This is a genomic window from Stenotrophomonas sp. ATCM1_4 (genome assembly GCF_004348115.1).
Lineage (GTDB): Bacteria > Pseudomonadota > Gammaproteobacteria > Xanthomonadales > Xanthomonadaceae > Stenotrophomonas > Stenotrophomonas capsici.
Window position 1 is genome coordinate 25,752 of record NZ_QPFB01000001.1, and the last position, 113,659, is coordinate 139,410.

The window sequence follows — 113,659 nt, forward strand, 5'->3', positions numbered from 1 at the left end:
CACCCGATCCCATCCCGAACTCGGAAGTGAAACGCAGCTGCGCCGATGGTAGTGCGGCTCAAGCCGTGCGAGAGTAGGTCATCGCCAGGTTTTAAACCAAAAGCCCGCTGCCGCCGCAGCGGGCTTTTTCTTTGCCCGAAACATCGCCGGTGGGCGCCCCCGGAACGTGCGCCCGCAGGCGCGAGGCTGGGATTTGGCTCCCCGGCAGCGGGGATGGCTGGAGCGGGTGATGCGCGTGGGTACGATTGGTGCGGAGTGCGGCTCGGGCGCCGGCTTCGCGCCCGAGGGCGTTCCTACCCATAGGCGAAGGACTGTGCGGGGATCCCGGTGGGCGCGTCTATGGGGAGGCGTCGAGGGAGAGCGCGCGGGCTTGGCGGTGGTACCAGCCGGGTTTGTCGGCGATGGCTTCGAAAACGTGGCTGCGATCCATGGCGCGTTGGTAGACGTGGACCGAAACGGCGATGGCGTCGCTGCTGGCGTTGCGCAGGGTGTGGAACTCGTCGGGCGGGATCAGGTTGCCGGCACTGCCGCGGGTGCCCCGCAGACATTGGCGGGGACTGAAGTGGAACCGCTCTTGTTGGTGCTCGATGAGCTGGTACGGGGTGATGTCCAGGTCGCCGCGCCAGACACCTTCGACGCACCACAGGCCGTCGTGATCGTGCAGTGGTGTGCCCTGTCCCGGGCCCCAGGTCATGGCGATGATGCTGTAGCCATGCCTCGGGCTGCGATAGAGCTCGCGGCGGGCGTAGTGATCGTTGATCGGATTGTGGATGACGGGCGGCAGGCTGATGCGTGGATCGTTGATGGCCCGTTCCAGCACGCGCTGCACCTGGATGACGGTTGCAGACGTGTTTCCGGCCTGCAGGGCGGCGTCGATGCCATCGAGCAGATGCTGACGGCCGGGAAAATCGGGGTAGTGCGAAGTATCCAACGTCATGCCCGCAGTCTAGGCGAGGGCGGTAAAGATTCCGTTGTCAGTGGTTGGCGGTGGCCGTGAATTGTTGGGCTGCAGCGGATGCGGTTGGGTGCGCTGTTCGTGGTTGGGCGCTTGATGAAGAGCGAGGCAAGGGCGCCCTCACCCGCCCTTCGGGCACCCTCTCCCGCTTGCGGGAGAGGGATGGGGTTCGCTGACTGTCATGAAGGCTGTTGAATCGCGTCCTCACCTGCCCATCGGGCACCCTCTCCCGCTCGCGGGAGAGGGGATGGGTTCGCTGGTTGTGATGAGGGTTGTTGAATCGCGCCCTCACTCGGGCCCCTCCCGCTTGCGGGAGAGGGGGTGGGGTTCGCTGGTTGTGGCGGGGTTTCGGGGCGTCAGAACGTGCCGCGCTGGATGAACGGGGCTTGCGCGTAGAGTCTGCGCTCGCCGCCGCGCGGGTCGTCGCCGAGGTGGCTGTTGGCGTCGAACTGCAGGGTCTGGCGGCGATCGAGTGCGTAGGGCTCCCAGTGCGGCAGGCCGGGGTGGTTGGGATCACCGTGACGGGCGAAGGCGAGCAGGGCGTCGCTCATCGTGTCGGCGACGTGCTGGGCCTCCAGGCCGTTGCCGGTGCGTGCGCCGGGCTGCTGCAGGTTGTGGAACACGAGCGGGATGTCGAGGGTGTGGAAGGCGCGCAGGTGCGCGGCGTCGCCACCGCGGTCGTACCAGTCCAGTTGATAGGCCCAAGTAGGGGCGCCCTGGCGGGCGCGGGCTTCGAGCTCCTCGATCGCACCGCGCCAGGAGCGGCCGGCGGTGGTGGCGGCGAAGAATATCTCCGACGGCGTGTAGTGCGGATACAGGCGGCGGTACTCGGCGATGACGACCGTCGGCAGCAGGTCGACGTATTGCTGGGCTTCCAACCTGGCCGGGAGCGCTTCCCAGCTCAACGTGTGGTTGGCCGGGTCATTGCCGAGGAAGGCGCGGGTTTCGTCGTGGGTGTTGCCGATGACCATGGGAATGGCGGCCGACTGCGCCGGTGCCTGTGGCCAGAACGGGTGCGCGGGCAGGTTGCGTGCGTCCAGCACCGGGCCGACGTACAGGCCGGTGCTCTCCACGCGCGAGGGATCGCGGAGTTTCACCGCTTCCAGCAGCTGCTGCATCGGCAGCTGGCGCAGTGCGTCGGCATCGCCGAGCTTGAAATGCTCCAGGACCAGCCGCGCACGCTGGGTGGCGGCGCGTGGGCCGGCGGCGGTGACCTGTTGTCCGCTCATCGTCCAGGCACGATGGAACAGCCCGTTGGCCGCCGGCATGGCCATCAGGGTGGCGATCTTGGCGCCGCCACCGGACTGGCCGAATACCGTGATGTTGTCGGCGTCACCGCCGAACTCGGCCGCATGCTGGCGGACCCAGTGCAGGGCCTGGATCAGGTCGAGCTGGCCGACGTTGCCGGAGTCGGCCAGGGCAGGGCCGCCGAGCTGGGCCAGATGCAGATAGCCGAACAGGTTGAGGCGATGGTTGACGGTGACCACCACCACGTCGCCACGCCGGCACAGGTTGCCGCCGTCATACAGCGGGTCGCTGCCGGAGCCGTTGTTGTAGGCGCCGCCGTGGATATAGAACAGCACCGGGCGCTTGCCGCCATCGTGCAGGGCCGGGGTCCAGACATTGAGGTAAAGACAGTCTTCGCTGCCCGGGCCTTCATTGCCGGCCTGCGGGGCGGCCGGGCCGTAGGCCAGCGCATCGCGGACGCCACTCCAGGCCGACTCCTGCAGGGCTGGCTGGAACCGGCGTGGAGCAGTGTCGGCACCGTAGGGAATGCCACGGAAGACATGGATGTCGCCTTCGGTCTGGCCCGCGATGCGGCCGCCGCGGGTGCGGGCGATGGGCGCATTGCCGGTGTGCGCCCAGCCGGCGGTGTGGGCGGTGGCCAAACCGATGCCGGCGGTGAGCAGGCCGGCGTGCTGGAGGAACTGGCGACGGTGGGGATTGCTGGGTGGCTGGGTCATGGTCGGCGGGTGATGGAGGGAGACGACGGCCCCACCCCAACCCCTCTCTCCATCGGAGAGGGATTCAGGGGGCGGTGCGGGGTGGCGGGGGGAGTGAGGTGATCCAGTCCAGCGCAAGGCGTGGCCAGGCCACGCTGGTCAGGCCGGCGGTGCCGCGGACACCGAAGCCGTGGCCGCCGTGCGGGAACAGGTGCAGCTCGGTGGTGACACCGGCCGTGCGCAGCGCCTGGTAGAACAGCAGGCTGTTGCCAACCGGGACCACATCGTCATCGCCGGCGTGCAACAGGAAGGTCGGCGGCGTGTCCATGCGTACCCGGGTCTGCATCGAGTAGCGCTGCAGCAGCTCGGGAGACGGGGTGTCACCGAGCAGGCGCTGGCGCGAACCGGCATGCGTGTCGGGACCGTACATGTCGATGACCGGATAGACCAGCAGCTGGTAGTCCGGGCGCGCGCTCTCGCCATCGATGGCGTCGGTGGGCGGATAGACGGATGCATCGAAGCCGGTGCCCAGCCGTGCGGCGAGGTGACCGCCGGCGGAGAAGCCCATCACGCCGATGCGGTGCGGGCGGATACCCCACTCGCCAGCCCGGTGCCGGATCAGCCGCAGTGCACGCTGCGCGTCGGCCAGCGCCGCTTCGCGGTCCGCACGGCCCTCGCCTGGCAGGCGGTAGCGCAGCACGAACAAGGTGGTGCCGCCCTGTTCGGTAAAGGCCGGCACCAGCGCGGTGCCTTCCTTGTCGAGCACGACACGCTGGTAGCCGCCGCCGGGGATGACCAGCAGCGCGTCGCCATTGGGCCGTGCCGGGCGGTGGACGACCAGATAGGGCGTGCTGACGTGGTCGATGTAGCGGTCCGGCAGGGCAGGGTCGGCGCTGCGTTCGACGATGCGACGCGGCGAGGGCAATGGCTTGTCCCCCGGTGCCAATCCATCCGGCCACAGCGCGATGCGGTCGGCCGAACCCACGGCCGGCTCGCCGTCCGGCGTGCTCTGGGCGAATAGCGGGGCGGTCAGTACGAAAAGATAAAAAGCCAGTAAATACAGAAGATTACGTATTGTGTGTGGGAGCATGTTGGATCCGGCATGGCAGGGGATCGTCGCTTCTGGTGCACTGCACATTGTCAGATGACACCGGTTTACCTTATACAGCCAACCAGGCAACTGTCGATTGGCAGTGCAACAAAGACATCAGGAGAGTCACTTGAGCAACGACCCAGGCAGTCAGCACCCGTCGGATACCGGGCTGGACGACATTGCCCGCAGTTTTGTGGAAGCCCGCCGCCAGGGACGTTCGCTTCCGGATTTTCCCGGCACGATCCCGGATGATCTGGTGACTGCCTACCGCGTGCAGGACCTGGCCATCGGCCGCTGGGACGACGTGGTGGTGGGCTGGAAGGTGGGCTACATCGCGGCCGAGCGCCGTGATGGCTCCGGCGACGAGCGTCTGCTGGGCCCGATTTTCCAGCGCAATCTCTGGAATGCTACCGGTGCCATCGTGGATATCCCGGTGTTTTCGGCCGCCGGCGGCTTTGCCGCGGTGGAGGCCGAGTACGTGCTGCAGCTGGAGGCCGACGCGCCGGCGGACAAGCTCGACTGGACCCCGGAAGAGGCCGAGGCGCTGCCGGCCCGCCTGTTCATCGGTGTGGAAGTGGCCAGCAGCCCGCTGGCGACGATCAATATCCTGGGGCCGCGCGTGGTGGTGTCCGACTTCGGCAACAACAACGGGCTGGTGCTCGGCGCGGAGATTCCGGACTGGACCCGGCGTGACGAACCGGACCTGCGCGCGGAAACCCTGATCGACGGCACGGTGGTCGGCACCGGCGGTGCCACCCACCTGCCCGGTGGCCTGCGTGCGGCCTACGCGTTTGCACTGTCGCGTTCGGCCAAGCGTGGCCGGCCGTTGAAGAAGGGCGACCTGATCGCCACCGGCAATGCCACCGGCATCCATGACATCCGCGTGGGCCAGCAGGCCTTGATCCGTTTCGCCGGTTGCGGCGAGATTTCGTGCAGGGCCGTGCCCGCCGGGTGATCCCGCGGCAACCACAGACAGCGCGGGAGGGCGCAATGGTTACTCGACGAGGTTTTCTCACCAGCAGCCTGGGAGCACTGGCCGTACCGATGCTGGCGGCCTGCTCGGCCGGCGGCAAAGGCACGGTTGCCGGCGGACAGCTGCTGACCGCCAGCGACGTGCACGTGGCCGACTACCCCACGGTCACGGCGGTGAAGTGGATCGGCCAGCAGCTGGAGCAGCAGACCGGCGGCCGGCTGCGCCTGAACCAGTACCACTCCGGCCAGCTCGGCCGCGAGTCCGAGGCGATCGACATGGCCCGCTTCGGTGCCATCGACATCACCCGCGTGTACTCCGGCGCGTTGAACAATGCCTTCCCGCTGACCCGGGCCCTGTGCCTGCCGTACGTGTTCGACTCGGTGCAGCACATGCGGCGTGCGCTGGACGGTGGCATCGGCGATGCGGTGCTGCGCGGCTTCGAGAGCCGCGGGCTGGTCGGCCTGGCGGTCTATGACTCCGGTGCACGCAGCTTCTACAACACCAAGCACCCGATCGTCGAACCCGGCGACCTGCACGGGTTGAAGCTGCGCGTGGCCAGCTCGGACATCTTCCTGCAGCTGATGCGCATGTTCGGGGCGAACCCGACGCCGATGTCGCTGGGCGACACGTTTTCCGGCATGGAGACGCACATGATCGACGGCGCCGAGAACAACATGCGCAGCTTCCACTCCAGCCGCCATTTCGAGGCGGCGCACTACTGGTCCGAGAGCCAGCATTCGTATGCGCCGGACATCCTGCTGATGTCGCGCCGCAGCCTGGACGCGCTGTCCCCGGCCGACCGGCAACTGCTGCTGGAGCTGGCGCGGCAGTCGGTGCAGGTGATGCGCCGGGAGTGGGATGCCTCCGAGGACAAGGCGCGCGAAGCGGTGCTGGCCTACGGCGTGAAAGCCAATGCGGTGGACATGCCGGCCTTCCGCGAAGCGGCGGCACCGCTGCTGCGCGACTACCTGAAGCAGGCGGACATCGCCGCGCTGCACCGTCGCATCCGCGACTTCGCCTGAGGACCGCGCCACGATGTCTGATACCAACGAAACCACGGTGACGACGGGCTTCCAGCGCGTGCTGGAACGGCTGGCCGACGTCGTCATCCATATCGCCGTGCTGGCCCTGCTCGGGCTGGTGGTGGTGCAGGGCTGGCAGGTCTTCGCCCGCTACGTGATCAATGATTCGCCCAGCTGGACCGAGCCGGTGACGCTGCTGTTGCTGAGCACGGCGATGAGCCTGGGCGCAGCGGCCGGCGTGTACACCAACCGCCACTTCGGCTTCTTCCTGCTGGCCGACTACATCAACCCGGCGATCAAGCGCGTGATCGATGCACTGGTGCCGCTGATCATCGCCGTCATCGGCGGCTTCATCGCCTGGTGGGGCTGGGTGCTGTGGCTGGACGGCCTGCACATCAAGACCGCCGGCGCCAACCTGCCGCAGAGCGTGAACTACCTGCCGTTGAGCATCGGTGGCGCGCTGATGGCGGTGTTCGCATTGAACCGGATGGCGCAGGCATTGCAGGCCGGCGCGGGCAGTGCCGGCACCGCTGAAGGAGACCGTTGAACCATGGGTATCGCAATCCTCTTCGCCGTGTTCGGCGTGCTGCTGCTGATCGGCGTGCCGGTCGCCTATGCGCTGGCCGCCGCGGCACTGGCCACCCTGTTGTACCTGGACCTGCCCAGCATCGTGCTGGTGCAGCAGATCTCCGCCGGCACCGGCTCGGCCTCGCTGATCGCCATTCCACTGTTCATCTTCGCCGGTGAAATCATGATGCGCGGTGGCATCTCCGAGCGCCTGATCTCGCTGGCCTCGTCGCTGGTCGGGCGCATGCGCGGCGGCCTGGGCCAGGTGTCGATCCTGTCCTCGCTGTTCTTCGGTGGCGTGTCCGGCTCGGCGATCGCCGACGTCTCGGCGGTGGGTGGCACGATGATCCCGCAGATGGTCAAGCGCGGCTACGACCGCGACTTCGCGGTCAACGTCAGCATCACCGCGGCACTGGTGGCGCTGCTGGTGCCACCGTCGCACAACCTGATCCTGTTCTCGGCCGCGGCCGGCGGTGGCCTGTCCATCGCCGACCTGTTCGCCGCGGGCATCGTGCCGGCCTTGCTGATGACGGTGGTGCTGATGGTGACCGGCTACGTGGTGGCGCGCCGTCGCGGCTACGGCGTGGAAGCCTTCCCGGGCATGCGCGCGGTGCTGCTGCGGCTGGTCGCGGCGCTGCCGGGCCTGGGCCTGGTCGGCCTGATCTTCTTCGGCATCCGCGCCGGCATCTTCACCGCGGTGGAGTCGGCGGCGATCGCGGTGGTGTACGCGCTGCTGGTAACCACCGTGCTGTACCGCCAGCTGCGCTGGAAGGAGTTCATGGCCACCGTGGTGCATGCCGCGCGCAGCACCGGCGTGATCCTGTTCGTGATCGCCACCGCGGCGGTGTTCGGCTGGTTGCTGGCCTACCTGCAGGTGCCGGCGGCGGCGGTGGAGTTCCTGCAGTCCTTCGCGCACAGCAAGTACATGGTGCTGCTGATGATCGTGGTGATGCTGCTATTGCTGGGCACCTTCATGGACCTGGCCCCGATGATCCTGATCTGCACGCCGATCTTCCTGCCGGTGGCCAAGGCCTACGGCATCGACCCGATCCACTTCGGCCTGGTGCTGGTGCTGACCGGTGGGCTGGGCCTGGTGACGCCGCCGGTGGGCTCGGTGCTGTTCATCGGCACGGCGATCGGCAAGATCACCGTCGGTGAGAGCATGAAGACCATCTGGCCGTTCTGGCTGGCCGGCCTGGGCGTGCTGCTGGCGGTGACGTTCTTCCCGGAGATGTCGTTGTGGCTGCCGGCGCTGCTGCGTAGTTGATGCCGCCGGGCAGGTGCCCGCCGGTGGTGGCTGCCGGAGGCATGTCGCCCGCGGGATGGGTACAGCACGGCGGCGCGCCCCGTTCAGATGGCGCGCCGCGACTGCCCTCACAATGTGGCGGGGATCAAACGGGCATCGGTGCAGGCCATGAGCCTGCCGCCGGCAACGCCGGGGTGCCTTCCCGCAACGCCCACACCCGCGCTCTGGAACGAGCGCGGCCCGATAGAATGACTGCATTGAACGGTTTCAAGGACCTCGCCTTGCGCAAGAAGACCGACGTCGACGCCCCGGCCCACAACCTGGGCCGACCCGCCACGATCAACGACATCGCACGCCTGTCCGGTGTCTCCAAGAAGACGGTGTCGCGGATCATCAACAACTCGCCGCTGGTGCGCAAAGACACCCGCGAGAAGGTCGAGGCATTGATGCGTGAGGTGGGCTACGCGCCCGACCCGTTGGCCCGTGGCCTGGCGTTCCGGCGTTCGTTCCTGATCGGCATGGTCTACGACAACCCCACCGCGCAGTACGTGGTGGACATGCAGAACGGCGCGCTGGACGCGCTGCGTGGCTCCAGCTTCGAGCTGGTGGTGCACCCCTGCGACACGCGCAGCCCCGGCTACATCGAGGGGGTGAAGCGCTTCGTGCAGCAGCAGAAGCTGCACGGGGTGATCCTGGTGCCGCGTGCCTCCGAGGACCAGGCGCTGGCCGACATGCTCGACGAGATCGGCTGCCGCTTCACCCGCATCGCCGCGTTGCCGCTGGATGACACCTCGCAGATGGTGATCACCCACGACCGCGACGGCGCCGCCGAGGCCGCCGACTACCTGCTGTCGCTGGGCCACCGTGACATCGCGCTGATCACCGGGCCGACCGCCTACCGCTCCGCGCACGAGCGCACCGCCGGCTTCATCGAGGCGTTGCAGAACCGCGGCATCGAGCTGCCGCCGGCGCGCATCATCGAGGCCGGCTACACCTTCGAGTCGGGCGTGGCCGCGGCCGAGAAGCTGCTGCTGGGCAAGCAGCGGCCGACCGCCATCTTCACCGGCAACGACGAAATGGCCGCCGGTGTGTACAAGGTGGCCATGCGTGCGGGCATCAACATCCCGCGCGAGTTGTCGGTGGTGGGGTATGACGACAGCCCGCTGGCCTCGCGGCTGTGGCCATCGCTGACCTCGGTGCGGCGCAATACCCGCGATACCGGGCGCACCGCTGCGGCGATGCTGATCCAGCCCGAGGGCAAGAGTGCCCTGCCGCTGGCCAGCGTGCGCCCGCACCTGGTCGTGCGCGATTCCTGCCAGCCACCGCAGGACTGACCCCCCAAGTAATTGTTCCAAAAGGAAAACGCTTATTCTTGCGGCGCAAAATGACACCGGTTTCCATAACCGCTAGAATCGTCCCGAACCCGCCCTGGAGCCCTGCTCCCGGGCCGGCCGGACCCCGCCGCGGCAGGCGCCAAACGCAGCCACCGCAACCCCTCCGGCCACGCTGCCGGCAGCAACCCACGAACCACCGCTCAGGGAGAGGAACACCATGACGAATCCATTCAGTCTCGAAGGCAAGGTCGCACTGGTAACCGGTGCCAATACCGGCCTGGGCCAGGGCATCGCGCTGGCGCTGGCCGCCGCCGGTGCCGACATCGCCGGTGCCGGCATCGTCCCGGCCGAGGAGACCGCCGGGAAGGTGCGTGCGCTGGGCCGCCGCTTCCTCAACATCGAGGCCAACCTGATCAGCATCGAACCGGTCGAGCGCGTGGTCGCCGAGACCGTGGCCGGGCTGGGTGGCCTGGACATCCTGGTCAACAACGCCGGGCTGATCCGCCGCGCCGACGCGGTGGAGTTCAGCGAGAAGGACTGGGACGACGTGATGAACGTGAACATCAAGTCGGCGTTCTTCATGAGCCAGGCCGCGGGCAAGCACTTCATCGCCCAGGGCAGCGGCAAGATCATCAACATCGCCTCGATGCTGTCCTTCCAGGGCGGCATCCGGGTGCCGTCCTACACCGCCTCCAAGAGCGGCATCGCCGGCATCACCCGCTTGCTGGCCAATGAGTGGGCCGGCAAGGGCGTGACCATCAATGCGATCGCGCCGGGCTACATGGCCACCGACAACACCGCGCAGTTGCGCGCCGACGAAGACCGCAACAAGGCCATCCTGGACCGCATCCCGGCTGGCCGTTGGGGCAAGCCGGAAGACCTGGGTGGCACCGCGGTGTTCCTGGCGTCCAGTGCGTCGGATTACGTCAACGGCGCGATCATCCCGGTCGATGGTGGCTGGTTGGCGCGCTGAGGGTTGAAGGTGATGAGGTGACGGCTGGAAGGCCAGAGCCAAGGCGTCAAACGCTGAAAAGCTGGAAGCGCCCTCACCCCTACCCCTCTCCCGCATGCGGGAGAGGGGAGAGCAATAGCCGAAGCCGAAGCCGAAGCAACTGCCAAAGCCAAAGCAACTGCAATAGCCGAAGCCGAAGCCGAAGCCAAAGCGACAGCCCAGGCAGCAATCGCGAGCTGCACGGATTTCCCTTCTCCCGCGTGCGGGAGAAGGTGCCCCGAAGGGGCGGATGAGGGAAGCCCCGCTTTGGCTTTCAACTCATCAACAACAACGTTTCCCATACAAGAGAGTCATGCAATGAAGATCGCGTTGATGCAGGAATTCAGCCAGGCCGCCAAGAACCCGGTGGTGCTGGAACAGCTCAACACCGTGGCCGCCGCACAGGGCCATGACGTGTTCAACGTGGGCATGGACGGTGACAACGACCACCGCCTGACCTACATCCATCTGGGCATCTGCGCCGCGTTGCTGCTCAACGCCAAGGCCGTGGACTTCGTGGTCGCCGGCTGCGGTACCGGGCAGGGCGCGATGATGTCGCTCAATGCCTGGCCGGGCGTGTACTGCGGCTACTGCATCGAGCCGACCGATGCGTTCCTGTTCGCCCAGGTCAACAATGGCAACGCGCTGTCGCTGCCGTTCGCCAAGGGCTACGGCTGGGGCGCGGAGATCAACATCCGCTTCATCTTCGAGAAGGCGTTCGCCGGTGAGCGTGGCCAGGGCTATCCGGCCGAGCGCAAGGAATCGCAGATGGCCAATGCCGGCATCCTGGCGCAGGTGAAGCAGGGCGCGTCGAAGGACTTCGTCGAAGGCCTGAAGGCCATCGACCAGGAGCTGGTGAAGCAGGCCGTGGGCGGCGAGCGCTTCCAGAAGGCGTTCTTCGACAACGCCCAGGACGCGGACATCGTGGCCTACGTGAAGGGCGTGCTGGGCAAGTAAGCGCCTGGTGTCGCGGTAATGCCCTTGCGGGCGGACAAGGGCGCCGGGCGGCGCCCTTGTTGTTACCGGTTGCGGGCGTGGAACCGCAGTGAGGTTGCCGGCTCCGGATCAGGGGCCGGCTTCGCGCCCGAGGGCGCTCCTACATGGCCGCCAGGCGGTCGGAGGCGTCGCTTTGATGAAGCTCATTTCTTCCTGCTTGCTCCTGCTGTGCATGGCGGGCAACGCCGTTGCCGCAGATGCGTCGCATGCGGTCTTCATCGCGGGTGATTCCACCGCGGCCAGCTATGGCCCGGAGCGTGCGCCGCAGGCGGGGTGGGGGCAGATGCTGCAGGGCTGGCTGGATCCGGCGCGATGGCAGGTGCACAACCATGCGGTGGGTGGACGCAGCACGCGCAGCTTCATCGCCGAGGGGCGGCTGGACGCGATCGGCCACGCCTTGCGCCCCGGTGATGTACTGCTGATCCAGTTCGGCCACAACGATGCCAAGTTCGAGGACCCCAGCCGCTACACCGCGCCGGACGGCGACTACGTGATGTTCCTCGAGCGCTACGTCGCCGTGGCGCGGGAGAAGGGGGCCACGCCGATCCTGGTCACACCGGCGGCACGGTTGCTGTACGACTTCGGCGCGCTGCTGGACACGCATGGTCGCTATACCCAGGCCATGCAGCGCGTGGCGCGCGAGCGGCAGGTGGCGCTGATCGATCTCAATGCCCGCTCGATGGCGTGGATCCGCGCGCTGGGCGAGCAGGGGGCCAGGCCCTACTTCATGTTCGTGCCGGCGCAGGGCAAGGCGGACGGCACCCACTTCAGCACCGCCGGCGCGACCGCGGTGGCCTGCCTGGTGATGCGTGGCTGGGTCGAGCTGCAGCCGCGGATGCGGGAGGGGCTGCAACGCGACATCGATTGCGGCGCGATCAGTGCACCGCCACCGCCCGCCGCCACGACGGCAGCCGCCGCCGCGCCCGTGGCTCCGGCCAAAGCAGCGGTCGACGCGCACGGCTCACGGGTGATCCGCGAGCAGGACATTGCCCGCACCCAGCCCGGGCCGCATGGCGGTGCCGGCCCGACCACTGCGTATTCCTTCTTCGCCGAGGTCGGGGACCTGCCGTTCGTGCTGCGCAAGCGCGTGCTGCACAAGGGCGCAGGCATCGGCCTGCACCCGCAGCACAAGGACGAGATCTACTACATCGTCAGCGGGCGTGGCCTGTACGTGCTTGACGGCCAGCAGTACGAAGTGGGCCCCGGCCACGCGCTGCTTACCCGCAGTGGCAGCACGCATGCCCTGCAGCAGACCGGCGACGAGGACCTGGTGGTGATGCTGGCGTATCCGACGACCCGGTAGCCCTCGCGGGCATCAGGGCGCCTGGAGGGCCCATGGCTCCTTTTCCAGGCGTTGCGCCAGGTAGTCGATCAGTGCCTGCACGCGTGTGGGCCGGCGCAGGCCCGGCGGGGTGACGATGCTCAGCGCCAACGGTTCGACCTTCCAGTCGTCCAGCGCCGTTTCCAGCCGTCCCGCGCGCAGGTCTTCCCAGACCAGGAATTCCGGCTGCAGCGCCAGCCCAAGACCGGCATGCAATGCGGGGGCGAATACTTCGGCGTTGTTGGCCTGCAGTGGGCGCGGCACGGTCTGCGCGAACTCGCCGTGGCGTGCGTGGCGGAAGCGCCAGGTGTTGCCGCCGCGCGTGTAGCTGTACTGGAAGCCCCGGTGCCGGGCGAGGTCGCGCGGATGCCGGGGCCGGCCATGTGCGGCGAAGTAGGCCGGTGCGCCCACCAGCAGGATGCGGACCTGGCACAGGCGCCGCGCGCGCAGGCTGGAATCGGCCAGGTTGGTGATGCGCAGGGCCATGTCGAAGCGTTCGGCGACCATGTCGACCATGTCGTCGCTGAGCTGCAGGTCCAGCTCCACGTCCGGATGGGCCTGCATGAACGCCGGCAGCAAGGGGGTCAGCCGGGCCACGCCGAAGGACATCGGTGCGGCGACGCGGATCAAGCCGCGCAGCGCGGTGGAGCGCTCGGCGACCTCCGATTCGATGGCTTCGCCCTCATCGAGGATGCGCACGGCGCGCTCCAGGGCGCCCTGGCCGGCGTCGGTCAGCGAGACCCGGCGCGAGGTGCGGTGCAGCAGGGCCGTGCCCACGCGCGCCTCCAGCCGGGTGATGGCCTTGGAGACAGTGGCCTGCGACAGCGACAGCTCCTCGGCGGCACGGGCGAAGGAGCCGGCTTCGGCCACCTTGGCGAAGATGGCCCAGGCTTCGAGATCGGGCAGGCGGCTCATCGGGCATCCGGGGCAGGGCGTTGCGCGCAGTATCGCAGAAATGGAAAGCATGACTTTCCATTGTTTCTATTCTCTGCATTGCGGGGCAGGCCTAGACTGGCGCCCATCGACAAACCACTGTTTCCCAGGAGAACGCCATGATTGAACGTCGCCCGTTTGCCAGCCTTGGTGGAGCCAATCATGGTTGGCTCGATGCCAAGCATCATTTTTCCTTCGCCGAGTACCACGACCCCAAGCGCGTGAACTGGGGTGCGATGCGGGTCTGGAATGACGACACCATCCAGCCCGGCACCGGCTTCCCGCCGCATCCGCACGCCGAGATGGAGATCATCACCTACGTGCGCGAGGGTGCCATCAGCCACCAGGACGACCAGGGCAACAAGGGCCGCACCGAGGCCGGCGACGTGCAGGTGATGAGTGCCGGCAGCGGCATCCGCCACGCCGAGTACAACCTGGAGCCGGGCATCACCCGCATCTTCCAGATCTGGATCTTCCCGGATGAGCGCGGTGGCAAGCCGTCGTGGGGCACCAAGCCGTTCCCGAAGGGCGAGCGCAGCGGCCGCTTCGTGACGCTGGCCAGCGGCATCGAAGGCGACGACGACGCGTTGCCGATCCGTGCCAATGCGCGGGTGTCCGGTGCCACGCTCAAGGCCGGTGAAAGCACCGAGTACCGCTTCAACGACGCCAGCCGCCACGGCTACCTGGTGCCCAACACCGGCAAGGTGGAAGTGAACGGCGTGCCGCTCGATGCACGTGACGGCGCCGCCATCACCGGCGAGGACAGCATCACCATCCGCGCGCTGGAGGATTCGGAGCTGGTGCTGGTCGATACCGCCGCGCTATAAGCCGGTTTCAAGGACCCGCCGTTGCCGCGACCGCAAGGCCGTGGCAGCGGCGTCTGGCCGTCACGCGGGCGGGTGCGGAGCAGGGGAGGCGACGAAACACCGGTTCACGACGAGCCTTTCGGGCGTCCCGCACTGGCAGGGCCAGCGGCCGGTTCGTTGCAGATTGGGCTCTGCAACCAAGAGGGCGTCATCGGGGGGATGACGTGACGGGCGAGCCGTCACGTGCAGCCTTTCATCCCTGATGTGTAGACGGCGTGGTGAAACGCCAACCGGTCCACAGTAATTGGCCCCCTGTGCGCATTCATGCGCACAGGGGAGGCGTGCGTGGTGCCTGCCGGGATGCAATCGCGGCCTATGGCGCCGGCTTCTTCTTCCGCGGGGCGGCCTTGCGCTTGCTGGCGCTGCGGCTGGGCTCGGGCGCGGTGTCGTTGCCGCTGAGCGGCTCCATCCAGGTAAGCACGTCGACGTAGGCGATGAAGTGCTGCAGGTAGTCCGGCGAAATCTCCTGCATCAATGCCATGGCACGGTAGGTGAGCACGCTGGAATGCAGCGGGCCGGCGTCTTCGGGCAGGGCATCCAGGCACTGCCGCAGCAGGCTCTCGATGCGGATGCGGCCCCACAGTTGCTGGAACTCGTCCAGTACCGGCAGCGCGGTGCCGTCGCCGGTGTCCTCGGCCGCCGCCTCGGTGCGGCCGGCCGCATTCAACGGCAGTTGGTACTGCAGCGGCTCGGTGGTCAGCAGCGTGATCAGCTGCCGCAGCGGACTGGGGGCGTCCTCGCCGGCGGCCGTGTCCGGTACGTGCCGCTGCACGATCCCGGCGTAGTCGTCGAGCAGCTGCGACAGGCGCGCTTCCAGCTGCGTGCGGACCGCGCCGTCGTAGGCACCGGCACGGCGGGCAAGTGCGTCGATCAGGCCAAAGCGCAGCGGATCGATGCGGTCGGCGCCCTGGGTGCGCCACGCATCCAGCCGTGCGTGCACCGCCGGATCAGCGGGCATCGGCCTTGCCATCGGTGTGCGGCCGCGGAATCGGTGCGATCTCGACGCGGCGGTTCTTCGCACGCCCGGCCTCGTCGTCGTTGGGGCTGACCGGCTGCTCGGCGCCGAAGGCCGCGGCGAACACCGACGCCGACGGCACGCCATCGGCGATCAGGGTGCGGGTGACGGTGAGCGCGCGCGCGGCCGACAGTTCCAGGTTGTCGGCGAAGCGGGCATTGGCCACGCGCACCGGCTGGTTGTCGGTGAAGCCGCTGACCATCAGGATCTCCTCGCGTGCGTGCAGGTACTCACGCAGCGGGCCGGCGATGCTCTGCAGCAGTTCGCGGCCTTCCGGTTGCAGCTGGTCGGAGTTGAGCGCGAACAGCACGCTGCCGCTGATGCCGATGCGGCCGTCGATGACGGTGATGCGGCCGGCGGCCATCGGCGCGGCCAGCGCCTGCTCCAGCGTCTTGAGCTTGGCGGTCTGCGCCTGGCGCTGCTTCACTTCCTCGTCCAGGCGGTTGTGCAGCAGCAGCTGGATGCCGATGACGCTGGCCAGGATCAGCACGAATGCACCCAGCAGCACCGACATCAGGTCGCCGAACGCGGCCCAGGTGGTGGCGGTGGATTCGGCGTCGAACTCGATCTCGTCGCTCATGCCACTCAGGCCCCGCTGCCGTCGCGGGCTTCGGCCAGCTGTTGCAGCTCACCGATGATCTGCTTCTGCGAGAGCATGCTCAGGTCGATGACCTCGCGCGCCTGGGCGACGTAGTAGGCCAACTGTTCGTCGCTGCGTGCCAGCGACTTGTCCAGCGCGGTCTCGATCAGCTGCAGGCGCTGGCTGAGCGCCTCGCTGGACTGGCCGAACAACTGCACGGCGGTGCCGAACGCATCGCCCAGGCTGGCCATTTCCACCGCGCTGGTGGTGACCTGGGCCGCGGCGCCGTCCAGGCGGGCGGTCTGGTCTTCCAGCTGCGCGCTGAAGCGGTTGCCGACGCGCTCCAGCAGGTCGGCCGAGGTGCTGACCAGGGCATCGACGGCGCTGCGCTGTTCGGTGGAGGCGTGGTTGACCGCGTCGAGCAGGGTTTCCAGCGTGGACAGCAGGCGGCCGCGTTCCTCCAGCATCGCGGTGTCGCGGACCATGCTGTCGGACAGCTTCTGGCGCAGCTCGGCGACCACTTCGGCGGCCGCGCGCGGTGCTTCGGAAGCGGTCTGCACCAGCCGCGAGATCTCGGCCAGGGTGTCACGCGCATGCGCCTGCGACTGCTCGCCCATGGCCTGCGCGGTCTGTGCCAGCGTGTCGCAGATCTGCTGCTGGCGGGCGGCGACCTGCGCGCCGTTGTGCGTCCAGCTCTGGTCCAGCCGTTCGACCATCGCCGACAGGGCCTGCGACCAGTTGCCCAGGCGTTGTTCGTCGCGTGCGGCGAAGGCGGCCTGCAGTTCGTCGTGCGACTGCCGCAGCGCGTCGACCAGCGAACGGGCGTGGCCCTGGAAACTGTCCGAAGCGGCGAGCAGCGCCTGCTCGTTGCGCTGGGCCAGGGCATCGTGGGTGCCGTGCTGCAGGGTGAGTGCGGCGTTCCAGGCATCGGCGGTGCGCCGGGTGTTGTCTTCCATGCGTGCGGCGACGCCGTCGACCAGGGCGCTCGCGCGCTGCTCGAAGCCGGTGCTGAACTGCTGCAGGGCCTGCTGCAGTTCGCCGGTCAGCGCGGCGTTGGCGCGTTGCTGTTCGGCCAGTGCGGTCTTCCAGCTGTCGCTGGCACCGGCGGCGGCCTCGCGGGCCACGGTGTTGAGGCCGTCGAGCTGCTTCTGCACCGCATCGTCGATGGCCGCATGCAGGGCGTTGGAGCGTTCGGCCAGCCCCTGCATGGTGGCATCGACCACCGGTTGCAGGGCCGTACCCACCGCGTTGGCCTGGTGGCGGATGCCGTCCTGCATGGCGGCCTGCAGCGAGGCGGCCAGCTGCGTGTACGCGGCCTCGGTGCGCTCGTGGAACGCCTGCTGGTTGGCCTGCAGGCGTTCGTTGTTGCCGTGCTGCTGCTGTTCCAGGCTGCCCATCATCGCCTGCAGGCGATCGACCAGGGCCGGCATCAGCGCGTTCTGCTCCTGCAGCAGGCGGAAGGTTTCATTGCGCTGGAATGCCGGCGAATGCGCCTGCAGCTGGGCGGCGATGCCGGCATCCAGTTCCTGCACGGCCTGGGCGCGCTCACGGCGCAACAGCGCCGACAACAGGCCCAGCGCGGCCGAGCTGGCGACGCCGGCGATCGAGGTGCCGAAGGCGAAGCCCAGGCCCTTGACCGGAGCGGCCAGCGAGCTGCGGATGGCGTCCAGGTCGGTGGCGCTTTCCAGCGCCAGGCCGGTGCCGCGCAGCGTGGCCATCATGCCGAGCAGGGTGCCGAGCATGCCCAGCAGCACCAGCAGGCCGACCAGGTACGGGGTCAGGGCCGGGGCCGGCAGGCCGACGCGTTCGCCCTGCACGCGCAGGCGCACCGCGTTGCGCAGGCTGGGGGCCAGCCGCGACAGCCAGCCGTCCAGGTTGTCCGCGCCGTCGGCGATGGCCGGCAGTGCCTGCACCAGCGTGGTGGTGGCCTGGCGGTAGCGGAACAGCTCATACGCGCCGGCCAGGTAGCAGGCGGCGATGACCGCGGCGACCACCGCGGCCAGCGGGTGCGTGCCTGCATAGCCGACACCGATCCAGCACACGGCCAGCAGGCCCACGAGGAAGACGACGATTGCGACGAGGTTTCTGGACATAGGGAGCGGGTTACCGGGTGCGGAGCGCTGCAAGCAGGCCTTCGATGGGGTGGAAACGGACCTCCAGTTCCGCCAGCAGCGCGGTGCGCAGGTCCTGGAGAAAGAGGGCCGTGGTGGTGGCCGATGCCTGGGCATCGGCGCTGGCGGCGCTGTCATGCAGCCGCTGGTAGTGCAGGCCGAGCAGGGCCGGCACATGGGAAAGCAGGGTGTGTTCGCGCGGGCTGAGGGTGGCTTCCATCACCGCGTCGACCTCGGCCAGGCGGGCCTTGGCCGGGGACTGCCGGGCCAGCATGTCGCGCAGCCGGCCACGCAGGTTGCCGGTGGCGGTCTGCATGGCGCGTTGCTGGGCCTGGTAATGCTGCCGGTAGGGCGCGTACGGGTCGGGCGCGGCGGCATCGACGACGGGCGCGACCGGTGCGATCTCGGCATGGATGGCCTGGAGCAGGCGGTCCCGCACGCGGGTGCAGTCGGCGTCGTGGTCCTGGTCGAAGGTGGCGCCGTCCGGTGCGGGTGCAGGCGGGTTGTCCAGGGCGCGGGACAGGGTGATGGCGCGGTTCCAGTCAAACCACGTGGCCAGCCGCGCCGACACGTCCGGCGCCGTGGGCGAGGTGGCATCGTCCTTGAAGCGGGCCAGCAGGCGAATGAACGCCGGGCCCAGCACGGGCGCCCGTTGGGAAGCTTTCGCCATGGGTCCTGACTAAAAAATCAGCATTTTACATGGCGGGCGTGACTTCGCCCGGTCAGTGGTATTCAGGCGGTTGGCGGCTGGATTGATCTGGATCATTGTTGAGAATGATTCTTGTTCGTACAATGTCGCTCCATCAGCCGCTGCCGCGCGCAGTCAGCCAATCCTCGCCCCACCGCAGGTTGATGCCGTGTCCCTCCCTCGTTTCCGTGCCGCCCGTCCGGCGCTGCTGTCCATGGCCGTCGCCATGGCCCTTTCCCCCGTCACCGCCCTTGCCGCCGGTCCCGAGCTGGCCGAGGCCGCGGACCCGGCGCGGACGCTCGATGCCGTCCACGTCAACGCCTACCGCACCACCTCGCATGCTTCCAGCGCGACCAAGACCGATACCGCGGTGGCCGAGACCGCGCAGTCGGTCTCGGTGATCGCCCGCGAGGAGCTGGACGCCCGTGGCGTGCAGAACCTCAACGAGGCCATGCGCTACGTGGCCGGCGTGACCCTGGAGAGCAGCGGCATCGACAACCGCGTCGATGACTTCCGCATCCGTGGCTTCGATGCCGGCAGCTGGTCCAACAACGTCACCATTGACGGCATGCGCGCGCCGCAGGGCAGCCAGTGGAACCGCACCATGGTCGACAGCTGGAACCTGGAGCGGGTGGAAGTGCTCAAGGGCCCGTCGGCGGTGATGTACGGGCAGGTGGCTCCGGGGGGCATGGTCAACCAGGTCAGCAAGACGCCGACGCCCGACCCGCAGCAGGTACTGCGCCTGGGCATCGACGGCAACGGCCAGTACAACACCGCTTTCGACGTGGGCGCCGGCAGTGACGACAACCGCCACCTGCTGCGCCTGGTCGGCCTGTACCGCGATGGCCAGACCCAGATCGACCACACCGAGCAGAAGCACGGGTTCCTGGCCCCGAGCTACACCTTCCAGATCGCCGAACGCACACGCCTGACCCTGCTCGGCCTGTACCAGAAGGACGATGGCGGTTCGACCTACCAGTTCCTGCCGATGGACGGCACGCTGGTGGCCACGCCCCACGGCCACATGAAGAACACCACCTTCATCGGCGAGCCCGGCTGGAACACCTATGACCGCACCCTCTGGACCGCCGGCTATCTGTTCGAGCACAGCTTCAACGGCAACTGGACGCTGAGCCAGAGCGCGCGCCATACCGATGTCCAATCGCTGTTCCGCACCGTGGTGACCAATGGCGGCCTGAACGCCGATGGGCGCACCCAGAAGCGGCGCGCCACCTGGGGCGAGGGCGACTCCAAGGGAGAAACCGTCGATACGCGCATCACCGGCAAGTTCAGCACCGGCGTGGCCGAGCACACGTTGCTGATTGGCGTGGACTGGCAGAAGGCCGACTGGACCGGCGCGCGTGGCGCGATGGTCAACCCGCGCGACATCGACATCTTCAACCCGGTCTATTCCAACTACGCGCCGGTCACCACCAGCATCAGCTACTCCGGTGGCATCAACCGCCAGACCGGCGTGTACCTGCAGGACCAGGTTGCGCTGGACAAGTGGCGGCTGACCTTTGGTGGCCGTTATGACTGGACCCGTGACGACACCTGGACCCGCAGCTACGCCGTGGCCACCAACCGTTACGGTGCCCGCATTCCGACCCGCGGCGAGGAAGAAGCCTTCAGCGGCAACCTGGGCGTGCTGTACGTGGCCGACAACGGGCTGACCCCGTACCTCAGCTACGCCGAGTCGTTCCAGCCCTCGGGCAGCAACACCAACATGAGCTACACGCTCTCGGCGTTCGACCCGGTGACCGGCAAACAGTGGGAAGCGGGCATCAAGTACCAGCCTGCGTCCTTCGATGGGCTGTTGACGTTCTCGGCCTACGACCTGCGCCAGCAGAACATCCTCACCAATGACCCGGACCTCACGCACAACACCTGCGGCACCGCCGGCAACAGCCAGTGCCAGGTGCAGGATGGCGAAGGCCGCGTGCGCGGCGTCGAACTGGAGGGCCGCATCACCCCGCTGGAAGGCTTCAGCGTGATCGGTGCCGCCAGCTGGATGGATTCGGAAGTCACCAAGAGCAACAACGGCTACATCGGCAAGCAGCTGGCGATGGTGCCGGACTGGACCGCCGCGCTGTGGGCGGACTACACGTTCCAGGCCGGTGGCCTGGAAGGCCTGAGCCTGGCCGCAGGCGTGCGCTACAACGGCGAAAGCCATGGCGACAGCGCCAACCTGTACCTGATCCCGGGGTACACGCTGTGGGATGCGGCCATCCGTTACGACGTGGGGCAACACGGCGCGATGGGCACGCAGTTCGCACTCAACGTCAGCAACCTGGCCGACAAGCGCTTTGTCTCGACCTGCGGTGGCGTGTCTTCCTGCTACTACGGCACCGGCCGCACCGTCACCGCCACCGCGCGTTTCAGCTGGTGATGCAGCATGCGCCCATCGGGCAGGCCCCGGTGGGCGCCTTCATTGTCCCGCCATGAGCCAGACCGAATGAACGCCTTCCTCGAACCGCGTGGTGCCACCCCATGAACCTGCTGCTGGCACTCCTGGCGACCGTTGCCGGTAGCGCTGCGGCGATGCTGCTGTACGTCGCCTCGCCACAACAGCAACTGCGCGCTGCCGGGCCGTGGCCAACGCGGCATGCGTGGTGGCCGGGCAGCGTGCTCGCGCTCGTCTCGTTGCTGGCGATGTGGCCGTTGATGGCGCCGCTTGAAGCGATATCGGCGTGGTTGGTGCTGCTGACGCTGGTGTGGTCGATCGCACCCTTTCTGGGCGCATGGCGCGCCCGCGTACGCGCGCGGAGGTCCGCATGAGCGAAGCACGTGCGCGGCTGGAGAGCCGTCATTGGTTCGGCAAGACCTGTGCCGGCGTGGTGCTGGGCTTCGGCCTGGCACTGTCGTTGTCTGGCCTGTTCGCCTGGCTGGGACCGGACGGCATTGGCGCCGGCGGCGGCAAGAACCAGTTCACCATGTGGCTGATGGCACCGATCTGGGCGGCGGTGCTGTGCTTCGTCCATCTGTTCCGCGACAGCCTGCGCGCCTGGTTGTGGCTGGGCGCGGCCAATGTGGCCACGTTCGGGATGTTGGCGCTGGCGCGCTGGGTGATGGCGTGAGGATGCAGGCATGAAGATCCGCAGCGACATCATCAAGGTCTACAAGGACGTCCACATCTGGATCGGCATCGTCTGCGGGCTGATGCTGTTCATCGCCTTCTACGCCGGCTCGGTCACGATGTTCGAGAAGCCGCTGGAGCGCTGGGCCACGCCGCCTTCCACATTGGCCGCCGCGCCGTCGCTGGAGCGCGCCGATGCGCTGGTTGAAGCGGTGCTGGCCGAACATCCCCAGGCTGCGGCGCGCTACTTCATTTCGGTCAAGCCCGGTGCCGACCAGCCGGCGCGGGTGTACTGGCAGGAACGTGCCGGGGGGCGTCGCCAGTTCAAGGAGTACGGGGCGAGTTTCGGCGCCGACGGCAGCCTGCAGGTGGAGCAGACACGCAAGGCACCGGTGGTGCAGCTGGTGGATACCCTGCACCAGCTGGTTGGCCTGCCGTTCCCCGATGCGATCGCGCGGCCGGTCATGGGCGCGGTGGCATTGGCCTATGCCGTGGCGCTGGTGTCGGGCCTGATCGTGCTGCTGCCGACGTTGACCAAGGACGTGTTCGCGCTGCGCATCGGCAAGAACATCAAGCGCATGTGGCTGGACGCGCACAACGCGCTGGGTTTGTTCAGCCTGCCGTTCCACTTGGTGATCGCGCTGACCAGCGTGGTGTTCGCCTTCCATGACCCGTTCTACGGCGCGCAGGGCGCGGTGGTGTACCCAGGTGGCATCGAGTGGAACGAGGCACACGACGACGCGCCCACCGGCGCGCGCGTGCTGCCGGCGGCCGAACTGCTGCGTCGGGTGGAAGTGCAGTTGCCCGGCTTCGACGTGCAGGGCTTTGGATTCCAGCGCAAGGACGGGCATGTCGAGGCGACGGTGACCGGGCTGGACGTGCGCCATGGCACGCGCGCACGGCTGTACGCCAGCACGCACCTGGACCCGTACAGCGGGCAGGTGGACCCGCATGACCTGCCCGGCCACATGGATGGCTGGAACGGGGCGGTCAATGCGTTCTTCATGCTGCACTTCGGCAGCTTCGGCGGGAATCCGGTGCGCTGGCTGTACGTGCTGATGGGGCTGGCCGGCGCGGCGCTGTTCTACACCGGCAACCTGCTGTGGGTGGAATCGCGGCGACGCAAGCGCAAGGGGCCGGAAACGCCCGCGCAGAAACTATCGGGCTGGGTGCTGGGTTGCCTGACGGTGGGCGTGTCATTGGGTTGCGTGGCCGGCATCTCCGCCAGCCTCGCCGCAACCAAATGGTTGCCCGCGTTGGTGGCGGATCTGAAGGCGTGGCACACCGGTATCTACTACGCGGTGTTCGTGGCCGCGATCGGTTGGGCGTTCCTGCGCGGCGCATCACGCGGTGCGGTGGAACTGCTGTGGCTCAGCGCGGTGTTCACGCTGGCCATACCGCTGTCGAGCCTGGCCGGCGTGTGGGGCATCGGCGGGGCATGGAGCCACGCCGGCAGCTGGCCGGTGGACGTGACCGCGCTGGTGTCGGTGCCGGTGCTGTTGTACATCGCCCGGCGCACGCGCCTGCGCTTGCAGCAGGGCCATACCGACAGCATCTGGGCGCAGACCAGCCCCAACCCCGTGTAGAGCGCCGCCATGCTGCGCTGTGGTTGGGCCGGGACGGCGCCTGCCGAGCATGGCTCGGCACTACCGCCAGCACCCGGCAGCGCGAAAGGCGTGCGGATTTTCTGTCGGAGCGGCCTTGGCTGCGAAGCTGGAGATGCGTCGGCCAACGCCGACAAAGGGATCAATGCGGTTGCATGCTTCGCAGTAGCCTGAAGCGCGATATGTTTCGCGGCCAAGGCCGCTCCTGCAGCGTGCCTTTGCTCACCTGGCGTGGCGCTTGAGCAGGTCCAGCAGCACGTCGGCTTCGCTGGCGCGCTTGGTCGGGTCCTTCTCGGCGACGACATGGTCGTTCAGGTGACCGGCCATCACTTCCATCATCAGCCCGTGCATCGCGCCCTTGGCGGCGGCGATCTGCACCAGCACGGCGTCGCAGTCGTCGCCGGCTTCCAGCGCCTGTTCCAGCGCGGCCACCTGGCCGGCGATGCGGCGGGCCCGGGCGAGCAGCTTCTTCCTGTCACGTTGGATATGTGCCATGGTCGGAATCGTATACCCTATGGGGGTATATGAGAAGGCCGCCATGATGAACCTTGAAACCCTTGCCCAGTCCCGCCGGCACAGCCACGCCTTCAGCGACGGCAACCCGATGGCGGAGAAGAACACCCGCCGGGCCATGGCCCTGACGGTCGTGATGATGGTGGTGGAGATCGCCGGTGGCTGGTGGTTCAACTCGATGGCGGTACTGGCCGACGGCTGGCACATGAGCTCGCATGCCTTGGCATTGGGGCTGGCCGCGTTCGCATATGCCTGCGCGCGGCGGTACCGGGACGACCCGCGCTTCGCCTTCGGTACCTGGAAGATCGAGATCCTGGCCGGCTACACCAGTGCGATCCTGCTGCTGGGCGTGGCCGGGATCATGGCGTTCGAGTCGATCGCGCGGATGCTCAAGCCCAGCCCCATCCACTACCAGCAGGCCATCGCGATCGCGGTGGTGGGCCTGGCGGTGAACCTGCTGTGCGCGTGGTGGCTGCGCGACCAGCACGCGCACCATCATCATGGGCACGGTCATGACCACGACCACAGTCACCATCACGGACACGACCATCACCACCACCATCATGACCTGAACCAGCGCTCGGCCTACCTGCACGTGCTGGCCGATGCGGCCACCTCGGTGCTGGCGATCATCGCCCTGCTGGGCGGGCTGTACTTCAACGCGTCCTGGCTGGACCCGCTGATGGGCATCGTCGGCGCGGTGCTGGTATCGGCCTGGGCCTGGGGACTGATCCGCCAGACCGGCCGCGTACTGTTGGATGCGGAGATGGATGCACCGGTGGTGGCCGAGATCCGCGAAGCGGTGGAGCAGGGTGACGTACCGGCGCGCATCAGCGACCTGCATGTCTGGCAGGTGGGTCGTGGGCGCTTTTCCTGCGCGATGGAAGTGGTGACCGCGCCGGGTGTCGGTGCGGACGTGTTCCACCGCGCGCTGTCGATCCATGAGGAGATCGTGCACGTGACGGTGGAAATACGCAGCGCCGGCTAGGTGCGGCTGCTGCTGTTGCTTTCTCCCTTTCTTCGCGGAGCAACGGTGCAGGGCTGGAAGAGGGCGCGCGGTTGACGCGGTGATTGGGTCTGTCGTGAAAGGCACCCCTCCCCAGCCCCTGCTACGCAAGGGAGGGGGCGGTCATGCGTGCGCCTCAGATGATCCGCAGCGTGATGGCTTTCAGCACTGCCCGCGTACGGTCGCGGGTATCGAGCTTGTCCAGGATGGTCGATACGTAGTTCTTCACCGTGCCCTCGGCCAGGAACAGGCTGCCGGCGATCTCGCGGTTGCTGTAGCCGCCGGCCATCAACCGCAGTACCGCCACTTCCTTCTGGCTGAACAGCTCCTTCGGCGCGTCATCGGCGTGATAGCGGTAGCGCTGCCGCACCGGGTCGGTGCTGACCGGCTGCAGCAGGGGGGTGCCGGCGATGATGCGGTCGATGGCCTGGCGCAGGTCCTCCGGCGCGGCGTCCTTGAGCAGGAAGCCCTGTGCGCCGGCGTCGGTGGCGCGCAGCAGCAGGTCGCTTTCATCGAAGGTGGTCAGGAACAGGCAGGGCGTGGCGTCGCCGCGCTCGCGCAGTGCCTGCAGTGCCTGGATGCCGTCCATGCCGGGCATGCGGATGTCCGAGACGATCAGCTGCACCGGTTGATGCGGCAGCTGCTCCAGCAGGGCCTGGCCGCTGTCGGCCTCGAACACGATCTCCACGCCCTGCTGCTGCAGCAAGGCGCGCAGGCCGGCGCGGATCAGCGCCTGGTCGTCGACCAGGGCGATGCGGGGGCGGGTGTTCATGCCGGCAGCTCCACGTGGATGTGCAGTGCGCCGGTGGCGGTGCGTTGCAGTTCCAGCGTGCCATGCTGCTCCGCCACGCGCTCGCGCATGCCGGTCAGTCCGTTGCCTTCGCGCAGTTGGCCGCGCAGCCTGCCATCGTCGTGCATGTCCAGCAGCAATCTCCCTTCGTGTTGGTGCAGTGTCACCTGCAGGACCTGTGCTTCGCCATGGCGGGCGCTGTTGGTCAACGCTTCCTGCACGCAGCGCAGCAGGGTTTCGGCCTTGGCGGTGGTGCTTACCTGCACCGCCTCGTCCATCGCCAGGTGCAGGCGGGGCCGCGGCAGCGGTGCGGCCAGCGCACGCAGCGCGGTGGCGATGTCGAGCTGGCCGCCATCGCGCAGGGAATGCACCACCGCCCGGATGTCCCCCAGCAGTTCGGCCGAAAGCTGCTCGCACAGGGCCAGTTCGGCCGGCGCGTCGCTGCGCCCGGCCAGCGCGCGCAGCTGCAGGCGCAACGCGGTGAGCTTGTGGCCGGCCACATCGTGCAGTTCGCGCGAGAGCCGCAGCCGTTCGGCATCGCGCGAACTTTCCGCGAGCAGGGCGCGGGTGGCGAGCAGGTCGGCGTTGACCAGCGCCAGGCGGTCGCGTGCCTGCTCGGCGCTGTGCGCGTAGTGGGTGGTCAGCATGGCGAAGGCCTGGAAGCCGGCGAAGATCAGCACCACCACGCCGGCATGCGCGTGCACGTCGCGCAGGACCAGGTACATGCCCACGTTCACCGCGGCGATGAGCAGCAGCGTGATGCGCAGCGGCCAGGTGGCGGCGATCTGCGCGGCCAGCATCACCAGCAGGGCCGGCGCCACGCCGCTGTAGTGGGCCAGCCGGATCAGCGCCAGCGCGCTCACCGCTTCAACCAGCAGCAACACCTTGCGCTGCCAGGTCCGGTGCGGCAGCGCGGTGGCGACCAGGAAGGCTGCAAGGAACACCGCCGCGCAGCCCCAGCGCCACGGCAGCTGCGCGGCCTCGCCGTAGCGCAGGGTGAAGGCCACCGCCAGCCAGGTGAGCAGGCCGGCGAGGTTGAGGGGGTGGAGGAGTCCGCGCCAGCGCGGCAGAGGGCCGATTTCCATGCCGGCATGCTGGTGGCGCGCAACGCCGGCGGCAAGGGGGTGGATGCAGAAAGTGACTTCCGGCAGGGTCCGCGGGTGACCGCGGTGACTGCCCGCGCGCCGTCGCCTGCGCGAGCCTGTGTACCAGCCGTTGCATCCGGACGGCATTGCCTGGAGAGAACGCCGTCATGCCTGGATATTCGTTGATCGTCATGTTGCACGTGGTGGCCGGTGTGGTCGCGCTGGCCGGGTTCTGGGCCGCGGCGCTGATGAAGAAGGGCTCACCGCGCCACCGCCTGCTCGGCAAGGTGTACCTGGGGGCGATGGCCGCCATCGTGGTCACCGCAGTGCCGATCACCGTGCAGTTCGCCTTCTTCCGCCACCAGCCGTTGACCGCGCTGTTCCTGGCGTACCTGATCGCCATCACCGGCAATGCCAGCTGGCTGGCGTGGCGGGCGGTCACCGACAAGCGCGACTGGAAGCGGATGGTGGCGCGCGTGGGCTGGAAGCTGGCGTTGTGGCCGATGGTGCTGCTGGCAGGGGCGGTGCTGGTGGTGGGCGTGCAGCGCGGCCAGATGCTGTTCCTGGGCTTTTCGGTGATCGGCCTGTGGGCAGGCTGGCGCATGTGGAACTTCAGCCGCCGTGGCCCGGGGCGGCCGGACTGGGCGTTCCGCCAGCACTACCAGTCGATGCTGGGGGCGGGCATTGCCACCCATGTGGCGTTCCTGAGCATCGGCATGCGCCCGGTGTGGCAGTGGCTGCAGTCGCACACGCGCGTGCCGCCGCTGCTGATCGAGCTGTTCCCGTGGGCGGCGCCGGTGCTGGTGGCCGTGCTCATCGGCTACGGCTTGAACCGCAAGTACGGCGGGCGCCGCGGAGCCCGGCCGACGCCGTCGCCGCGGATGCAATCGCCGGCGGAGTGAGTGCCGGCGGCCGCGGTCCCCGGGAGCGTGGAGGCGCTGCGTGGCTCAGACGTCGCCGTCGCTGGCCCAGCCTTCGCCGGTGCCGCGCTGGAACACGCGGTCGCCGTCCTGCACGTCACCGGCCGGGAAGTGCTCCTGCGCGGCCAGCCGCGCGTAGATCGGGGTGAAGTCCGGGTCGGTGGCGGCCATCAGCTGCTCGAAGCCGTCGATCACGAAGTAGCTCTTCTGGAAGGTGTCGATGCGGTAGCGGGTGCGCATGATCCGCTCCAGGTCGAAGCCAATGCGGTTGGGCGCGGCCGACTCCAGCGAGTACAGCGATTCGCCCTTGGACGAGACGATGCCGGCACCGTAGATGCGCAACCCGTCGGCGGTGTTGATCAGGCCGAACTCCACCGTGTACCAGTACAGGCGGGTCAGGTTCTGCAGTGCCTCCGGGCCGATCGCATGCGCCTTGACCCCGCCACGGCCGTAGGCGGCCATGTAGTCGGCGAACACCGGGTTCATCAGCAGCGGCACGTGGCCGAACAGGTCGTGGAACAGGTCCGGCTCGGCGATGTAGTCGATCTGGTCCGGGCGGCGGATCCACCACGTCACCGGGAAGCGGCGGTTGGCCAGGTGGTCGAAGAAATCCAGTTCCGGCAGCAGGCCTTCCACGCCGACCAGGGTCCAGCCGGTGGCGGCCCCCAGCACTTCGTTGAGCTGGTCGAAGCGCGGGATCATGTGCTCGCTCATGCCCATTTCGTCCTGCGCGTCCAGGAACTCCTGGCAGGCACGGCCGACCAGCAGCTCGCGCTGGCGCTGGTACAGCGTGCTCCAGGTGGCATGGTCGTCGGCGCTGTAGCTGTCCCACGGCTGCTCCACCACGGCGGTGGTATAGACCGGCACGTAACCCTTGTCGGTCTGCTGGTGTTCGACGCGGCGCGGGTTGGCTTCCATGGCGGCAGCTCCATAAGGGAATAGATAACCGCATGGTAGGAAGCCTGCCGCGCAACAGGTTTGCGAAATTGCGCCGTCAGCGGCTCCTGGCGCAATATTGTTGCGGCAATTCAATGTTGCGGAGCAACAAACATGGCTTCAATCACATTTGATCGCACGGATCTTCGGCTTCTTGCCGAAATACAGCAGCATGGGCGCGCCACCAATGCCGAGCTCGCAGCACGGGTGAACCTGTCACCGTCCGCCTGCCTGCGGCGGGTGCAACGGCTGGAAGCGGAGGGTGTCATTGCCGGCTATGGCGCTCGCCTGGAGCCGCGCGCGATCGGGCTGGGCCTGCAGGCGTTCGTACGGGTGCAGCTGTCCAAGCACGGCCAGGCGGCCATCAATCATTTCGTGGAGGCGGTGCAGCTGTGGGATGAAGTGGTGGCCTGCCACGCGCTCACCGGCGACATGGACTACCTGCTGCACGTCTACGTGCGCGACCTGGACCACTTCTCGGCCTTCCTGCTGGACAAGCTGCTCGATGCGGCCGGCGTGGCCGACGTCAACTCCAGCTTCGTGCTGCGCACGGTCAAGGAGTTCCGCGCGCTGCCGCTGTCGCAGCTGGGGCGGGTTTGATCCTGCCCCTTCTCCTGACCCGGGAAGGGGCCATGGCCGTTCCCTCTGGCCAGGGGCCAAGGGGATCGGCTTGAAGCATCAACGCGCCGGGGCGCTGCAGTCCTTGACCACGCCGCGCAGCTTCTCGATGCGCGAACGGCTGTCCTGGCAACGCTGATGGGCTTCGGCCTGGGCGGCGGCGGTGCGGGCTTCGGCGGTGCGGATCGCCGTGGCCTGGGCCTGCTGCAGGCGGGCAACGCCGGCGCGGATCTGCGGCATCGCGGCCATCGCGGCCTTCTCGCCTTCCAGGATGGCGCGGCCGCGCTGCTCGAAATCGGCCGCACCGATGTCCAGCACCGCCGGGCGGATCACCACGTCGGCGCGGCCCAGCTCCTGCTCGCCCAGGCGCTGGCCCATGATGGTGATGGACTGGTTGACCGCACCGAGCAGGCTGGTCGGGCGCTGGCCGTTGGCGCGGCTGGAGATGTCCACGGCGATGACGAACTCGGCGCCGAGCTGGCGCGCGGCATCCACCGGCACCGGGCTGACCACGCCGCCGTCGACGTAGGTCTTGCCGCCGATGGTGACCGGTTCGAACACGCCGGGGATGGAGCTGGAAGCACGCACCGCCTGGCCGACGTTGCCGCGCACGAACACCGCGCGGTCACCGGTCTCCAGCTGCGTGGCGACCGCCGCGAACGGCTTGCGCAGCTGTTCGGCGGGCTTGTTGCCGACCTGGGCGTTGACGTAGTCCTGCAGCTTCTGGCCCTGTACCAGGCCGCCGGAGAACAGGCGCACGTCGCGGATGCTGGCCTCGTCCAGGGCCACGGCCTTCTGCTGCATCTGGAAGGCATCCATGCCGCTGGCGTACAGCGCGCCGACCACGCTGCCGGCGCTGGTGCCGGACACCACCACCGGCTCGAAGCCGTTGGCTTCGAGCATCTTGATCACGCCGATGTGGGCGAAGCCCTTGGCCGCGCCGCCGCCCAGCGCCACGCCGATCTTCACCGGCTTGAGCGGGGTGCTCGGTCGCGCCGCCTGCGGCGGCGTCGGCTTGGTGTTTTCACCACCGCATGCGGCCAGCAGGCCGAACAGGGCAAGGGACAGCAGCAGGCGGGCGTTGCGCGGCTTCATGATGAACAGGGGGCGTTGAAAAGGGCGCCAGCATAGCGCTTTGCGCCGGGCAGGGACCGTGCCGGTGGCCGCGCCGTTTAGGCGGGGCTTCGCTGGGCCAGGGGGCCCCGGCTCAGCTGTCGCCCAGGGGAAGCGCCAGGCCCACCAGCACCAGCAACCAGAACAGGCCGCCGAGCACCAGCCACAGCCAGTTCAGCGGCGTGAGCCGGGCATTGGCCGAGCCCGTCGGGTCGCCGCAGGCCAGGTTGGCCGCGCGCTGGGCCTGGACCATCGCCAGCGTGCCGCCGCCGACGGTCAGCATGGCCAATCCGAAACTCGGGCCCGGTGCCAGCATGGCATCCGGGAGGCGGCTGATGATCTGCCCGATGATCGCCGAGACCACGTACACCGTGGCCCACGTGCCCGGCGACCAGTCGTGGCGCTGGCCCGCGCGCCGCAGCCGGTGGTCGATTTCCTCGTTCAGGCCATGCGCGAAGAAGATGGCGAAGATGGCGCGCGGGACCGGCCAGATGTCCAGCTTCCGGTCGAGCTTGTGCAGCTTCCAGTGCCGCCAGAACCAGTACAGCGAATACAGCCCCACGGTGGCGATGGAAAGCAGCACCAGCTTGCGGAGGGACACCACGTAGAACGGCGGCAGTGCCGGGCGCTCGGCGGAGCGGGTTTCCAGTGGCACCTGTGGGGGTGCGTAGATGTAGATATTGTCGTGTGCGTCCATGCGTGGCCGGTTCCCCCCGGAAAACGAACGCGGAGGGTAGACAACCGGCCACGCACAGGCAAGGACGCCAGGCGTCGCCCGGGCAGGCACAGCGCCCCCGGGCCAGGGACCATGACGGCTTCAGAAGCGGTTGTCACCGTCCAGGATGCGGCCCAGCCCGCCCAGCACCGAGCCTTCGCCGCGGCTCTGGCCACCGCCCTGCGGGGCGGCGGCGAACATGCGGCCGGCCAGGCGCGAGAACGGCAGCGACTGCAGCCATACCTTGCCCGGGCCGGTCAGGGTGGCCAGGAACACGCCTTCGCCACCGAAGAACATGCTCTTCAGGCCGGCGACGCGGCGCACGTCCATGTCCACGCCGGCGTGGTAGGCCACCACGCAGCCGGTATCCACGTCGATGCGCTCGCCGGCGGCCAGCTCGCGTTCGACCACGCAGCCACCGGCGTGCACGAACACCCAGCCGTCGCCCTCCAGCTTCTGCATGATGAACCCCTCGCCGCCGAACAGGCCGGTCATCACCTTGCGCTGCAGGTGCACGCCGACCTGCACGCCACGGGCGCCGGCCAGGAAGCTGTCCTTCTGGCAGACCAGCTTGCCGCCGTGCTGGTCCAGCTTCATGGCCAGCACCGTGCCGGGGTAGGGCGCGGCGAAAGCGACCTTGGCCTTGCCCTGGCCGGTATGGGTGTAGACGGTGGCGAACAGGCTTTCACCGGTGATCACGCGCTTGCCGGCCGACAGCAGCTTGTCCATGAAGCCGCCGCCCTGGCCCTCGTGGCGGCCGTCGCCGAACACGGTGTCCATCTGCACGGAGGCGTCCTTGAACATCAGCGCGCCGGCTTCGGCGATGGCACTCTCGCCCGGGTCCAGTTCGATTTCGACGAACTGCATCTCATGGCCGACGATGCGGAAGTCGATATCATCGGCCCGGCTACGGTTGCCCCCGACCGGCGGCGGCATCGGCGGCGGGGCGGCCTGGCCGCCGAACTCGGCGATTTCGCCGACCGGCTGCCAGCCCTGCATGCCGGTCCGCCAGGCCAGTGCCTGGCGGTTGGCCTGGGCGTAGGCGCGGGCCGCTGCCTCATCGAGCGGGCCGACCCGGTCGGACTGGCCGGGAACATGGAAATACCACTGGGTCATGGCGCATCGCCTGGTGTGGGTAAGGAAGCCCAAGTCTATGCAGTGCGGTGGCTTTTTCACCCCTGACAGGCGTCATGCGTCTGAATACCTGAACGATTGCGATACGAATGTTGTACTGCAACAATTCCGTGCTAGGCGCAGTTCCCCATTCCTCCCAACAGGCCCTTCTTCGCCATGTCCCCGACCCGTACCGTCCGCGGCCGCTTCCCGGCTGCGCATCCGCTGTTCGTCGCTGTAGCCGCCCTGCTCCCCCTGGTCGCGATGGCCCAGGACGCCACCCCCGCACAGAAGGAAGCCGCCACGCTGGACGCCGTGAAGGTCACGGCCGCGCGCAAGGTGGAGAACATCCAGGACGTGCCGGTCTCGATCAGCACCGTCAGCGGCGAGAAGCTCGACGCGCTGGCCTCCGGCGGCACCGACGTGCGCTACCTGTCCGGCCGCGTGCCCAGCCTCAACATCGAATCCTCGTTCGGCCGTGCGTTCCCGCGCTTCTACATCCGCGGTTACGGCAACACCGATTTCCGCCTGAACACCTCGCAGCCGGTGTCGCTGGTGTACGACGACGTGGTGCAGGAGAACCCGATCCTGAAGGGCTTCCCGATCTTCGACGTGGAGCAGGTGGAAGTGCTGCGCGGCCCGCAGGGCTCGCTGTTCGGCCGCAACACCCCGGCCGGCGTGGTGAAGTTCGACTCGGTGCGCCCGACCCAGGAGTTCAACGGCTACGGCAAGGTCGGCTACGGCAGTGACAACCTGTGGAACGTCGAGGCCGCTGTCGGCGGCGCGCTGAGCGCGCGCTGGTCGGCCCGCGTGTCGGCGCTGTACCAGCGTCGCGACGATTGGGTGAAGAACACCGGCACCGGCCCGAACGACGGCCTGGAAGGCTATGACGAGTCCGCCGTGCGCGTGCAGTTCCTGTACGAGGGCGACAACTTCGAGGCGCTGCTGGGTGCGCACAAGCGCCACCTCAACGGCACCGCGCGCCTGTTCCGCGGCAACATCTTCAAGCCGGGCACGAACGACTTCGTCGCCGGCTTCGACGAGGACAAGGTGTCCATCGATGGCCTGAACCACTCCGAGCTGGACAGCAGCGGTGCCAACGCGCGCCTGAGCTGGGACTTCGGCAACCTCAAGCTGTCCTCGATCACCGGCTACGAAACCGTGGATACCTACAGCGTGGGTGACATCGACGGCACCTCCGGCCCGTACTTCACCCCTGAGGTGCCGTTTGCCTCCGAAACCGCCGATGGCATCCCGAGCCATTCGCAGTGGACGCAGGAACTGCGCCTGGAATCGCTCAACGACGGGCCGCTGAACTGGCAGGCCGGCCTGTTCTATTTCAAGGAAGACTACGACGTCGACAGCTACAGCTACGACACCACCAACGGCAGCAGGCAGGATGGCTTCCAGCGCATCAACCAGACCAACGATGCCTGGGCGGCGTTCGGTGGGGTGACCTTCCAGGCCACCGACAAGCTGGAGCTGCGCGCCGGCGCGCGTTACACCGTCGACAAGAAGGACCTGGTGGTCAAGGACTACTGGAACACCGGCTTCTCCCCGTGCGTGCTGTCGGCCAAGTGCGACCTGGCCGGCCTGCTCGCCGCCCAGCAGGCGGCCTTCGCCCGCGGTGACGCGGTGGACCCGTACCTGTCGGCCTCGACCAAGGACAAGAAGTTCAACTGGGACTTCTCGGCCACCTACGCCGTCAACGACACCGTCAACGTCTACGGGCGCGTTGCCACCGGCTTCCGCGGCAGCTCGATCCAGTCGGCCGGCGCCTTCAACGACAAGACCGTGGCCGACCCGGAAACCGTGCTGTCCTTCGAGGCCGGCGTGAAGGCGGACTTCTGGGACAACCGTGCACGCCTGAATGCCAGCGTCTACCACTACCGGGTCAAGGACCAGCAGCTGACCGCCGTGGGCGGCGAGCTGGGTAACGCCAACATCCTGCTCAACGCCGACAAGAGCGTGGGCCAGGGCTTCGAGCTGGACCTGCAGGCCTACCTGACCGACAACCTGCTGGTCACGCTGGGCAGCGGGTACAACCACACCGAGATCAAGGACGCCGATCTCAGCGTTGCACCGTGCTTCTCGTGCACCGTGACCAACCCTGTCATCGATGGCAAGGCGCGGATCAACGGCAACGCGCTACCGCAGGCACCGCAGTGGACCCACAACCTGACCGCACGCTGGTCGCTGCCGCTGGCCGACGGTGCGCAGTTCTACGTGTTCACCGACTGGGCGTACCGCAGCGAAGTGAATTTCTTCCTGTATGAGTCCAGGGAATTCACCGGCAAGTCGTTGCTGGAAGGCGGCCTGCGCCTGGGCTACCAGTGGAACGACGGGGACTACGACGTGGCGTTGTACGGCCGCAACATCACCAACCAGATCCGCGCCACCGGCGGCATCGACTTCAACAACCTCACCGGCTTCATCAACGAGCCGCGCCTGTGGGGCGTGGAGTTCAAGACCCGCTTCTAAGCGCCGGTCTGCAGGTTGAACGAAGAAGGCGCGGAGCAATCCGCGCCTTCTTCGTTTCCGTAGTGCCGAGCATGGCCCGGCACTCCCCGGCATTGCTCAGCGTGCTTCGGAGATGTCGGAGGTGAGCGCGGCGGTCTCGGCGGCGCAGTCGCGCGGCAACGACTGCTTCAGCGTGCGGGCGTACGCCAGCTCGCGGCGTGCCTTGGCCAGGTCGGCGACGAACTCGGGGTTGTCGTGCAGGCGGGCGACCGTGGCCGCACCCATGAAGCGTCCCTGCTGCACGTCGCTGAACCAGTGCACGTTGCAGACCAGCCGGCTGTGGCCGTAGTTGCGGCCGCGCTCGATCAGGGCGGTGGCGTGCTCCGGATCGATCTCGGCCAGGATCAACGCCCAGGCCCAGCCGATCGAGGTGTGCCCGGACGGGTAGGAGCCACTCTTGCGCAGGTCCTGCTCGTCCTCCGGCGTGCAGGTCGGCTCGTTGTTGACCATGAACGGACGCGGGCGCTGGTAGTGGTGCTTGGCGGCCTTGGTGGCGGCGCTGGCATCGATGCGGCTGCGTTCGAGCAGGGTGTACAGCGTCGGCGTGTCCTGCGCGGTGACCGCCACGCCCAGCGCGCAGCTGAACTGCTCGGCGCCGGCCGGGAAGGACAGGTCGGCGTCGGCATGGGCCTGCTGGAAGCGCGCGCTGCCGCGCATGCCGATGGCCTCGCGGGCCACGGCCTCGTCCAGCTGCGCCCAGACCGAGCCCGGGGCCGGCGGGGCCGGGCTCAGCGCCAGGCTGTCGGGAATGGCATCGCCCTGCAGGTAGCCGCTGGCGTGCTGGGTGGGGTCCTCGTCCGGCGCACCGGAACGGGTGGGAGTGCTGGAACAGGCGGCCAGGGCGGCGGCCAGCGAAGCGGCTGCGGCGAGGCGCAGCGGGAAGCGGGTACGGGACATTCGGGTACGGCGGAAACGACGGAACGGACCGGCATCATCGCATTGCCGGCACCGCCCCGGTGGATCGGGGCAGCGGCGATGGCCCGTTTACCCGACCCAGGCGGTCAGCCGGCCTTCGTCCTCGCGGACCTGGACCGGCCCGCCGAACAGCTCGGACAGCGGCCCGGAGCACAACAGCTCCGCGCGCGGGCCGTCGGCCAGGATGCGGCCACCCTTCATCAGCACCACGCGGCCGATTTCCGGGATCACTTCCTCGATGTGGTGGGTGACCAGCACCAGGGTGATGCCCTGCCGGGCCAGGTGCTGCATGGTGTCGACCAGGTGCTGGCGCGAGATCAGGTCCAGCCCGGTGGAGGGTTCGTCCAGCAGCAGGGCGCGTGGCTGGTTGACCAGCGCCCGCGCGATCAGCACGCGGCGGGTTTCCCCGGCCGACAGCTCGGCGTAGCTGCGGCCCAGCAGCGGCAGGGCGCGGGCAAGCTCCAGCGCCTGGCGGGCACGCTGGCGCATGGCCTCGGTGACGTCGCGGTGCGCCGGCACCACGTAGCTGGCGAAGAAGCCGGAGATCACCGCTTCCTCCACGCTCAACCCGGGCATGTCGGACAGGTTGCTGGACAGGTCGCCGGTGACGATGCCCAGCTGCGAGCGAAGCCGGTCCACCTGCCAGCGGGTCTGGCCCAGCACCTGCACCGGAATGTGACCGTCCGCACGTGCCAGCGGGTACAGCTCACGGGTGATCAGCTTGATGAACGAGGATTTGCCGCAGCCGTTGGGGCCGAGGATCGCCGTGTGCTGTCCCTGCTCGATGCGCAGGTTCAATTCATGCAGGACGCGGACCTGGCCGCGGATGACGCAGGCATGGTCCAGTTCGATCAGGGGGGCCGGGCTGGCGGCGGGGGCGATGGACATCAGGAGGTGAGCGGCAGCTGAGGATTCGACCAACGGACGACCCGCCGGTGGATGAAGTTTGCGCCGACAGCCCCCATCATGTGTAGCGGTTGTTTCATCTGGCACCGACCTGCCACGGAGTCCCGCCATGCCTGACGCCCTGTTTGATTTCCTCACTGGTGGCATCGCCGGCCTGGGCTGGTGGGGCATGCTGGCGGTGCTGCTGGTGGTCACCCAGCTGACCATCTTCGCGGTGACCCTGTACCTGCACCGCAGCCAGGCCCACCGCGGCGTGGATTTCCATCCGCTCATCGCCCACTTCTTCCGCTTCTGGGTGTGGCTGACCACCTCGATGATCACCCGCGAGTGGGTGGCCATCCACCGCAAGCACCACGCCAAGGTCGAGACCGAGGACGACCCGCACAGCCCGGTGACCAAGGGCATCGACCGCGTGTTCTGGCGCGGCGTGGAGCTGTACCGCGAAGCCCGCGCGCTGCGCGGCGACATCGAGCAGTACGGGCGCGGCGCACCGGAGGACTGGATCGAGCGGCACCTGTACACGCCGCACGCCAACCTCGGGCCGGTGCTGTTGTTCGTGGTCAACGCGGTGCTGTTCGGCCTGCCGGGCATCGCGCTGTGGGCGATCCAGATGGCGTGGATCCCGTTCTGGGCCGCCGGTGTGGTCAACGGCCTGGGCCACTGGTGGGGCTACCGCAACTTCGAGTCGGCCGACACCTCCACCAATCTCACCCCATGGGCGTTCTGGATCGGCGGCGAGGAGCTGCACAACAACCACCACGCCTTCCCGAGCTCGGCGCGCTTCTCGATGCGGCGCTGGGAGTTCGACATCGGCTGGCAGGCGATCCGCCTGCTGCAGGCGCTGCGCCTGGCCAAGGTGCTGCGCGTGGCACCGAGCATGGACATCCGCCCCAACATCGCCGTGCCCGATGCCGACACGCTCAAGGCGCTGCTCTCGCACCGCTTCCAGGCGATGACCGACTACCAGCGCAACGTGTTCGCCCCGGCCCTGAAGGATGAGGCCATCGCCGCCGGTGCCAAGCTGCGCAAGCTGCTGCCGCGGCGCCTGCGCAAGGGCCTGGTCAACGATGGCCGTTGGCTCAAGCCGGCCTGCCGCGAGCAGTTGCAGGACTGGGTGCAGCAGCGCCCGCGCATCCAGCTGCTGGTCGACTACCGTGCGCGCTTGTCGGCCCTGCTGGAGGCCCGCAGCCACGATGCCGCCGAGCGCCTGCGCCAGCTGCAGCAGTGGTGCCAGGACGCCGAGGCCAGTGGCAGTGCGGTGCTGCAGGCCTATGCCGCGCGCCTGAAGGGCTACGCGCTCAGCGCCGCATGAGGACGGTGACGGTGCTGGTGGGCCTGCTGCTGGCCGGCCCGGCGATGGCGCAGGTACAGGACACCCACGAATACCTGCAACGCATGGACGCCGATGGCGACGGCAAGGTCAGCCCGGACGAGTACCTGCAGTGGATGCTGTACGCCTTCGACCGCATGGACCGCAACGGCAATGGCGTGCTGGAGCCGGAAGAACAACCCGGTGGCCGTGGCAAGCCGATCACCCGCGAGGAACAGCGGCAGGTGATCCTGGCGCGGTTCGCGCGGCAGGACGCCAATGGCGACGGGTTCCTCAGCGCCCGCGAGCTGATGGCACCGCCGCGTTGAGCGACGGCGCGGCGCAGGGGCGGCGGTGGCCGCGGAACCGAAACCACGTCCTGCACTGGCAAGGCAATGCACATCGGCGGTTGAAGCGGGTCGTTCAACAACGCCAGCTTCGCGGCCGAGGCCGCTCCTACGAAAAACGATTCTGGAACGCGACATGCCCGAATTACCCGAAGTAGAAACCACCCGCCGTGGGCTGGAGCCACACCTGCAGGGACGGCGCATCCATGGCGTGATCCTGCGCCGGCCGGACCTGCGCTGGCCGATCCCGGCGGAGATCGAGGCCGAGCTGCCGGGCCAGCGCATCGCCGCGATCCGCCGCCGTGCCAAGTACCTGCTGCTGGACACCGAAGCGGGCAGCGCGGTGTTGCACCTGGGCATGTCCGGCAGCCTGCGCGTGCTGCCCGGCGATACGCCGGTGCGTGCGCACGACCACGTCGACATCAGCCTGGAGGACGGCCGCCTGCTGCGCTTCAACGACCCGCGCCGGTTCGGTTGCCTGCTGTGGCAACCGACCGGGGAAACCCATGAACTGCTGCGCGGCCTGGGCCCGGAGCCGCTGGATGATGACTTCGACGGCGACTACCTGTTCCAGCGCAGCCGTGGCCGCAGCGCGGCGGTGAAGACCTTCCTGATGGACCAGGGCATCGTCGTCGGGGTGGGCAACATCTACGCGGCCGAAAGCCTGTTCATGGCGGGCATCAACCCGCTGCGCGAAGCGGGCAAGGTCTCGCGTGCGCGCTACCAGCGGCTGGCCGATGCGGTGAAGGCCATCCTCGGTCACGCCATCGTGCGCGGCGGCACCACGCTGCGTGACTTCATCAGCCCTGACGGTGCACCGGGCTACTTCGAGCAGGAGCTGTTGGTGTACGGGCGCGAGGGGGAGGCCTGCAAGCAGTGCGGGCGCCCGCTGCGCCACGCCACCATCGGCCAGCGGGCGACGGTGTGGTGCGGGCATTGCCAGCGGTGAGTGGCTGGCGGCGGGGCAGGGGCAATTGCAACCGTAACGGCACCCCTCCCCGACCCTCCCCTGCTGCGCAAGGGAGGGGGTGGTTCCTGCAGGTCGGGCAGGTGGCAGCGCAACCCTGCTTTTGCCCCCTCCCTTTGGCATCGCCAAGGGGAGGGCCGGGGAGGGGTGCTGTTGCGGTTGATCTACCCACGGCCCCGCGCAGGCGCTCACTCCAGAGTTAGCCGGCGTATGCCTATCATGCGCAACCTTTTTTGCTCCGGACGACTGCATGCAACGCCGTGATTTCCTGCGCAATGCCGCCGCCGCACTGGCGGCCTTCGGCCTGCCCTCCTTCGCCGCCTGCGCGGCCACGACGGCGCAGTTGGGCCTGCGCCGCATCGGCCAGCCACAGCCCTTCGATTTCGCCGCGCTCAAGGGCCAGGCGCGGGCGCTGGCGGCCGCGCCGTACCAGAGCCACAAGCGCACCTTGCCGGCCGAGCTGGAAGCGCTGGACTGGGACCAGTACCAGTCCATCCGCTACCGCCAGGACCACGCCCTGTGGGCCAACCAGCCGGGCAAGTTCCAGGCCAAGTTCTTCCACCTGGGGCTGTATTTCCATTCGCCGGTGCGCATGTTCGACGTGGCCGATGGCAAGGCGCAGGAGCTGGCCTACGACGGTGATGCGTTCGACTACGGCAACAGCGGCGTGCACGGCAAGCGCCTGCCTGCGGACCTCGGTTTCGCCGGTTTCCGCCTGAACACCCGCGCCGACACCGACCGCGACTTCGCCGCCTTCCTCGGCGCGAGCTATTTCCGCGCGGTCGGCAAGGAAGGCCAATACGGCCAGTCCGCGCGCGGGCTGGCGATCGACACCGGCATGGGCAGGCCGGAGGAATTCCCCGACTTCATCGCCTATTACCTGGAGCAGCCCAGCGGCGACTCCAACACGCTCGTCGTCTACGGCCTGCTCGATTCGCCCAGCGTGGCCGGCGCGTATCGCTTCGCGATCACCAATGGCGACGTTCTGTTGATGGACATCGACAGCGCGCTGTACCCGCGCAAGCAGATCGAGCGGCTGGGCATCGCGCCGTGCACCAGCATGTACCAGGTCGGCGAGAACGACCGCCGCATGGATTGGGATTGGCGTCCGGAGATCCACGACACCGATGGCCTGTCGATGTGGAACGGTGCCGGCGAATGGATCTGGCGCCCGCTGTGCAACCCGCGGCAACTGCGCTTCAACATGTTCGTGGACAACAACCCGCGCGGCTTCGGCCTGCTGCAGCGTGACCGCAACTTCGACCACTACCAGGACGATGGCGTGTTCTACGAGAAGCGCCCCTGCCTGTGGGTGGAGCCGAAGGGGCAGTGGGGCGAGGGTTCGGTACAGCTGGTGGAGATCCCCACCGTCGATGAGACCTTCGACAACATCGTTGCGTTCTGGAACCCGAAGGCCAAGCCGCAGCCGGGCCAGGAACTGCTGGTCGGCTACCGCCTGTACTGGGGCGCGCAGCCGCCGGCACGGCCACCGCTGGCGCATTGCGTGGCCAGCCGCACCGGCCTGGGCGGGGTCATCGGCAAGAAGCGCGAGTATTTCTCGTGGCGCTTCGCGGTGGACTTCGAAGGCGGTGAGCTGGCCGGCCTGATCGACAAGGCCGAGGTCGAGGCGGTGGTGGAAACCAGCCGCGGCAAGGTCGAGATCGTCTCGGCGCGGCCGCTGCGCGAGATCAAGGGCTACCGCGCCATGTTCGATCTGGTGCCGCCGGAAGGCAGTTACGACCAGATCGACGTCCGCCTGTACCTGCGCAGCGGCGGCAAGACCCTGACCGAGACCTGGCTCTACCAGTACAGCCCGCCGCCGGCCGGTGCGCCGGAGCGGACGCTGTATTGATTGGCTCGAGTCCCTGCTTGAGGCACCCCTCCCCAACTCTCCCCAACCCTCCCCTTGGCTGCGCCAAAGGGAGGGGGCAGAAGCGGGGCTTCACCGTGATTCGACCGACCTGCAGAAATCACCCTCTCCCTTTGGCGCAGCCAAGGGGAGGGTTGGGGAGGGGTAATGCCTGTGCCCTCCGCACATCACCTCACAACGGCAGCGGCGCCTGCATCGGGTCGATGCGCCCTTCACCGCGCGTGATCTTCTTGAACTCGGCGCGGCTGACCGACACGTAGCGCTCGTTGCCGCCGATCTCCACCTGCGGGCCGTCCTGCACGGCGAAGCCGTTTTCGTCCACGCGCACGGTCATCGTCGCCTTCTTGCCGCTGTGGCAGATGGTCTTGATCTCCTGCATCTCGTCGGCCCAGGCCAGCAGGTACTGGCTGCCCTCGAACAGCTCGCCGCGGAAGTCGGTGCGCAGGCCGTAGCACAGCACCGGGATGCGCAGCTCATCGACCACCTCGGACAGCTGCCAGACCTGCGCCTTGCTCAGGAACTGGGCCTCGTCCACCAGCACGCAGCCAAGCTTGCCGTGGCGGGCGATGTCCTGCTCGATCAGCTTCTGCAGGTCGGTGTCGTGCTCGAAGGCGGTGGCTTCGGCCTGCAGGCCGATCCGCGAGGCGACCACGCCGGCGCCGGCGCGGTGGTCCAGGCGCGGGGTGAGCAGGGCCACCCGCATGCCGCGCTCACGGTAGTTGTGGGCGGACTGCAGCAGGGTGGTGGTCTTGCCGGCGTTCATCGCCGAGTAGTAGAAATAAAGCTTGGCCATGGGCCATTTTACCGCGCCGGCCGGCGCTCACGGGCGATGGATTACACTGCCGGCCTGCTAGTGATCCGACCCCATGCTGGACTCCCTCAATCCCCCCCAACGCGCGGCGGCGGTGCACGCCGAAGGTCCCCTGCTGGTGCTGGCCGGTGCAGGCAGCGGCAAGACGCGCGTGATCGTCGAGAAAATCGCCCACCTGATCGGCAGCAACCGCTACCCGGCCCGGCGCATCGCGGCGATCACCTTCACCAACAAGTCGGCCAAGGAAATGCGCGAGCGCGTGGCCAAGCGCCTGCGCGCGGAGGATGCCGCCGAGGTGACCATCTGCACGTTCCACGCGCTGGGGCTGAAGTTCCTGCAGATCGAACATGAACAGGTGGGGTTGAAGCGCAACTTCTCGATCTTCGATGCCGATGACGCCAACGGCCAGATCAAGGACCTGCTGGGCGGCAGCAATGCCAAGCCCGACGACATCGAGGACATCAAGAACCTGATCTCGCGGGCCAAGAACGCCGGCCTGTCGCCGGAGCAGGCGATGGCGGCGGCGCGCAGCAGCCGCGAGAAGAACGCGGCCATGGTCTACGAGCTTTACCAGGCGCGTCTGACCTCGTTCAACGCGGTGGACTTCGATGACCTGATCCGCCTGCCGGTGCAGGTGCTGGAAGAGAACCCGGACATCGCCCTGGCCTGGCGCGAGCGCATCGGCTACCTGCTGGTGGACGAATGCCAGGACACCAACGACGCCCAGTACCGGCTGCTCAAGCAACTGGCCGGGCCGCGTGGCAACTTCACCTGCGTGGGGGACGACGACCAGTCGATCTACGCCTGGCGTGGCGCCAACCCGGAAAACCTGCAGCAGATGGGCCGCGACTACCCGGCGCTGAAGATCATCAAGCTGGAGCAGAACTACCGCTGCTCCAACCGCGTGCTGCGCGCGGCCAACGCCTTGATCGCGCACAACCCGCACGAACACCTGAAGACGCTGTGGTCCGACCAGGCCGACGGCGAGCGCATCCGCGTGTGGGAGTGCCGCAACAGCGAGCACGAGGCGGAGAAGGTGGCCTCGGAGATCCATTTCCTGGCCACCAACCGCAAGATCCCGTGGAGTGATTTCTGCATCCTGTTCCGCGGCAACTTCCAGTCGCGGCCGCTGGAAAAGGCGATGCAGCTGGTCGGCGTGCCGTACCACCTCAACGGCGGCACGGTGTTCCTGGAGCGGCAGGAGGTGAAGGACACGCTGTCCTGGCTGCGCCTGCTGGTGAACCCGGACGACGACACCGCATTCATGCGCGCGGTGCAGTCGCCCAAGCGCGACGTCGGCGCCAGCACGCTGGCCAAGCTGGCCGAGCTGGCCTCGGAGAAGGGCATGCCGATGGCGCAGGCCGCCGAGGCGATGGGCGCGCTGGCGCAGCTGCCGCCGCGCGCGGCCAACAGCCTGAGCAAGTTCACCGACATCCTGCGCGCGCTGCGCATGGACATGCGCCAGATGAGCTCGGGTGACCTGGTGCGGCGCGTGGCCAAGGACTCCGGCCTGCTGGCGGAAATGCGCCACCAGGCCAAGGACACCACCAGCTACGAGCGCCGTGCCAACAACGTCGAGGAACTGGCCTCGTGGTTCGAGAGCGGCCCGCGCGGTGCCAGCGCCGCCGACATGGCCGCGCAGCTGGCGCTGATCTCGCGCAACGACAAGGACGACGGCGGCAACCAGGTGCGGATGATGACGCTGCATGCATCCAAGGGACTGGAGTTCCCGTATGTGTTCATCGTTGGCTGCGAGGACGGCGTGCTGCCGCACCAGGTCAGCCTGGACGAGGGCAACCTGCAGGAAGAGCGCCGCCTGCTGTACGTGGGTATCACCCGCGCCAAGGTGCAGCTGTGGATGAGCTTCAGCCGCCTGACCCGCAAGTTCGGCGAGCACATCCGGCTCAAGCCCAGCCGCTTCTTCGATGAGTTGCCGGCCAGTGAGATCCAGCGCGATGGTGCCGACCCGGTGGCCGATGCCGCGCACAAGCAGGAGCGCGCGAAGGCGGGGTTGGCGGCGATCCAGGCGTTGTTTGACTGACCCCTCCCCAGCCCGCCCGGCCCTCAGACGCAGCCTTCGGGCGTTCATCAGACCGCACGCCAGTGGCGTGCAAACGCTCCTCTTCACCCCCTTGCCTTCGGCAAAGGGAGGGGGCGGATCATGACGGTCGGTCAGGTCAACGTGTGCCGCTTTGCTCCCTCCCTTGCGCCGCAGGCGGAGGGGAGGGCCGGGGAGCGGTAAGCTCGGCCTGCACATCCCGCACGGAACCCGGCAATGCCCCAACCCCTGATCCAGACCGAACGCCTCACCCTGCGCCTGCTGCGCGATGACGACACCGACGCGGCCGGCATGCTGGCCCTGCTCAACGAGCCGGGTTTCCACCAGTACATCGGCGACCGCGGCGTGCGCACGCAGGAGCAGGCCCGCGACTACATCCGCAATGGCCCGTTCGCCAGCTACGTGGCCAACGGCTTCGGCATGTACGTGATCGAGCGGCGCGAGGACGGTGCGTGGATGGGCAATGCCGGGTTGGTGCGTCGTGATGGCCTGGCCCACGTCGACGTGGGTTACGCGCTGCTGGGGGAATTCGGCGGGCGCGGCTACGCGCTGGAAGCCGCGCGCGCGGTGGTGGCGTACGCGCGCGATGCGCTGCGCATCGGGACGCTGTGCGCGATCGTGTCCAAGGGCAATGCGCGCTCGGTGGCGCTGCTGGAGAAGCTGGGGTTCGTGGCGGACGGCGTGGTGACGCTGCCGGGCAAGGACGAGGAGTTGTTCCTGTTTTTACTGGCGGAGGGGGCGGACTGAACTTCCAGGCATCGTCGTAGCCGCCCTTCTCCCTGCGGGAGAAGGTGCCCGAAGGGCGGATGAGGGTTCGGGCTAGGCACTGTGTCGCTGAGGTCAGCAGGGTTTTGCTTCTTGCCCTCTCCCCAACCCCTCTCCCGCTGGCGGGAGAGGGGCTAGAGCCAAAGCCAAAGCCTTACGGCATCACCGGTGGCACGTAGGCCAGGGTCGCGCCCAGCGCCCACAGCAGGAGCAGCACCAGCGGGATGTGCACCAGCAGCTGCACGAAGGTGAAGCCGATCAGGTCGCGTGCCTTCAGGCCCAGCACGCCGAGCAGCGGCAGCATGTAGAACGGGTTGATCAGGTTGGGTAGCGCTTCGGCGGCGTTGTAGATCTGCACCGACCAGCCCAGGTGGTATTGCAGGTCGTTGGCCACCTGCATCACGTACGGCGCTTCGATGATCCACTTGCCGCCACCGGAGGGGATGAAGAAGCCCAGCACCGCCGAATAGCTGCCCATCAGCAGCGCGTAGGTGTCGTGGCTGGCGATCCGGGTGAAGAAGGTGGAGATCAGGTGGGCCACGCTGTGGCCGTCGCTGCCGTTGACGGTGGTCATGATCGCGGCGATCGAACCGTACAGCGGGAACTGGATCAGCACGCCGGTGGTGGACGGCACCGCGCGCGCCACCGCGTCCAGGAAATTGCGCGGACGCCAGTGCAGCAGCGCGCCCAGCATCAGGAACAGCAGGTTGTAGGTATTCAGGCCGGAGATCGCCTGGATGGCCGGCTTGGTCGAGAACTCATGCACCAGCCAGCCGGCGGCCAGCAGCACCAGCAGCAGGATCAGCAGCGGGCTGTGCTCCAGCCATTCGCCCGGGCGGGTCGGCGTGGCCTTGGGCGGGGCGACGTCGTGGTGCACGTCCACGCCGCAGTCGGCCGCGTCGCGCGCGGAGTTGGCGTTGGGCGCGGTGACGTAGGAGATCACCAGCGACACCACCACCAGCGCTGCCAGCAGCACGCCGGACTGCCACAGGAAGATGGTTTCGGTGAACGGGATGACGCCGGTGATGGACAGGATCGACGGCGGCAGGCTGGCCGGGTTGGCCTGCAGCTGCGCGGCCGAGGACGACAGGCCCAGTGCCCATACCGCACCCAGGCCGAGATAGCCCGCCGCGCCGGCGGCGCGGTAGTCCATCTTCAGCTCGCTGCGGCGCGCCAGCGCACGCACCAGCAGGCCGGCGAACACCAGGCTCAGGCCCCAGTTCAACAGCGAGGCCAGCATCGACACGGTGGCCACCAGCGCCACCGCGGTGCGGCCGTTGCGCGGTACCCGGGCAAGCCGGTCGATCAGCCGCGAGGCCGGGCCGGAGGAGGCCACCACGTAACCGCCGATGACCACGAAGGCCATCTGCATGGTGAAGGGGATCAGGCTCCAGAAGCCATCGCCGAAGGCCTTGGCGGTTTCGGTGGCCGGGGCGCCGATGGCCAGTGCGGCCAGCGACACGGCGGCCAGGGCAAGGGCGGCGAACACCCAGGAGTCGGGGAACCAGCGCTCGGCGAACTGGGCGCAGCGGATGGCGAATCGCGCCGAGGCGGTGTCTTGGGGAGTCTGCATGGGGGCTATCGGTTGAGGACTACGACGCGACGGTAGCAATCCCGTGCAGGCGGGGGGAACTGGACTTTTGGATGGAGGGGCGGGTTCAGCTTGAAGGGATTTGCCCGCCAATGCCGACTCTCCCCAGCCCTCCCCTTGGCTTACGCCAAAGGGAGGGGGCGATTCGTGCCGTTCGATCAGCCCGCAGAGTGGTGCGTTTAGCTCCCTCCCTTTGGCGTAAGCCAAGGGGAGGTCTGGGGTGGGGTAATGCGGTTGAGCTCCCCATCCACTCCTGCATCACTCCGCCGCGTCGTAGCCGAACTGGATGCCCGCCGTGCCGCCGGTGCTGATGAACAGCTCCATGAACTGCTTGGCGGTGTCGGCACGGTTCCAGTCGCGCTGCAGCTCGCAGAACAGCTGCGGCACGCTGATCAGCTTGGCGCCGGCCTGCTCGACGCGGCGCAGGGCGGCGTCATGGGCGGCCAGCGAGGTGCCGCCCACCGCATCGACCGGCACGTACACCTCGTAGCCCTCGCGCAGCGCGTCCAGCGCCGGGAAGGTGAGGCAGGCCTCGGTCCACAGCGCGGTCATGATCAGCTTCCTGCGGCCGGTGGCCTCCACCGCCTTGCGGAACTCCACGTCTTCCCACGAGTTGATGGTGGTGCGGTCGTAGGTGGGTTCGTCCTTCAGCACCTTGCGCAGCTGCGGGATCGGCGGCTTGTTCAGGCCGGTCTTGACGTTGACCGTGGAGTGCACGATCGGCAGTCCATAGACCTTTGCGGCCTTGGCGACGCCGACGATGTGGTTGACCAGCAACTGGCGGTCCATCGAAGCGATGGAGTTCACCTGCACGGGCTGGTAGTCGATGACGATCAGGGCGGAGTTCTCCGGGGTCAGCAGATCGTCGGTCTTCGGGTCACGCTTGGTTTCGCTGGTCATCACAAAGCTCCTATGCAGGGAGGGATGCACCGCGCGCAGGGCGCACGCGGTGCGGGGGGGAACGGATCAATCGCGCTGCGAATCCAGCGGCTCGTGGTTGGTCACCACTTCCTGCGCCTTGCTGTAGCTCTCGATCAGCAGCTGGTAGTTCGGGAAGATCTGCGTGTAGGCCTGTGCCCATTCGGCGGCATCGGCGCGGTTCCAGGTCTTCTGCAGCTCCGAGGCCACGGCGGCCACGTCGATGACCACCACGCCGGCCTGCATCATCCGCGCCAGGGTGATTTCCTGGGCCTGCTTGGAATAGGTGCCCGAGGCATCGATCACCGCGAACACCTGGTAGCCCTCGGCCACCGCCGCGATCGACGGGAACGCCATGCACACGCTGGTGATGGTGCCGGCGATGATCAGCTGCTTCTTGCCGGTGTCCTTCACCGCCTGCACGAAGTCGGGGTTGTCCCAGGCGTTGATCTCGCCCTTGCGCGCCACGTACTTGGCGTGCGGTGCGTTCTGGTGGATCTCCGGGATCAGCGGACCGTTCGGGCCCTGCGGCACCGAGGCGGTGGTGATGACCGGGATCTTGGCCAGCGACGCGAGCCTGGCCAGCGTGGCGGCCAGGCGGCGCAGGGTGGTGAACGGCATGTCATGCACGGTCTGGAACAGGCCGCTCTGGTGGTCGATCAACAGCATGGCGACGTTGTCCGGGTCGATCACCGGCTTGGCGCCGTTGAAGTTGGCCGCGTACGGGAAGGCATTCATGGCGGGGCTCTCATTGAGTAGCGATGGGACGGTCGCGCTGCATCGGTAATGCAGGCGCGACGGGGAAGTGACCGGGCGGTTACGCCCGGTCATGGGTTCAAGCGGCGATCTGGCCGAAGCGGCCGGAGTTGAAGTCCTCCATCGCCTGGCGGATTTCTTCCTGCGTGTTCATCACGAACGGGCCGTAGCCGGCGATGGGCTCGTCGATCGGCTCACCGGCCAGCACCAGCACGGTGGCATCGGCGTTGGCTTCCAGCGCCACCTCGCCGGCGGTACGGTCGAACAGCACCATCTGGCCTTCGCGGGCCACCTGGCTGCCGTTGAACAGCACCGTGCCGTGCAGCACCACCATCGCCACGGTGTGGCCTTCGGCGAAGGTGAAGCTGGCGTGCCGGTCACGCTGCAGGCGCAGGTCCCAGACATCCATCGGCGTGTGGGTGCGGGCCGGGCCATGCTGGCCACCGAAGGCACCGGCAATCACGCGGACGGAGCCGGCGCCATCGGCCAGGGGCACGACCGGGATGTCGGCGTTGCCGATGTTCTGGTAGCCCGGCGTGGCCATCTTGTCGCTGGCCGGCAGGTTCACCCACAGCTGCACCATCTCCAGCTTGCCGCCGCGTCGGGTGAAGGCCTCGGAGTGGAACTCCTCGTGCAGGATGCCGGAGGCGGCCGTCATCCACTGCACGTCGCCCGGGCCGATCTCGCCGCCGGCACCGGTGGAGTCGCGGTGGGCCACTTCGCCGTCATAGACGATGGTGACCGTCTCGAACCCGCGGTGCGGGTGCTGGCCGACCCCGCGCGGGGTGTCGGTGGGGCTGAACTCGGCCGGGCCGGCGTGGTCCAGCAGCAGGAACGGGCTGAGCTGCCGGCCGTGGGTGTTGTAGGAGAACAACGAACGGACCGGGAAGCCGTCGCCGACCCAGTGCGGACGGGGGGCGCTGTAGAGGCCGCTGATCTTCTTCATGTCTTTGCTCCAGTGGCGGCGCGGGTGCGCCTTCGTTGAAGCGAAGATTAGGATTGGGACGATATCCCTGGTAGACGGCAAAAAATGGTCTCATAGTCCTATCTGGTGAACGATGGGATGCGCCATGCAGGACCTGAACGACCTGTACTACTTCGCCAAGGTGGTCGACTACGGCGGCTTCGCGCCGGCCGGGCGCGCGCTGGGCGAGCCCAAGTCCAAGCTGAGCCGGCGCATCGCCCTGCTGGAGGAACGGCTGGGGGTGCGGCTGATCCAGCGTTCGACCCGGCATTTCTCGGTGACCGAGATCGGGCAGACCTTCCATGCGCATTGCCGGGCGATGCTGGTCGAGGCCGAGGCGGCGGCAGAATCCATCGAGATGACCCGCTCGCAGCCACGCGGCATCGTGCGGGTGAGCTGCCCGACCATGCTGCTGGACTTCCGGGTGGCGAAGATGGTGGCCGACTTCATGGCGCAGTGCCCCGACGTGCAGGTGCACCTGGAGGCCACCAACCGCCGCGTCGACGTGATCGCCGAAGGCTTTGACCTGGCCATCCGCGTGCGCCCGCCGCCGCTGGAGGACAGCGAGCTGGTGCTGAAGGTGCTGGCCGAGCGCACCCAATGCCTGGTGGCGGCGCCGTCGCTGGTTGAGCGGCATGGCATGGCGCACGGCCCGGCCGACCTGCACCTGTTGCCGAGCGTGGCGCTGGGCGTGCCGCAGGCCGAGCATGCCTGGCGGTTGATCGGCCCCGATGGCGCCGAAGCGGTGGTGGCGCATGCGCCGCGGCTGGTCACGCGCGGGATGACGGCCCTGCGCGAGGCGGCCTGGGCCGGTGTCGGCGTGGCCCAACTGCCCTCGATGATCGTGCGCGAGTCGGTGGCGCAGGGCCGCCTGCTGCGCGTGGCACCGGACTGGGCCCCGCCGAAGGAGATCGTGCACGCGGTGTTCCCGTCGCGGCGCGGGCTGTTGCCGTCGGTGCGCGAGTTCATCGATTTCCTCGCCGCGCGCTTCGCCGAGCTGGACGAATCCTGAGCCGGCGGCGGCGCGATCGATCCTGAACCGGGGACAGTCACAGGAAATGCACATGCCGTTGGTGAACTTGGTCGATCACTCGCAAAGGAGCGCCCTGCATGCGCCATGGAATCGCCACGCTGACCTGTCTGTCGTTGTTGCTTGCCGCCTGTGGGCGCACCCCGCCCGCCGCGCCGGCGTCCGGTGACGCCGTGCCCACCGCAGGCGCCCCGGCCCCCGCCGCCGCCCCGGCAGCGGAAGGCTTGACCGCCGGCAGCATCGAGTTCCCGGTGATCCCGCCGATCATGGTGCCCAGCATCATCGGCAGCGGCCCGGCGCAGAAGCAGCTGGAGGCCTCGATGCAGGCGCTGATCAACCCGATCGACGGCATCACCGTGCGTCCGGCCAACTGCGCCACCGACGGCGGGCTGGTCAACGAGAGCGGCTTCACCAACGTCGATGCGCAGGGCAACCTGCAGCGCGTCAGCGGCCAGGGCGTGTTCGAGATCGGCGCCGATGGCAGTGGCCATGCGGTCACCGGCGACGACGTGGTCGAAGTGGCGCCCGACGGCAGCGGCAGCATCATCAACAGCGCCGGCACCTTCGAAGTGCAGGCCGATGGCTCGGGCACCTACGTCGGCGCGTACGGCAACATCGAGCTGGACGGCAAGGGGGGCGGCAACTGGGTCGGCGAGTTCGGCAACATCGAGAACCATGGCGATGGCTCGGGCCGCTGGGTCGGCGCGGAGGGCAGCATCGAGATCAATGCCGATGGCTCGGGCAAGTGGATCGGTGGCCCGGAGGGCATCGTCGAGAACCGTGGCGACGGTACCGGCACCGTGGGCGCGGTCGCCCGCGAGGTGCGCATGGCGCCGCTGCCGCCGCTGCCGCCGGCCGGCCGCTTCCCGTTGCTGGACAAGTTCAAGCCATCCGGTGCGCCGTGTGGCTTCGTCATCACGCTCAACGACCAGGTGTTGTTCGACTTCGACAAGGCCGACATCCGTCCCGATGCCGGCAAGGTGCTGGACACCCTGGCCACCGCGCTGGGCACGGTGCAGGCCAGCTCCCTCGAGGTCCGCGGCCACACCGATGCCAAGGGCAGCGACGATTACAACCAGGACCTGTCCGAGCGCCGCGCGCGTTCGGTGGTGGCCGCGCTGCAGCAGCGGGGTGCGGCGGCCGGGGCAAGCGCCCACGGCTACGGCGAAACGCAGCCGGTCGCGCCCAACGAGATCAACGGCAAGGACAACCCGGGTGGCCGCCAGCTCAACCGCCGCGTGGAGATCTTCGTCCGCACCTAGGAGCGGGGTCGGATGATGCATCGCGGCCAAGGCCGCTCCCGCGGCGTGGGTGTCCGCGACCATGCCTAACGGCCCGTGTCAGGGCCGTGCGCGTCGACGCATCATGGGGCTCTCAGACAAACGAGAGGTTGGTGATGCATGTATTCCGTCCTGCGGCGCTGGGGCTGGCCCTGATGGCCGCCATCGGCTTGGCGAATGCGGCACCGGATGTGCCGGATGTGGATGCGCGTGGTGTGAAGATCAGCGAGGCGGCCTACCCGGGCACCATCGTGCTCGACGTGGACGCCACCGACCTGGGCCAGCGCGTGTTCAAGGTGAAGCAGACCGTGCCGGTGCAGGCCGGCCTGCAGCGCTTCCACTACCCGGCCTGGTTGCCGGGCAACCATTCGCCCACCGGCCAGATCGAGAAGCTGGCCGGCCTGGTCATCACCGGCAACGGCCAGCGCCTGGACTGGGTGCGCGACCCGCTCGACGTCTACACCTTCAACGTGCAGGTGCCCGAAGGCGTCGGCGAGCTGCGCATGGAGTACCAGTTCCTCAGCCCCACCGATTCGGCGCAGGGGCGCACGGTGATGACGCCGAACATGCTCAACCTGCAGTGGAACGCGATGCTGCTGTACCCGGCCGGGCATGCCGCCCATGCCATCACCTACCAGGCCAACGCGCGCTACCCGCAGGGCTGGGAAGCGGCCAGCGCCTTGACCGTGGCGCGCCGTGACGGCGACACCGTGCACTACGCGCCGACCAACCTGGAAATCCTGGTGGACTCGCCGGTGTTCGCCGGCCGCTACCACCGCCGCTTCGACCTGGCCCCGGCCGGCACCCGCCCGGTGCGCCTGAACGTGTTCGCCGACCGCGCCAAGGACCTGGAGGCCAAGCCCGAGCACATCGAGCAGCACCGCGCGCTGGTCACCCAGGCGCGCAAGCTGTTCGGTGCCGAGCACTACGACCATTACGACTTCCTGTTCGCGGTGACCAGCCAGCTGGGCGGCATCGGCCTGGAGCACCAGCGCTCCAGCGAGAACAGCGAGGACCGCGACTACTTCAGCGGCTGGGACGCGAAGGTCGGCAGCAGCGACCTGCTCGGCCACGAGTACACCCATTCCTGGGACGGCAAGTACCGCCGCCCGGCCGACCTGGCCACGTTGAACTACAACGTGCCGATGCAGGGCAGCCTGTTGTGGGTGTACGAGGGCCAGACCCAGTACTGGGGCAACGTGCTCACCGCGCGCGCCGGCATCCGCCCGCTGGAGGCCTCGCGTGACGCGCTGGCGCTGGTGGCCGCCACCTACGCCGACAACCGCCCGGGGCTGGAATGGCGCTCGCTGGGCGACACCACCAACGACCCGGTGATCGCCCGCCGCAAGCCCAAGCCGTACCGTGGCTACCAGATGAGCGAGGACTACTACCAGGGTGGCCAGATGCTGTGGCTGGAAACCGACGTGCGCATCCGCAAGCTCAGTGGCGGCAAGCGCAGCCTGGATGATTTCGCCAAGGCCTTCTTCGGCCAGAACGATGGCCAATGGGAGCGCCCGGATACCTATACCTTCGAGGATGTCGCCGCGACGCTGGAGCAGGTGCAGCCCACCGGTGACTGGACGCAGTTCCTGCGCGAGCGCGTGGATGGCCGCCGCGGCCTGACCGACGGCATCGCCGCCGCCGGCTGGAAGCTGGTCTACCAGGACAAGCCCAGCGCCTACTACAAGGCGATGATGAAGGGCCGGGGCGCCAACTTCATCTACTCGCTGGGCATGTCGCTGGACAGTGCCGGCCGCGTTGGCGAAGTGCGCTGGGACAGCCCGGCCTTCAACGCCGGCCTGGGCACCGGCATGCAGGTGCTGGCGGTCAACGACCTGCAGTACAGCGCCGACGAGCTGGAGGAGGCGGTACGTGCGGCCAAGGCCCATCCGCAGCCGGTGCGCCTGCTGGTCAAGGAGATGGACGTGTACCGCACCCTGAGCATCGACTACCAGGGCGGCCTGCGTTACCCGGTGCTGGAGCGCATCGAAGGCAGTACCGACTACCTGACGCCGATCCTCAGCGCCAGGAAGTGAGTGACCGTGCCGGGCGCTGCCCGGCACGGAGGCACTGCGACACAAACCGGTGGTGCCAGGCCATGCCCGGCGCCACCGGCCGGGTGATGCCCTGCGATGCATGGCTGCCTGCTGCCGCAGGTCAGTTCTTGATCTGCACGTCGTCGATGTAGACGTTGATGTCATACGCGGTGTTGGCGTGGTACAGCCAGATCGCATCGAGCTTGACGCTGGAGGCGGTGATCGCACCGTTGCCGTCGACCCAGGCGTTCCATTGCGCCGCATCGCTCAGCGGCCATGACACGTAGGTCCAGGTATTGGCGGCGATGGCCTTGCTGGTCGATCGCTCGGTGCCATCGCTGTCGTCGATGCCCACGCCCACGCTCACGCCGCTGCCGCCGGTCCACACCCAGAAGCCGACCACGCCGTTGCTGCGCGCCAGCGCGGTGTTGTTGGCCGGCGTGCCGGCTCCGGACAGCAGGCGCACCGCCCACGAAGCGGTGCTGGCGGTGTTGTCCTTCAGCAGCACGCGCAGCGAACAGCTGCCGTTCTTCTGCGTGGTGCAGTCGCGGGTGGCGGTGGAAGCGGTGCTGATGCCGGTGGTGCTGCCGGAATAGCCGGGACTGGTGTCGAAATGCCCCACGCTGCTCTCGAAGCGGTCCAGGTAAGTGACCGCGCCGGTGCCGCCGCCGCTGCCCGGGTTGATCAGCGCGTAGTACTTGGACCAGTTCCAGTTGATGCCCGGGTCGGTGTGGGTCTGCCCGCTGTAGTGCTGGTGGCCCTTGATCTTGACGCTGGTGGCGAGCACGTTGATGCCGCTGCTGGACGGGCCGCTGTAGGCGCTGGCGCAGCTGATCGCGCTGTACTTGGCGCAGAAGTTGCGCACCAGCGCCGCCGAGGCCTCGTACATGGCGTTGGTGTACCAGGAGCTGTTGTCGACGTAGCCCTCGTGCTCGATGCCCAGCGTGTAGCTGTTCTGGCTGCCCACGTGCCAGGCGGTGTGCGCGTCGCGCACCATCTGCGTGACCTGGCCATCGGAGGAACGGATCACGTAGTGCGCGCTGACCTGGGCGCTGGCGTTCTTGAACCACGAGATGGTACCGGCGTAGCTGCCCTGGGTGGTGTGCACGGTGACCGCGCTGATCGCGGCCGCGCGCGAGGCGGCGTAGTTGGAACTGGACGCGGCGCTCCAGATCGCAGGGCCATAGTCGGTGCTCTGGATGGTCGCGTCGATGCCGGCCGTGGCCCGTGCATCGGCGCGCGCGGCGTTGGCCTGCAGGGTCTCGCTGACCGGGTCGATGTGGTAGGCGCCGGTGTCCACGCGGTCGCCGCTGACATCCAGGCGCACCATCGGGGCACGCAGGGTGACCAGCTGCGGCGCGTCGAAGGCATCCTCCCAGGCGATGGGCCGTTCCGGCACCACGATGCCGCGGTCGTTGACGCCGCGGTCCTGCGCCAGCAGCACGTCATAGGCGAAGCTGGTGCGCGCGTAGGTGTCGATGTTGCCGCCGCTGCGCGCGGCCTGTGCGCCGGCCGGGGCGAAGCCGGCATAGCGCATCAGCGCGGGGCGGATGGCTTCGGGCGTGGCGTTGGTCCGCGCATCGGCATCGGGGATGTCCTGGCGGATCTGCGCATCCAGCAGCGCGGCGGCGGCCAGGATGTTGGTGGCCACGTCGGTGCGCACCGCGTCGCTGCTGACGCCGAGCAACCGTGCGCCTTCACCGACCTGGTCTTCGAAGCCCTGGCCGGCGTACAGGCCCATCACGCCCCAGGAGGCGGGCATGCGCAGGTGGTTGGCGTCCTGTGCCTGCCGCGGCTGCAGGTTGGACCAGCGGCTCTGCACGAAGGCCATCGCCTCCAGCGTGCCGGACGGGATGGAGGGATAGCGGCGGTAGGCCTGCTGGAAGTAGCGGCGGAACATCGCGCGCTGCGGTGCCAGCACGGCTTCTTCCATCTTCAACTGCATGTCCAGCGCCTGGCTGGAATCGGCCTGCGCTGCCTTGAGCGAGGTTTGGGCGAGCGCGGGTGCGGCCACGATACTGGTGATGACGGCAGACAGCAGCACGGCGGTATGACGGTGCATCATCGATAGGACCCCTTCAGTTGGAACCCCCTGCCGCTGTGGTTCTACCGGATCGCGGCCGCCCGTGGGTGAAGAGCGTGCCGGTATGTGACGCGCCTCACCCGCGTTGCGGACGCAGCGCAGGAGCGGCCTTGGCCGCGAAACCACGAAGGCTTCCGGTCACCTGATGCCAGCTTCGGGAAAACCAGACGACGTGTCGCGGAAGGATGCGGTATCGGCTTCGCGGCTCAGGCCGCTGCCACGACGGGCTTGCGGCGCTCCAGCCACCACAGCAATGCGGCGACCAGCACGAATGCCAACAGCCATGGCCAGCGTGGGCCGGGAACGCGGATGGCGGCCTGCGCGGTGCCGGCGGTGCCACGCAGCGCCAGCGTTGCATCCCGCTGTTGCGTTGCGTGCAGTGCCCTGGCTTGCTGCGGTTCCAGCAGCAGCATCGTCGCCTGCGCCGAACCGGCGGCAAGGGTGTGCCAACCGGCCTGCGTCGGCCACCAGCCACTGCAGTTGCCTGCTTGTGGATCGGCCAGCAGGGCGCTGCGCGCGCCGTCCGGGGCAATGGCCTGTGCGCCGGCCGGCAGGCCACACAACACGTTGCGCTCGCCGGCCCAGCCCCAGCCGGCAAGTTCGGGCGACGGCGTGGTCGGGAGCGGGCGCGCCAGCGTTGCCAGCACCTGGTTCCACAGCGCGGCGTGCTGTGGCGCGTGGCCGGCCAGCACCAGGCTGTAGCTGTCGCTGACCGGCAACACGCCAACCCGGCCCAGCCCCAGTGCACGCCATTGGCCGACCGCGTTGCCTTCGGCATCGCGCAGCAGCGGCACCGCGTCGTCTCCAACGACATCCAGCGTGAAACGCTCCAGCGCGAACGGCTCCGCGCTGCCATCGCCCGCCGCGCCATCAATGAACTTCAGCGGGCGCAGTTCCTGGCCGCCGCGGGTATCGAGCCCCCATTCGCGCAGGGCACGCCGTGCGCCGGCATCCAGGGGCCCGCCCATGCGCACCAGCACGCCGAGACCGGCCCGCATCGCCGCGTTGACGCCATTGCGTTGCAGCGGGGACAGCGCGGCCAGCCGGCGTTCGTCCAGCACCAGCAGGTCGATCTTGGCCAGGCTGGCCGCATCCAGGGCGGCCGGAGCATCGCCCAACTGCACGCCACCGCCGACCAGGATGCTGGTCTGCTGGGACGCGCCGGTGTCGGCGGCCCAGCGTTGCAGGTACTTCAGCTCGGGCCCCGGAGCTCCGGCCAGCAGCCGCAGCGACGGCGGCGGCACCGCGCGCACCCGTACCGGCACCGGCAGCTGGTCCCGTACCTTGCCGTCGGCATCGAGCAGGCGCAGCGCGAAACTGACATCACCGGGCTCGCGCGCGCTGGCCACCAGGCGCACGCGGCCATCGCTGCCCGGCGTGGTGATGGCGACGCGGTGGCCGGCCGGATCGAGCAGTTCGACCCGGACATCACGCAGGCCATGCACGCGGCTGCTCACCTCGAAGCGGGCACCCGGTGCCAGCAGTGGCGGTGCGCGCAGTTCGACCAGTCCGGCCGGCGCGGGGTTGGCGAGGAACCGCAGCGCCGGCGGCAACGGCGCGTCGCGGTCGCGCGCGATCAATCCATCACCGACGATCACCAGCTCGCGCGTGCCCGGATGCTGGCGCATGGCGATGGCCAGGTCCGGTACCGCGGCCACGCGCGACATCGACGGTGCCTCGGGCAGGCTCAGATGGGTAGCGGCGGGAATGGCGAGCACATCAGCCTCCCGCGCCCCGGCGGTGGCGATGACCAGGGTGTCGGCGCGCACGCTGCGCGGCGGTGGAGACAAGGCCAGGCACAGCAGCACCGCCGCCACGGCCTGCAACAGCAGCAATGCGGACAGGCGTGCCGGCGCCGGGCGTGGCCGCTGGCACAGGCGGATGCTGGCCAGCAGTACCGCCAGTGCGACGATGGCCCATGGCAGCCAGGTGCTCGTCATCGTGCCTCCCGTGGCGCGGCCAATGCATCCAGGTAGCGGCGCCCGCCGGCATCGGCGGCGTCGCGGCGCGCGGGCGGGCCGGGCGGGCGCCGCAGTGCCGGCCACAGCTGCGCGCGCAGGCGCTGGCGGCATGCCTGGCAATCCGGTTGCTGGCGGACATCGTCGATGGCGGCGAGCACGTCGAGCGGGTCCGGCACGGCCTGCGGATGTGCATCCAGCCAACGCGACAGCGCGTCCAGGTCGACCGCGCCATCGGCCTGCGCCAATGACTGCCACGCATCGCTGATGAAACGCTCCGGTGGCGGCCGCGTGGACGGTTGCAGGGCGCGATTGCCCAGGCCCTCGCGCTTGCCGGTCATGCGCCGGGCCAGGTCGATCGGTGGCAACACGCTGCCCACGCGCGCCAGGTAGATGCGCTCGGCCTGCTGCACCTGCTTGATGAAGCCCAGTGCCTTGTACGCGTAGGGCAATGCCAGGTCCGGATGCCCCTGGCGCAGGTGGCCCTCGGACTGCCACATCTGGTCGAGCGCGGCCTTGAGGATGGCGCGCGTCTGCGGATCCAGCAGCGTGGCGGCCTCGGCGTGATCGTGGGTGTGCCCGTACTCGGACAACACGTCGGTGGCGCTGCCGAACACCGGCGTGCCGTCGGTGCCGCTGCTGCCGTGGTCATGGCCGTCCTCGTGGGCATGCGCGTCGGCGTGCTCGGCAGGGTCACCGGCCGCGGCGGCGTCGCCGGTGGGCAGGTCGCCGGTCGGTGGCGGCTTGGCTCCGCCTTCGGCCTCCTCGCCGAGGAACTGGCCATAGCGCAGGCGCAGGATGCGCTGGTCCACGCCGATCGCATCGGAGCGCCTGGTGAAGGTTTCCGCGTCCAGCTGGCCGCGCTGCTTCTGCAGGGCCTCGGCGTCGATGATGATCTGCCGCTGGCTGCGGAAGTACGCCGGCATCACCTTCTTGATCGCACCTTCCAGCGCACTGGCCTGCACGTCCTGTTCGCTGGGAAGGCGCAGGATCAGGCTGGCACTGCGCGCCTGCTGCGGTTGCGGGTCGCGGTTGTCACGCACGGTCAGGCGCGCGACCACTTCGTCACCGGGGCCGACGCCCAGCGCGGCGAGGTCGGCGGTGTAGGCGAAACGGCGCGTGGTCGCCGGACCACTACCGTTCAACGTTACACGCTGGTGTTGGAAGGCGATGTTCTCGCCGCTGCCCTTGGCGGTGGTGAGCTCCAGCGTGGCGCTGGCGGTGACGCCGAAATCGTCGCTGGCCTCGAAGCGCAGCGGCCATTGCCGCTGCCCGGCGGTGGCCTGGTTGAGGGTCTGCGCCGGCGCCAGCACCTTGACCTGCGGCGGGCGGTCCGGCACCACGTCCAGGCGGTAGGCGCGGCTGGCGGTGGCCAGCGCCGGCGCGGTGACGATGCGGTACAGGCCCGCGCGCTGCAGCGTCTGCCCGGCCTGCCAGCGCTCGCCGTCGCGCTGCAACGGCAACCGTCGCCCATCATGGAACTGCAGCCATGCCTGCCGCGGCTGCGATTGGAACTGCAGCTGCCAGTGCAGGCGACTGCCCTGCACGGCACGTGCGTCGAGTTTCTCGCCGCCGGTCGCGGGCTGGCCGGTGTAGGCCGGTGGGGTCACGCGCAGTTGCGCGGCACGCAGCACCGGTGCCTGCGCGGCCGGGGATGCCGCGTCGCCGGTAGTGTCATTGGCGGCGGTTGGCCGCTCGCCACCGCGCGGCCATGCCAGGGCGATGGCCGCGACCAGCAACGCCACCGCGACACAGGCCAGCAGGCGCAATCCCGGCCACGGCTGGCGCAGGTCGGGCGGGTCCGCCTGCAGGCGCTGGCCGATGCGCTGGCGCTGCCGCTGCTGCAGGGGATTCAATGTCGCCGGCGTGGCGAACAGCAGGTCGGCGCTGTCCTCCAGGCGCGGATGCTCGTTGAGCCGGGCAATCAGCCAGCGTGTATCACGCCGGCGCGCGCGCCACATCGCCACGCCGGCGACCGCGAGCAGGGCCAGGGTGAGGACCGCCGTTGCCACATCGATGTCGTACAGGCGCCAGGCCAGCACCGCGAGCGCCGCGGCGAGCGGCAGCCCGCCAAGCAGGGTGATGGCCTGCACCCGGCGTCGCGCGCGTTGCAACAGCGCAGGCCGTTTCATGCCTGCCCCCGGCGACGCCGTGCGCTGGCCAGCCAGCGTTCGAGCAGGAACAGCAGGGCGACCGTGAGCACCAGCCACGGTGCGAGCTCGCGTGCGGACTGCGGATACGCAGGGGCACCGCTGTCCGGGCGCAGGCTGGTGGCATCGGCACGGCCAGGTGCCGGCGGCGGCTGCAGCCGTGCCTGCAGTTGCGAGGGGAAGCGCGCATCCAGCAACGCCGGCATTGATGCCGCGGCCAGGTTGGCATTCCAGCGCAACCAGCGCGGTGGCTGGTTGACCTGCTCGAGCAGCAGGTTGCCGGCGTCGTCATGCCATAGCGGGCTGCGCTGCGCCTGCGGCGGCACCGGGGTGCGCGCGTCGACCAGCAAGGTGCCGCCGTTCTCGGCCCAGGCCAGCAGCCCGGCGGGCACCGGCTTGGAAGACAGCCAGACGCGCACCGCGTCACCCTCGGTGAAGGCCTGGTCGTCGCCGGCGCTGTCCAGCACGGCCTCCGCATGCCAGGCCTGGTTCACGGCGCGCAGGTAGCGCAGCTGCAACGCGCCCTCGGCATCGTGGCGGACCTGCAACCGCGGTGGCTTGTGCGTCGCCGAGGCCGTGCCCGCAGGGGGCACGTCGACCTGCAGCCAACGTACCGTGCGCGACAGGCGCGGGCGCTGTGCGTCCCACCCCTGGCTGACCGACGGCACGATCACGGTCAGGGGCACGTCCGGCGGCAATGATGCATCGAGCTCACGCAGCAGGCTGGCCACGGGTTGCCGCGCATCGGGCATGGGCGCGTCCTGCCCGATGCGCGGAAACCCCGGTGCCAGCCACAGCCATTGCGACGGCGGGGTCCCGGCGACGGCACGCGCCTGTGCCGGAGTCACGCCAGGCAGCACGGCGATGCGTGGCTCGGTGTCGCGCAGGCCGTCCAGTGCCGGGCGCGCCAGCAACAATGCCAGTGCCGCCAGCAACAGCAGGCGCACCAGCAGCAGCGGCCATTCGTCGAAACGGATGCGGCGGCGCGGGCGCGGCTTGGCCGACAGCCAGCGCAGCGCGGCAAAATCGATCAGCTGTTGCTGGTCGCGCCGGGCCAGATGAATCAGCAGCGGCAACAGCAGCGCGGCCAACGCCGCCAGGCCGGCCGGGAACAGCCACAACAGGCTCACGCCGCGCCTCCGCGCCGGCCGAACAGGCGCTGCAGCGGTGCATCGATGGGCGCATCGAGGAAAGCGGTGTCGTGGCGGATGCCGGCGGCCTGCAGGCGCGCATCCAGCGTGCGGCGGGCCTCGGCGAAGCGGGCCAGGTAGTCGGCGCGCACGCGGCTGCCATCGCTGAGCAGTTCCTGCGCGGTTTCGGGGTCGCGGAAGCGGTGTCCGTCGCGGAATGGGAAGTCGCGCTCCTCCACGGTGAGCAGCTGCAGGTGGACGACGTCGCGACCGGCCTTGGCCAGGCGTTCGGCCAGCTCAATCGCCGCCTCGTCGAAGCCGTCGCCGATCATCACCACCAGATCATGCGCGCCGATGCGTTCCCAGACCGGCTTCAGTTGCTCGGCGCCGGGCCATTGCCCGCGTGCATGCAGGCCATGCAGTTGCAGGTGCAGCCGGTCGCGCTGGCGCAGGCCGATACTGGCCGGCAGCAACTGCAGGCCATCGCCGTTGATGGCGATCAACCCGAACGCGTCGCCCTGCTGCAGGGCGAGTTCGACCACGCAGCCAGCCAGGGCCTTGGCGGCGTGCAGGCGCGTCCAGTCGCGCCGGGCCTGGTCGGCCTGTTGCATCGAGGCGGTGGCATCGAGGACCAGCCATACGGTGAGCGGGCTTTCGCGTTCGGACTCGCGCACGAAGAAGCGGTCCGAGCGGGCGTACAGCTTCCAGTCGATCTGGCGCAGTTCATCGCCCGGTTCGTAGGCCCGGTACTGGGCGAACTCCAGCCCGGCGCCGCGGCTGCGGCTGGCATGCATGCCGATGCCACGGCTACCGCTGGCGCGCTGCGGGAACAGCCGCAACGCGCGCAGGCGGCTGCGCACATCGGCGGGAATCAGCGGTGGGGCAGGGGACACCATGGCAGGATCGGCATCAGGCCGGGAACGGCACCGTGCGCAGCAATGCGGTGATCACGTCATCGGCGCTCTTCTGCTCGGCCTCGGCGGCGAAGGACAGCAGCAGGCGGTGGCGCATCACCGGCGCGGCCAGGGCCTGCACGTCCTCGCGGGTGGCGGCAAAGCGGCCATGCAGCAGGGCGCGTGCTTTCGACGCCAGCACCAGCGACTGGCCGGCGCGCGGGCCGGCGCCCCACTTGATCCAGTTGTTGACCTCGGCCGGCGCGCCGTCGTCGGGACGGCTGGCGCGGACCAGGCGGGTGATCCAGGTCAGCAGGTCGGGGCTGACGTGCACGTCGCGCACGGCCGCCTGCAGTGCCTTGACCGCCTCGGCATCCATCACCTTCGGCACCGTGCCGCTGTGGCTGCCGGTGGTCTGGGCAAGGATGTCGCGCTCCTCGCTCTCATCGGGGTAGTCCACGCGCACGTGCAGCAGGAAGCGGTCCAGCTGCGCCTCCGGCAGCGGGTAGGTGCCGGCCTGCTCGATCGGGTTCTGCGTGGCCAGCACGAAGAACGGCGAGGGCAGCGTGTAGGTGGTGCCGGCGTAGCTGACGGTGCGCTCCTGCATGGCTTCGAGCAGGGCGGCCTGGGTCTTGGGCGGGGTGCGGTTGAGCTCGTCGGCCAGCAGCAGGTTGGTGAAGATCGGGCCCTGCTGGAAGCGGAACGCGCGCTTGCCGGTGCCGTGGTCCTCCTCCAGCAGCTCGGTGCCGAGGATGTCGCTGGGCATCAGGTCGGGCGTGAACTGCACGCGCCGGAACTGCAGCTCCAGTGCCTGCCCGAGCGAGCGCACCAGCAGCGTCTTGCCCAGGCCCGGTGCGCCTTCGAGCAGGCAGTGGCCGCCGGCGAGCAGGCCGATCAGCAGTTGCTCGACCACCGCCTGCTGGCCGACCACCGCCTGCGCCAACGCGCCGCGCAGTTCGCCCAGGCGGGGCAGCTGGGAATCGAGGTCGGGGGAAGTGGCAGTCATGCGGTCACCAGTGGGGTCAGTGCGTCAGTGCGTACATCACGATGTTCACGCCGAACTTCGTGTTGTCCTCGGCCAGGAAGCGTTTGTTGCGCCAGTCGTAGTCCCATTCGCAGCCGTAGTCCTTGTTGCTGTAGAGCACGCCCAGCCGGCCATCGATCTCGATGCCCTTGAGGTAGTCGTGCACCAGGTCATCGCCCCAGCCGTTGAGCTCGAAGCCGGTGGCCGGCGGACCTTCGGGAAACTTGAAGAAGCTGTTGTAGATGGCGTGGTTGTTCGGCAGCTTCTTCAATGCGGTGGTGCCGAAGATGCCGCGCATCTGCGCCTCGAACGAGGTGGCGAACAGGCCGTCGATGTCATGGTTGCAGTCATCGACGAAGACGAAGCCGCCGTTGCGCACGTAGCGCTCGAAGTTGCGGCGTTCGTCGGGGTTGAACTCGACCAGCTTGTGCCCGGCCAGGTAGCAGAACGGCGCGCGCAGCATCTTCGGGTCGGACAGCGCCACGACATGTTCGTTGGGGTCCACGCGCAGCGTGGTGTAGTCCACCAGCGAGGTGAGCAGGTTGGACGGCATGCGCGCGTCCACGTCCCAGTCGCCGGAGTCGTACTTCAGGCGGGTGAACCAGAAGTCGTAGCGGCCGGCCTGCGCGTGGGCCCGGCCGGGCAACGCGGCCGCAACCGCACCGCCAAGCAGCAGCTGCAGGAATTGCGCTCGCGTTAGACGGGACTGGAGCAAAGGCCAAGAATCTCAGGAAACCAGGAGCCCCTCTCCCGCAGGCGGGAGAGGGGTTGGGGTGAGGGCCGGGCGAAGCCTCATGGTGCTCGATGCCACCGTGCGTTGCGCCGTACCCTCATCCGCCCTTCGGGCACCTTCTCCCGGGGGGGAGAAGGTGTATCAATCACACCGCATCGGACAACGAGGTGAACGTGAAATCACGCAGCTTCATCGGCGGGATCATCATCACGAAGCTGGACTCGTCGCCGGCCACGCGCACCGGCTTGCCCAGTTCGTCGATGTTGTTGAGCATGATCACCGGCGACTCGTTGAAGCGGAAGTTCTTCACCGGGTGCTTGATCTGGCCGTTCTCGATGTAGAACGTGCCGTCGCGGGTCAGCCCGGTCAGCAGCACGGTCTGCGGGTCGACCATGCGGATGTACCAGGTGCGGGTGACCAGGATGCCCTTCTCGGTGCCGCGCACCAGCTCGGCGATGGACTTGCTGCCGCCGCTCATCAGCAGGTTGCCCGGTTGCGCGTTGGCGGTCTTGCCCTGCTTCTGCGCCCAGTAGCGCGAATAGCTGAGGTTGGCGACCTTGCCGTTCTCGATGATGGCCATGCGCTCGCGCGGCATGCCTTCGCCGTCCCACGGCAGCACCGGTGCATCGGGATGCCACGGGTCGGCGAACAGGTTCACCTGCGGGTCGTAGACCTGCTCGCCCAGCTTGTTGCCGCCGCCCTTCCTGGACAGGAAGCTGCGGCCTTCGTCGGCCGAGCGGGCGCTGAAGAAATTCATCATGAAGCTGATCAGGCCCGCGGCGGCGGCAGGCTCCAGGATCACCGTGTACTTGCCCGGCTCCAGCGCCTTGGCCTCGGCCGATTCGGTGGCCTTGCGCTTGGCGATCTCGATGTCCTGGTCGGCCCTGAAATCCGATGCGTCCTTCAGGTTGCGGCCCACCCAGCCCGAACCGCGGCCGTCCTCGGTGCGCACGGTGCAGGTGTAGTTGAAGTTGGTGCTCTTCTGGTAGCCGAAGTTGCCGTTGCTGTTGGCGATGGCGACGAAGCCGTTGCCGTCCTCCAGGAAGCCGGCGGCGACCAGGCCATGGCCGCGGCACGGGGCGATCGAGTCGGCCGCCACCTTGGCGCGGAACTCCGGGTCGATCGCGGCGGTGGACGCGCTGAAGGTCGGGCTGGCGGTGTACTGCTGCTTGCCGATGGCCGGCACGAACTCGGGGTTTTCCGGAGCCAGCTTCGCAAGGTCCTCGGCGCGGCGGACCACGCGCTCCAGCGAGGCGTCATCGAACTCGTTGATCGAGGCGGTGCCCACGCGCTTGCCGAAGGCCACCTGCACGGCCAGTTCGGCATTGCTGACGATGCCGCTGGTGGAGACGTTGTTCAGCGCGAAACGGATGTTGCCATCGACCGAGCCGGCCAGCGTGGCGGTGCATTCATCGGCCTTGGACAGCGCGATGACCTTGTCCAGGATGGCCTTGGCTTCCTGTTCGGTGAAGATGCTCATGGTTCTCGAAGCTCCTTGACGATCAGCCGAGGCTGCGCGCGGTATTGATGACGTTGATGCCGTCGAAACGGGCGGTGGACGAGCCATGCGACACGGCCGAGACCTGGCCCGGCTGGCCCTTGCCGTCGAAGAACGAGCCGCCCAGGCGGTAGTCGCGCTCATCGGCCACGGCGCTGCAGGCGTTCCAGAATTCCGGCGTGCGGATCTGGTAGGCCACGTCCTCTAGCATGCGGGTGATCTGCCCGTTCTTGATCTCGTAGAACAGCTGCCCGCCGAACTGCGCGTTGTAACGCTGCTGGTCGATGGAGAACGAGCCGTCGCCGATGATGTAGATGCCGTTCTCCACGTCCTTGACCAGGTCGGCCACCGACAGCGGGGTCTTGCCCGGTGCCATCGACACGTTGGCCATGCGCTGGAACTGCACGCTGGACCACGAGTCGGCATAGCAGCAGCCATCGGACTCGGTCTTGCCCAGGATGTGGGCCTGGTCGCGGATGGTCTGGTAGTCGACCAGCTTGCCGTCGGTGATCAGCGGCCAGCGCTTGGTCTTCACGCCCTCGTCGTCGTAGGCCACCGCGCCGAGCGAGCCGGGCTGGGTCTTGTCGGCGAAGATGTTGACCTTGTCGCTGCCGTACTGGAAATGCTGCTCGCGCTTGTCCAGCGTGGCGAAGCTGGTGCCGGCGTAGTTGGCCTCGTAGCCGAGCACGCGGTCCAGCTCCAGCGGATGTCCGACCGATTCGTGGATGGTCAGCCAGGTGTGCGAGGGGTCCAGCACCAGGTCGTACTTGCCCGGCTTCACCGACGGCGCCTTGAGCTTCTCCTGCGCGTGCTTGGCCGCGGCGATGGCGTCCTCGCGCATGTCGTAGGACTGGCCGTACACGGTCACGCCGTTGGGCAGCACGGTCTTGCCGGAGGCATCGCCGTCCAGGTATTCGAAGCCCAGGCCCATCGGCGAGGACAGGCCGTCGCGGGTGCGGAACTTGCCGCTGGCCTTGTCGATGGCGGTGACCGTCATCGGTGCCCAGATGCGGTGCACGTCCTGGTCGATGTAGGAGCCATCGGTGGAGGCGAAGTACTTCTGCTCGTTGACCAGAAACAGCATCGAGTTGACGAAGCTGGCACCGGCGGCGGTCGCGGCGGCATTGACGCCCAGCAGCAGGTCGGCCTTGTCCTTGATCGGCACTTCCATCGCGTTCTTCCTGATCGGCGTGCGCCAGCTGACCTCGCCGTAGCCCGGTGCCTTGGCAAACTGCACCGGCGCGGTCTGCACCTTGGCATTGGCCTTGGCGATGGCGGCGGCCTGCTGCGCGGCCTTGACCACGCCGGCCGGGCTCAGGTCGTTGGTGGCGGCGAAGCCCCAGGCACCATTCACGATCACGCGGATGCCGGTGCCGGTGGACTCGGTGTTCACCACGTTCTGGACCTTGTCCTCGCGGGTGATCACGAACTGGCGCAGGTAGCGGCCGATGCGCACGTCGCAATAGGTGGCGCCGGCGGCGCGGGCGGCGTTCAGTGCGTCATCGGCCAGGCGTTTCTTGACGGCGGGGTCGAGCACCGTGAGCAGCTGCTCGGCGGCGATCGCCTTGCCGAAGAACGATGGCACCATCAGGCCACCGGCGGTGAGCCCGGTCAGGGCGAGGAAGTCACGTCTTTGCAAGGCTGCTCTCCGGAGGCGCGGCCCGCGATGCGGGCAATGGGCAACGAACGACGATGGCTTCGCGATGCTCTGCGAACCCTCCCGATTCTTGCGGGCGCGCGATGGCAGCGGTAGTGACTTTAGGCATGGATGATGTGCGGGCGGTGCGGTTCGGGGCGCACGGCATCCCCCTCCGCAACGCGTCCCTTGCCTGCGGCAAAGGGAGGGAGCGGTTCAGGAGTGAACGGGAGGGCTGGCGTTGATGCGTTACCCGCGGCCCCCGACCACGTCGCCCATCACCCCCTGCAGCCATTCCACGAACACCCGCAGCCGCTGCGAGGGATGCCGCCGATGCGGGAACAGCAGGTGCATCGGCATCGGGTCGGCGCGGTGGTCCGGCATCACCTCCACCAGGCGCCCATCGGCCAGCTCATCGCGCACGTCATAGGCGGGGATCTGGATCAGCCCCATCCCGGCGATGCAGCAGGCGATGTAGGCCTCGGCGCTGTTGACGGTGACGCGCCCGCGCAGCGGCAGGGTGTGCAGCGCCCCGTGTTCGCGCCACTCCCAGGGTTCGACCCGGCCGCTGCCGGGCGAGGCGTACAACACGCCCCAATGCTGCTCCAGCCGGCGTGGATGAACAGGCACGCCGTGCGTGGCCAGGTAGCCGGCACTGGCCACGTTGAGCAGCGGCAGCTGGCCCAGGCTGCGCGCCACCAGGCGCGAGTCCTGCAGCGGGCCGACCCGCAACGCGCAATCCACGCCGTCCTCGACCAGGTCGATGCTGCGGTCGGTGATGCCCAGTTCCACGTCGATCTGCGGATGCGCCTGCAGGAACGCCGGCAGCGCCGGTGCCACGATCAGGCGCCCGATGCGGCCGGGGACATCGACCTTCAGCCGCCCGCTGAGCGCCTGCGGCGCCTGCCGGAACAACTGCTCGGCCTCGTCCGTGTCGGCGATCAGCTGCTGGCAGCGGGCATGGAACAGCAGCCCGTCCTGGGTGGGCGTGACCTGGCGGGTGGTGCGGTGGAGCAGGCGCGTGCCCAGCCGCTGTTCCAGCGTGCGCACCGCCTCGGAGACGGTGGAGCGCGGCAGGTTCAACTGGTCGGCGGCGCGGGTGAAGCCGGCACAGTCGACCACGCGGACGAAGATGCGGTACAGCTCGATGCGGTCCATGGGCGGATTGTCCGGAAAGGCCGACAAGTGAAGTCAGAATGGCGGGCTTTATCCGGAATTCCAAGCCGATAGCCTCTGTGGGCATCCACCCGCTCAGGAGTTGCCCCATGACCGACCATCGCATCCACGGCAAGACCGTCCTCATCGCCGGCGGCGCCAAGAACCTGGGCGGCCTGCTCGCCCGTGACCTGGCCGCCCAGGGCGCGGCCGGCATCGCCCTCCATTACAACGGCGACGCCGCCCGTGCCGAGGCCGAGGCCACCGCCGAAGCGGTGCGCGCCGCCGGCGCCGACGCGCACCTGTTCCAGGCCGACCTGACCCACGCCGCGGCGGTGGAGCAGCTGTTCGCCGATGCCCGGCAGGCATTGGGCCGCATCGACATCGCGGTCAACACGGTGGGCAAGGTGCTGAAGAAGCCGATGACCCAGATCAGCGAGGCCGAGTTCGACCAGATGGACGCGGTCAACAACAAGGCGGCGTTCTTCTTCCTGAAGGAAGCCGGCTGCCACCTGGCCGACAACGGCAAGGTGTGCACGCTGGTGACCTCGCTGCTGGGGGCGTTCACCCCGTTCTACTCCAGCTATGCCGGCACCAAGGCGCCGGTGGAGCACTACACCCGTGCGGCGGCCAAGGAGTTCGGCGAGCGCGGCATCTCGGTGACCGCGATCGGCCCGGGGCCGATGGACACGCCGTTCTTCTACCCGGCCGAAGGTGCCGACGCGGTGGCGTACCACAAGACCGCCGCGGCGCTGTCGCCGTTCTCGCGCACCGGCCTGACCGACATCCAGGACATCGTACCGTGGGTGCGCTTCCTGGTGTCCGAAGGTTGGTGGATGACCGGGCAGACGATCCTGGTCAATGGTGGGTATACGACGCGCTGACAGCGTCGCCCCTCATCCGCCCCGTTGGGGCACCTTCTCCCGCTTGCGGGAGAAGAAAGCGGTTTGCTGCAGTGTGCGGTGCTTCCCTCCCTTCTCCCGCAAGCGGGAGAAGGTGCCCGCAGGGCGGATGAGGGCAGCGTTTCGCGTTTACCCCAACGACCGCGCGGTATTGATGATGCTCACCCCGTCAAAGCGCGTCGTCGCCGAACCGTGCGACACCGCCGACACCTGGCCCGGTTGGCCCTTGCCGTCGAAGAACGAACCGCCCAGGCGGAAGTCGCGTTCGTCGCAGATCGCGCTGCAGGCATTCCAGAACTCGGGCGTGCGGATCTGGTACGCCGCGTCCTCGACCAACCCGGTGATCTCGCCGTTCCTGATCTGGTAGCAGAGCTGGCCGCCGAACTGCGCGTTGTAGCGCTGCTGGTCGATCGAATACGAACCACGGCCGTGGATGTAGATGCCGTTCTCCACGTCCTTGACCATCTGCGCCGGCGTCAACGGTGCCTTGCCCGGGGCCAGCGACACGTTGGCCATGCGCTGGAACTGCACGCTCTTCCACGAATCGGCGTAGCTGCAGCCGTGCGAGGCGTTCTCGCCGAGGATGTGCACCTCGTCGCGGGTGGCCTGGTAGTTGACCAGGATGCCGTCCTTGACCAGGTCCCAGCGCCGGGTCTTCACGCCCTCATCGTCGTACCCCACCGCGCCCAGGCTGTACGGCTCGGTCTTGTCGGCGGTGAAGTTGACGATCTCGCTGCCCCAGCGATAGCCGCTCTCGCGCTTGTCCAGCGTGGCGAAGCTGGTGCCGGCGTAGTTGGCTTCGTAGCCGAGCACGCGGTCCAGCTCCAGCGGGTGGCCAACGTTCTCGTGGATGGTCAGGAACAGGTTGGACGGGTCCAGCACCAGGTCGTACTTGCCCGGCTTCACCGACGGCGCGGTGAGCTTGGCGCGCGCCTGCTTCGCGGCGGCGATGGCGTCCTCGACCGGGTCATAGGAATGCCCGTAGCCCACCACGCCACAGGGCAGTGCGTGCTTGTCGGCGGCGTTGCCGTCGAGGAACTCCCAGCCCATGCCGGCCGGCGCCGACAGCCCGGCGCGGGTGCGGAACTTGCCGCTGGCCTTGTCGATGGCGGTGGCGGTGAACGGCAGCCAGATGCGGTGCACGTCCTGGTCGATCCAGGAGCCATCGCTGGAGGCGAAGTACTTCTGTTCGTTGACCAGGAACAACTGCGAGTTGATGAAGTCGGCGCCGGCGTTGATCGCCGCGGCATTGATCGACAGCAGCAGCTCCACCTTGTCCTTGACCGGCACCGCCATCGCGTTGCTGCGGATCGGCGTCGCCCATTGCACCTCACCGACGCCCGGCGTCGGTGCCAGCTGCACGGCACGGGTCTGGATCTTCGCGTTGGCACGCGCGATCGCCATGGCCTGGGCCACGGCGGCGGCCACGCCCTGCGCATTGGTCTGGTTGCTGGCGGCGAAGCCCCAGGCACCATCGACGATCACGCGGATGCCCACGCCGGCGGATTCGCTGTTGGTGACGTTCTGCACCTTGTCTTCGCGGGTGACGATGGCCTGGTTGAGGTAACGACCGATGCGCACGTCGCAGTAGCTGGCACCGCCGTGTTTGGCCAATGCCAGCACGGTGTCGGCCAATGCCTTCTTCTTCGCCACGTCCGATGGCGTGAGCAGCTCCTCGGCGGCGATCAGGCGGGCATTGGGCAGCATCATCCCGGCCAGGCCGAGACCGGAGAGGGTGAGGAACTGACGGCGTTGCATGGGGGCGGGGCTCCGGAGCAGGCGATGCACGCATCGCGCAAGACCGTTGAATCTCGGCGCCAGCCCACGCCGGGCACAAGTGACCATGGTCATGCGTGGGCCGAAAGTGGCATTGCGGCACAATCAAGACGGTCTTTCCCGGTGGCGCCGCCATGCCCGACAAACCCTATGCCGAATCCTGCGAGCGCAACCGCGCGCCCATCCTGGCCGAGCTGCAGCGACACCTCGGTGGCGCCCGGCGCGTGCTGGAGATCGGCAGCGGCACCGGCCAGCACGCGGTGTATTTCGCCGCGGCGCTGCCCTGGCTGAGCTGGCAGGCCAGTGATCACCGCGACCACCTGCCGGGTATCAGGCAATGGCTGGACGAGGCGGCGCTGCCAAACACGCCGTCGCCCATCGCGCTGCAGGCAGTCACCGAACCCGTCGCCGGCCTGCAGCCGGTGCCCACCGCCGGTGGCCGCTTCGATGCGGTGTTCACCGCCAACACCCTGCACATCATGAGCTGGACGCACGTGCAGGCCTTGTTCGCCGGCCTGCCGGCGGTGCTGTCCACCGATGGCCTGCTGCTGGTGTACGGGCCATTCAACTACGGCGGTGCGTTCACCAGCGACAGCAACCGTGCCTTCGATGGCTGGTTGAAGGCGCGCGATGCCGCCTCCGGCATCCGTGACTTCGAGGCGGTCGACGCGCTGGCGCGCGCGCAGCGGCTGGTGCTGCAGGCCGACGTGGCGATGCCGGCCAACAACCGCTTGCTGGTCTGGCAGCGCCAACCCGGTTGAGGACCGGCTAGGATGCGGGAACTTCTCGGGAGGGCAGGGCGTGGTGAAACACGGTCGTAGGTGGTTGTTGGCGGTGGCCCTGGGCGTGACGCCCTGGTGGGTGCAGGCACAGCAGGGGGATGCACGGCAGGCGGCGCTGCAGGTGCAGGCCCGCTATCCCGGCGTGATCGAGCTGGAGGTGGACGCCAGCGACGTCGACCGCCGCATCCAGCGCGTGCGCGAGCGCATCCCGGTGGCCCCCGGCCCGCTCAGGCTGTGGTATCCGCAGTGGATCCCCGGCAACCACGCGCCGACCGGCCCGATCAACCAGATCGGCGGCCTGGTCATCCGTGGCAACGGCCAGCCGCTGCAGTGGCTGCGCGATCCCGGCGACATGTATGCCTTCACGCTGCAGGTGCCCGAAGGCGTCAACGTGCTCGACATCGAGTTCCAGTACCTCTCGCCCACGGCCTCGGACCAGGGGCGCGTGGCGATGACGCCGAACCTGCTCGACCTGCAATGGCATCGCGTGGTGCTGTACCCGGCCGGCGTCGATGCGCGCGGCATCCAGGTCAAGCCGTCATTGCGCCTGCCCGACGGCTGGCAGAGCGGCACCGCACTGGACGTGGCGCGTCGCGAGGGCGGCACCGAGCACTACCAGCCGGTGCCGTTGATGACGCTGATCGATTCACCGGTGTTCGCCGGCCGCCACTTCAAGCGCTTCGCGCTGGATGAGGCCGCTAGGCAGCCGGTGTGGCTGGACGTGGTCGCCGAGAACCCGCAGGCACTGCAGGCCGATGCCAAGGTGCTGGACGCGCACCGCGCGCTGGTGCGCGAGGCCGACGCGGTGTTCGGCGCGCGGCCCTACACGCGCTACAACTTCCTGCTGGCGGTGTCGGACGTGTTCAGCGGCATCGGCCTGGAGCACGCGCAGTCCAGCGAGAACGGCATGCACGAGGGCTACCTGCGCGGCGAGCGGCCGTTCATGGACAACGACCTGCTGCCGCACGAGTACGCGCATGCGTGGGTGGGCAAGGCCTGGCGCCCGCGCCCGACCTGGGTGCCGCATTACAACGGGCCGATGCACAACGACGAGCTGTGGATGTACGAAGGCCAGACCCAGTACTGGGCGGTGGTACTGGCCGCCCGCTCGGGGCTGTGGAAGCCGGACTACGCGATGGCGATGCTGGCCCAGTTGCAGGCCAACTACGCCACCCAGCCGGGCCGGCAATGGCGCGACCTGCACGACACCGTGCACCAGGGCATCCTCGACTTCAATTCCAAGCCGCAGGCGTGGGCCGACTGGCAGCGTGCCTTCGAGTTCTACAACGAAAGCACGTTGTTGTGGCTGGGCGTGGACGCGCGCCTGCGCAGCCTGTCGAAGGGAAAGGTCACGCTGGATGACTTCGCCAGACGCTTCCATCAGGGCGGTACGCAGGGCGAGATCCGCCTGTACGACCGTGCCGACGTGATGCAGGCACTGGAAGCGGTACAGCCCGGTGACTGGGATGCCTTCATCGGCACGCGCCTGGATGCGCGTGACGGCAGCGCTCCGGATGGCCTGAAGGCCGCCGGTTGGGAGCTGTACTACAGCGATGCGCCAAACCTGGTGGTGGCCGATGGCGAAGCCGACGGCGTGACCGACCTGCAGTACGCGTTGGGCCTGAAGGTGGGCAGCGATGGCGTGCTGCAGTTCGTCGGTTGGGAGAGCCCGGCGTTCAAGGCGGGGTTGGCCAAGGACGTGACGCTGGTGGCGGTCAACGGCCTGGCGTACAGCGGCGGGCGCCTGAAGCAGGCGGTGATCGATGCGAAGGAAGGGACGCCGATCGCGCTGATCGTGCGGCAGGCCGACAGCTTCCGCACCGTGCGCATCGACTACCGCGATGGGCTGCGTTACCCGCACCTGCGCCGTGTCGAGGGCAGCCCGGATCTGTTGACGAAGATCCTGGCACCGCAACGGCAACAGCGTTGAACGAAGCCCGTGAACCCTTCTCCCGTTGGGAGAAGGTGCCCCGAAGGGGCGGATGAGGGGCCGGGCGAAGCCTCGTGCCAATCGGTATCACCAGGCTTCGCCCATACCCTCACCCCAACCCCTCTCCCGCAGGGAGAGGGGCTTGAGCAAAGCGAAGCCCCGCCAGCACACGCCATGCCTGGGAACCTCCCTTCTCCCCTGCATGGGAGAAGGTGCCCCGAAGGGGCGGATGAGGGCGCTTCTGCTTTGCTCGTGGAACGCCCACCCTCACCCCAACCCCTCTCCCGCACGCGGGAGAGGGGCTTGAGCAAAGCGAAGCCCCACCAGCACATGCCATGCCTGGGAACCTCCCTTCTCCCATGCATGGGAGAAGGTGCCCCGAAGGGGCGGATGAGGGCGCTTCTGCCTTGCTAGTGGAAAGCCCACCCTCACCCCAACCCCTCTTCCGCAGGGGGAGGGGCTTCAAGCATTCACCTCAGTACTCCCAGCGGTACCCGATCCCGAACGTCCGCCCCTGCGCGGCCACGCTGGAAATCTGGCCATAGGTCGCCGCCGCCTGCTGCCCGTACACCGTCTTGTAGTCGCGGTCGGCCAGGTTGTAGATGCCGGCACTGAAGCGGCCCACGCCCAGCGGAATCTCCGCCAGCAGGTCGAACACCGCATAGCCGCTGATCTTCGCCGACGGCGTGGCACGAATGGTCGGGCTGACCGCCGCCATCTGCGCGTCGCGCCAGGCATGGTCGGTGCCACCCACCGCCTGCCCCTGCAGGCGCAGCAGGCTGTCGGTGGCGAAGCGCCACTGCCCGTACAGGCCAGCCTTCAGCGGCGACACGCGGAACGCGTTGAGCTCGCGCCACTGGCCGTTGGCATCCTTGTACTGGCCGCGCGTGCTGGCCACGCTCGCGCCGAACTCCCACTGCTCGTTGGGCAGGTAGCGCAGGTTGGCCTCCACGCCCCACACGCGTTCGTCGGTGTCGGCGACCGACACGCTGTAGTCGCGGTTGAACTGCACGGTCTTGTCGGAGTTGTTGTAGAACGCGGTCACGCCACCCTGCAGCACCGCGTCATCGCTGCGACGCCAGCCCAGCTCGTAGTTGTTGACCTTGATCGGGCCGATGTTGCGGCTGTCGATCACGAAACTGGCCGGCACGTCGCGCAGCATGCGCTGCGTATCGGGCAGGCTGAAGCCCTGCGAGAAATTGGCGAACAGCTGCTGGCCGTCGGTGAGCTTGTAGACCACACCCGCTTTGAACAGCGTCTGCGAATGGCGGACGTTGCCACCTTCCAGCAGCTTCGGCGCGTAGGCCGGGTTTGCGGTGGCGGCGATGGCCTCGGTGTAGGGCAGTGAATCGGCGACGCGGTTGCGCAGGATCTGATGACGCACGCCAGCCTGCACGGTCACGCGTTCGGTCAGCGGGTAGTCGCCCTGCAGGAACAGGCCGGTGGTGTCCACGCGCACATCCGGGCCCATCGCATGGCGTTGGGTCGGCACGTAGTTCAAGCCATTGCTGGCGATGAAGGCAGTGATGTCGTAGGTCTGGCCGAGCTGGCTGTCCTTCTCGCGCTCATGATCCACACCGTAGGAAAGCTGCAACGCACGCCCATCCACGTCGAACGCCTTGTGCAGCGCGCTGCGCACGCCCCACACGTCGATGTCGGTGTTGGACTGCATCGCCACATAGGCGAAGCCGCCCGGCAGCGCCGGGTGTACTGCGGCCGACACCGACGGGAACCAGCGGCCCTTCTCGTTGCGGTAATACGCTTCCACGCTCAGCTCATGGCCACCGAGGATGTCGCGGTTGCGGTACTGCGTATTGATGCCCTGGTGCCTGGTGCGCGGCTGGTCATCCAGCTGCAGACCCTTCACCGCCAGGTGGCTGGGCGCAAAGGCCGGGTTGAACAGCACTGCCAGGCGCGGGCCGTAGTCCGGGCCGTAGTCGCTGTCCTGCTGGTCGTCGTACCAGCGCAGGCCCACGCTCAGCTGCTGCTTCTCGTCCGGGTTCCAATCCAGGCGACCGTTGAACTCCTTGGTCTCGGTGTCCTGGCGGTCGGTCTGCGCGATCTCCGGGCCGATGCGTCGGCCATCGGCATCCAGCGAGGCGCCCTGGCGCGCGTAGTTGATGCCGGCCGCGCCACTGAGCGTGCCGCTGCGGAAGGTCAGCGTCTGCGCCAGGTTCCAGGCCAGGTTGTCGCCATCCACGTCCGAGGGACTGCGCAGGCGGACCTGCGTGGCCAGCGCCAGCGGCTGCTCGCCCGGCTGCAGGGTGATGATGTTGATGATGCCGCCGCTGGCACCGGCGCCGTACAGCGCGGTGGCACCGGAGATCACCTCGATGCGCTCGATCATCGTCGGCGAGATGCTGTTGAGCTGGCGCGAGCCGTCGCGGGCACCGGTCAGCGGCACGCCATCGATCATCACCTGCACGCTGCGGCCGCGCATGGTCGTGCCGTAGTTGCTGGTGGTGCCCGAGGCCGGGGCCAGCGACGGCACCAGCTGGCCGAGGATGTCGGCGGTACTGCGCCCGGCGGCGACCTGCTGGGCCACCTGCGCGTGGTCGATGCGATACACGGTGCCGGCGATCTCGGCCACGCTGCGCGCGGCGCGGGTGGCGTTGACGCTGACCGTATCCAGTTGCTGCACGGAAGTAGTGCTCTGCGCATACAGCTGGCTGCTGATGGCCAGGCTCAGCAAGGCGAGCGGAAGGGTTGCCGCATGATGCCGCATGGTGTCCTCGGGGATGTCGTCAGGGAGAAGGGGAGGGCGCTGCAAGGCGCGTCATCACCGGCCTGCACAGCAGCAGGCCGATGGCCGATACGGCCGCCAGCAGCAGGTAATACGGGGCATAGCCCAGGCCTTTGGCCAGGAAGCCGGAGGCCGCGCCGCCGATGAAGAACAGCAGCAGCTCGAAGCACACCAGCAGGGTGAAGTCGGTGCCGGCCTGCTCGCGCGAACTGACCCGCATGAACAGCGCATACAAGCTGGTCATGGCCACGTAGCGCAGGGCCAGCATTGCCACCACCAGCGCGCCCAGCCCCCACCATGAGCCGGCCAGCACGCCGCCGTACAGCAACGCCGCCAGCAGCACGTACAGCACGCTGCGCCAGATGCCGACGTGCATCAGCAGCTGTTCGGCGCTGCGGCGCTTGAGCAGCCACGCCGCGGCCACGGCGGCAAGCATGCCGATGCCGGCACCGGTCACCGAGATCAGCAGGCCGATATCGGTCAGGCTCCACTGCTGGTCGACCAGCAGCGGGTTGATCATCGCCATCGCCGGTGCTTCGACCAGTCGGTACAGCACGATCAGCAGCAGCGCCCAGCGCATCGACGGCCGGCGCAGGGCGCGCAGCACGCTCGGGCGCTGCTGCTCGGCCGGGCGCGGTTGCTCCTGCACCGCCTGCACGGCAAGCAGGGTCAGCGCGCTCATCGCCGCCAGGGTCAGCAGCGCCACGTTCCAGCCACGGGTTTCGTACAGCCACAGAACGCCGGCGCCGCCGACCATGCTGCCCAGCGCCACGCCCACGCTCTGCGCCATGCTGCCCAGCCGGTGCTCGGCCGGTGCCAGCGCTTCGACGGTGTAGCCGTCGATGGCGATGTCCTGGGTGGCGGCGACGGTGGAAATCCACAGCCCCACCGCGAGGAACACGCCCAGACCGTGGTCCAGCCCGGTCGCGGCCAACGCCAGGATGCCCGCCAGCAACAGCAACTGCGTCAGCCACAGCCAGCTGCGGCGGCGTCCGATCCGTGGCAGGTGCCAGCGGTCGACCAGCGGCGCCCACAGGAACTTGAACGCCCACGGCAGGTACAGCAGCGACAACATGCCAATCCAGCGCAGGTCCACGCCCTGGCTGCGCAGGATGGCCGGCACCGCCACGTTGTAGAAGTACAGCGGCAGCGCATGCGCCATGTACAGCGCCACGATCACGGTCAACCCCAGCGGCGCGGCGGCCGAACGCTCAAGGCGCATCGCCGGCCTCCCACTGGGTGGTGATCCACTGCAGGCCGGTGTATTCGTCGGTGGTGACGAAGTAGGGCACGCCCCAGGCCGCGTGCAGGGCCGGGGTGTCCAGCCGCTGCTGGTCCTCGGCCGAGACGGCGATGCGCACCAGCCCGCGGCAATACCGGCGGAACGCGGCCTTGTGCTGCTTGTACCAGACCGCCTGGATCGCCCGGTAGTCCTCGCAGAAGCCGGTACCGGGCAGGGTGGCGGCGATGAAGAAGAACGGCGTTCCAGCAACGATCAGGCGTTCCACGCCGGCCAGCCAGCGGCGGATCTCGTCCGCATCCACCTGGCCATGGAACACGGCGCGTACCAGCACCGTCTCGTTGATCGTCAAACCCATCACTGCTGCCTGTTCAGGAAAGAACGCCCAGCGACAGGTGCCGGGCCTTAAATGAGAATAGTTACCAATTCCATTGCAAGTTTAGGCGGGGCGACGGAAAATTTAGGCACGACCACATTCCCGGGATGCCCTGCATGCAGGTTTTCACCTGCGCCGAACTGATGACCGCCGCCCACGCGCTGGGTGGGCAGGTCGATTTCGATGCCGGCATGGCCGACGCCACGCCGGTGCTGGCCGGCTGGCAGCAGGTGCATGCGGTCGATGACGGGGTGGTGCTGTACCTGAGCCGCAGCCGCGACATGGTCGGCGGCAGCAGCCACAACCGGCTGGCGCCGGGCATCACCGCCGGCTTCCTGGTCGATGGCGAGGCCGACGTGGCCATCGGCAGGCATCGGCTGCGCCTGGAAGGCGCCCAGCGGCGCATGCCGACGATGCTGGTGCACCTGCGCGAGGAAGACAGCTTCCGGCGCCATTGGCAGGCCGGCCGCCAGGAGGGCAAGGTCAGCCTGCACCTGGGCGATGACTGGCTGCGCCGTCAGTTGGATGGCGATGCAACCGGTAGCGCGCGGTTGTCGCGGGTATGCCGCAGCCATGCCGACAACCACGCCTGGCGCCCGGGTGCGCCGTTGCTGCAGCGGGCGACACGGTTGCTGCAGGACGCGCCGCAGGCGTTGCCGCTGGTGCGCCGCCTGCAGCAGGAGAGTTTCGCGCTGGAGCTGGCCGCCGACGTGCTGCAGGCCCTGTCGCAGGAGGACCAAGCGCGTCCATTGAGCGCGCACCTGCAGCGCTGCGTGTCACGCCTGCAGCAGTGGCTGGAAAGCGGCGAGGCCGACGCACTGAGCATCACCCAGATGGCGCGCCAGCTCGGCACCAACGCGGTCGACCTGCAACGCGGCTTCCAGCACTGCCACGGCCAGAGCATCGCCCACCACCAGCGCCAGCTGCGGCTGGAACGCGCCCGCCAGGCGCTGCAGCGTCAGCGCGTACCGGTGGACGTCGCTGCCACCATCGCCGGCTATGCGCACACCAGCAGTTTCAGCGCCGCCTTCAAGCGCCAGTTCGGCGTGTCGCCGTCGCAGCTGAAGTAAGCCCGGCAGGAACCAACCCCAGTAGGAGCGGCTTCAGCCGCGAAGCGAGTGAGCGGGTTCGCCGTGAAGACATTCCGGTAGCTGATGATCGCTCAAGGAGAATCCGCGACACCTGCTCGGGAAATGCAGGTCGTGCCTCCGTGGAATTGCTGACGGAAAAGAGCAGTAGATCAAGAGAATATTGATCGGTGCCTCGGACAAACGGGCGGCTGCTTTCGACCCGAAGCGGTCATCTCAGCCGTGAGCCATTACTCGAAGCAAGAAAGCGATTCTGTTCGGTACGAGCTTGCAGTTCATGATTTCGGCGGGTACGGACCGGAAGCCGCGCAACTATAGACGGAGCAGCTGGAAGTGCTTGGGGGACTACTTGCGCCAACCGGTGTTCAAGATCCAATAATTAGTTGCCCATGCGCTAGGCGTCATGGCGCAGGTCTTTGACCATCGGAGGGACCGACATGCAGAAGCGCGTCATCATGCGCGATGGTATCGACATCGCTCGAAGTGCCGAGACTGTATTCAATTTTGTGAGCGTTGGAACGACTGATCCGCAGTGACGTACCGAAGTGGATCGAATGGAGGTGACGGGCCCCCCTATGCTTGGCACTCGCTGGGAAGAGTTCTCTACATTTTTCAAGTTTTTCCATACGGTAACGCCCGTAATTGTCGTCGAACTTCAGGCGTCAGGCCGCGTTGTGGTGCAAACGCCGCCGGAACACACTTCCTGGTTGCGAAGTATTCGCGAAGTTGAACGACTCGGGCCTGACGAATCACGATTCAAATACGAGTTGGCATTCGAACTCGCCGCCTTCAAGCAGATGACGCCAGTTGTTCCCCCGCCATCCTTCGTCTCGTGGTGGTACGGGGGACGAATTCGTAGATACCTGCGAAATGCGAAGCGAATCCTAGAGTCTCGCCCGAAGGAATGACATCAACGACTCGTCTCGGCCAGTAGCGACTCCGAGCGCCTGCGCGCACTTCGCGGGCCTGTCTATCCCAGGCGTTCGATCAGAAAATCGATGAGCACGCGGATCTTCCGCGCCGGGTGTTGGGCTGAAGGTCGGACAACGTAGATACCGCCTTCCGGCGCCGGATAGCCCGCCATCACCTGGATCAGCGCACCCGATCGGAGATACTCGTCGATGAGGAAGTCTGGCAGCGCAGCGATGCCGAGCCCGGCAAGGGCGGCGGACACGATGGCGATACCGTTGTCCGCCTTGAACCGCCCCTGCGGATGCACGGTGATAGTCTTTTCGCCGTCGATGAAGCGCCAGCTTTCGGTACCCTGCATCAGCGCTTCATGCGCAGTCAGCTGCTGCGGCGTTTCCGGTGCGCCGTGCTGCGCGATGTACGATGGACTCGCCACCAGCCTGCCGTTCAGCGGGGCGATTCGACGCGCGATTAGATTGGAATCGGCCAGGTAACCGACACGGATCGCACAGTCGAAGCCCTCCGCCACGATGTCGACAAAGCGGTCGCTGTAGCGCGTATGCACTTGCAGCTGCGGATGCCGTTGTGCGAACTCCGCGAGGATCGGCGCCAGATGGGTGATGCCGAAGGTCGGCGGCGCGGCGATCCGCAGCAGGCCACGTAACTCGCCGCTGGGGAAGATCGCATCGCGCGCCATGTCCATCTCCACACAGATGCGGGCGGCGTACTCGCGAAAGGTGCTACCGGCCTCGGTGAGCGCGGCGCCGCGGGTGGTCCTTGCCAGGAGTTGGGTGCCGAGTTCCGCCTCCAACCGCAGCAGGCGGCGGCTGACAATAGATTTCGCCACACCAAGCCGTCGCGCGGCAGGCGAAACACCTCCGGCTTCGGCGACTTCCACGAATGTCTGCAGGTCCTCGAAATCCATCATCGTTCCCCATTTAGCGACACAGATACTCACTTCTTACGCCTAGCGTACCAATAATTGCGACGGCAATCTGTCCTCACTGCGGCGCCACTCCGGCGCCAGCCATCCCGAGGAGATTCGCCATGAACCACTCCCACGCTACCGATGTGTGGAAGTCCGAACAGGTCGCCCTGATCCTGATCGACTACCAGGCGGAAATGTTCGCCAACCTCCGTTCCGAAACCAGCCCTGAGCAAGTCGAGTTGAATACCCGGCTGCTGATCAAGATCGCGAAAGCGTTCGACATCCCCGTCGTGCTGAGCACTGTCGGCGTTGAAATGGGCGTGAACGGCCCGACGCGCGCGTCGATTCAGGACGAGCTGCCGGGCATCCAAGTGATCGACCGCAGCTCGATGAATGCCTGGGACGATCCGGCCTTCCGCGCCGCCATCGAGAAGACCGGTCGCAAGCGCTTGGTCTTCGGTGCGCTGTTCACGGAGATCTGCCTGACGTTCCCGATGCTGGACGCCATGCGCGACGGCTATGACGCCATGTTCGTGGTCGATGCCGTCGGCGGCATGTCCCAGCTGGCACACCGCACCGCAGTGGAACGTTTGACCGCCGCAGGCGCCGTGCCGAACACCTCGCTCGCCCTGGTCACCGAACTGTTCCGCGACTGGCAATCGCCGCTGGCCGAGAAGGCACGCGAAGTCATCACGTGGTACGTGCCGGAAGCGCAGAAGCTGTCGGCGGCATTGGCCAACCAGGCGGAGGTCTCAGCATGAACACTCGTTCAACAGTCGCTGTCGCGCCTGGCCGTGGGATCACGTTCGCTTCGTGGACGCTGCGCATCCTGGCCGCAGTCGCCTTCCTCACCGCAGGCAGCGCCAAGCTCGCCGCTGCGCCGATGATGGTGGCTGTCTTCGACCAGATCGGCATCGGCCAATGGTTCCGTGTGGTGACCGGCGTACTGGAAGTCGTCGGCGCCCTCGCCCTGTTGATCCGGCCCACGGCGGGACTCGCCGGCCTGATGCTCTCGGTCACGATGGCGTTCGGCGTGCTGACCCATCTTCTGCTCATTGGCGGCAGCCCGGTGCCCGCGCTTGCGCTGCTGTTGATCACCGCCGCCGTCGCATGGCTGGAACGCCGGCGCATCGCGCATACACTGCGCCCCCTGCGTAGGGTATGGGCATGAGCGCTGTAATGAAGTCGTCCCCGATGCCAGCTCAGCAGCATCCGTCGCCGCGGCTCATCGTCCATCGTACGCGCGGTCATAGTCACGGCCCGATTACGCGATTGATGAGTCCCTCCGATCTCGGCGGCGTGGTCAAGCCGTTCGTTTTCCTCGATCTCTTCGACGCGCAAGGCGCGGCCCTCCGAGGCATGACCGAGATGCCATTGCATCCGCATTCGGGCATCGCCACGGTCACCGTTTTCACCGAGGGACGCGTGCGCTACGCCGATCCGGACGCAGGTACCGGAACGTTGGGGTACGGCGGCGTGGAATGGATGCGCGCTGGCGGCGGAGTCTGGCACGGCAAGGAAATGTCGCCCGACGACGTGCCGCGCATCCAAGGCTTTCAGTTGTGGCTGGCGCTACCCGCCGAACTTGAAAGCAGCGAAGCAGTTAGTCGCTACATCGAAGCACAGGACATGATGCAGGTCGGCCCCGTGCACGTCATCGTCGGCCAGCACGAGGGCGTGCAAAGCCTGGTGCCGGCACCCGACGGCGTCAACTATCTGCTGGTAACGCTGCGCCCCGGTGAACGCTGGACGTATCGTCCGCCGAGCGGCCACGATGTGGGCTGGCTGGCGCTGGCCAAGGGACAGCTGGATGCCGGAACGCGGGTCGAGGCCGGAGAAATGGTGGTTTTCGAGCCGGGCGAAGTTCCGATCGTGCTGCAGGCCTCCGGCACTACGGATGCAGTATTCGTGCTGGGCTCTGCCGCGCCGCATCCGCATCACTTGCATCTTGGCTCCTATTCGGTGCACACGTCCGAGCAGGCGCTTGAAGCCGGCGAACGCCGCATCGCGGAGATTGGTCGCAGGCTGAAGGACGCCGGAGACCGCACCACTTCCGTTGGGACAGTGCCAGTGTTCCGCTGAAAGATGGGTTGTCTGATTGCGTGATCGAATTTCGCAATCTGCACATCGAGGCAAGTTGAAGCGGACATCACGATGTCCGCTTCTGGCCGGAAGCAGATTTGGAAGATCAAATCAAGACCGGGGTCACGCCGCTGGGCACCGGATATGACCAGCGCCGCATTGCAGTCCATACCCAACGCTTCCAGAATCAAGCGGCGGCAAGTGCACGGTCCACCCGCTAACTGGCCGCACACGCACATGCAATGAATACCTCAACTCATCACCAACGGAAAGTCGGGTCACATGCTCAAGATCGTGGTTGCTGCAGCATTCCTGTTGACCGCCAACAGCGCACTGGCGCGTGATCGCCCGATCCAATCGTGCGAGAAGGCGCCGCTTCTGGCAGAAATCCAGAAACGTGTCCCCGACCACGTCATCGGTGAATCGGCCGACGTGAAGCCTGCGCCGGTGGGGAAGCTGCCGGCGTTTCCCCGTGGCATTTGGATGCGTTCGGGGAGCAGCCTGACCTGTGTCGTGGTGGCGCTGGATGCGGCAGGAACACCGCAGGATGCCGTCGTCTCCTATCCGTCCCGGTTCGCGTTGACCGAGCAGGAGAAGCAGATGGTGCTGTCCGTCCAATGGACGCCGGCGCAGGTCGGTGGGCAGGCGCGGCCGTCGCTGGTCTCGATGGATTTCCAGACGCGCTGACGAGCGGCTCGCTTCCCGGTGAACAGCCGGGTCGCTGCGCAAACCGCTTCTGCGCGACCTGCGCAGTCTGTGTGGAAGAAACACATCGACGCGGGCGCTGGCTCGCCCGCCCCGGTGATCGTGCGCCACCTGCATCGCCTCTCCGAGGCAATACAGGCGGCGCATCATCGGCTTACGCCATCTGCACGATATGCAGTGCCTTCGGGTTGCGCCACGTTGCCAGCAGCGCCGCTTCGCGGGCCTTGGCTTCGTGCAGGTGCGCTTCCTTTACGTGGCCGTAGCCGCGGATGTGCTCGGGGATGCTGGCGATGTCCACCGCCAGCGCCAGCCGGCGCGCATCCAGCCCGCCCAGCAGTTCCTGCAGGGTCTTCTCGTAGTCGGCGATCAGCTGGCGTTCGCCACGGCGTTCCTCGGTGTAGCCGAAGACGTCGAAGCGGCCGCCGCGCAGGCCCTTGAGCTTGGCCAGCAGGCCGAAGGCCTTGAACATCCACGGGCCGTACTCCTTCTTCAGCAGCTGGCCCTGCTCGTCGCGCTTGGCGAACAGCGGTGGCGCCAGGTGGAAACGCACCTGGTAGTCGCCCTCGAATTGCTGCTGCACGCGCTTGATGAAGTCGCCGCTGGTGTACAGGCGGGCCACTTCGTATTCGTCCTTGTAGGCCATCAGCTTGAAGAAGTAGCGCGACACCGCCTCGGTCAGCGCGGTGCTGCCCGGCACGGCCTGCTGCTCGGCGCTGCGCACCGCATCGACCAGCGTGCGGTAGCGCTTGGCGTAGGCCGCGTCCTGGTAGTCGGTGAGGAAGGCACTGCGGCGCGCGACCAGCTCGTCGAGCGAGCGCGACAGGCGGCCGTCGTCCAGCGCGGCGAAGGTGGCTTCGCCATTGGCCGGGCCGGCGGCGGGCAGGCCGCGCACCTCCGGTTCGTTGCCGGGGTTGCGCGGTGCCGACGGCGCGCCGGCCTCGCTGCCTTCCCATTCGCCCGGCGGCAGTTCATGCAATGCACCCGGCGTGCGTTCGGCCTGGGTCGGCGCGTTGCGCACCAGCCCGGCGGCCTGCTGCACGGCCTGCGGATCAATCGCCGCCAGCCGGCCCCAGGCGAACGCCTTCTGGTTCATCTCGATGGCCGCGCCATTGAGTTCCACCGCGCGCATCAGCGATTCCAGCGACAGCGGCACCAGGCCCTGTTGCCAGGCAAAGCCGAGGATGAACAGGTTGGCGGCGATCGCGTCGCCGAGCAGCGCGGTGGCCAGCTGGGTGGCGTCGAGCAGGATCGGGTCACGCCCGCCCAGTGCCACCTTCACGCCGGCGATGATGTCGGCCGCCGGGAACTGCATGTCCGGGTGCGTGGTGAACGTGCCGGGCATGGCTTCGTAGGTGTTGAGTACCACCTGCGAGCGCTCGGCGCGCACCTTGGACAGCGCCCAGTAGTCGTTGACCACCACCATGTCGCAGCCCAGCACCAGGTCCGCTTCGCCGGCGGCGATGCGCACGGCGTGGATGTCGGCCGGGGTGTGGGCGATGCGGATGTGGGTGGTGACCGCGCCGCCCTTCTGCGCCAGGCCGGTCTGGTCGAGCACGCTGGCGCCCTTGCCTTCCAGGTGGCCGGCCATGCCCAGCAGCGCGCCGATGGTGACCACGCCGGTGCCGCCGACGCCGGTGATCAGGATGTTCCAGGGCTGGGACAGGTCAGTGCGGAACGCCGGGGTCGGCAGGTTGTCGAGCAGGCTGGCCGCATCGCTCTTCTTGCCCTTGCGCAGCTGGCCACCGTGCACGGTGACGAAGCTCGGGCAGAAACCAGTGGTGCAGGAGAAATCCTTGTTGCAGTTGGACTGGTCGATGTCGCGCTTGCGGCCGAACTCGGTTTCCTTCGGCAGCACCGACACGCAGAAACTCTTTTCGCCGCAATCGCCGCAGCCTTCGCAGACCAGCGAGTTGATCAGCGTGCGCTTGGGCGGGTCGACCAGCTTGCCGCGCTTGCGGCGGCGGCGCTTCTCGGTGGCACAGGTCTGCTCGTAGATCAGGATGCTGGTGCCCTTCACCGTACGCAGCTGCTTCTGCACGGCGTCCAGCTCGGCGCGGTCGTGGAACTCCACGTCGGACGGGAACTCGTGGCGACGCGACTTCCATTTCTCGATGTCGTCGGACAGCAGCACGATGGTGTACACGCCCTCGGCGCGCATCTGGTGGGCGATCTGCGGCACGGTCAGGGTGCCGTCCACCGGCTGCCCGCCGGTCATCGCCACCGCATCGTTGTAGAGGATCTTGTAGGTGATGTTGACGCCGGCGGCGATCGCCTGGCGGATCGCCAGCGAGCCGCTGTGGAAGTAGGTGCCGTCACCGAGGTTCTGGAACACGTGCTTGGTGTCGGTGAAGGCGGCCTGCCCGGCCCAGGTGACGCCTTCGCCGCCCATGTGGGTGAAGGTGTCGGTGTCGCGGTCCATCCACGTCACCATGTAATGGCAGCCAATGCCGGCCATCGCACGCGAGCCTTCCGGCACGTTGGTGGAGGTGTTGTGCGGGCAACCGGAGCAATAATGCGGCACGCGCGGGAACTGCGCGCGCGGCAGCGCCATCTCCGCTTCCTTCTCGTCCATCCAGCGCAGGCGCTGCTCGATCGATTCGGTGTTGAAGAACTGCTGGATGCGGCGGCCGATCACGCCGGCGATGGTGGCCGGGGTGAGTTCGCCGGTGGACGGCAGGATCCATTCGCCCTGCTCGTCGTACTTGCCGACGATGGACGGGCGCGCGCCCCAGCTGGCCGGCCAGTTGTAGAAGTACTCCTTCATCTGCCGCTCGATGAAGGCCTTCTTCTCCTCCACCACGACGATGTCCTGCAAGCCGCGTGCGAACGCGGCGATGCCCTGCGGTTCCAGCGGCCAGGTCATGCCGACCTTGTACACGCGGATGCCGATCTGCGCGCAGGCCTTCTCGTCCAGGCCCAGGTACTCCAGCGCCTGCAGCACGTCCAGGTAGCTCTTGCCGGTGGTGACGATGCCCAGCCGCGCGTTTGGCGCGTCCATCACCACCTTGTCGATGCCGTTGGCGCGGGCGAAGGCCTGCGCGGCCTTCACCGCATAGCGGTGCAGGCGCATCTCCTGTTCCATCGGCGGGTCCGGCCAGCGGATGTTGAGCCCGGCCGGCGGCATCTCGAAGTCTTCCGGCAGCACGATACGGCGTGCGAACGGGTCCACGTCCACCGATGCGGAGGATTCCACCGTCTCGGCGATGGTCTTGAAGCCGATCCAGCGGCCGGTGTAGCGGCTCATCGCCCAGCCGACCAGGCCCATGTCCAGGATGTCCTGCACCCCGGCCGGGTTCAGCACCGGCATCATCGCGCTGACGAACTCCTCCTCGCTGCCATGCGGCAGGGTCGAGCTGCGGCAGGCATGGTCGTCGGCGGCCAGCGCCAATACACCGCCGTGCCTGGAGGTGCCGGCGGCATTGCCGTGCTTGAACACGTCGCCGCAGCGGTCCACGCCCGGGCCCTTGCCGTACCACATGCCGAACACGCCATCGACGTTGGCGCCGGGGAACAGGTTGGTCTGCTGGGTGCCCCAGACCATGGTCGCGCCGAGGTCCTCGTTGAGGCCGGGCACGAACTTCACCTTGGCTGCTTCCAGGTGCTTGCGCGCACGCCACAGCTCCAGGTCGAAGCCGCCCAGCGGCGAGCCACGATAGCCGCTGATGAAGCCGCCGGTGTTCAGCCCCGCCGCCAGGTCACGCTGCTGCTGCATCAGCGGCAGCCGTACCAGTGCCTGTACCCCGCTCAGGTAGATGCGGCCGTCGGTGCGCGTGTACTTGTGGTCCAGCGTGTAGTCGCGGTCGCGGACCCCGATCAGCGGGTCATTGGCGGACGCGGGCGAGGTAAGTTCGGCAGTGCTGGTCATGGCTGGCCCATTGCAAAAAACGGCTGGCGGCTGGCGCCGCTGGCGGCGCGCGTGGCAGCCGGCGATTGTAGCAGTGGCCGTTTCAGCCCCCCCCTGCTGCAATCGCACACGGGCCGCCTTGCGGGTTAGGATCGGGGGCTGGATGTGAAAATCGGGATACGGGGATTGCTGTGATGGGGATGATCAGGCGTCTGGTCGCCGGCACCGTGCTGGCCGGGCTGTTGTTTTCCAATGCATGGGCCGAAGGCCTTCCGAAGATCAACGAGTTCTATTTCGACGAGGACACGGCGGCCAAGCCGATCCAGGCGGTGCCGCCGGAGCAGGCCGACGTGGTGGACCAGCTGATGAAGCTGCGCGAGCGCGGCCGCAAGGGGCTGGAAGCGACCGTGCAGCTGGCCAGCATCGCCTATGCCGAGGGCCGCGATGAACTGGGGGCCAAGCTGTACCAGGAAGCCTATGCGACGGTGAGCGAGTCTTCGGTGCAGATGCGCGGCCTGCGCTGGAACCAGGGCTGGGACCTGTATCGCCGGGGCGAGGTCGATGCCGCCCTGGGCCTGTGGACGCGCGCGGCCGAGAGTGCGCGCGGCAACCCCGGCTGGCTGCCGCCGACCCTGGCGCTGGCACTGTGGAAGCAGGGCAACAAGGCCGATGCGCTGGCCTGGTATGCCGCCGCCGTGCGTACCGAGCCCACCCAATGGGGCAGCAGCGCCGAGTTCGCGCGCCTGTTGCCGGCCTGGACCGATGCCGAGCGCGCGCAGCTGGCCGAGGTGCAGCAGGCCTGGGCGGCCAATCCGCCGGCCTGGCCCTGACCACCGCCCCGCCCGCAGGCCGGGCGGGGCTTGACCACATCCGGACGATTGCCGATTCCAATGGCGCGGCCCGGCAGGGCATGCTTGCGGCATGGCTTTCGATGCATTCGCACTGATCTTGGCCATGCTCGCGCTGGGCATGGTCTTCGCACGACGGCGTACCTTCCCGGACAACGCCGCCGACACGCTCAACCGCGTGGTGCTGTACCTGTGCCTTCCCGCCGCAGTGCTCACCTACGTGCCGCGCCTGCAGCTGGACCTGTCACTGGCCGGCATCATCGCCACTCCCTGGCTGTTGATGCTGTTGAGCGTGGGCCTGGTCAGCCTGGCCACGCGCCTGTTCGGCTTCGAGCGGCAGGTGCATGCGGTGCTGCTGCTGTGCGTGGCGTTGTGCAATTCCAGCTTCATCGGCTATCCGATGGTGCGTGCACTGCTGGGCGACCATGCCTTGCCGTACGCCGTGGTCTACGACCAGTTCGGCACCTTCGTGCTGCTCTCGACCTTCGGCCTGTACGTGCTGGCCCGCTACAGCGGCGATGCGCCGCCCACCGCCGGCGAGATCCTGCTGCGCATCCTCCGCTTCCCGCCGCTGTGGGCGCTGCTGTTCGCGGTGACGCTGATGCCGGCCGAGCCGCCGTCGTGGGTCGCCTCGGCCTTGAAGAGCCTGGCCGACGCGATGTTGCCGCTGGTGATGCTGGCGGTCGGCCTCACCATCCAGTTGCGCCTGTCGCGTGCCGAGCTGGCGCCCCTGGCGGTGGGTCTGCTGCTCAAGCTGCTGGTGTTGCCGGCGGTGGCCCTGCCGCTGTCACTGGCCTTTGGCCTGCGTGGTGAGATGCTGCAGGTTAACGTGCTGGAGACGGCCATGCCGACCATGATCACCGCCGCCGCGCTGGCCATCTCGCACCGGCTGGCGCCGCGCCTGGCCGCGGCGATGGTGGGGTATGGCATCGTGCTGTCGCTGGTGACCCTGCCGGCGTGGGTGTGGGTGCTGCATCATCTGGGGTGATGCGCGCACGGCGACGAATTTCAATCCGTTGGGAGGATCAAGGCATGCGTGGACAGGGAATGTGGGCGGCGGTGTTGCTGGTGTTTGCCGGCATGGCCAATGCGCAACCGCCGGCGGAGGAGGAGATCGTACCGGAGCAGTTGCTGGCGCGGATCGAGGCGCAGAATGCCGCACGCCTGCAACTGGCCCGCGGGCTGGCGGCCACCGGCGAGCCGCGCAAACTGTATGCCGCCTCCCTGCTGGTGCCAATGCGCATGGACCTGGCGAGCAAAGGCCTCAAGCGCGAGCCCGAAGCCGATGCCTGGCTCACGCAGGCCATTGCGTCCGGTAGCACGCAGCCGCTGATCGCGATGGAAGCCGTGCGGCGTTGCATCGGGAAGGACGCCTGCGCCATCGATGTCGCGGTGCAGACCTTGCAGGGGGACGGTGCCGCCGATGCCGGTTCGCAACTGCTGCTGAAGCGGCTGGCCGAACACCGCAAGGACGCTGCCCAGGCCGCGCAGGCGTGGCAGCGGGCGACGCAGGCCACGCGTTACGGTGACTCGCTGGCGCAGCTGGTGGGCTTGCTGGATGAAGCCACGCGCGACATGCCATGGCCGGTATCCGATGCCGCGCGCGCGGCCGAATGGGAGCAGCGCAATGGCGGCAGCTATGCCGACCAGGAGCGCGCGATCACGTTGTTCGGCATCGCCGCGACGGTGTGGATGCCGGAGCTGAAAACGGCCTTCGAAGCGTGCCCGAAAGACATCGGTGAGCCCGCGAGGAGGCAGGCGTGCGAACGCGTGTTCTCGGTGATGGCCGACAGCACCTCGAACGCGGTGGCCCAGGCCGGTGCCCGATGGATGTTCGAAGCCAGCGCGGGCACGCCCGCGCAGGCACGGTGGGAGGCGCGCCGGCGCCTGCTGGCGTGGATCAGCATCCGTGTCAGCGGCGTGCTCGGATCGGAAGAGGGCACCGCGCCCAAGGTGAGCCCCGCCGACTACATGCGCTGGATCGGTGATGACGGGGAACTGCCGGCCATGCGCCGCCTGCTGGCCGTGCATGGCATCGCCGCCGAGCCGCCGGCGGACTGGCAACCGCCGTCCACGCCCCAGTGAGGCGAAGCCTGCCTGTGGCATCGGCAAAGCCGGAGACGGTCAGGTTCGCCGGCGGTTGGTGATGGGTGGGCGAACGTTTCCCGGGCGTGCCGTGCTCACCCGGGCCAGGTGATGCATGCCGCGGCTCAATCGGCCGGCACGGTGCGCTCGCGCGCCCAGTCGCGCAGCGACTGCACCTGTTCGGCCATCAGCACCGACAGCGGCCGGGTGTTGCGGATCTCGGCCATCAGCAGCTCGGTGTCCAGCGGGCGCTGCTCGGCGTGCGCGGCATACAGCCCGGCCACCACCGCCTGTTCGATCTCGGCGCCGGAGAAGCCTTCGCTGGCCGCCGCCAGGGCGGGCAGGGCGAAGGCTTCCGGGTCCAGCTGGCGGCGTTGCAGGTGCAGCTGCAGCAGCTCCACGCGCACGTCCGGGGCCGGCAGGTCGACGAAGAAGATCTCGTCGAAGCGGCCCTTGCGCAGCAGTTCGGCCGGCAGCTCGTGCACCTGGTTGGCGGTGGCGACGATGAATACCGGCGCCTTGCGCTCGGCCAGCCAGGTCAGCAGGTAGCCCAGCACCCGGCGCGACACGCCGCCGTCCTCGCCATTGCTGGCCAGGCCTTTCTCGATCTCGTCGATCCACAGCACGCACGGGGCCAGCTGCTCGGCCGAGGTCAGCGCCTCGCGCAGGTTCTTCTCGGTCTCGCCGTGGTACTTGTTGTACAGCGTGCCGAAATCCAGCCGCAGCAACGGCACGCCGAAGCCGGCGGCGGTGGCCTTGGCCAGCATCGACTTGCCGCAGCCCTGCACGCCCAGCAGCAGCATGCCCTTGGGCGGGTCCAGCCCCGGCGGGGCGTTGCCGGAGACGAACACCGCCCGGCGCTGCTCGATCCAGCGCTTGAGCCGGCGCGCGCCGGCCACCTCGTTGAAGCGCGCCGAGTCGTACTCGTAATGCAGGTTGCCGCTGCGGTTGAGCAGCTCGAACTTGAGCTTGGCCAGCTGTGGCAGGTCGTCGGCCTGCAGCGCGCCGTCTTCGTAGATCAGCTGGCGGGCGATGCGGCGGGCGTCGGTCATGCTCAGCCCGCGCAGGTTGCGCAGGATCTGCTGCACCGCGTCCTGGTCGGCCTCGACCCGGCGCCCGCCGTTGTCCCTGGCGTAGCTGGCCGCCTCCTCGCGCAGCATCTTCAGCAGCGCGTTGGCGTCGGGCAGGCGCGGGTTGAAGCGGGTGGCCAGGGCCTCCAGCTCCGGCGGCAGCTCGACCTTGGCCCCGACCAGCACCAGCACGTGTGGCTGGCTGTGGCGGCGCTGGACGATGTCGCGCAGCAGCCGCTGGTGGCTGGCGTAGCCCAGGTAGGGGTGGAAATCGAGCAGCAGGTAGATGCCGCGCTGCTCGGCCTCCTGGATCATCCGCAGCACCGAGCTGGCGTCGGGCGGGCCGAATGCCTCGTCCTCGCGGTCCATGTCGATCCGGCGCAGGCCCTCGGTGATCGACCAGCGGTACAACGCCCGCCAGACGTGCATCAGCGCCTGCCGGAACAGTTCCACGACCCGCGACTCATCCTGGGTCTGGATGACGATCAACGGCGTGTTGGCGCGGATCAGCGCGGTCAGGTCCTGCAGTTCGCTCATGGTGGTTCCATCCCGGGGGCGACACGATAGCAAAGCCGGGCCCCGGGGCCGACCCTCACCCGGTGACTACCTTTGGTCATGCAACGCGGTGTACGCTGCGGGAACGTTCCGCGGAAACGAGGCGTGCATGAAGACGATCCTGGTAGCCGGCTCCAAGGGCGGTGTCGGCAAGACCACCATCGCCACCCACCTGGCCGCGCATTCGGCCCTGGCAGGCCATGCCACGGTGATTGCCGATGCCGATCCGCAAGGCTCCAGCAGCCGCTGGGCCGAGCGCCGGGCCATGCTGGACAGCGCCGTGCTGCCGGTCGACGTGCACCGCAAGAAGAACTGGGAAAAGCTGATCCCCGACGGCACCGAGCAGGTCATCATCGATGCCCCCGCCGGCGCCTACGGCGAGGACCTGGAGCGCTTCACCGACATCGCCGACGCGGTGGTGGTGCCGGTCCTGCCCTCGGCCCTGGACATCGAGGCCATCGTCGGCTTCCTCAACAGCCTGTCCAAGCTCAAGCGCGTGCATTCGCGCGCGCTGCCGGTGGGGCTGGTGCTCAACCGCACCAAACCGTGGACGCAGACATCGCAACAGGCCCGGCAGATGCTGGGCCAATGGCCGTATGAGGTGGTCGCGCAGCTGCGCGACAGCCAAAGCTACGTGGTGATGGTCGGGCTGGGCCGCAGCCTGTTCGACTATCACTCCGCCCAGGTACGCGAGCACCAGCAGGACTGGGAGCCGCTACTCAAATGGTTGAACAAGGTCTGACAGGAGTACTCCCCGGCCATGCGTGAACTGATCCTGCTGCGACATGCCCATGCCGAACCGGCCAACAACGGCCTGGCCGACATCGATCGTCCCCTTTCCCCGCACGGGCTGGCCGAGGCCGAGGCCGCCGGGCGCTGGCTGCTGGAGCAGAAACTCACCCCGGACCGGGTGCTGTGTTCGCCGGCGCGGCGGACCCGCGAGACGCTGGAGGCGGTGCTGGCACTGACCGGCTACGTCGAGCAGCGGCTGGAGGAGCGCATCTACGACGCCGTGCCCGGCACCCTGGCCGCGTTGCTGGATGAACACCGCGAGGTCGAACGCCTGCTGGTGGTGGGCCACAACCCGGGCCTGGAACAGCTGGTGGCGCTGATGCACAGCGGCCAGTCCGGGGATTACCGCGGCATGCCGCCGGCCTCGGTGGCGGTGCTGTCGCTGCCGATGGAGGCATCGATAGAACCGGGCATTGCCCGTCTGGCGGCGTTCTGGTGGCCGTAAGTCCATGGGTTTGTTCCGTGGCGGGCTGCTGCTGGGCTTGCTGATCGGGCCGGTTTCGTCCTTCGCGGCGGAACCGCCCCAGTTCGACCCGGCTCATTCACAGTTCGGCTTCGAGATCCGCACCCGCTTCGGCCAGAAGATCGAAGGGGTGTTCCGCCGTTTCGATGCACAGGCCACCGCGCTGCCCAACGGGCAGCACCAGGTGGTGCTGCGCATGTACACCCAATACGTCGAGATCCCCGACAAGCCGCGCTACACCGGCTGGATGCGCGGCGAGGATTTCTTCGACGTGGCGCGTTACCCGGTGATCGAGTTCCGCTCCGATCCGTACTCGCCGGAGCTGATCCACCAGGGCGGCGACGTCAATGGCTGGTTGACCATCCGTGGCATCAGCCGCCGGGAGACGCTGCACCTGGCAAAGCCTGAATGCGCACGTCCCGGCTATGATTGCGACCTCGTCAGCCGGGGCACCGTCCAGCGCGGGCGGTATGGCATGGACAGCTGGCAGATGGCCCTGGGTGATCGAGTGACCTTCATATTGCGTACGCGCCTGAGCAGCGCCCCCCCAAAGTGAACCCTTTCGTACGACTTTTCCTGCTGCTGGCGGCGCTGCTGGCCGGCGGTTGCGCCTCGCTGTCGCCGCAGCAGCGCGACCGTGCCCAGGGCATTGCCATCGCCGCGCGCTCGACCGTGGTGGACTGCGACCGGCCGGACCGCTGCGCGCTGGATTCGCCGCTGCGCGCGCTCGGCGGGCAGGCCATCACCGAATCGGCGCCCGGGCTGCCGCGCCACTACGCCACCATCGTGGACGAGGGCGAACTGGCGCTGGTGGCGCGCCTGAACCTGATCCGCAGCGCCACCCGCAGCATCGACCTGCAGACCTACATCTTCGACACCGACGACAGTGCGCGGCTGGTGATCGACGAACTGCTGGCCGCCGCCCGGCGCGGGGTCAAGGTGCGGGTGCTGATCGACCAGCTCTCGGCGATCTCCGACGTGCAGATGCTGGCCGCCCTGTCCGGGGCGCATGCCAACTTCGAGCTGCGCGTCTACAACCCTGCCTTCGGCAAGGCCAAGCTGAACTACCTGGACTACGCCGGCAGCGTGCTGTGCTGCTTCCGCCGTTTCAACCAGCGCATGCACAACAAGCTGCTGGTGATCGACGACGTGCTGGGCGTGGTCGGTGGCCGCAACTACCAGGACGATTACTACGACTGGGACAACGAGTACAACTTCCGCGATCGTGACGTGATCGTCGCCGGTCCGGAGGCGCGGGAAATGGCCGCCAACTTTGAGTCGTTCTGGGTCGCGCAGCGCAGCGTTCCGGCCGAACGGCTCAACGACGTGGGCCGGGCCCTGCTCAAGCAAGGGGTGCCGGCGATGCCGCAGGCCAACTTCCGCCACCCCGAGCGGATCGAGCGGGTGGGCGAGGAGGCAACCGACCCGGCCTTCATCGACGAGGCCTTCGTGCAGACCGCGCTGCCGGTGCGGTCGGTGGCCTACGTGGCCGACCTGCCGCGCAAGCATCGCCGCGAGGACGATGATCCGGACGATGGCCAGCATGTCACCGAGCCGCGGCTGGATGCCCTGATCGCCTCGGCCAGGACCGAAGTGCTGCTGCAGACGCCGTACCTGGTGTTGTCCAAGCCGGCCCAGCAGCTGTTCCGCGACCTGCGCAAGCGCGAGGCCGCGCCGCGGGTGGTGGTCTCGACCAACAGCCTGGCCGCCACCGACAACCCGATCGTCTACGCGCTGTCATACAAGTACAAGCGCCGCAACCTGCGCGAACTGGGCTTCAACATCTACGAATACAAGCCGTTCCCGCTCGATGCGCCGGTCAACTACCCCGGGCTGCTGCCCGAGCCGGTGGACGTCGAATCGGTGCCGTCCGGCCGCAACCGGGTGATCGGCGGCAGCGCGGCCGGCAGCAACGTGCGCGGCAGCGGCTCGGGCCGGCGCAACACGCCCGGAGGCAGCGACGTCGAACGCGAGGTGTTGCGCACCGAGACGCGCCCCTCGTTCCTGAGCCGGCGCGCGGCCAACCGGCCGCTGCCGGTGACCCGCAGCGGCGCGCGCATGGGCCTGCATGCCAAGTCGCTGGTGGTGGACCGCCGCATCGGCGTGATCGGCACCCACAACTTCGACCCGCGCAGCGAGAACTACAACACCGAGGGCGCGGTGATCATCGAGGATGCCGCCTTCGCCGAGCAGTTGGCGCGCAGCATCGAGCGCGACATCGCCCCGGACAACTCCTGGGTGGTGGCGCCGCGCGAGAAGGCACCGGTGTTCTCCGGCCTGAACTACAGCATCGGCAAGGCGTCCGAGGCGCTGCCGGTGCTCGATTTCTGGCCGTGGCGCTACGCCACCATCTATGAGTTCAAGCCCGGCCCGGACTGCCCGCGGCCGCTGCCGCGGCAGGACCCCGGCTTCCGCGCCTGCTACACCGCCATCGGCGATTTCCCGGAAGTGGACGTCGGCCCGAAATGGCTGCTGGTGCGCATGCTCACTGCCTTCGGCGCCGGGCTGGTGCCCATCCTCTGACTGCGTCCCCGCAAAGGTTCAAGCCATGTCCCGAGTATTCCGCGCCCCCGTCGACCTGGAACAGGTCAATGCCCTGAGCCGCAACACCCTGATCGACCACCTCGGCATCGTGTTCACCGCCGCCGGCGAGGATTGGCTGCAGGCCACCATGCCGGTCGACGAACGCACCCGCCAGCCGTATGGCCTGCTGCACGGCGGCGCCTCGGTGGTGCTGGCCGAAACCCTGGGCAGCAGCGCCGGCAACCTGTGCGTGGACCCGGCCGAGCAGGTCTGCGTGGGGCTGGAGATCAACGCCAACCACCTGCGCGCGGCGCGCACCGGCGTGGTCACCGGCACCGCGCGTGCGCTGCACGTGGGCCGCACCACCCAGGTGTGGGAGATCCGCATCGAGAACGAAGACGGCAAGCCGGTGTGCATTTCGCGGCTGACGCTGGCGGTGGTGGCCCGCTGAGCGGGCATTGACGCGCGATACCTGCGGCTTACCCCTCCCCAACCTTCCCCTGCTGTGCAAGGGAGGGGGCCATACGGCTTTACCGTGATCGGTCCGACCCCGCCGAACCACTCCCTCCCTTTGGCGAAGCCCAGGGGAGGGCGGGGGAGGGGCAAAGCCACACCGCCATATTCGTCGCTCAGCCCTCGACCATCGCCGGCAGATGCTCGCGCACCCATTGCGCCAATGCCGGCGCGGGCAGGGCAGGGGTGAAGTGGAAGCCCTGCGCGATGTGATAGCCCTGCTCGCCGAGCAGGCGCAGCTGCTCGCTGCTTTCCACGCCTTCGGCCACCACCTTCAGGTGCAGGCTCTGGCCGATGTGGGCGATGGCCTGGGTCAGCGCGCTGGCCACGCTGTCACGCTCGATCCCGTTGACGAAGCTGCGGTCCAGCTTGAGCTCGCTGATCGGCAGCTGGCGCAGGTAGCTCAGGCTGGAATAGCCGGTGCCGAAGTCGTCCATCGACAGGCGCACGCCCAGCGCATGCACCTTGCGCAGGGTCTGCAGGGTGACCGGGTCGGCGTCGAGCAGCACGTCCTCGGTGATTTCCAGGATCAGGTCCGACGCCGACAGGCCGTGCTCGTGCAGGATCCGGCTGATCATCTCGGCCAGCGCCGGGCTGTGGAAGTTGGTCGGTGACAGGTTGACCGAGACCGAGGGCACCTCCAGCCCATCCTCGCGCCAGTCGGCCAGCTGGTGGCAGGCCTCGTGCAGCGCCCATTGGCCAAGGTCGCCGATCAGGCCGGTTTCCTCGGCCAGCGGGATGAAGCGGACCGGCGGCACGTTGCCCAGCCGCGGGTGGTGCCAGCGGGCCAGGGCCTCGACGCTGTGCAGGCGGCCATCGTGCAGGTCGATCTGCGGCTGGTAGTGCAGTTGCAGCTGGCCCAGCGCGAGGGCTTCGCGCAGGGCATTCTCCAGCGCCAGCCGCTCCTGCGCGCTCTGGTCCATCTCGCAGCTGTAGAAACGGGCCAGGTTGCGGCCGCTGTGCTTGGCCTGGTACATCGCCATGTCGGCGCGATGCAGCAGGGTTTCCATGCTCGTGCCGTCGTGCGGGAACACGCTGATGCCGATGCTGGCCGAGGGCCGGATCTCCATCTCCCCCAGCTGCAGCGGCTCGCCCAACGCGCGCAGCAGGCGTTCGCTGTGTTCGTCGGCGCCCTGCGCGTCGCAGCCGTTGAGCACCACCACGAACTCGTCGCCGGACAGGCGGCCGACGATGTCCATCGGCCCGGTCTGCTCCTGCAGGCGGCGCGCGACCACCCGCAGCAGTTCATCGCCGCCGGGGTGGCCGAAGGAATCGTTGACCTGCTTGAAGCGGTCCAGGTCGATGAACAGCACCGCCAGCGACTGGTGGGTGTGGCCGGCGGCGCTGATCGCCTGGTCGGCACGGGCATGCAGCAGGCTGCGGTTGGGCAGGCCGGTGAGGTCGTCGTAGAAGGCCAGCCGGCGGATGCGGTTGCGCGCTTCCTCGCGTTCCAGCGCCAGCGCGCACAGGTGCACGATCACCTCGACCAGGCGCCGGTGGAAGCTGTCCGGCTCCATCGGCTGCCGGTAATAGAACGCGAAGGTGCCCAGCACGCGGCCGTCGCTGGACTTGATCGGCGTGGACCAGCACGCCGCCAGGCCGTACTGCAGGGCCAGGTGGCTGACGCCCTCCCAGTTGGGGTCGCTGGCGATGTCGCGCGCGACCACGGTTTCACCGCAATGGGCCGCGGTGCCGCAGCTGCCCGAATGCGGGCCGACCGGCGTGCCATCGACCAGCTTGCTGTAGGCCTCCGGCAGGCTGGGCGCGGCCAGCGTGCGCAGCCGGCCGTCCTCCACGCGCAGCACCGAGCAGGTGACCTGCGGGGCGATCTTCTCGACCTCCTCGCACATCATCTGCATGATCTCGGCGGTGGGTACCTCGCGCACCATCGCATCGAGCATGCGGTGCTGCAGGACCTCATGCACCTTGGTGCGGGTGATGTCGGTCAGCACCACGACCATGTTCACCAGCTTGCCGTAGTCGTCGAAGATCGGGTTGATGGTGACCGAGCACCACAGAGGCTGGCCGTCCTTGCGGTACAGGCGCTCGTCGGCCCGGATCGACTGCCCGGACATCAGCCGCGTCATGTAGGCGGCCATCTGTTCGCCGGAATGATCGTCCGGCGCCAGCAGGGTGGGGACGTAGCGGCCGAGCAGCTCGCTGTCCAGGAAGCCGAACAGGCGACGGAAGCCCTTGTTCGGGTAGACCACGTGGGCCTGGGCATCGGTGATCAGCACCGCGCTCTGGGTCTCGTCGAACCCCAGCGACAGCAGCCGCTCGCGCTCCTGCGCCTGGCGCCGCGCGGTGACGTCGCTGATCAGCGCCATGTGGATGTCGCGGCCGCCGCTGGACACGTGCGACAGGGTCACGCTGATCCAGCAGTGGCTGCCGTCCTTGCGCACCAGTTGGATGTCATGCGGCGCCAGGGCCAGTTCCTGCACGCGGTTGCTGGCCCCCGGGTACAGGCGGGTGTCATAGCGCTCGCGCATGGAGGGCGGGGCCAGCTGGCCCAGGTTCCTGCCCAGCATTTCCTCGCGCGGCCAGCCGGAGATGGTCTCCATCGCGCGGTTGAGGTACAGGATGGTGTTCTGTCCGTCGAACAGGATCACGCCGCTGCCAATGCGCTCCAGCGCGGCAGAAAAGAAGTGCAGCATGTCCTCTGTCGATGACAGCAGCTGCCGGTGCATCACCACGCTCCCCTGAACGTTGGAACCGTTTTACACACTTACGGCGCGGGAAGGGTAACGCTGAAGGTCCAGCCGGGCCCCTTGGCCCGCGTGATGTCTGGATACTGTGCCGCAACGCACCTTTCCGTGTCCTGGCAGCAATACCCTGCCGCCGTAACAGTCGCTGGCACAAGCCGGACCGCATCCGGTATCGTGCGCGGATGATCTCCCCCCGTCCCGCCCGCCAGGGCGGTGTGGCTCGCGTGTTCCGTTACCTGTACCGCGTCCCGCTGCTGCTGGTGCACATCGTCCTGTTCCTGCCGCTGATCCTGTTGCTGATGGCCCCGCCATTCGGCCGCATCGGCGGGCCTGCCGATCCCCTGGAGCACCGCGTGGTGCGCTGGTGGTCGGGCGTGCTGATGTGGATCTTCGGCTTCCGGCTCAAGCGCTTCGGCCAGCCGCTGCCGGGGCCGGTGCTGTTCGTGGCCAACCACGTGGGCTGGGTCGACATCTGCATGATCCACAGCCAGAAGATGGTCGGTTTCGTCGCCAAGCGCGAGATCGCCGGCTGGCCGCTGGTCGGCTGGCTGGCCAGCCGTGGGCATACCATCTACCACCAGCGCGGCAACACCGAGTCGCTGGGCGGGGTGATGGAGGAAATGGTCAAGCGCCTGAACGAACAGCGGCCGGTGGCGGTGTTCCCCGAAGGCCGCACCCGCGGTGGCCACGAAGTGGGCCCGTTTCACGCCCGCATCTTCCAGGCGGCGGTGGAGGCCAACGTGCCGGTGCAGCCGGTGGCCTTGCGCTACGGCGTGCGCGGTGACGCGCAGACCATGGTGGCGTTCGGGCCGGGCGAGAGCTTCTTCGGCAACTTCCTGCGCCTGCTCGGCGAGCCGGCGCGTGCGGCGCAGGTGCACTTCCTCGCGCCGATCGGCAGCCAGGACCTGGAAGGTCGCCGCCGCATCGCCGAAACCTCGCGTGCGCGCATCGTGGCGGTGATGGAAGGACCGTGAGGCGATGTCGGTCGTGCGCCTGCCGTCGTCGGAAAGCCGCCAGCCGGACGCGCTGAACGCCGCCGACTACCTGCCGCCGCGCTGGCTGCGCAATCCCCACCTGCAATCGATGCTGGCTTCGAGCCGGCTGCGCCTGCGCCGCGGCCTGCAGCTGCTGGCCGCCACCGGCGCGGTCAACCGCGAACTGATCCTGGACGGCGGTGACGGCGTGCGCCTGCAGGCCTGGCACAGCAGCGTGCCGGGCCGTGCCCCGGTCGGGCTGGCGCTGCTGCTGCATGGCTGGGAAGGCAGCACCGAGTCGAGCTACATGCGCATGACCGCCGCGCGCATGCTGGAGGCCGGCTTCGACGTGGTGCGGCTGAACTTCCGCGACCACGGCAACACCCACCACCTGAACCCGGGCATCTTCCACTCCTGCCGCATCGATGAAGTGGTGCAGGCCGCCGGCGACGTGGCGCGCCGTTTCCCGGACCTGCCGATGGTGGCCGCCGGCTACTCGCTGGGCGGCAACTTCGTGCTGCGCCTGGCCCTGCATGCACCGGCCGCGGGCGTGCCCCTGCGGCACGTGGCCTCGGTCTGCCCGGTGCTGGACCCGGCGGTGACGATGGAGAGCATCGAGCACGGGCCGGCGATGTACGACTGGTACTTCCGCCGCAAGTGGACCGGCTCGCTGCGGCGCAAGCGCGCGCTGTTCCCCGAGCTGGCCGACTGCGACGACGACGTGCTCAAGCTGGACATCCGCGCGCTGACCGGCTGGCTGGTGAACCGGCATACCGACTTCCCCACGCTGCAGGACTACTTCGAGGGCTACTCGATCGCCGGCCACAAGCTGGCCGGGCTGCAGGTGCCGGCCGAGATCCTGATGGCGCAGGACGACCCGGTCATCCCCTTCGCCACCTTCGACCATTGGCAGCTGCCGAACCACGCACGCCTGCAGATCGCGCGCTGGGGCGGGCATTGCGGGTTCATCGAGAACCTGCGCGGCGATGGCTTCTCCGAGCGCTGGGTCACCCGGCAACTGCTGGCGGCGTTGCCAGGCTGAACCGTGGTGTGGCGGGCGCGCCCGCTACAATGGGTTTTTTGCGCTCACGCTGGACCGCCATGCAAGACAAGATCATCGAAGCCCTGCGCCGCAACGCCAACGACGACGCGGTGTCCCTGGCCCGCGAATGGGTGGCGGCCGAACCGCAGCAGGCGCAGGCCCATCGCTGGCTGGCGCTGGCCCTGCAGCAGGACAACCAGCTGGAACAGGCCCAGGCCAGCCTGGACCAGGCACTGGCGCTGGCGCCGGAAGAGGCCGCCCTGCACCTGCAGCACGCCGGCCTGCTGCTGGCCCTGCGCCAGCTCGAGGCCGCCGACCAGGCGCTGGACCGCAGCACCGCGCTCAACCCCAATGAATTCTCCGCCTACCTGATGCAGGCGCACTTGGCGCTGGGCCGCGAGGACATCGACGAAGCCGACCGCCTGATCCGCCTGGCCGAACGCGTGGACCCGGACAGCCCGGAGCTGGGGGCGGTGCAGGGCATGGTCGCGTTGCGCCGCGGCGAGCTGGACCGCGCGCTGGGCGTGCTGTCGGCCGCGGTCGAGCGCCTGCCGCGCGATCCGCGCCTGCTCTACGCACTGGGCTTCGCCTATCTGGGCAAGGACATGCCGGCGTTCGCCGAGCAGGCCTTCCGCCGCGTGCTCGAACTGGTCCCGGACAACCAGGCGCTGCGCGGCCTGCTGGTGCAGCTGGCGCTGCGCCAGGGCCATGTCGACAACGCGGCCGAAGTGATGCGCGAGGTGCTGGCCAGCAAGGGGGGCGACACCCCCGGCCTGCGTCGCCTGGCCGGCGAGCTGGAGCTGGCCTCCGGCCAGCCGCTGCAGGCGCTGGAACACCTGCGCCCGCTGCTGTCGCAGCTGCCCGGTGACCGCGGCACGCTGCAGATGCTGCTGGTGGCCTGGCAGCGACTGGGGCGCGAGGAGGAAGCCAGCGCCGCGCTGGATGCGGCACTGGAAGCCCACCCGCAGCTGCACGACCTGTGGCTGGCCCGCCTGGCGATCCCGGCGGTGGGCAGCCCGGAAGCGGTGGCCGTGGTCGAGCGCTGGCTGGCGGCCATGCCCGACCATGTGCCGGCGCTGGAAGCCCGCATGCGGCTGCATGACATGAACGAGGAAAGCGACGCGGCCGAGGCCATCGCCCGTCGCATCGCCGCGCTGGAGCCGGGCCGCGTCAGCGCCGAGCAGCGCATCGTCGAAGCCCTGCTGCTGCGCGATGCGCCCGCGGCGGCGGCGCATGTCCAGGCACTGGTCGACAGCGCCCCGGAAGCCGCGCGGCCGAACCTGCGCAGCTGGCTGGGCACCGTGCAGGACCGTGGCGGCAACCCGGCCGGCGCGGTGGCCACCTGGCTGCAGCTGCATGCCGAGCAGGCCGCCACGCGCCTGCCGCTGCCACCGCAGGCCAAGGCCCCGGTGGAATGGCCGGCGCTGGGTGAGGTGGCCGACGACAACGCGATGCGCCCGCTGTTCGTCTGGGGCGCGCCGGGCTCGGGCGTGGAGCGCGTGGTGACGGTGATGGCGGCCGGCAGCCGGGTGCTGCGCGCCGACCGTTTCGGTGCCACCCCGCCGACCGATGGTTTCCAGAACTACCTGACCCTGCAGCGGCTGGCCACCGATGCGCTGACGCCCGAGCAGCTGGTGCAGCAGTGGCGCGAGCAGCTGCCGGCGCGCGGCATCGCCGACGGCAACGTCATCGACTGGCTGCTGTGGTGGGACAACGCGCTGTTGTGGGCGCTGCGCCCGCAGTTGCCGGAAGGCCGCCTGGTGGTGGCGGTGCGCGACCCGCGCGACATGTTCATCGAATGGCTGGCGCTGGGTGCACCGGCGCCACTGGCGCTGACCTCGTCGATGGACGCGGCGCAGTGGCTGGCACGCTCCGTGGAGCAGGTGGCCGAGCTGCACGAGGGCGACCTGTACCCGCACCTGATCCTCCGCACCGACGAGGCGGTGAACGACCCGGCGGCGATGGGCGCGCTGCTGGAGCAGGCCTTCGGCGTGCGCTTCCCGCAGGTGCGCAGCCTCGGCCCGGGCACCGTCGAGGCCGGCCACTGGCGCCGCTACGCCCAGGTGCTGGCGGCGGAATTCCTGTATCTCACCCCGGTCGCGGTGCGACTGGGCTACCCCGAAGCCTGACCCGAGGACCCCCGATGAAACTGGACAGCCAGAGTTTCAGCAACGGCCAGCCGATCCCGGCCGAGTTCGCCGCCGGCCAGCCGTCCGGCGTTGCCGGCAACCGCAACCCGCAGCTGTCCTGGCACGACGTGCCCGAAGGCACGCGCTCGTTTGCCCTGCTGTGCGTGGACCCGGACGCGCCGACCGTGGCCGAGCTGGTCGGTCGCGACGATGTCGGCATCCCGCTGGACCAGCCACGCGCTGATTTCGTGCACTGGGTGATGGTGGATATCCCCGCCGACGTGCGGGAGATCGCCGCCGGCAGCTGCAGCGACGGCTTCACCGCGCACGGCAAGCAGCAACCGGCGGGCCCGGCCGGCGCGCGCCAGGGCATCAATGACTACACCGGCTGGTTCGCCGGTGACCTCGACATGGCCGGCACCTATTTCGGCTATGACGGCCCGTACCCGCCGTTCAACGACGAGCGCCCGCACCGCTATTTCTTCCGCGTGTTCGCGCTGGACGTGGCGTCGCTGCCGGTCGAAGGCGCCTTCACCGCCGCCGATGTGTTCAGCGCGATGCAGGGCCATGTGCTGGCCGAAGCCGCGGTGCACGGCACCTACACGTTGAACCCGCACCTCTGACCGGTACCGCCGGGCGCGGTGCCGCCACACGGCGGCAGGGAACCGAAATGACGAGGGCGCCTTGCGGCGCACTCGTCGTCTGCTTCGCAGCGGTGGCTTACTTGCCCACCTGCTCGGAGCTGATCACCATGTCCAGCACGTAGGCCAGCGAAGACGCGTCGGCCGGCGGGTTCTTCACCTGGAAACGCTTCAGGCGCAGCACGTTGCGCACGCCCGGCTGGTGGGTGTAACCCTCGATGTTGCCGTAGAAGTTCTCCCACTCACCGCGCTTGCCCTGCTCCAGGCCCTGCTCGTTGTACTTCACCTCGCGCACCTGCAGGCACTGTGCATCACGCATCACGCCATGGGTGCAGGGCTTGGTCTGTGCATCGACTTCCAGGAACACGCGCTCGCCCTCGCCGCCGTAGCGGGCTTCGGCGGTCGGCTCGGCGCGGAAGGTCAGCACGTCGCCATTGGCGGCGGCCAGCACCAGCTGCGACGCATCCAGCGAACGGATCGTCAGCTTGCCCTGCAGGCGCTCGCTGACCAGGCCGTCCAGCGCCATCACGCCCGGCTCGCCGCAGGCCATGTTGGTGGACATCATGTTGCCGACGCTGAGTGCGTCGCCTTCCAGCGTGTAGCCACCGCCCATGCCGTTGCAGGCATTGCTCACGCTCAGGCGGCCGTCCTTGAAGTCCAGCGTGACCGGCTTGTCGGCGCGCACGAACAGCGCGTCCACGCGCTTGCCGGCCGAATCCACGGCGGTGTCGAGCAGCCAGTGGTTGGCGCCCAGCTGGGTGGCGTCGATCGAGGCCGCCGCGGCCGGGGTGGCGGTGTTGGCGGCGGGGGTGGCTTCACTCTTGGTGGTCGTCTGCGACGGGTTGCTGCAGGCGGCCATCAGGGCCAGCGGCAGGGCCAGCATGAGGATGCGCTTCATGGACAACTCCTTGGGTCATGGAAAGGATTCGGGACGACAAACGGATGAAGCTGCCGGCCGGGGTTGAAGGCGCCGGGGCGCGTTCAGTTTCCAGCAGGCAAGAACAGCAGCAAGCCAATGCCCAGTGCGATGCGGTATAGCGCGAAGCCCGTGAAGGGCCGGCGCTTGATGTAGTCCAGCAGCCACTTCACCACCACGAAGCCGGTGATGACGGCGGCGGTGAAGGCCACCCCGACGTCGGTCCAGTTTTCGCTGCCGAGCTGCCCGTCCTTGGCAAGTTCCAGGAACGCGTAGCCACTGGCGGCGAACATGGTGGGAATACCCACCAGGAAGACGAACTCGGCCGCGGCGGCGCGGCGCGTCAGGCCCAGCAGCATGGCCAGGAAGATGGCCGCCGCCGAGCGCGAGGTGCCGGGGAACACGCCGGCCACCACCTGTGCCAGGCCGACGCCGATGGCCACCGTCCAGGTGACCGTCTCGCGGTCGGGCAGGCGTGCGGCGAAGCGTTCGGCAGCCAGCATCCAGACGCCACCGATGACCAGCGCCCACGCCACCGGGGTCACCGTTTCCGGCAGCTCCCAGCCGGCCAGGCGTACCGGCAGGCCGACCACGGCGGTGACCAGGAAGGCCACGCCCAGCTTCATGACGTAGTCGCGGTTCTCGCGCTGGCCCAGGCCGGTGGCCAGCGTCCACAGCCGCTGCCGCAACGCCAGCGTCACCGCCAGGATGGCACCGGCCTGGATCACGATGTTGAAGAAGTCCGAGCGGCTGCCCAGCCAGTGCTGGGCGATCAGCAGGTGACCGGTGCTGGAGATGGGGAGGAATTCGGTGAGGCCTTCGAGAATGCCCAGCAGGAGGGCGGAGAGCAGGTCGGACATGGAGATCGGTGGGGAAAAAGGCCGGTACAGCATAGTCCAAGTGATGTGTTGCACCTGCATGGTGCCGTGCACGCCGCTTGCACCTCCGTGGTGCAAACAGGTCGATGCAATTGCAACTTTCACCAAACAAAAACAATCACTTGCGATGCTTTCGGGGTTGGCACGCTACTTGCTCCTTCACCCCCACACGTCATTACCCATCCGAGGTTGCACCCGATGTCCCTGGAAAACGTTGAGAAGCTGATCAAGGACAACCAGGTCGAGTTCGTCGACCTGCGTTTCGTCGACATGCGCGGTATCGAGCAGCACGTGACCTTCCCGGTCTCGATCATCGAGCCGTCGCTGTTCGAGGAAGGCAAGATGTTCGATGGCAGCTCGATCGCCGGCTGGAAGGGCATCGCCGAATCGGACATGGTGCTGCTGCCGGACCCGGACAGCGCCTACCTGGACCCGTTCTACGCCGATCCGACCCTGGTGCTGACCTGCGACGTGCTCGACCCGGCCACCATGCAGGGCTATGGCCGCTGCCCGCGCGGCATCGCCAAGCGCGCCGAGGCCTACCTGAAGTCCTCGGGCATCGCCGACCTGGCCTTCTTCGGTCCGGAGCCGGAATTCTTCATCTTCGACTCGGTCCAGTTCGCCAATGACATGGGCCACACCTTCTTCAAGATCAACTCCGAGGAAGGTTCCTGGAACACCGGCAAGAGCTACGAAGGCACCAACAGCGGCTACCGCCCGACCGTGAAGGGCGGCTACTTCCCGGTGCCGCCGACCGACTCGCTGCACGATATCCGCGCCGAGATGTGCAAAGTGCTGGAAAAGGTCGGCATCGAAGTCGAAGTGCACCACCACGAAGTGGCCAACGCCGGCCAGTGCGAGATCGGCGCCAAGTTCAACACCCTGGTCACCAAGGCCGACGAACTGCAGCGCATGAAGCACGTCATCAAGAACGTGGCCCATCGCAACGGCAAGACCGTCACCTTCATGCCCAAGCCGCTGGTCGGCGACAACGGCAGCGGCATGCACGTGCACCAGTCGCTGGCCAAGGAAGGCAAGAACCTGTTCTCCGGTGACGGCTACGGTGGCCTGAGCCAGATGGCGCTGTGGTACATCGGCGGCATCTTCAAGCACGCCCGCGCCATCAATGCCTTCGCCAACTCCGGCACCAACAGCTACAAGCGCCTGGTCCCGGGCTTCGAGGCACCGGTGATGCTGGCCTACTCGGCCCGCAACCGCTCGGCCTCGTGCCGCATCCCGTGGGTGTCCAACCCGAAGGCGCGCCGCATCGAGATGCGTTTCCCGGACCCGATCCAGTCCGGCTACCTGACCTTCACCGCGCTGATGATGGCCGGCCTGGACGGCATCAAGAACCAGATCGACCCGGGCGCACCGAGCGACAAGGACCTGTACGACCTGCCGCCGGAAGAAGAGAAGCTGATCCCGCAGGTCTGCTCCTCGCTGGACCAGGCACTGGAAGCGCTGGACAAGGACCGCGAGTTCCTCAAGGCCGGTGGCGTGATGAGCGACGACTTCATCGATGCCTACATCGCGCTGAAGATGAAGGAAGTGACCGCGTTCCGCGCGGCCACCCACCCGCTGGAGTACCAGCTGTACTACGCAAGCTGATCCTTTCAGGTGGCGATGACGAAGGGCACCCCTCCCACCTTCGTCATCGCCGCCGCCTTCAAGGCTGGGGAGCCTTGCAGGCGGTCTGAAGCAGGACGCACGGAAGCACCAGGGGCAAGAGAATCCGGACGCGCGCCATGGGCCATTCCTCCCTCCCGCGTCACTGCCGTCAGCGGCTGGAAAAGTGCTGCCGTCAGCGAGGCCCATGACACGTTCGGCGCAACAGCCAGCGGCCGCATCGCGGCCGGTGGAAGACACGAAGCCGGCCCGCAGGCGCGGGCCGGTCTCCTCCACTACGGGACATGCGCATGAAATTGATCTCCGCCATCATCCGGCCATTCAAGCTTGACGAGGTACGCGAGGCACTGGGCGCCGTCGGCGTTTCGGGCATCACCGTCACCGAGGTCAAGGGCTTTGGCCGCCAGAAGGGGCACACCGAGCTGTATCGCGGTGCCGAGTACGTCGTCGACTTCCTTCCCAAGATCCGCATCGAGACCGCCGTCACCGACGACCGCGTGGATGCGGTGATCGAAACCCTGCAGGGCGCGGCCGGCACCGGCAAGATCGGTGACGGCAAGATCTTCGTCACCCCGCTCGAGCAGGTGGTGCGTATCCGCACCGGTGAAACAGGCGCTGACGCGCTCTAACCCCCACAGCCGGAGTCGACAATGCGAACGGAATTTTTCACCGGGCTCAAGGCCCGGTTCGGTGGCCTGTGCCTGTCGTTCATGCTCGCCGTCATGGCGGTGGGCATGCTTCCCTCACACGCGTTGGCCCAGCAGGCCACGCCGCCGCAGCCGGAGGCAACGCAAGGCGCGGCACCGGCAGTTGCCGCCGAGGCCCCGGCCGAAGCCGCCGCCGAGGCGGCACCCAGCTTCGATCGCGGGGACGTGGCGTGGATGCTCACCGCCACCTTGCTGGTGCTGATGATGGTGGTGCCGGGCTTGGCGCTGTTCTATGGCGGCCTGGTGCGCGCCAAGAACGTACTCTCTGTGCTGAGCCAGGTGCTGGTGGTGTTCTCGCTGGTGCTGATGCTGTGGGTGGCCTATGGCTACAGCGCGGTGTTCAGTGCGGGCAACCAGTTCTTCGGTTCCTTCACCCAATTCGCCTTCCTCAAGGGCTTCACCCCCGAATCGGTGGGCAACACGCCGATCGCCGGGTTGCCGGACTTCCTGTTCGTGGCCTTCCAGTCCACCTTCGCCGGCATCACCACCGCGCTGATCGTCGGCGCGTTCGCCGAGCGCATCAAGTTCCGCGCGGTGCTGTTGTTCTCGGCGTTGTGGTTCACCCTGAGCTACATCCCGATGGCGCACATCGTCTGGGGCGGCGGCTATCTGGGTGAGATGGGCGCGATCGACTTTGCCGGCGGCACCGTGGTGCACATCAACGCCGGTGTCGCCGGCCTGGTGGCGGCGTGGTTCGTCGGCAAGCGCCTGGGCTATGGCCAGACCGCATTGAAGCCACACAACCTGCCGCTGACCTGGATCGGCGCGATGCTGTTGTGGGTGGGCTGGTTCGGCTTCAACGCCGGCTCGGCCGCGGCCGCCGACACGGTCGCCTCGCTGGCCTTCATCAACACCGTGCTGGCCACCGCTGCCGCGGTGCTGGGCTGGACGCTGGTGGAAGCGGTGACCAAGGGTCATCCCTCGGCGCTGGGCGCGGCTTCCGGCGCGGTCGCCGGCCTGGTGGGCGTGACCCCGGCCTGCGGCACGGTGGGCCCGCTCGGTGCGATCGTGATTGGGTTCGTCACCGGCATGATCTGCGTGTGGGGCGTGACCGGGCTCAAGCGCCTGTTGAAGGCCGATGACACCGCCGACGTGTTCGGCGTGCACGGCGTGGGTGGCATCGTCGGTGCGATCCTCACCGGCGTGTTCAGCGCACAATCGCTCGGCGGCACCAAGGCCGACCTGGATATCGGCCACCAGCTCTGGGTGCAGGTGGTCAGCGTCGGCTTCACGGTGCTGTGGAGCGCGGTGGTCACCGCGGTGATCCTGCTGGTGGTGCGCGCGCTGGTCGGCCTGCGCGTGAGCGAGGAAGCCGAACGCACCGGCCTGGATGTCACTACCCACGGCGAATCCGCCTACGAGGCCTGAGCGCCGCTTCAAAAGCCCCTCTCCCGCACGCGGGAGAGGGGTTGGAGTGAGGGCCGCGCCAGCATCCTGCCGCAGGTCACTTGCTTTCCCACCCGCGGCAACGTGCAATGCCCGGCATGAACCACAAACTCCTGTTGCCGCTGGCGCTGGTCGCCGCACTCGCCGCCTGCACCACCACGCCACAGCGCAATCCCCTGGCGCAATGGGTTCCCTCGGCGAACCACAACGCACGCCAGCCGGTGATCATCGTGCTGCACCATACCGACCAGGATTCGGTGCAGCAGAGCCTGGACACGCTGCGCAGCGCCAACAGCGGCGGCAAGGTGAGCTCGCACTACCTGGTCGGGCGCAAGGGTGACCTGTACCAGCTGGTCGCCGACAGCGAACGTGCCTGGCATGCCGGTGGCGGGCGCTGGGGATCGATCACCGACCTCAACTCCACCTCGATCGGCATCGAGATCGACAACGACGGCGAGAGCCCGTTCAGCGCACCGCAGATCGCCACGCTGCTGCGTCTGCTCGATGACCTGTGCACCCGCTACAACATCCCGCGCAGCCAGATCATCGGCCATGCCGACCTGGCCCCGTCGCGCAAGGCCGACCCCAGCCGATTCTTCCCCTGGCAGCAGCTGGCCGAGGCCGGCTTCGGTATCTGGCCCAAGGCCAGCGATGGCGCGGCCCCGGAAGGCTTCGACCGCTGGCTGGCGCTGCAGGCGCTGGGTTATCCGATGGACGACCGTGCCGCGGCCGCGCGCGCCTTCCACCGGCGCTTCCGTGGCAGCGACACGTTGCCCGCCGAGCTGGATGCCGAAGATGCCCGCATCCTCCACTCTCTGCTGCAGCAGGTGAAGTGAGCGACCGCGCCCGGTGGCATGGTCGCCGGGCGCGGGCTCAGTTGACGCTGCACTGGACCTGCACGTTGATCTGGCTGTTGGCCGGGAACGCCGTCACCGTCGTCCCGTTGGCGGTCAGCAGGTCCGCCGGCGCCTGCGGGCAGGTCGCATTGTTGGTGGGTGTGCAGGAGAGCACCTGGCAGTTGGACAGCCCGCTCGTGGGCGTGTCCTTCAGGACCGCGCCACCGGCATCGCCCGGGCCGCCGTTGCGGAACTGCAGCGAATAGGTCGTGCTGCTCCCGGACGGCACGCTGGCCACGGCATTGGTCTTGGTCACGGAGAGGTCGACGCCGGCCGCATTGGTGAAGGTGCAGGTGATGTTCGCGCCCTGGACGATGGCCGCGGCCGGCAGCGTGACGCTGCGGTTGGGCAGGTCCACGGTGCCGCTCACGCCGGCGGGCAGGCCGCTGCACTGGATCGCGCTTAAGGCGAAGCCCGGCGTCTGTGCCTCGGTCAGCGTGGTGGCCGTGTTCACCGCCGTCAGCGCACGCGCGCTGCCGGCCACGGCCTGGCCGGCGCTGGTCGTGGTCAGCGTCTGCGTGGGCAGGCCATTGGTGCCGGTGAAGGTGAAGGCGCCCACCGCGCGTTCGCTGATCTTGCGCGCGGTCACCACCGGCCGGGGCGTGTTGGTGATGGTGCAGGTGTACTGCGTGTTGGCGGCCACCGCGATGGTCCAGTCGGGGCCGGTCCCGCTGGGCGTGTAGGCCTGCTGCTGGCCGTTGAGCTGGTAGGACGTGCAGCTGATGCTCTTGTCGTAGTCACCGATGGCCTGGACGCTGTTGGCCGCCATGTCATCGCGCACGACGTGGTTGCCGGTGCTGACCTGCAGCGCGCCGGTGCTGGCCTGCTGCCCCGTCCCGGCGCCGCTGGTGGAGGCCGCGCGCAACGTGTTGTTGCCCTGGCGGATGGAGACGGTGAACTGGTCGTTGGGCGCGATGCGGCCCAGGTTCACCACCTTGTTAACCATGATCGCCGGCACCGGGTAGACGATGCTGCCGGCGCAGCCGCTGGAACTGCTCGCCTGCGAGGGGTCGCTGAACTGGGTGGCGGGAATGATCTGCGCCGCCCCGCCGTTGATCGAGGGATGCTGCCAGCGCAGCCGGTTGAAGTTCAGGCCGCCGGCATTCACCCAGTAGATGCGCATCAGGGCACAACTGTTGGCGACGTCGGCGTTGAAGCTGCCGATGGCCCGGAAGTCGGTTTCGCCGCTGGTGTAACTGCTCAGTGCGCCGACCGGGATGTCGTAGTTGGCGGTGCGGTAGGCGGTACTGGTGTAACTGGAGGACATGCTGACCTGCACCGAGTCGTCATGCGCCACGGAAAGCGTGTAGGTGCCGGCAACCGGGAACCGCACCAGCGTGTACATCACCCGGCCCATGGCCTGGTAGCGGCAGGGATCGGTCTGCAGGTTGGCGGCGGTGCGGCTGTCGCACAACGCGAACGGATTGCTGCCGTAGTCCACCAGCGCCGAGGTGCCGGTGCGGACCGCATTGGCCGGGTTGTTGGCCAACGCGGAGAGGTTGGCGATGGTGGCGGGGTTGTTGACGAACCGCGGGGCGCCTTGCGGACCGATGTAGTTGGCATCGGATGCGATGCTGGTGGTGCCACGGTAATCCTCCCACAGCACGTTCTGTGCGGCCGCCTGGAACGCGGTCATGGCCAGCAGCAGGCCGGCGATGCCGGCGCCACCGGCGCGCCAGAGGCCGGAAAGCGTGGTTCGAGCGTGAAGCGTTGGCATGTCATCCCCTGAAGTGTTACTTGCCGCAATGGCGCGGATAGTGGCCTTGGCGGTGCCAAGCCGCCGTGACGATGCTGCCCAGCCGGTCGCCTTTGCACTACATTGGTGCAATGACGATGCCTGATGACCGCCCCGCGCTGGACGTGCTGGGTACCCCCGTGGCCTGGGCCAGCGCCGATGGCCGCATCCTTGGCACCAACCCGGCCTTCGCGCGCTGGATGGGCGTGAGCGTGCGCCGTCTGGTCGGCCAGCCGCTGGTCTCGCTGGAGGCGCAGGGCGAGGCCCTGGCCAACTTCCTGGCCCGCGACGAGCGCGACGTGCTGCGCTTGCATCGGTTGATCCTGGCCCTGCCGGGCGAGAGTCCGCGTTTCGCCGAGGGCTGGTTGAGCCGGCTGGAGGAAGGCGGCTGGCTGCTGGAGGCCTACCCGGTGGACGAGTTCGTCGCGCCCGACCCGGCGCAAGTGCTGCCCGGCGCACTGTCGGCCGCCCTCAAGGGCCTGGCCCACGAGCTGCGCAACCCGTTGGCCGGGCTCAAGGGCGCCGCGCAGCTGCTGGCCCGCCGGGCCCAGGGCCGCGACGCCGGCGAGCGTGAGTTGATCGACCTGATCGGCGCGGAGATCGAACGCCTCAACGGCCTGCTCGAACAGCTGCTGTCACCGGCCCCGGCGCGACCGCACGCGGCCATGAACATCCACGCCGCGCTGGAGCGGGTGCTGCGCCTGGCCGAGAGCGAGGCGGGCTGGTCGGTGCGTATCCAGCGCGATTACGACCCCAGCATCCCAGAGTTCGACGGTGACCCCGACCGCCTGACCCAGGCCGCCTGGAACCTGGTGCGCAACGCCATCCAGGCCGGCGCCACCGTGGTGACGCTGCGCACCCGGGTCGAGCACGGTCTGCGCATCGGCGACCAGATCCAGCCGTTGGCGCTGCGCCTGGAAGTGGCCGATGACGGCCGCGGCGTGCCCGAGGACATGGCCGAGCACCTGTTCCTGCCGCTGGTCAGTGGCCGCGCCGAGGGCACCGGCCTGGGCCTGGCGCTGGCCCAGCAGGTGGCGCGCGAACACCGCGGCACCCTCGGTTACCGTTCGCGCCCCGGCCACACGGTGTTCACCGTGCTGCTGCCGCTGGGCACACAGGAGGCCCGTGATGCCTGACCCCACCACCGCCACCGTTTGGGTGGTCGATGACGACCGTTCGGTACGTTTCGTGCTGACCACCGCGCTGCGCGAGGCCGGCTACACCGTCGAAGGCTTCGAGCATGCCGCGGCGGCCCTGGCCGCGCTGGAAACCCGGCCGGTGCCCGACCTGCTGTTCACCGACGTACGCATGCCCGGCGACAACGGCCTGGCACTGCTGGAGAAACTCAAGGCCGCGCATCCGCAGCTGCCGGTCATCGTGATGAGCGCCTACACCGACGTGGCCAGCACCGCCGGAGCGTTCCGCGGCGGTGCGCACGAGTTCCTGTCCAAGCCGTTCGACCTGGACGATGCGGTGGAACTGGCCCGGCGCGCGCTGCCCGAGCCGTTGGTGGAAGACCCGCCGGCGGCGCCACCGCCGGCCGCCGTGGCCGGCCAGGGCGCGCCGCAGTTGATCGGCGACACCCCGGCCATGCGCGCGTTGTTCCGCGCCATCGGCAAGCTGGCGCAGGCGCCGTTGTCGGTGTTGATCAATGGCGAAACCGGTACCGGCAAGGAACTGGTGGCCAACGCGCTGCACCGCGAGTCGCCGCGCGCGAAGGGGCCGTTCGTGGCGCTGAACACCGCCGCCATCCCGGCCGAACTGCTGGAAAGCGAACTGTTCGGCCATGAGGCCGGCGCGTTCACCGGTGCGCACAAGCGCCATATCGGCCGCTTCGAGCAGGCCGATGGCGGCACGCTGTTCCTGGACGAGATCGGCGACATGCCGCTGCCGCTGCAGACCCGCCTGTTGCGCGTGCTGGCCGAGGGCGAGTTCTTCCGCGTCGGCGGGCGCGAGCTGATCCATGTCGATGTGCGCGTGGTCGCCGCCACCCACCAGGACCTGGAGACACTGGTCGAGCAGGGTCGCTTCCGTGCCGACCTGCTGCACCGTCTGGACATGGTGCGCCTGCTGCTGCCCCCGCTGCGCGAGCGCCTGGCCGATGTGCCGCAGTTGGCCGAGACCTTCCTGGCCAATGCCGCACGACGGCTGGACATGCCGCCCAAGCGCCTGTCCGCGCCCGCCGTGCAGGTGCTGCGCGAGCACGCCTGGCCGGGCAACGTGCGCGAGCTGGAGAACGTGTGCTGGCGCCTGGCCGCGCTGGCGGTGGCCGACACCGTGTCGGCCGAGGATGTCCGCGCCGCGCTGGCCCGCGGCGGACGCAGCCCGCGCGGTGGTCCCGCGTTGTCGCCGGAACACTGGGACCGTGCGCTGGAAGCCTGGGCGCGCCAGCGCCTGGCCGAAGGTGCCATGGGCCTGCACGCCGAGGCCCGCGAGCGCCTGG

General features: G+C 68.3%; 95 protein-coding genes (1 of these 95 running past the window's edge). 52 read left to right on the forward strand and 43 right to left on the reverse strand.

Features of this window, described 5'->3' with window-relative positions:
* Positions 1–337: 337 nt before the first annotated feature.
* The 3 genes from ATCM_RS00130 to ATCM_RS00140 all read right to left on the reverse strand — a co-directional run bounded on the left by ATCM_RS00130 (position 338) and on the right by ATCM_RS00140 (position 3,988).
* Positions 338–937: a cysteine dioxygenase family protein gene (locus ATCM_RS00130; protein ID WP_132862277.1), complete on the reverse strand. Its 600-nt coding sequence runs from the start codon at positions 935–937 to the stop codon at positions 338–340.
* 374 nt (positions 938–1,311) lie between these two features.
* On the reverse strand, positions 1,312–2,919 hold the full coding sequence (locus ATCM_RS00135) for a carboxylesterase/lipase family protein (RefSeq protein WP_132862278.1): 1,608 nt from the start codon (positions 2,917–2,919) through the stop codon (positions 1,312–1,314).
* Positions 2,920–2,983: 64 nt separating this feature from the next.
* Positions 2,984–3,988: an alpha/beta hydrolase gene (locus ATCM_RS00140; RefSeq protein ID WP_132862279.1), complete on the reverse strand. Its 1,005-nt coding sequence runs from the start codon at positions 3,986–3,988 to the stop codon at positions 2,984–2,986.
* A gap of 130 nt (positions 3,989–4,118) precedes the next feature.
* Between ATCM_RS00140 and ATCM_RS00145 the strand changes: the two genes are divergently transcribed.
* From ATCM_RS00145 to ATCM_RS00180, 8 genes are all read left to right on the forward strand, one after another.
* Positions 4,119–4,946 carry a 2-keto-4-pentenoate hydratase gene (locus ATCM_RS00145; RefSeq protein WP_132862280.1) on the forward strand — a complete coding sequence of 276 codons (828 nt, stop codon included), beginning with the start codon at positions 4,119–4,121 and terminating at the stop codon, positions 4,944–4,946.
* 35 nt (positions 4,947–4,981) lie between these two features.
* Positions 4,982–5,986 carry a TRAP transporter substrate-binding protein gene (locus ATCM_RS00150; RefSeq protein WP_132862281.1) on the forward strand — a complete coding sequence of 335 codons (1,005 nt, stop codon included), beginning with the start codon at positions 4,982–4,984 and terminating at the stop codon, positions 5,984–5,986.
* A gap of 13 nt (positions 5,987–5,999) precedes the next feature.
* Positions 6,000–6,533: a TRAP transporter small permease gene (locus tag ATCM_RS00155; protein WP_132862282.1), complete on the forward strand. Its 534-nt coding sequence runs from the start codon at positions 6,000–6,002 to the stop codon at positions 6,531–6,533.
* 3 nt (positions 6,534–6,536) lie between these two features.
* On the forward strand, positions 6,537–7,820 hold the full coding sequence (locus ATCM_RS00160; RefSeq protein WP_132862283.1) for a TRAP transporter large permease: 1,284 nt from the start codon (positions 6,537–6,539) through the stop codon (positions 7,818–7,820).
* Between the two features lie 260 nt (positions 7,821–8,080).
* Entirely contained in the window at positions 8,081–9,133 is a 1,053-nt protein-coding gene (locus ATCM_RS00165; protein ID WP_132862284.1) for a LacI family DNA-binding transcriptional regulator, read from the forward strand.
* Positions 9,134–9,350: 217 nt separating this feature from the next.
* Complete coding sequence (gene kduD / locus ATCM_RS00170; protein WP_132862285.1) at positions 9,351–10,106, forward strand: 2-dehydro-3-deoxy-D-gluconate 5-dehydrogenase KduD; 756 nt, start codon at positions 9,351–9,353, stop codon at positions 10,104–10,106.
* A 336-nt stretch (positions 10,107–10,442) separates the two neighbouring features.
* A complete protein-coding gene (locus ATCM_RS00175) occupies positions 10,443–11,081 on the forward strand; it encodes an RpiB/LacA/LacB family sugar-phosphate isomerase (RefSeq protein ID WP_132862286.1) in 639 nt (212 codons plus the stop codon).
* A gap of 211 nt (positions 11,082–11,292) precedes the next feature.
* A complete protein-coding gene (locus tag ATCM_RS00180) occupies positions 11,293–12,423 on the forward strand; it encodes a GDSL-type esterase/lipase family protein (RefSeq protein ID WP_243694065.1) in 1,131 nt (376 codons plus the stop codon).
* A 12-nt stretch (positions 12,424–12,435) separates the two neighbouring features.
* Here the strand turns inward: ATCM_RS00180 and ATCM_RS00185 are convergent, their stop codons facing one another.
* Positions 12,436–13,356 carry a LysR family transcriptional regulator gene (locus ATCM_RS00185; RefSeq protein ID WP_132862288.1) on the reverse strand — a complete coding sequence of 307 codons (921 nt, stop codon included), beginning with the start codon at positions 13,354–13,356 and terminating at the stop codon, positions 12,436–12,438.
* Positions 13,357–13,493: 137 nt separating this feature from the next.
* On the opposite strand from ATCM_RS00185, the gene ATCM_RS00190 reads away from it, so the two are divergent.
* On the forward strand, positions 13,494–14,201 hold the full coding sequence (locus tag ATCM_RS00190; RefSeq protein ID WP_132862289.1) for a pirin family protein: 708 nt from the start codon (positions 13,494–13,496) through the stop codon (positions 14,199–14,201).
* A 352-nt stretch (positions 14,202–14,553) separates the two neighbouring features.
* Here the strand turns inward: ATCM_RS00190 and ATCM_RS00195 are convergent, their stop codons facing one another.
* Genes ATCM_RS00195 through ATCM_RS00210 form a run of 4 tightly spaced genes read right to left on the reverse strand, consistent with a single transcriptional unit; the run spans position 14,554 to position 18,616 of the window.
* On the reverse strand, positions 14,554–15,198 hold the full coding sequence (locus tag ATCM_RS00195; protein ID WP_165931088.1) for a DUF2894 domain-containing protein: 645 nt from the start codon (positions 15,196–15,198) through the stop codon (positions 14,554–14,556).
* Positions 15,188–15,835 (reverse strand): OmpA family protein, encoded by a 648-nt coding sequence (locus tag ATCM_RS00200; RefSeq protein WP_132862291.1) that lies wholly within the window; start codon positions 15,833–15,835, stop codon positions 15,188–15,190. The genes ATCM_RS00195 and ATCM_RS00200 overlap by 11 nt, the downstream gene beginning before the upstream one ends.
* A gap of 5 nt (positions 15,836–15,840) precedes the next feature.
* The gene (locus ATCM_RS00205; RefSeq protein ID WP_132862292.1) at positions 15,841–17,928 is read right to left on the reverse strand and encodes a DUF802 domain-containing protein; all 2,088 of its coding nucleotides are present in this window, start codon (positions 17,926–17,928) and stop codon (positions 15,841–15,843) included.
* 10 nt (positions 17,929–17,938) lie between these two features.
* On the reverse strand, positions 17,939–18,616 hold the full coding sequence (locus ATCM_RS00210; RefSeq protein ID WP_132862293.1) for a DUF3348 domain-containing protein: 678 nt from the start codon (positions 18,614–18,616) through the stop codon (positions 17,939–17,941).
* 187 nt (positions 18,617–18,803) lie between these two features.
* Between ATCM_RS00210 and ATCM_RS00215 the strand changes: the two genes are divergently transcribed.
* The 4 genes from ATCM_RS00215 to ATCM_RS00230 all read left to right on the forward strand — a co-directional run bounded on the left by ATCM_RS00215 (position 18,804) and on the right by ATCM_RS00230 (position 23,296).
* Positions 18,804–21,023 (forward strand): TonB-dependent siderophore receptor, encoded by a 2,220-nt coding sequence (locus ATCM_RS00215; protein WP_243693928.1) that lies wholly within the window; start codon positions 18,804–18,806, stop codon positions 21,021–21,023.
* A 101-nt stretch (positions 21,024–21,124) separates the two neighbouring features.
* Positions 21,125–21,412, forward strand: coding sequence for a hypothetical protein (locus tag ATCM_RS00220; RefSeq protein WP_132862294.1), 288 nt, complete (start codon positions 21,125–21,127; stop codon positions 21,410–21,412).
* Complete coding sequence (locus tag ATCM_RS00225; RefSeq protein ID WP_132862295.1) at positions 21,409–21,711, forward strand: hypothetical protein; 303 nt, start codon at positions 21,409–21,411, stop codon at positions 21,709–21,711. The genes ATCM_RS00220 and ATCM_RS00225 overlap by 4 nt, the downstream gene beginning before the upstream one ends.
* 10 nt (positions 21,712–21,721) lie before the next feature.
* Positions 21,722–23,296 carry a PepSY-associated TM helix domain-containing protein gene (locus ATCM_RS00230; RefSeq protein WP_132862296.1) on the forward strand — a complete coding sequence of 525 codons (1,575 nt, stop codon included), beginning with the start codon at positions 21,722–21,724 and terminating at the stop codon, positions 23,294–23,296.
* A gap of 240 nt (positions 23,297–23,536) precedes the next feature.
* Here the strand turns inward: ATCM_RS00230 and ATCM_RS00235 are convergent, their stop codons facing one another.
* On the reverse strand, positions 23,537–23,809 hold the full coding sequence (locus ATCM_RS00235; protein WP_132862297.1) for a metal/formaldehyde-sensitive transcriptional repressor: 273 nt from the start codon (positions 23,807–23,809) through the stop codon (positions 23,537–23,539).
* Positions 23,810–23,855: 46 nt separating this feature from the next.
* Between ATCM_RS00235 and dmeF the strand changes: the two genes are divergently transcribed.
* Positions 23,856–24,815 carry a CDF family Co(II)/Ni(II) efflux transporter DmeF gene (gene dmeF, locus ATCM_RS00240; protein ID WP_132866015.1) on the forward strand — a complete coding sequence of 320 codons (960 nt, stop codon included), beginning with the start codon at positions 23,856–23,858 and terminating at the stop codon, positions 24,813–24,815.
* A 154-nt stretch (positions 24,816–24,969) separates the two neighbouring features.
* Here dmeF and ATCM_RS00245 read toward each other — a convergent pair whose 3' ends face one another.
* Positions 24,970–25,605, reverse strand: a complete 636-nt coding sequence (locus ATCM_RS00245) for a response regulator transcription factor (RefSeq protein WP_132862298.1) — start codon at positions 25,603–25,605, stop codon at positions 24,970–24,972.
* The gene (locus ATCM_RS00250; RefSeq protein WP_132862299.1) at positions 25,602–26,708 is read right to left on the reverse strand and encodes a histidine kinase; all 1,107 of its coding nucleotides are present in this window, start codon (positions 26,706–26,708) and stop codon (positions 25,602–25,604) included. The genes ATCM_RS00245 and ATCM_RS00250 overlap by 4 nt, the downstream gene beginning before the upstream one ends.
* A gap of 167 nt (positions 26,709–26,875) precedes the next feature.
* On the opposite strand from ATCM_RS00250, the gene ATCM_RS00255 reads away from it, so the two are divergent.
* Positions 26,876–27,610, forward strand: coding sequence for a hypothetical protein (locus tag ATCM_RS00255; protein ID WP_132862300.1), 735 nt, complete (start codon positions 26,876–26,878; stop codon positions 27,608–27,610).
* 45 nt (positions 27,611–27,655) lie between these two features.
* On the opposite strand, the gene phhA is transcribed toward ATCM_RS00255, so the two are convergent.
* Entirely contained in the window at positions 27,656–28,546 is an 891-nt protein-coding gene (gene phhA / locus ATCM_RS00260) for a phenylalanine 4-monooxygenase (protein ID WP_132862301.1), read from the reverse strand.
* 132 nt (positions 28,547–28,678) lie between these two features.
* Here phhA and ATCM_RS00265 point away from each other — a divergent pair, with 132 nt between their 5' ends.
* Positions 28,679–29,164, forward strand: a complete 486-nt coding sequence (locus tag ATCM_RS00265; RefSeq protein WP_132862302.1) for an Lrp/AsnC family transcriptional regulator — start codon at positions 28,679–28,681, stop codon at positions 29,162–29,164.
* A 78-nt stretch (positions 29,165–29,242) separates the two neighbouring features.
* On the opposite strand, the gene ATCM_RS00270 is transcribed toward ATCM_RS00265, so the two are convergent.
* The 3 genes from ATCM_RS00270 to ATCM_RS00280 all read right to left on the reverse strand — a co-directional run bounded on the left by ATCM_RS00270 (position 29,243) and on the right by ATCM_RS00280 (position 32,126).
* Positions 29,243–30,280: a patatin-like phospholipase family protein gene (locus tag ATCM_RS00270; RefSeq protein ID WP_207911836.1), complete on the reverse strand. Its 1,038-nt coding sequence runs from the start codon at positions 30,278–30,280 to the stop codon at positions 29,243–29,245.
* Between the two features lie 109 nt (positions 30,281–30,389).
* Positions 30,390–30,992: a DUF4234 domain-containing protein gene (locus tag ATCM_RS00275; RefSeq protein ID WP_132862304.1), complete on the reverse strand. Its 603-nt coding sequence runs from the start codon at positions 30,990–30,992 to the stop codon at positions 30,390–30,392.
* A 120-nt stretch (positions 30,993–31,112) separates the two neighbouring features.
* Positions 31,113–32,126 (reverse strand): TIGR00266 family protein, encoded by a 1,014-nt coding sequence (locus ATCM_RS00280; protein ID WP_132862305.1) that lies wholly within the window; start codon positions 32,124–32,126, stop codon positions 31,113–31,115.
* Positions 32,127–32,300: 174 nt separating this feature from the next.
* Between ATCM_RS00280 and ATCM_RS00285 the strand changes: the two genes are divergently transcribed.
* Positions 32,301–34,604 carry a TonB-dependent receptor gene (locus ATCM_RS00285; protein ID WP_132862306.1) on the forward strand — a complete coding sequence of 768 codons (2,304 nt, stop codon included), beginning with the start codon at positions 32,301–32,303 and terminating at the stop codon, positions 34,602–34,604.
* Positions 34,605–34,700: 96 nt separating this feature from the next.
* Here ATCM_RS00285 and ATCM_RS00290 read toward each other — a convergent pair whose 3' ends face one another.
* Entirely contained in the window at positions 34,701–35,540 is an 840-nt protein-coding gene (locus ATCM_RS00290; protein WP_132862307.1) for a phosphatase PAP2 family protein, read from the reverse strand.
* Between the two features lie 87 nt (positions 35,541–35,627).
* The gene (locus tag ATCM_RS00295) at positions 35,628–36,446 is read right to left on the reverse strand and encodes an ATP-binding cassette domain-containing protein (RefSeq protein WP_132862308.1); all 819 of its coding nucleotides are present in this window, start codon (positions 36,444–36,446) and stop codon (positions 35,628–35,630) included.
* Positions 36,447–36,573: 127 nt separating this feature from the next.
* Between ATCM_RS00295 and ATCM_RS00300 the strand changes: the two genes are divergently transcribed.
* From ATCM_RS00300 to ATCM_RS00315, 4 genes are all read left to right on the forward strand, one after another.
* Positions 36,574–37,776, forward strand: a complete 1,203-nt coding sequence (locus ATCM_RS00300) for a fatty acid desaturase (RefSeq protein WP_132862309.1) — start codon at positions 36,574–36,576, stop codon at positions 37,774–37,776.
* Positions 37,773–38,102 (forward strand): hypothetical protein, encoded by a 330-nt coding sequence (locus ATCM_RS00305; RefSeq protein ID WP_132862310.1) that lies wholly within the window; start codon positions 37,773–37,775, stop codon positions 38,100–38,102. The genes ATCM_RS00300 and ATCM_RS00305 overlap by 4 nt, the downstream gene beginning before the upstream one ends.
* Positions 38,103–38,256: 154 nt before the next feature.
* The gene (mutM, locus tag ATCM_RS00310) at positions 38,257–39,069 is read left to right on the forward strand and encodes a bifunctional DNA-formamidopyrimidine glycosylase/DNA-(apurinic or apyrimidinic site) lyase (RefSeq protein ID WP_132862311.1); all 813 of its coding nucleotides are present in this window, start codon (positions 38,257–38,259) and stop codon (positions 39,067–39,069) included.
* Positions 39,070–39,337: 268 nt separating this feature from the next.
* Positions 39,338–40,939, forward strand: coding sequence for a glucan biosynthesis protein D (locus tag ATCM_RS00315; RefSeq protein WP_132862312.1), 1,602 nt, complete (start codon positions 39,338–39,340; stop codon positions 40,937–40,939).
* Positions 40,940–41,129: 190 nt separating this feature from the next.
* On the opposite strand, the gene ATCM_RS00320 is transcribed toward ATCM_RS00315, so the two are convergent.
* A complete protein-coding gene (locus ATCM_RS00320) occupies positions 41,130–41,750 on the reverse strand; it encodes a thymidine kinase (RefSeq protein WP_132862313.1) in 621 nt (206 codons plus the stop codon).
* 76 nt (positions 41,751–41,826) lie between these two features.
* On the opposite strand from ATCM_RS00320, the gene ATCM_RS00325 reads away from it, so the two are divergent.
* Entirely contained in the window at positions 41,827–43,809 is a 1,983-nt protein-coding gene (locus ATCM_RS00325; protein ID WP_132866016.1) for a UvrD-helicase domain-containing protein, read from the forward strand.
* Between the two features lie 234 nt (positions 43,810–44,043).
* On the forward strand, positions 44,044–44,574 hold the full coding sequence (locus tag ATCM_RS00330; RefSeq protein ID WP_132862314.1) for a GNAT family N-acetyltransferase: 531 nt from the start codon (positions 44,044–44,046) through the stop codon (positions 44,572–44,574).
* A gap of 172 nt (positions 44,575–44,746) precedes the next feature.
* Here the strand turns inward: ATCM_RS00330 and ATCM_RS00335 are convergent, their stop codons facing one another.
* From ATCM_RS00335 to ATCM_RS00350, 4 genes are all read right to left on the reverse strand, one after another.
* Complete coding sequence (locus ATCM_RS00335; RefSeq protein ID WP_132862315.1) at positions 44,747–46,165, reverse strand: TIGR00366 family protein; 1,419 nt, start codon at positions 46,163–46,165, stop codon at positions 44,747–44,749.
* Between the two features lie 276 nt (positions 46,166–46,441).
* On the reverse strand, positions 46,442–47,083 hold the full coding sequence (locus ATCM_RS00340) for a hydrolase (protein WP_132862316.1): 642 nt from the start codon (positions 47,081–47,083) through the stop codon (positions 46,442–46,444).
* Between the two features lie 66 nt (positions 47,084–47,149).
* Positions 47,150–47,839, reverse strand: coding sequence for an isochorismatase family protein (locus ATCM_RS00345; RefSeq protein ID WP_132862317.1), 690 nt, complete (start codon positions 47,837–47,839; stop codon positions 47,150–47,152).
* 97 nt (positions 47,840–47,936) lie between these two features.
* Complete coding sequence (locus ATCM_RS00350; protein WP_132862318.1) at positions 47,937–48,803, reverse strand: pirin family protein; 867 nt, start codon at positions 48,801–48,803, stop codon at positions 47,937–47,939.
* 124 nt (positions 48,804–48,927) lie between these two features.
* Here ATCM_RS00350 and ATCM_RS00355 point away from each other — a divergent pair, with 124 nt between their 5' ends.
* The 3 genes from ATCM_RS00355 (at position 48,928) to ATCM_RS00365 (ending at position 53,167) form a co-directional block, all read left to right on the forward strand.
* Entirely contained in the window at positions 48,928–49,833 is a 906-nt protein-coding gene (locus ATCM_RS00355; RefSeq protein WP_132862319.1) for a LysR family transcriptional regulator, read from the forward strand.
* A 98-nt stretch (positions 49,834–49,931) separates the two neighbouring features.
* The gene (locus ATCM_RS00360) at positions 49,932–51,113 is read left to right on the forward strand and encodes an OmpA family protein (RefSeq protein ID WP_132862320.1); all 1,182 of its coding nucleotides are present in this window, start codon (positions 49,932–49,934) and stop codon (positions 51,111–51,113) included.
* Positions 51,114–51,247: 134 nt separating this feature from the next.
* Positions 51,248–53,167, forward strand: a complete 1,920-nt coding sequence (locus ATCM_RS00365; protein ID WP_132862321.1) for a M61 family metallopeptidase — start codon at positions 51,248–51,250, stop codon at positions 53,165–53,167.
* 121 nt (positions 53,168–53,288) lie between these two features.
* On the opposite strand, the gene ATCM_RS00370 is transcribed toward ATCM_RS00365, so the two are convergent.
* The 10 genes from ATCM_RS00370 to ATCM_RS00415 all read right to left on the reverse strand — a co-directional run bounded on the left by ATCM_RS00370 (position 53,289) and on the right by ATCM_RS00415 (position 67,430).
* Positions 53,289–55,232 (reverse strand): peptidoglycan recognition family protein, encoded by a 1,944-nt coding sequence (locus ATCM_RS00370; protein WP_207911755.1) that lies wholly within the window; start codon positions 55,230–55,232, stop codon positions 53,289–53,291.
* Between the two features lie 224 nt (positions 55,233–55,456).
* The gene (locus ATCM_RS00375; protein WP_132862322.1) at positions 55,457–57,190 is read right to left on the reverse strand and encodes a carboxypeptidase regulatory-like domain-containing protein; all 1,734 of its coding nucleotides are present in this window, start codon (positions 57,188–57,190) and stop codon (positions 55,457–55,459) included.
* On the reverse strand, positions 57,187–59,340 hold the full coding sequence (locus tag ATCM_RS00380; protein WP_132862323.1) for a hypothetical protein: 2,154 nt from the start codon (positions 59,338–59,340) through the stop codon (positions 57,187–57,189). The genes ATCM_RS00375 and ATCM_RS00380 overlap by 4 nt, the downstream gene beginning before the upstream one ends.
* Positions 59,337–60,488, reverse strand: coding sequence for a BatA domain-containing protein (locus ATCM_RS00385; RefSeq protein ID WP_132862324.1), 1,152 nt, complete (start codon positions 60,486–60,488; stop codon positions 59,337–59,339). Before ATCM_RS00385 ends, ATCM_RS00380 begins: the two co-directional genes overlap by 4 nt.
* Positions 60,485–61,384 carry a DUF58 domain-containing protein gene (locus ATCM_RS00390; protein ID WP_132862325.1) on the reverse strand — a complete coding sequence of 300 codons (900 nt, stop codon included), beginning with the start codon at positions 61,382–61,384 and terminating at the stop codon, positions 60,485–60,487. Before ATCM_RS00390 ends, ATCM_RS00385 begins: the two co-directional genes overlap by 4 nt.
* Positions 61,385–61,397: 13 nt before the next feature.
* Positions 61,398–62,387 carry a MoxR family ATPase gene (locus tag ATCM_RS00395; RefSeq protein ID WP_132862326.1) on the reverse strand — a complete coding sequence of 330 codons (990 nt, stop codon included), beginning with the start codon at positions 62,385–62,387 and terminating at the stop codon, positions 61,398–61,400.
* Positions 62,388–62,403: 16 nt separating this feature from the next.
* Complete coding sequence (locus ATCM_RS00400; protein WP_243694066.1) at positions 62,404–63,087, reverse strand: DUF4159 domain-containing protein; 684 nt, start codon at positions 63,085–63,087, stop codon at positions 62,404–62,406.
* Between the two features lie 196 nt (positions 63,088–63,283).
* The gene (locus ATCM_RS00405; RefSeq protein WP_132862328.1) at positions 63,284–64,618 is read right to left on the reverse strand and encodes a TldD/PmbA family protein; all 1,335 of its coding nucleotides are present in this window, start codon (positions 64,616–64,618) and stop codon (positions 63,284–63,286) included.
* 22 nt (positions 64,619–64,640) lie between these two features.
* Entirely contained in the window at positions 64,641–66,275 is a 1,635-nt protein-coding gene (locus ATCM_RS00410; RefSeq protein WP_165931089.1) for a TldD/PmbA family protein, read from the reverse strand.
* Positions 66,276–66,521: 246 nt separating this feature from the next.
* Positions 66,522–67,430 carry a LysR family transcriptional regulator gene (locus tag ATCM_RS00415; RefSeq protein WP_132862329.1) on the reverse strand — a complete coding sequence of 303 codons (909 nt, stop codon included), beginning with the start codon at positions 67,428–67,430 and terminating at the stop codon, positions 66,522–66,524.
* Positions 67,431–67,537: 107 nt separating this feature from the next.
* Between ATCM_RS00415 and ATCM_RS00420 the strand changes: the two genes are divergently transcribed.
* Positions 67,538–68,311, forward strand: coding sequence for an SDR family oxidoreductase (locus tag ATCM_RS00420; protein WP_132862330.1), 774 nt, complete (start codon positions 67,538–67,540; stop codon positions 68,309–68,311).
* A 147-nt stretch (positions 68,312–68,458) separates the two neighbouring features.
* Here ATCM_RS00420 and ATCM_RS00425 read toward each other — a convergent pair whose 3' ends face one another.
* Positions 68,459–70,087, reverse strand: a complete 1,629-nt coding sequence (locus tag ATCM_RS00425) for a TldD/PmbA family protein (protein ID WP_132862331.1) — start codon at positions 70,085–70,087, stop codon at positions 68,459–68,461.
* Between the two features lie 152 nt (positions 70,088–70,239).
* On the opposite strand from ATCM_RS00425, the gene ATCM_RS00430 reads away from it, so the two are divergent.
* Positions 70,240–70,866 carry a DUF938 domain-containing protein gene (locus ATCM_RS00430; RefSeq protein WP_132862332.1) on the forward strand — a complete coding sequence of 209 codons (627 nt, stop codon included), beginning with the start codon at positions 70,240–70,242 and terminating at the stop codon, positions 70,864–70,866.
* A gap of 43 nt (positions 70,867–70,909) precedes the next feature.
* A complete protein-coding gene (locus ATCM_RS00435) occupies positions 70,910–72,817 on the forward strand; it encodes a peptidase M61 (protein WP_243693929.1) in 1,908 nt (635 codons plus the stop codon).
* Between the two features lie 475 nt (positions 72,818–73,292).
* Here ATCM_RS00435 and ATCM_RS00440 read toward each other — a convergent pair whose 3' ends face one another.
* Genes ATCM_RS00440 through ATCM_RS00450 form a run of 3 tightly spaced genes read right to left on the reverse strand, consistent with a single transcriptional unit; the run spans position 73,293 to position 77,158 of the window.
* On the reverse strand, positions 73,293–75,542 hold the full coding sequence (locus ATCM_RS00440; protein ID WP_132862333.1) for a TonB-dependent receptor: 2,250 nt from the start codon (positions 75,540–75,542) through the stop codon (positions 73,293–73,295).
* Between the two features lie 19 nt (positions 75,543–75,561).
* Entirely contained in the window at positions 75,562–76,782 is a 1,221-nt protein-coding gene (locus ATCM_RS00445) for an MFS transporter (RefSeq protein ID WP_132862334.1), read from the reverse strand.
* Positions 76,772–77,158, reverse strand: coding sequence for a hypothetical protein (locus tag ATCM_RS00450; RefSeq protein ID WP_132862335.1), 387 nt, complete (start codon positions 77,156–77,158; stop codon positions 76,772–76,774). Before ATCM_RS00450 ends, ATCM_RS00445 begins: the two co-directional genes overlap by 11 nt.
* Positions 77,159–77,292: 134 nt before the next feature.
* Between ATCM_RS00450 and ATCM_RS00455 the strand changes: the two genes are divergently transcribed.
* Positions 77,293–78,246: an AraC family transcriptional regulator gene (locus tag ATCM_RS00455; protein WP_132862336.1), complete on the forward strand. Its 954-nt coding sequence runs from the start codon at positions 77,293–77,295 to the stop codon at positions 78,244–78,246.
* A 988-nt stretch (positions 78,247–79,234) separates the two neighbouring features.
* Here ATCM_RS00455 and ATCM_RS00460 read toward each other — a convergent pair.
* Positions 79,235–80,098: a LysR family transcriptional regulator gene (locus ATCM_RS00460; RefSeq protein WP_132862337.1), complete on the reverse strand. Its 864-nt coding sequence runs from the start codon at positions 80,096–80,098 to the stop codon at positions 79,235–79,237.
* Positions 80,099–80,220: 122 nt separating this feature from the next.
* Between ATCM_RS00460 and ATCM_RS00465 the strand changes: the two genes are divergently transcribed.
* The 4 genes from ATCM_RS00465 (at position 80,221) to ATCM_RS00480 (ending at position 82,870) form a co-directional block, all read left to right on the forward strand.
* Positions 80,221–80,862 carry an isochorismatase family protein gene (locus tag ATCM_RS00465; RefSeq protein ID WP_132862338.1) on the forward strand — a complete coding sequence of 214 codons (642 nt, stop codon included), beginning with the start codon at positions 80,221–80,223 and terminating at the stop codon, positions 80,860–80,862.
* Positions 80,859–81,272, forward strand: a complete 414-nt coding sequence (locus ATCM_RS00470) for a DoxX family protein (RefSeq protein WP_132862339.1) — start codon at positions 80,859–80,861, stop codon at positions 81,270–81,272. The genes ATCM_RS00465 and ATCM_RS00470 overlap by 4 nt, the downstream gene beginning before the upstream one ends.
* Positions 81,273–81,376: 104 nt before the next feature.
* On the forward strand, positions 81,377–82,183 hold the full coding sequence (locus tag ATCM_RS00475) for a pirin family protein (RefSeq protein ID WP_243693930.1): 807 nt from the start codon (positions 81,377–81,379) through the stop codon (positions 82,181–82,183).
* Positions 82,184–82,465: 282 nt separating this feature from the next.
* Positions 82,466–82,870, forward strand: a complete 405-nt coding sequence (locus ATCM_RS00480; protein ID WP_132862341.1) for a hypothetical protein — start codon at positions 82,466–82,468, stop codon at positions 82,868–82,870.
* Positions 82,871–83,042: 172 nt separating this feature from the next.
* Here the strand turns inward: ATCM_RS00480 and ATCM_RS00485 are convergent, their stop codons facing one another.
* Positions 83,043–86,753: an indolepyruvate ferredoxin oxidoreductase family protein gene (locus tag ATCM_RS00485; RefSeq protein ID WP_132862342.1), complete on the reverse strand. Its 3,711-nt coding sequence runs from the start codon at positions 86,751–86,753 to the stop codon at positions 83,043–83,045.
* 173 nt (positions 86,754–86,926) lie between these two features.
* Between ATCM_RS00485 and ATCM_RS00490 the strand changes: the two genes are divergently transcribed.
* The 3 genes from ATCM_RS00490 (at position 86,927) to ATCM_RS00500 (ending at position 89,665) form a co-directional block, all read left to right on the forward strand.
* Positions 86,927–87,562, forward strand: coding sequence for a tetratricopeptide repeat protein (locus ATCM_RS00490; RefSeq protein ID WP_132862343.1), 636 nt, complete (start codon positions 86,927–86,929; stop codon positions 87,560–87,562).
* 91 nt (positions 87,563–87,653) lie between these two features.
* Positions 87,654–88,568 (forward strand): AEC family transporter, encoded by a 915-nt coding sequence (locus tag ATCM_RS00495; protein ID WP_132862344.1) that lies wholly within the window; start codon positions 87,654–87,656, stop codon positions 88,566–88,568.
* A gap of 44 nt (positions 88,569–88,612) precedes the next feature.
* Complete coding sequence (locus tag ATCM_RS00500; RefSeq protein WP_132862345.1) at positions 88,613–89,665, forward strand: hypothetical protein; 1,053 nt, start codon at positions 88,613–88,615, stop codon at positions 89,663–89,665.
* 125 nt (positions 89,666–89,790) lie between these two features.
* Here the strand turns inward: ATCM_RS00500 and ATCM_RS00505 are convergent, their stop codons facing one another.
* A complete protein-coding gene (locus ATCM_RS00505) occupies positions 89,791–91,272 on the reverse strand; it encodes an AAA family ATPase (protein WP_132862346.1) in 1,482 nt (493 codons plus the stop codon).
* Positions 91,273–91,399: 127 nt separating this feature from the next.
* On the opposite strand from ATCM_RS00505, the gene ATCM_RS00510 reads away from it, so the two are divergent.
* The 5 genes from ATCM_RS00510 to ATCM_RS00530 are packed head-to-tail and all read left to right on the forward strand — an operon-like array spanning position 91,400 to position 95,519.
* The gene (locus ATCM_RS00510) at positions 91,400–92,032 is read left to right on the forward strand and encodes a ParA family protein (protein WP_132862347.1); all 633 of its coding nucleotides are present in this window, start codon (positions 91,400–91,402) and stop codon (positions 92,030–92,032) included.
* Between the two features lie 18 nt (positions 92,033–92,050).
* Positions 92,051–92,527 (forward strand): histidine phosphatase family protein, encoded by a 477-nt coding sequence (locus ATCM_RS00515; protein WP_132862348.1) that lies wholly within the window; start codon positions 92,051–92,053, stop codon positions 92,525–92,527.
* A gap of 4 nt (positions 92,528–92,531) precedes the next feature.
* The gene (locus ATCM_RS00520) at positions 92,532–93,101 is read left to right on the forward strand and encodes a YceI family protein (protein WP_132862349.1); all 570 of its coding nucleotides are present in this window, start codon (positions 92,532–92,534) and stop codon (positions 93,099–93,101) included.
* On the forward strand, positions 93,098–95,068 hold the full coding sequence (locus ATCM_RS00525; RefSeq protein ID WP_132862350.1) for a phospholipase D family protein: 1,971 nt from the start codon (positions 93,098–93,100) through the stop codon (positions 95,066–95,068). The genes ATCM_RS00520 and ATCM_RS00525 overlap by 4 nt, the downstream gene beginning before the upstream one ends.
* A 25-nt stretch (positions 95,069–95,093) precedes the next feature.
* Positions 95,094–95,519: a hotdog fold thioesterase gene (locus ATCM_RS00530; RefSeq protein WP_132862351.1), complete on the forward strand. Its 426-nt coding sequence runs from the start codon at positions 95,094–95,096 to the stop codon at positions 95,517–95,519.
* A 178-nt stretch (positions 95,520–95,697) separates the two neighbouring features.
* Here ATCM_RS00530 and ATCM_RS00535 read toward each other — a convergent pair whose 3' ends face one another.
* Positions 95,698–98,268, reverse strand: coding sequence for an EAL domain-containing protein (locus ATCM_RS00535; RefSeq protein ID WP_132862352.1), 2,571 nt, complete (start codon positions 98,266–98,268; stop codon positions 95,698–95,700).
* A 200-nt stretch (positions 98,269–98,468) separates the two neighbouring features.
* On the opposite strand from ATCM_RS00535, the gene ATCM_RS00540 reads away from it, so the two are divergent.
* Genes ATCM_RS00540 through ATCM_RS00555 form a run of 4 tightly spaced genes read left to right on the forward strand, consistent with a single transcriptional unit; the run spans position 98,469 to position 103,054 of the window.
* Entirely contained in the window at positions 98,469–99,260 is a 792-nt protein-coding gene (locus ATCM_RS00540) for a lysophospholipid acyltransferase family protein (protein WP_132862353.1), read from the forward strand.
* A gap of 52 nt (positions 99,261–99,312) precedes the next feature.
* Positions 99,313–100,302 (forward strand): alpha/beta fold hydrolase, encoded by a 990-nt coding sequence (locus ATCM_RS00545; protein WP_192288375.1) that lies wholly within the window; start codon positions 99,313–99,315, stop codon positions 100,300–100,302.
* 59 nt (positions 100,303–100,361) lie between these two features.
* A complete protein-coding gene (locus tag ATCM_RS00550; RefSeq protein WP_132862355.1) occupies positions 100,362–102,431 on the forward strand; it encodes a tetratricopeptide repeat protein in 2,070 nt (689 codons plus the stop codon).
* A 14-nt stretch (positions 102,432–102,445) separates the two neighbouring features.
* Positions 102,446–103,054 (forward strand): YbhB/YbcL family Raf kinase inhibitor-like protein, encoded by a 609-nt coding sequence (locus ATCM_RS00555; protein WP_132862356.1) that lies wholly within the window; start codon positions 102,446–102,448, stop codon positions 103,052–103,054.
* Between the two features lie 97 nt (positions 103,055–103,151).
* Here the strand turns inward: ATCM_RS00555 and ATCM_RS00560 are convergent, their stop codons facing one another.
* Both ATCM_RS00560 and ATCM_RS00565 read right to left on the reverse strand, forming a co-directional pair.
* On the reverse strand, positions 103,152–103,970 hold the full coding sequence (locus ATCM_RS00560; RefSeq protein WP_132862357.1) for an META and DUF4377 domain-containing protein: 819 nt from the start codon (positions 103,968–103,970) through the stop codon (positions 103,152–103,154).
* Between the two features lie 83 nt (positions 103,971–104,053).
* On the reverse strand, positions 104,054–104,848 hold the full coding sequence (locus ATCM_RS00565; protein ID WP_132862358.1) for an undecaprenyl-diphosphate phosphatase: 795 nt from the start codon (positions 104,846–104,848) through the stop codon (positions 104,054–104,056).
* A gap of 216 nt (positions 104,849–105,064) precedes the next feature.
* Here ATCM_RS00565 and glnA point away from each other — a divergent pair, with 216 nt between their 5' ends.
* From glnA to ATCM_RS00585, 4 genes are all read left to right on the forward strand, one after another.
* Entirely contained in the window at positions 105,065–106,474 is a 1,410-nt protein-coding gene (glnA, locus tag ATCM_RS00570) for a type I glutamate--ammonia ligase (RefSeq protein WP_132862359.1), read from the forward strand.
* Positions 106,475–106,782: 308 nt separating this feature from the next.
* Positions 106,783–107,121: a P-II family nitrogen regulator gene (locus ATCM_RS00575; RefSeq protein ID WP_132862360.1), complete on the forward strand. Its 339-nt coding sequence runs from the start codon at positions 106,783–106,785 to the stop codon at positions 107,119–107,121.
* A 21-nt stretch (positions 107,122–107,142) separates the two neighbouring features.
* The gene (amt, locus tag ATCM_RS00580; protein WP_132862361.1) at positions 107,143–108,567 is read left to right on the forward strand and encodes an ammonium transporter; all 1,425 of its coding nucleotides are present in this window, start codon (positions 107,143–107,145) and stop codon (positions 108,565–108,567) included.
* Positions 108,568–108,674: 107 nt separating this feature from the next.
* On the forward strand, positions 108,675–109,421 hold the full coding sequence (locus ATCM_RS00585; protein ID WP_132862362.1) for an N-acetylmuramoyl-L-alanine amidase: 747 nt from the start codon (positions 108,675–108,677) through the stop codon (positions 109,419–109,421).
* A 37-nt stretch (positions 109,422–109,458) separates the two neighbouring features.
* Here the strand turns inward: ATCM_RS00585 and ATCM_RS00590 are convergent, their stop codons facing one another.
* The gene (locus tag ATCM_RS00590; RefSeq protein ID WP_132862363.1) at positions 109,459–111,198 is read right to left on the reverse strand and encodes a DUF11 domain-containing protein; all 1,740 of its coding nucleotides are present in this window, start codon (positions 111,196–111,198) and stop codon (positions 109,459–109,461) included.
* 110 nt (positions 111,199–111,308) lie between these two features.
* On the opposite strand from ATCM_RS00590, the gene ATCM_RS00595 reads away from it, so the two are divergent.
* Entirely contained in the window at positions 111,309–112,352 is a 1,044-nt protein-coding gene (locus tag ATCM_RS00595; RefSeq protein WP_132862364.1) for an ATP-binding protein, read from the forward strand.
* Positions 112,345–113,659, forward strand: partial view of a nitrogen regulation protein NR(I) gene (gene ntrC / locus ATCM_RS00600; RefSeq protein ID WP_132862365.1) — the 5' portion only. The gene runs 128 nt beyond the window's last position; the window shows 1,315 of its 1,443 coding nt (coding positions 1–1,315); the start codon lies at positions 112,345–112,347; the stop codon falls past the right edge of the window. Before ATCM_RS00595 ends, ntrC begins: the two co-directional genes overlap by 8 nt.

Excerpts from the sequence above, each read along its gene's own strand:
- ATCM_RS00130 (WP_132862277.1), bottom strand. The coding sequence starts at position 937 with ATGACGTTGGATACTTCGCACTACCCCGATTTTCCCGGCCGTCAGCAT.
- ATCM_RS00135 (WP_132862278.1), bottom strand. The coding sequence starts at position 2,919 with ATGACCCAGCCACCCAGCAATCCCCACCGTCGCCAGTTCCTCCAGCAC.
- ATCM_RS00140 (WP_132862279.1), bottom strand. The coding sequence starts at position 3,988 with ATGCTCCCACACACAATACGTAATCTTCTGTATTTACTGGCTTTTTAT.
- ATCM_RS00150 (WP_132862281.1), top strand. The coding sequence starts at position 4,982 with ATGGTTACTCGACGAGGTTTTCTCACCAGCAGCCTGGGAGCACTGGCC.
- ATCM_RS00155 (WP_132862282.1), top strand. The coding sequence starts at position 6,000 with ATGTCTGATACCAACGAAACCACGGTGACGACGGGCTTCCAGCGCGTG.
- ATCM_RS00160 (WP_132862283.1), top strand. The coding sequence starts at position 6,537 with ATGGGTATCGCAATCCTCTTCGCCGTGTTCGGCGTGCTGCTGCTGATC.
- kduD (WP_132862285.1), top strand. The coding sequence starts at position 9,351 with ATGACGAATCCATTCAGTCTCGAAGGCAAGGTCGCACTGGTAACCGGT.
- ATCM_RS00175 (WP_132862286.1), top strand. The coding sequence starts at position 10,443 with ATGAAGATCGCGTTGATGCAGGAATTCAGCCAGGCCGCCAAGAACCCG.
- ATCM_RS00180 (WP_243694065.1), top strand. The coding sequence starts at position 11,293 with ATGGCGGGCAACGCCGTTGCCGCAGATGCGTCGCATGCGGTCTTCATC.
- ATCM_RS00185 (WP_132862288.1), bottom strand. The coding sequence starts at position 13,356 with ATGAGCCGCCTGCCCGATCTCGAAGCCTGGGCCATCTTCGCCAAGGTG.
- ATCM_RS00190 (WP_132862289.1), top strand. The coding sequence starts at position 13,494 with ATGATTGAACGTCGCCCGTTTGCCAGCCTTGGTGGAGCCAATCATGGT.
- ATCM_RS00195 (WP_165931088.1), bottom strand. The coding sequence starts at position 15,198 with ATGCCCGCTGATCCGGCGGTGCACGCACGGCTGGATGCGTGGCGCACC.
- ATCM_RS00200 (WP_132862291.1), bottom strand. The coding sequence starts at position 15,835 with ATGAGCGACGAGATCGAGTTCGACGCCGAATCCACCGCCACCACCTGG.
- ATCM_RS00205 (WP_132862292.1), bottom strand. The coding sequence starts at position 17,928 with ATGTCCAGAAACCTCGTCGCAATCGTCGTCTTCCTCGTGGGCCTGCTG.
- ATCM_RS00210 (WP_132862293.1), bottom strand. The coding sequence starts at position 18,616 with ATGGCGAAAGCTTCCCAACGGGCGCCCGTGCTGGGCCCGGCGTTCATT.
- ATCM_RS00220 (WP_132862294.1), top strand. The coding sequence starts at position 21,125 with ATGAACCTGCTGCTGGCACTCCTGGCGACCGTTGCCGGTAGCGCTGCG.
- ATCM_RS00225 (WP_132862295.1), top strand. The coding sequence starts at position 21,409 with ATGAGCGAAGCACGTGCGCGGCTGGAGAGCCGTCATTGGTTCGGCAAG.
- ATCM_RS00230 (WP_132862296.1), top strand. The coding sequence starts at position 21,722 with ATGAAGATCCGCAGCGACATCATCAAGGTCTACAAGGACGTCCACATC.
- ATCM_RS00235 (WP_132862297.1), bottom strand. The coding sequence starts at position 23,809 with ATGGCACATATCCAACGTGACAGGAAGAAGCTGCTCGCCCGGGCCCGC.
- dmeF (WP_132866015.1), top strand. The coding sequence starts at position 23,856 with ATGAACCTTGAAACCCTTGCCCAGTCCCGCCGGCACAGCCACGCCTTC.
- ATCM_RS00245 (WP_132862298.1), bottom strand. The coding sequence starts at position 25,605 with ATGAACACCCGCCCCCGCATCGCCCTGGTCGACGACCAGGCGCTGATC.
- ATCM_RS00250 (WP_132862299.1), bottom strand. The coding sequence starts at position 26,708 with ATGGAAATCGGCCCTCTGCCGCGCTGGCGCGGACTCCTCCACCCCCTC.
- ATCM_RS00255 (WP_132862300.1), top strand. The coding sequence starts at position 26,876 with ATGCCTGGATATTCGTTGATCGTCATGTTGCACGTGGTGGCCGGTGTG.
- phhA (WP_132862301.1), bottom strand. The coding sequence starts at position 28,546 with ATGGAAGCCAACCCGCGCCGCGTCGAACACCAGCAGACCGACAAGGGT.
- ATCM_RS00265 (WP_132862302.1), top strand. The coding sequence starts at position 28,679 with ATGGCTTCAATCACATTTGATCGCACGGATCTTCGGCTTCTTGCCGAA.
- ATCM_RS00275 (WP_132862304.1), bottom strand. The coding sequence starts at position 30,992 with ATGGACGCACACGACAATATCTACATCTACGCACCCCCACAGGTGCCA.
- ATCM_RS00280 (WP_132862305.1), bottom strand. The coding sequence starts at position 32,126 with ATGACCCAGTGGTATTTCCATGTTCCCGGCCAGTCCGACCGGGTCGGC.
- ATCM_RS00285 (WP_132862306.1), top strand. The coding sequence starts at position 32,301 with ATGTCCCCGACCCGTACCGTCCGCGGCCGCTTCCCGGCTGCGCATCCG.
- ATCM_RS00290 (WP_132862307.1), bottom strand. The coding sequence starts at position 35,540 with ATGTCCCGTACCCGCTTCCCGCTGCGCCTCGCCGCAGCCGCTTCGCTG.
- ATCM_RS00295 (WP_132862308.1), bottom strand. The coding sequence starts at position 36,446 with ATGTCCATCGCCCCCGCCGCCAGCCCGGCCCCCCTGATCGAACTGGAC.
- ATCM_RS00300 (WP_132862309.1), top strand. The coding sequence starts at position 36,574 with ATGCCTGACGCCCTGTTTGATTTCCTCACTGGTGGCATCGCCGGCCTG.
- ATCM_RS00305 (WP_132862310.1), top strand. The coding sequence starts at position 37,773 with ATGAGGACGGTGACGGTGCTGGTGGGCCTGCTGCTGGCCGGCCCGGCG.
- mutM (WP_132862311.1), top strand. The coding sequence starts at position 38,257 with ATGCCCGAATTACCCGAAGTAGAAACCACCCGCCGTGGGCTGGAGCCA.
- ATCM_RS00315 (WP_132862312.1), top strand. The coding sequence starts at position 39,338 with ATGCAACGCCGTGATTTCCTGCGCAATGCCGCCGCCGCACTGGCGGCC.
- ATCM_RS00320 (WP_132862313.1), bottom strand. The coding sequence starts at position 41,750 with ATGGCCAAGCTTTATTTCTACTACTCGGCGATGAACGCCGGCAAGACC.
- ATCM_RS00330 (WP_132862314.1), top strand. The coding sequence starts at position 44,044 with ATGCCCCAACCCCTGATCCAGACCGAACGCCTCACCCTGCGCCTGCTG.
- ATCM_RS00335 (WP_132862315.1), bottom strand. The coding sequence starts at position 46,165 with ATGCAGACTCCCCAAGACACCGCCTCGGCGCGATTCGCCATCCGCTGC.
- ATCM_RS00340 (WP_132862316.1), bottom strand. The coding sequence starts at position 47,083 with ATGACCAGCGAAACCAAGCGTGACCCGAAGACCGACGATCTGCTGACC.
- ATCM_RS00345 (WP_132862317.1), bottom strand. The coding sequence starts at position 47,839 with ATGAATGCCTTCCCGTACGCGGCCAACTTCAACGGCGCCAAGCCGGTG.
- ATCM_RS00350 (WP_132862318.1), bottom strand. The coding sequence starts at position 48,803 with ATGAAGAAGATCAGCGGCCTCTACAGCGCCCCCCGTCCGCACTGGGTC.
- ATCM_RS00355 (WP_132862319.1), top strand. The coding sequence starts at position 48,928 with ATGCAGGACCTGAACGACCTGTACTACTTCGCCAAGGTGGTCGACTAC.
- ATCM_RS00360 (WP_132862320.1), top strand. The coding sequence starts at position 49,932 with ATGCGCCATGGAATCGCCACGCTGACCTGTCTGTCGTTGTTGCTTGCC.
- ATCM_RS00365 (WP_132862321.1), top strand. The coding sequence starts at position 51,248 with ATGCATGTATTCCGTCCTGCGGCGCTGGGGCTGGCCCTGATGGCCGCC.
- ATCM_RS00370 (WP_207911755.1), bottom strand. The coding sequence starts at position 55,232 with ATGATGCACCGTCATACCGCCGTGCTGCTGTCTGCCGTCATCACCAGT.
- ATCM_RS00375 (WP_132862322.1), bottom strand. The coding sequence starts at position 57,190 with ATGACGAGCACCTGGCTGCCATGGGCCATCGTCGCACTGGCGGTACTG.
- ATCM_RS00380 (WP_132862323.1), bottom strand. The coding sequence starts at position 59,340 with ATGAAACGGCCTGCGCTGTTGCAACGCGCGCGACGCCGGGTGCAGGCC.
- ATCM_RS00390 (WP_132862325.1), bottom strand. The coding sequence starts at position 61,384 with ATGGTGTCCCCTGCCCCACCGCTGATTCCCGCCGATGTGCGCAGCCGC.
- ATCM_RS00395 (WP_132862326.1), bottom strand. The coding sequence starts at position 62,387 with ATGACTGCCACTTCCCCCGACCTCGATTCCCAGCTGCCCCGCCTGGGC.
- ATCM_RS00405 (WP_132862328.1), bottom strand. The coding sequence starts at position 64,618 with ATGAGCATCTTCACCGAACAGGAAGCCAAGGCCATCCTGGACAAGGTC.
- ATCM_RS00415 (WP_132862329.1), bottom strand. The coding sequence starts at position 67,430 with ATGGACCGCATCGAGCTGTACCGCATCTTCGTCCGCGTGGTCGACTGT.
- ATCM_RS00420 (WP_132862330.1), top strand. The coding sequence starts at position 67,538 with ATGACCGACCATCGCATCCACGGCAAGACCGTCCTCATCGCCGGCGGC.
- ATCM_RS00425 (WP_132862331.1), bottom strand. The coding sequence starts at position 70,087 with ATGCAACGCCGTCAGTTCCTCACCCTCTCCGGTCTCGGCCTGGCCGGG.
- ATCM_RS00430 (WP_132862332.1), top strand. The coding sequence starts at position 70,240 with ATGCCCGACAAACCCTATGCCGAATCCTGCGAGCGCAACCGCGCGCCC.
- ATCM_RS00440 (WP_132862333.1), bottom strand. The coding sequence starts at position 75,542 with ATGCGGCATCATGCGGCAACCCTTCCGCTCGCCTTGCTGAGCCTGGCC.
- ATCM_RS00445 (WP_132862334.1), bottom strand. The coding sequence starts at position 76,782 with ATGCGCCTTGAGCGTTCGGCCGCCGCGCCGCTGGGGTTGACCGTGATC.
- ATCM_RS00450 (WP_132862335.1), bottom strand. The coding sequence starts at position 77,158 with ATGGGTTTGACGATCAACGAGACGGTGCTGGTACGCGCCGTGTTCCAT.
- ATCM_RS00455 (WP_132862336.1), top strand. The coding sequence starts at position 77,293 with ATGCAGGTTTTCACCTGCGCCGAACTGATGACCGCCGCCCACGCGCTG.
- ATCM_RS00460 (WP_132862337.1), bottom strand. The coding sequence starts at position 80,098 with ATGGATTTCGAGGACCTGCAGACATTCGTGGAAGTCGCCGAAGCCGGA.
- ATCM_RS00465 (WP_132862338.1), top strand. The coding sequence starts at position 80,221 with ATGAACCACTCCCACGCTACCGATGTGTGGAAGTCCGAACAGGTCGCC.
- ATCM_RS00470 (WP_132862339.1), top strand. The coding sequence starts at position 80,859 with ATGAACACTCGTTCAACAGTCGCTGTCGCGCCTGGCCGTGGGATCACG.
- ATCM_RS00475 (WP_243693930.1), top strand. The coding sequence starts at position 81,377 with ATGAGTCCCTCCGATCTCGGCGGCGTGGTCAAGCCGTTCGTTTTCCTC.
- ATCM_RS00480 (WP_132862341.1), top strand. The coding sequence starts at position 82,466 with ATGCTCAAGATCGTGGTTGCTGCAGCATTCCTGTTGACCGCCAACAGC.
- ATCM_RS00485 (WP_132862342.1), bottom strand. The coding sequence starts at position 86,753 with ATGACCAGCACTGCCGAACTTACCTCGCCCGCGTCCGCCAATGACCCG.
- ATCM_RS00490 (WP_132862343.1), top strand. The coding sequence starts at position 86,927 with ATGGGGATGATCAGGCGTCTGGTCGCCGGCACCGTGCTGGCCGGGCTG.
- ATCM_RS00495 (WP_132862344.1), top strand. The coding sequence starts at position 87,654 with ATGGCTTTCGATGCATTCGCACTGATCTTGGCCATGCTCGCGCTGGGC.
- ATCM_RS00500 (WP_132862345.1), top strand. The coding sequence starts at position 88,613 with ATGCGTGGACAGGGAATGTGGGCGGCGGTGTTGCTGGTGTTTGCCGGC.
- ATCM_RS00505 (WP_132862346.1), bottom strand. The coding sequence starts at position 91,272 with ATGAGCGAACTGCAGGACCTGACCGCGCTGATCCGCGCCAACACGCCG.
- ATCM_RS00510 (WP_132862347.1), top strand. The coding sequence starts at position 91,400 with ATGAAGACGATCCTGGTAGCCGGCTCCAAGGGCGGTGTCGGCAAGACC.
- ATCM_RS00515 (WP_132862348.1), top strand. The coding sequence starts at position 92,051 with ATGCGTGAACTGATCCTGCTGCGACATGCCCATGCCGAACCGGCCAAC.
- ATCM_RS00520 (WP_132862349.1), top strand. The coding sequence starts at position 92,532 with ATGGGTTTGTTCCGTGGCGGGCTGCTGCTGGGCTTGCTGATCGGGCCG.
- ATCM_RS00530 (WP_132862351.1), top strand. The coding sequence starts at position 95,094 with ATGTCCCGAGTATTCCGCGCCCCCGTCGACCTGGAACAGGTCAATGCC.
- ATCM_RS00535 (WP_132862352.1), bottom strand. The coding sequence starts at position 98,268 with ATGCACCGGCAGCTGCTGTCATCGACAGAGGACATGCTGCACTTCTTT.
- ATCM_RS00540 (WP_132862353.1), top strand. The coding sequence starts at position 98,469 with ATGATCTCCCCCCGTCCCGCCCGCCAGGGCGGTGTGGCTCGCGTGTTC.
- ATCM_RS00550 (WP_132862355.1), top strand. The coding sequence starts at position 100,362 with ATGCAAGACAAGATCATCGAAGCCCTGCGCCGCAACGCCAACGACGAC.
- ATCM_RS00555 (WP_132862356.1), top strand. The coding sequence starts at position 102,446 with ATGAAACTGGACAGCCAGAGTTTCAGCAACGGCCAGCCGATCCCGGCC.
- ATCM_RS00560 (WP_132862357.1), bottom strand. The coding sequence starts at position 103,970 with ATGAAGCGCATCCTCATGCTGGCCCTGCCGCTGGCCCTGATGGCCGCC.
- ATCM_RS00565 (WP_132862358.1), bottom strand. The coding sequence starts at position 104,848 with ATGTCCGACCTGCTCTCCGCCCTCCTGCTGGGCATTCTCGAAGGCCTC.
- glnA (WP_132862359.1), top strand. The coding sequence starts at position 105,065 with ATGTCCCTGGAAAACGTTGAGAAGCTGATCAAGGACAACCAGGTCGAG.
- ATCM_RS00575 (WP_132862360.1), top strand. The coding sequence starts at position 106,783 with ATGAAATTGATCTCCGCCATCATCCGGCCATTCAAGCTTGACGAGGTA.
- amt (WP_132862361.1), top strand. The coding sequence starts at position 107,143 with ATGCGAACGGAATTTTTCACCGGGCTCAAGGCCCGGTTCGGTGGCCTG.
- ATCM_RS00585 (WP_132862362.1), top strand. The coding sequence starts at position 108,675 with ATGCCCGGCATGAACCACAAACTCCTGTTGCCGCTGGCGCTGGTCGCC.
- ATCM_RS00590 (WP_132862363.1), bottom strand. The coding sequence starts at position 111,198 with ATGCCAACGCTTCACGCTCGAACCACGCTTTCCGGCCTCTGGCGCGCC.
- ATCM_RS00595 (WP_132862364.1), top strand. The coding sequence starts at position 111,309 with ATGACGATGCCTGATGACCGCCCCGCGCTGGACGTGCTGGGTACCCCC.